This is a genomic window from Roseateles sp. P5_D6 (genome assembly GCF_054049415.1).
The window spans coordinates 341,411-454,808 of the sequence record NZ_JBFUMK010000001.1 but is presented as its reverse complement, the minus strand read 5'-3'; the positions used below and the strand labels follow the sequence as shown (position 1 = coordinate 454,808).

97 protein-coding genes and 1 tRNA gene (2 of these 98 cut by a window edge) are annotated in these 113,398 nt (G+C 68.4%); 34 read left to right on the top strand and 64 right to left on the bottom strand.

What is annotated here, in order from left to right; translation table 11 throughout:
- From ACXJKM_RS01980 to ACXJKM_RS01945, 8 genes are all read right to left on the bottom strand, one after another.
- Positions 1–1,850: the 5' portion of a TonB-dependent receptor gene (locus tag ACXJKM_RS01980; RefSeq protein WP_457349908.1), read on the bottom strand. The gene continues 829 nt to the left of window position 1, outside the view; the window shows 1,850 of its 2,679 coding nt (coding positions 1–1,850); its start codon is at positions 1,848–1,850; its stop codon lies beyond the left edge, outside the window.
- A gap of 224 nt (positions 1,851–2,074) precedes the next feature.
- Positions 2,075–3,922 (bottom strand): ABC transporter ATP-binding protein, encoded by a 1,848-nt coding sequence (locus tag ACXJKM_RS01975; RefSeq protein WP_457349906.1) that lies wholly within the window; start codon positions 3,920–3,922, stop codon positions 2,075–2,077.
- Positions 3,915–5,354: an ABC transporter permease gene (locus tag ACXJKM_RS01970; protein WP_457349904.1), complete on the bottom strand. Its 1,440-nt coding sequence runs from the start codon at positions 5,352–5,354 to the stop codon at positions 3,915–3,917. Before ACXJKM_RS01970 ends, ACXJKM_RS01975 begins: the two co-directional genes overlap by 8 nt.
- On the bottom strand, positions 5,351–6,334 hold the full coding sequence (locus ACXJKM_RS01965; RefSeq protein ID WP_457349902.1) for an ABC transporter permease: 984 nt from the start codon (positions 6,332–6,334) through the stop codon (positions 5,351–5,353). Before ACXJKM_RS01965 ends, ACXJKM_RS01970 begins: the two co-directional genes overlap by 4 nt.
- Positions 6,334–8,523 carry an ABC transporter substrate-binding protein gene (locus tag ACXJKM_RS01960; RefSeq protein ID WP_457349900.1) on the bottom strand — a complete coding sequence of 730 codons (2,190 nt, stop codon included), beginning with the start codon at positions 8,521–8,523 and terminating at the stop codon, positions 6,334–6,336. Before ACXJKM_RS01960 ends, ACXJKM_RS01965 begins: the two co-directional genes overlap by 1 nt.
- Before the next feature lie 150 nt (positions 8,524–8,673).
- Positions 8,674–9,663 carry an LD-carboxypeptidase gene (locus ACXJKM_RS01955; protein WP_457349898.1) on the bottom strand — a complete coding sequence of 330 codons (990 nt, stop codon included), beginning with the start codon at positions 9,661–9,663 and terminating at the stop codon, positions 8,674–8,676.
- Positions 9,663–10,208: a tRNA adenosine(34) deaminase TadA gene (gene tadA / locus ACXJKM_RS01950; RefSeq protein ID WP_457349896.1), complete on the bottom strand. Its 546-nt coding sequence runs from the start codon at positions 10,206–10,208 to the stop codon at positions 9,663–9,665. Before tadA ends, ACXJKM_RS01955 begins: the two co-directional genes overlap by 1 nt.
- A 20-nt stretch (positions 10,209–10,228) precedes the next feature.
- Entirely contained in the window at positions 10,229–10,741 is a 513-nt protein-coding gene (locus tag ACXJKM_RS01945; protein WP_056197829.1) for a winged helix DNA-binding protein, read from the bottom strand.
- Between the two features lie 48 nt (positions 10,742–10,789).
- Here ACXJKM_RS01945 and pxpB point away from each other — a divergent pair, with 48 nt between their 5' ends.
- Genes pxpB through ACXJKM_RS01915 form a run of 6 tightly spaced genes read left to right on the top strand, consistent with a single transcriptional unit; the run spans position 10,790 to position 15,767 of the window.
- Positions 10,790–11,449 carry a 5-oxoprolinase subunit PxpB gene (gene pxpB / locus ACXJKM_RS01940; protein ID WP_457349894.1) on the top strand — a complete coding sequence of 220 codons (660 nt, stop codon included), beginning with the start codon at positions 10,790–10,792 and terminating at the stop codon, positions 11,447–11,449.
- Positions 11,446–12,378, top strand: a complete 933-nt coding sequence (locus tag ACXJKM_RS01935; RefSeq protein ID WP_457349892.1) for a 5-oxoprolinase subunit C family protein — start codon at positions 11,446–11,448, stop codon at positions 12,376–12,378. Before pxpB ends, ACXJKM_RS01935 begins: the two co-directional genes overlap by 4 nt.
- Positions 12,363–13,097 carry a 5-oxoprolinase subunit PxpA gene (pxpA, locus tag ACXJKM_RS01930; protein WP_457349890.1) on the top strand — a complete coding sequence of 245 codons (735 nt, stop codon included), beginning with the start codon at positions 12,363–12,365 and terminating at the stop codon, positions 13,095–13,097. Before ACXJKM_RS01935 ends, pxpA begins: the two co-directional genes overlap by 16 nt.
- 14 nt (positions 13,098–13,111) lie before the next feature.
- On the top strand, positions 13,112–13,828 hold the full coding sequence (locus ACXJKM_RS01925; RefSeq protein ID WP_457325032.1) for a DUF969 domain-containing protein: 717 nt from the start codon (positions 13,112–13,114) through the stop codon (positions 13,826–13,828).
- Positions 13,825–14,784 carry a DUF979 domain-containing protein gene (locus tag ACXJKM_RS01920; protein ID WP_457349888.1) on the top strand — a complete coding sequence of 320 codons (960 nt, stop codon included), beginning with the start codon at positions 13,825–13,827 and terminating at the stop codon, positions 14,782–14,784. Before ACXJKM_RS01925 ends, ACXJKM_RS01920 begins: the two co-directional genes overlap by 4 nt.
- Complete coding sequence (locus ACXJKM_RS01915) at positions 14,784–15,767, top strand: DUF72 domain-containing protein (protein ID WP_457349886.1); 984 nt, start codon at positions 14,784–14,786, stop codon at positions 15,765–15,767. The genes ACXJKM_RS01920 and ACXJKM_RS01915 overlap by 1 nt, the downstream gene beginning before the upstream one ends.
- A 1-nt stretch (position 15,768) precedes the next feature.
- Here ACXJKM_RS01915 and ACXJKM_RS01910 read toward each other — a convergent pair whose 3' ends face one another.
- The 3 genes from ACXJKM_RS01910 to ACXJKM_RS01900 all read right to left on the bottom strand — a co-directional run bounded on the left by ACXJKM_RS01910 (position 15,769) and on the right by ACXJKM_RS01900 (position 16,812).
- A complete protein-coding gene (locus ACXJKM_RS01910) occupies positions 15,769–15,957 on the bottom strand; it encodes a hypothetical protein (RefSeq protein ID WP_056197841.1) in 189 nt (62 codons plus the stop codon).
- A 92-nt stretch (positions 15,958–16,049) separates the two neighbouring features.
- The gene (locus tag ACXJKM_RS01905) at positions 16,050–16,592 is read right to left on the bottom strand and encodes a 2'-5' RNA ligase family protein (protein ID WP_457349884.1); all 543 of its coding nucleotides are present in this window, start codon (positions 16,590–16,592) and stop codon (positions 16,050–16,052) included.
- Positions 16,593–16,596: 4 nt separating this feature from the next.
- A complete protein-coding gene (locus tag ACXJKM_RS01900) occupies positions 16,597–16,812 on the bottom strand; it encodes a hypothetical protein (RefSeq protein WP_457321476.1) in 216 nt (71 codons plus the stop codon).
- Between the two features lie 103 nt (positions 16,813–16,915).
- Here ACXJKM_RS01900 and ACXJKM_RS01895 point away from each other — a divergent pair, with 103 nt between their 5' ends.
- The 7 genes from ACXJKM_RS01895 to ACXJKM_RS01865 all read left to right on the top strand — a co-directional run bounded on the left by ACXJKM_RS01895 (position 16,916) and on the right by ACXJKM_RS01865 (position 26,763).
- A complete protein-coding gene (locus ACXJKM_RS01895) occupies positions 16,916–17,128 on the top strand; it encodes a hypothetical protein (protein ID WP_457349882.1) in 213 nt (70 codons plus the stop codon).
- Positions 17,129–17,145: 17 nt separating this feature from the next.
- Positions 17,146–20,568, top strand: a complete 3,423-nt coding sequence (locus ACXJKM_RS01890) for an ATP-binding protein (protein ID WP_457349880.1) — start codon at positions 17,146–17,148, stop codon at positions 20,566–20,568.
- A 69-nt stretch (positions 20,569–20,637) separates the two neighbouring features.
- The gene (locus ACXJKM_RS01885; RefSeq protein ID WP_457349878.1) at positions 20,638–21,678 is read left to right on the top strand and encodes a hypothetical protein; all 1,041 of its coding nucleotides are present in this window, start codon (positions 20,638–20,640) and stop codon (positions 21,676–21,678) included.
- Between the two features lie 210 nt (positions 21,679–21,888).
- A complete protein-coding gene (locus ACXJKM_RS01880) occupies positions 21,889–23,823 on the top strand; it encodes a S1 family peptidase (protein WP_457349876.1) in 1,935 nt (644 codons plus the stop codon).
- Positions 23,824–24,029: 206 nt separating this feature from the next.
- Positions 24,030–25,463 (top strand): copper-containing nitrite reductase, encoded by a 1,434-nt coding sequence (nirK, locus tag ACXJKM_RS01875; RefSeq protein WP_457349874.1) that lies wholly within the window; start codon positions 24,030–24,032, stop codon positions 25,461–25,463.
- Positions 25,463–26,203, top strand: a complete 741-nt coding sequence (locus ACXJKM_RS01870; RefSeq protein ID WP_457321488.1) for a formylglycine-generating enzyme family protein — start codon at positions 25,463–25,465, stop codon at positions 26,201–26,203. The genes nirK and ACXJKM_RS01870 overlap by 1 nt, the downstream gene beginning before the upstream one ends.
- Positions 26,200–26,763: an SCO family protein gene (locus ACXJKM_RS01865; RefSeq protein WP_457321489.1), complete on the top strand. Its 564-nt coding sequence runs from the start codon at positions 26,200–26,202 to the stop codon at positions 26,761–26,763. Before ACXJKM_RS01870 ends, ACXJKM_RS01865 begins: the two co-directional genes overlap by 4 nt.
- A gap of 3 nt (positions 26,764–26,766) precedes the next feature.
- Here the strand turns inward: ACXJKM_RS01865 and ACXJKM_RS01860 are convergent, their stop codons facing one another.
- The 4 genes from ACXJKM_RS01860 to moaA all read right to left on the bottom strand — a co-directional run bounded on the left by ACXJKM_RS01860 (position 26,767) and on the right by moaA (position 31,154).
- On the bottom strand, positions 26,767–27,210 hold the full coding sequence (locus ACXJKM_RS01860) for a hypothetical protein (RefSeq protein WP_457349872.1): 444 nt from the start codon (positions 27,208–27,210) through the stop codon (positions 26,767–26,769).
- Between the two features lie 36 nt (positions 27,211–27,246).
- Entirely contained in the window at positions 27,247–28,689 is a 1,443-nt protein-coding gene (locus ACXJKM_RS01855; RefSeq protein ID WP_457349870.1) for a hypothetical protein, read from the bottom strand.
- Positions 28,690–28,790: 101 nt separating this feature from the next.
- Complete coding sequence (locus ACXJKM_RS01850) at positions 28,791–29,996, bottom strand: NAD(P)H-dependent flavin oxidoreductase (RefSeq protein ID WP_457349868.1); 1,206 nt, start codon at positions 29,994–29,996, stop codon at positions 28,791–28,793.
- 87 nt (positions 29,997–30,083) lie between these two features.
- Positions 30,084–31,154 carry a GTP 3',8-cyclase MoaA gene (moaA, locus tag ACXJKM_RS01845; protein WP_457349929.1) on the bottom strand — a complete coding sequence of 357 codons (1,071 nt, stop codon included), beginning with the start codon at positions 31,152–31,154 and terminating at the stop codon, positions 30,084–30,086.
- A gap of 172 nt (positions 31,155–31,326) precedes the next feature.
- Between moaA and ACXJKM_RS01840 the strand changes: the two genes are divergently transcribed.
- Positions 31,327–31,719, top strand: coding sequence for a hypothetical protein (locus tag ACXJKM_RS01840; protein WP_056197871.1), 393 nt, complete (start codon positions 31,327–31,329; stop codon positions 31,717–31,719).
- Here the strand turns inward: ACXJKM_RS01840 and ACXJKM_RS01835 are convergent.
- The 20 genes from ACXJKM_RS01835 to ACXJKM_RS01740 all read right to left on the bottom strand — a co-directional run bounded on the left by ACXJKM_RS01835 (position 31,716) and on the right by ACXJKM_RS01740 (position 55,983).
- Positions 31,716–32,405: a carbonic anhydrase gene (locus ACXJKM_RS01835; protein WP_056197873.1), complete on the bottom strand. Its 690-nt coding sequence runs from the start codon at positions 32,403–32,405 to the stop codon at positions 31,716–31,718. The two genes, ACXJKM_RS01840 and ACXJKM_RS01835, sit on opposite strands and share 4 nt — an antisense overlap.
- A complete protein-coding gene (locus ACXJKM_RS01830; RefSeq protein WP_457349866.1) occupies positions 32,405–33,154 on the bottom strand; it encodes a peptidylprolyl isomerase in 750 nt (249 codons plus the stop codon). Before ACXJKM_RS01830 ends, ACXJKM_RS01835 begins: the two co-directional genes overlap by 1 nt.
- Positions 33,155–33,162: 8 nt before the next feature.
- Entirely contained in the window at positions 33,163–33,858 is a 696-nt protein-coding gene (gene narI / locus ACXJKM_RS01825) for a respiratory nitrate reductase subunit gamma (protein WP_056197877.1), read from the bottom strand.
- On the bottom strand, positions 33,855–34,547 hold the full coding sequence (gene narJ, locus ACXJKM_RS01820) for a nitrate reductase molybdenum cofactor assembly chaperone (RefSeq protein ID WP_056197879.1): 693 nt from the start codon (positions 34,545–34,547) through the stop codon (positions 33,855–33,857). Before narJ ends, narI begins: the two co-directional genes overlap by 4 nt.
- 8 nt (positions 34,548–34,555) lie before the next feature.
- Positions 34,556–36,079, bottom strand: coding sequence for a nitrate reductase subunit beta (gene narH, locus ACXJKM_RS01815; RefSeq protein WP_056197881.1), 1,524 nt, complete (start codon positions 36,077–36,079; stop codon positions 34,556–34,558).
- A gap of 18 nt (positions 36,080–36,097) precedes the next feature.
- Complete coding sequence (locus tag ACXJKM_RS01810; protein WP_457349864.1) at positions 36,098–39,889, bottom strand: nitrate reductase subunit alpha; 3,792 nt, start codon at positions 39,887–39,889, stop codon at positions 36,098–36,100.
- 11 nt (positions 39,890–39,900) lie between these two features.
- The gene (locus tag ACXJKM_RS01805) at positions 39,901–41,238 is read right to left on the bottom strand and encodes an MFS transporter (RefSeq protein WP_457349862.1); all 1,338 of its coding nucleotides are present in this window, start codon (positions 41,236–41,238) and stop codon (positions 39,901–39,903) included.
- Between the two features lie 178 nt (positions 41,239–41,416).
- A complete protein-coding gene (locus ACXJKM_RS01800) occupies positions 41,417–43,027 on the bottom strand; it encodes an MFS transporter (RefSeq protein WP_457349860.1) in 1,611 nt (536 codons plus the stop codon).
- A gap of 20 nt (positions 43,028–43,047) precedes the next feature.
- On the bottom strand, positions 43,048–44,313 hold the full coding sequence (locus ACXJKM_RS01795) for an MFS transporter (protein ID WP_457323009.1): 1,266 nt from the start codon (positions 44,311–44,313) through the stop codon (positions 43,048–43,050).
- Between the two features lie 127 nt (positions 44,314–44,440).
- Complete coding sequence (locus ACXJKM_RS01790) at positions 44,441–45,106, bottom strand: response regulator (protein WP_457349858.1); 666 nt, start codon at positions 45,104–45,106, stop codon at positions 44,441–44,443.
- On the bottom strand, positions 45,103–46,971 hold the full coding sequence (locus ACXJKM_RS01785) for a type IV pili methyl-accepting chemotaxis transducer N-terminal domain-containing protein (RefSeq protein ID WP_457349856.1): 1,869 nt from the start codon (positions 46,969–46,971) through the stop codon (positions 45,103–45,105). Before ACXJKM_RS01785 ends, ACXJKM_RS01790 begins: the two co-directional genes overlap by 4 nt.
- A gap of 62 nt (positions 46,972–47,033) precedes the next feature.
- Complete coding sequence (locus ACXJKM_RS01780; RefSeq protein ID WP_057296394.1) at positions 47,034–47,249, bottom strand: DUF3079 domain-containing protein; 216 nt, start codon at positions 47,247–47,249, stop codon at positions 47,034–47,036.
- Positions 47,246–47,914, bottom strand: coding sequence for a hypothetical protein (locus ACXJKM_RS01775; RefSeq protein ID WP_457349854.1), 669 nt, complete (start codon positions 47,912–47,914; stop codon positions 47,246–47,248). The genes ACXJKM_RS01780 and ACXJKM_RS01775 overlap by 4 nt, the downstream gene beginning before the upstream one ends.
- Before the next feature lie 17 nt (positions 47,915–47,931).
- Positions 47,932–49,122, bottom strand: coding sequence for an NnrS family protein (locus tag ACXJKM_RS01770; RefSeq protein ID WP_200955290.1), 1,191 nt, complete (start codon positions 49,120–49,122; stop codon positions 47,932–47,934).
- Positions 49,097–50,194: a hypothetical protein gene (locus ACXJKM_RS01765; protein WP_457349852.1), complete on the bottom strand. Its 1,098-nt coding sequence runs from the start codon at positions 50,192–50,194 to the stop codon at positions 49,097–49,099. Before ACXJKM_RS01765 ends, ACXJKM_RS01770 begins: the two co-directional genes overlap by 26 nt.
- A gap of 8 nt (positions 50,195–50,202) precedes the next feature.
- Complete coding sequence (locus ACXJKM_RS01760; RefSeq protein ID WP_056197899.1) at positions 50,203–50,535, bottom strand: metal-sulfur cluster assembly factor; 333 nt, start codon at positions 50,533–50,535, stop codon at positions 50,203–50,205.
- Positions 50,532–50,987: an Rrf2 family transcriptional regulator gene (locus ACXJKM_RS01755; RefSeq protein WP_056197900.1), complete on the bottom strand. Its 456-nt coding sequence runs from the start codon at positions 50,985–50,987 to the stop codon at positions 50,532–50,534. Before ACXJKM_RS01755 ends, ACXJKM_RS01760 begins: the two co-directional genes overlap by 4 nt.
- A gap of 12 nt (positions 50,988–50,999) precedes the next feature.
- On the bottom strand, positions 51,000–53,267 hold the full coding sequence (locus ACXJKM_RS01750; RefSeq protein WP_457349849.1) for a nitric-oxide reductase large subunit: 2,268 nt from the start codon (positions 53,265–53,267) through the stop codon (positions 51,000–51,002).
- Between the two features lie 35 nt (positions 53,268–53,302).
- Complete coding sequence (locus tag ACXJKM_RS01745; protein WP_457349847.1) at positions 53,303–53,578, bottom strand: DUF2249 domain-containing protein; 276 nt, start codon at positions 53,576–53,578, stop codon at positions 53,303–53,305.
- Positions 53,579–53,805: 227 nt separating this feature from the next.
- On the bottom strand, positions 53,806–55,983 hold the full coding sequence (locus ACXJKM_RS01740) for a LamG-like jellyroll fold domain-containing protein (protein ID WP_457349845.1): 2,178 nt from the start codon (positions 55,981–55,983) through the stop codon (positions 53,806–53,808).
- Positions 55,984–56,242: 259 nt separating this feature from the next.
- On the opposite strand from ACXJKM_RS01740, the gene ACXJKM_RS01735 reads away from it, so the two are divergent.
- The gene (locus ACXJKM_RS01735) at positions 56,243–57,247 is read left to right on the top strand and encodes a diguanylate cyclase (protein WP_457349928.1); all 1,005 of its coding nucleotides are present in this window, start codon (positions 56,243–56,245) and stop codon (positions 57,245–57,247) included.
- A gap of 106 nt (positions 57,248–57,353) precedes the next feature.
- On the opposite strand, the gene guaA is transcribed toward ACXJKM_RS01735, so the two are convergent.
- The 3 genes from guaA to guaB form a co-directional block, all read right to left on the bottom strand.
- Complete coding sequence (gene guaA / locus ACXJKM_RS01730; RefSeq protein WP_457349843.1) at positions 57,354–58,940, bottom strand: glutamine-hydrolyzing GMP synthase; 1,587 nt, start codon at positions 58,938–58,940, stop codon at positions 57,354–57,356.
- Between the two features lie 7 nt (positions 58,941–58,947).
- Positions 58,948–60,180: a TCR/Tet family MFS transporter gene (locus tag ACXJKM_RS01725; RefSeq protein WP_457349841.1), complete on the bottom strand. Its 1,233-nt coding sequence runs from the start codon at positions 60,178–60,180 to the stop codon at positions 58,948–58,950.
- A 148-nt stretch (positions 60,181–60,328) separates the two neighbouring features.
- Complete coding sequence (gene guaB / locus ACXJKM_RS01720) at positions 60,329–61,798, bottom strand: IMP dehydrogenase (protein ID WP_056197911.1); 1,470 nt, start codon at positions 61,796–61,798, stop codon at positions 60,329–60,331.
- Between the two features lie 87 nt (positions 61,799–61,885).
- Between guaB and ACXJKM_RS01715 the strand changes: the two genes are divergently transcribed.
- The gene (locus ACXJKM_RS01715) at positions 61,886–62,398 is read left to right on the top strand and encodes a DUF4124 domain-containing protein (RefSeq protein WP_056197912.1); all 513 of its coding nucleotides are present in this window, start codon (positions 61,886–61,888) and stop codon (positions 62,396–62,398) included.
- A gap of 30 nt (positions 62,399–62,428) precedes the next feature.
- Here ACXJKM_RS01715 and ACXJKM_RS01710 read toward each other — a convergent pair whose 3' ends face one another.
- Together ACXJKM_RS01710 and ACXJKM_RS01705 are read right to left on the bottom strand one after the other, a co-directional pair.
- Positions 62,429–62,746, bottom strand: a complete 318-nt coding sequence (locus tag ACXJKM_RS01710; RefSeq protein WP_056197915.1) for an RnfH family protein — start codon at positions 62,744–62,746, stop codon at positions 62,429–62,431.
- Positions 62,733–63,191, bottom strand: coding sequence for a type II toxin-antitoxin system RatA family toxin (locus ACXJKM_RS01705; RefSeq protein WP_056197916.1), 459 nt, complete (start codon positions 63,189–63,191; stop codon positions 62,733–62,735). The genes ACXJKM_RS01710 and ACXJKM_RS01705 overlap by 14 nt, the downstream gene beginning before the upstream one ends.
- A gap of 47 nt (positions 63,192–63,238) precedes the next feature.
- Here ACXJKM_RS01705 and smpB point away from each other — a divergent pair, with 47 nt between their 5' ends.
- Positions 63,239–63,700, top strand: a complete 462-nt coding sequence (gene smpB, locus ACXJKM_RS01700; protein WP_056197918.1) for an SsrA-binding protein SmpB — start codon at positions 63,239–63,241, stop codon at positions 63,698–63,700.
- Between the two features lie 140 nt (positions 63,701–63,840).
- Here the strand turns inward: smpB and ACXJKM_RS01695 are convergent, their stop codons facing one another.
- From ACXJKM_RS01695 to ACXJKM_RS01660, 8 genes are all read right to left on the bottom strand, one after another.
- Entirely contained in the window at positions 63,841–65,028 is a 1,188-nt protein-coding gene (locus ACXJKM_RS01695) for a PLP-dependent transferase (protein ID WP_457349839.1), read from the bottom strand.
- Positions 65,028–66,416: a 30S ribosomal protein S12 methylthiotransferase RimO gene (gene rimO, locus ACXJKM_RS01690; RefSeq protein ID WP_056199593.1), complete on the bottom strand. Its 1,389-nt coding sequence runs from the start codon at positions 66,414–66,416 to the stop codon at positions 65,028–65,030. The genes ACXJKM_RS01695 and rimO overlap by 1 nt, the downstream gene beginning before the upstream one ends.
- 91 nt (positions 66,417–66,507) lie before the next feature.
- The gene (locus tag ACXJKM_RS01685; protein ID WP_457324190.1) at positions 66,508–66,729 is read right to left on the bottom strand and encodes a hypothetical protein; all 222 of its coding nucleotides are present in this window, start codon (positions 66,727–66,729) and stop codon (positions 66,508–66,510) included.
- A gap of 117 nt (positions 66,730–66,846) precedes the next feature.
- Entirely contained in the window at positions 66,847–67,377 is a 531-nt protein-coding gene (gene phaR / locus ACXJKM_RS01680) for a polyhydroxyalkanoate synthesis repressor PhaR (RefSeq protein WP_082532689.1), read from the bottom strand.
- Between the two features lie 408 nt (positions 67,378–67,785).
- Positions 67,786–69,714, bottom strand: a complete 1,929-nt coding sequence (locus ACXJKM_RS01675) for a diguanylate cyclase (protein WP_457349836.1) — start codon at positions 69,712–69,714, stop codon at positions 67,786–67,788.
- 482 nt (positions 69,715–70,196) lie between these two features.
- Positions 70,197–70,273: transfer RNA gene (locus tag ACXJKM_RS01670), tRNA-Val, on the bottom strand.
- A gap of 45 nt (positions 70,274–70,318) precedes the next feature.
- Positions 70,319–72,577: a RelA/SpoT family protein gene (locus ACXJKM_RS01665; RefSeq protein ID WP_056197927.1), complete on the bottom strand. Its 2,259-nt coding sequence runs from the start codon at positions 72,575–72,577 to the stop codon at positions 70,319–70,321.
- On the bottom strand, positions 72,574–73,455 hold the full coding sequence (locus ACXJKM_RS01660; protein WP_056197928.1) for an alpha/beta fold hydrolase: 882 nt from the start codon (positions 73,453–73,455) through the stop codon (positions 72,574–72,576). The genes ACXJKM_RS01665 and ACXJKM_RS01660 overlap by 4 nt, the downstream gene beginning before the upstream one ends.
- Positions 73,456–73,499: 44 nt before the next feature.
- On the opposite strand from ACXJKM_RS01660, the gene ACXJKM_RS01655 reads away from it, so the two are divergent.
- On the top strand, positions 73,500–74,270 hold the full coding sequence (locus tag ACXJKM_RS01655; RefSeq protein WP_457349834.1) for a 3-hydroxybutyrate dehydrogenase: 771 nt from the start codon (positions 73,500–73,502) through the stop codon (positions 74,268–74,270).
- Here the strand turns inward: ACXJKM_RS01655 and ACXJKM_RS01650 are convergent, their stop codons facing one another.
- A complete protein-coding gene (locus tag ACXJKM_RS01650; RefSeq protein ID WP_457349832.1) occupies positions 74,271–74,963 on the bottom strand; it encodes an SIMPL domain-containing protein in 693 nt (230 codons plus the stop codon).
- 139 nt (positions 74,964–75,102) lie between these two features.
- On the opposite strand from ACXJKM_RS01650, the gene ompR reads away from it, so the two are divergent.
- Both ompR and ACXJKM_RS01640 read left to right on the top strand, forming a co-directional pair.
- Positions 75,103–75,837 carry an osmolarity response regulator transcription factor OmpR gene (ompR, locus tag ACXJKM_RS01645; protein WP_056197934.1) on the top strand — a complete coding sequence of 245 codons (735 nt, stop codon included), beginning with the start codon at positions 75,103–75,105 and terminating at the stop codon, positions 75,835–75,837.
- A 161-nt stretch (positions 75,838–75,998) separates the two neighbouring features.
- Complete coding sequence (locus tag ACXJKM_RS01640; RefSeq protein WP_056197936.1) at positions 75,999–77,318, top strand: ATP-binding protein; 1,320 nt, start codon at positions 75,999–76,001, stop codon at positions 77,316–77,318.
- A gap of 10 nt (positions 77,319–77,328) precedes the next feature.
- On the opposite strand, the gene ACXJKM_RS01635 is transcribed toward ACXJKM_RS01640, so the two are convergent.
- Together ACXJKM_RS01635 and ispF are read right to left on the bottom strand one after the other, a co-directional pair.
- The gene (locus ACXJKM_RS01635) at positions 77,329–78,021 is read right to left on the bottom strand and encodes a hypothetical protein (protein WP_457349829.1); all 693 of its coding nucleotides are present in this window, start codon (positions 78,019–78,021) and stop codon (positions 77,329–77,331) included.
- Positions 78,022–78,052: 31 nt separating this feature from the next.
- Positions 78,053–78,562, bottom strand: a complete 510-nt coding sequence (gene ispF, locus ACXJKM_RS01630; RefSeq protein WP_056197941.1) for a 2-C-methyl-D-erythritol 2,4-cyclodiphosphate synthase — start codon at positions 78,560–78,562, stop codon at positions 78,053–78,055.
- Between the two features lie 78 nt (positions 78,563–78,640).
- On the opposite strand from ispF, the gene ACXJKM_RS01625 reads away from it, so the two are divergent.
- From ACXJKM_RS01625 to ACXJKM_RS01595, 7 genes are all read left to right on the top strand, one after another.
- Positions 78,641–79,339: a substrate-binding periplasmic protein gene (locus tag ACXJKM_RS01625; protein ID WP_162247796.1), complete on the top strand. Its 699-nt coding sequence runs from the start codon at positions 78,641–78,643 to the stop codon at positions 79,337–79,339.
- 22 nt (positions 79,340–79,361) lie between these two features.
- Positions 79,362–81,557 carry a patatin-like phospholipase family protein gene (locus tag ACXJKM_RS01620; protein ID WP_082532769.1) on the top strand — a complete coding sequence of 732 codons (2,196 nt, stop codon included), beginning with the start codon at positions 79,362–79,364 and terminating at the stop codon, positions 81,555–81,557.
- Between the two features lie 99 nt (positions 81,558–81,656).
- A complete protein-coding gene (locus ACXJKM_RS01615) occupies positions 81,657–82,226 on the top strand; it encodes a DUF4402 domain-containing protein (protein WP_082532691.1) in 570 nt (189 codons plus the stop codon).
- Between the two features lie 20 nt (positions 82,227–82,246).
- Entirely contained in the window at positions 82,247–82,711 is a 465-nt protein-coding gene (locus ACXJKM_RS01610) for a hypothetical protein (RefSeq protein ID WP_457349826.1), read from the top strand.
- A 4-nt stretch (positions 82,712–82,715) separates the two neighbouring features.
- A complete protein-coding gene (locus ACXJKM_RS01605; RefSeq protein ID WP_457349824.1) occupies positions 82,716–83,180 on the top strand; it encodes a DUF4402 domain-containing protein in 465 nt (154 codons plus the stop codon).
- Between the two features lie 63 nt (positions 83,181–83,243).
- Positions 83,244–84,083 (top strand): molecular chaperone, encoded by an 840-nt coding sequence (locus tag ACXJKM_RS01600; protein ID WP_457349823.1) that lies wholly within the window; start codon positions 83,244–83,246, stop codon positions 84,081–84,083.
- Positions 84,084–84,109: 26 nt separating this feature from the next.
- Positions 84,110–87,172, top strand: a complete 3,063-nt coding sequence (locus ACXJKM_RS01595; RefSeq protein WP_457349821.1) for an MSCRAMM family protein — start codon at positions 84,110–84,112, stop codon at positions 87,170–87,172.
- On the opposite strand, the gene ispD is transcribed toward ACXJKM_RS01595, so the two are convergent.
- Both ispD and ACXJKM_RS01585 read right to left on the bottom strand, forming a co-directional pair.
- Positions 87,162–87,845, bottom strand: a complete 684-nt coding sequence (gene ispD / locus ACXJKM_RS01590) for a 2-C-methyl-D-erythritol 4-phosphate cytidylyltransferase (RefSeq protein WP_457349819.1) — start codon at positions 87,843–87,845, stop codon at positions 87,162–87,164. The two genes, ACXJKM_RS01595 and ispD, sit on opposite strands and share 11 nt — an antisense overlap.
- 35 nt (positions 87,846–87,880) lie before the next feature.
- The gene (locus tag ACXJKM_RS01585) at positions 87,881–88,630 is read right to left on the bottom strand and encodes a class II aldolase/adducin family protein (RefSeq protein ID WP_457349817.1); all 750 of its coding nucleotides are present in this window, start codon (positions 88,628–88,630) and stop codon (positions 87,881–87,883) included.
- A gap of 71 nt (positions 88,631–88,701) precedes the next feature.
- On the opposite strand from ACXJKM_RS01585, the gene ACXJKM_RS01580 reads away from it, so the two are divergent.
- Entirely contained in the window at positions 88,702–89,739 is a 1,038-nt protein-coding gene (locus ACXJKM_RS01580) for an RNA methyltransferase (RefSeq protein WP_457349815.1), read from the top strand.
- 113 nt (positions 89,740–89,852) lie between these two features.
- Positions 89,853–90,452, top strand: coding sequence for a chalcone isomerase family protein (locus ACXJKM_RS01575; RefSeq protein WP_056197960.1), 600 nt, complete (start codon positions 89,853–89,855; stop codon positions 90,450–90,452).
- A 117-nt stretch (positions 90,453–90,569) separates the two neighbouring features.
- On the opposite strand, the gene ACXJKM_RS01570 is transcribed toward ACXJKM_RS01575, so the two are convergent.
- The 4 genes from ACXJKM_RS01570 to ACXJKM_RS01555 all read right to left on the bottom strand — a co-directional run bounded on the left by ACXJKM_RS01570 (position 90,570) and on the right by ACXJKM_RS01555 (position 97,004).
- Positions 90,570–91,931 carry a sigma-54-dependent transcriptional regulator gene (locus ACXJKM_RS01570; RefSeq protein ID WP_457349813.1) on the bottom strand — a complete coding sequence of 454 codons (1,362 nt, stop codon included), beginning with the start codon at positions 91,929–91,931 and terminating at the stop codon, positions 90,570–90,572.
- The gene (locus ACXJKM_RS01565; protein ID WP_457349811.1) at positions 91,918–93,762 is read right to left on the bottom strand and encodes an ATP-binding protein; all 1,845 of its coding nucleotides are present in this window, start codon (positions 93,760–93,762) and stop codon (positions 91,918–91,920) included. The genes ACXJKM_RS01570 and ACXJKM_RS01565 overlap by 14 nt, the downstream gene beginning before the upstream one ends.
- Positions 93,740–95,077 (bottom strand): MFS transporter, encoded by a 1,338-nt coding sequence (locus tag ACXJKM_RS01560; protein ID WP_457349809.1) that lies wholly within the window; start codon positions 95,075–95,077, stop codon positions 93,740–93,742. The genes ACXJKM_RS01565 and ACXJKM_RS01560 overlap by 23 nt, the downstream gene beginning before the upstream one ends.
- Before the next feature lie 166 nt (positions 95,078–95,243).
- Complete coding sequence (locus ACXJKM_RS01555) at positions 95,244–97,004, bottom strand: DUF885 domain-containing protein (RefSeq protein WP_457349807.1); 1,761 nt, start codon at positions 97,002–97,004, stop codon at positions 95,244–95,246.
- Between the two features lie 380 nt (positions 97,005–97,384).
- Here ACXJKM_RS01555 and mfd point away from each other — a divergent pair, with 380 nt between their 5' ends.
- Positions 97,385–100,840, top strand: coding sequence for a transcription-repair coupling factor (gene mfd / locus ACXJKM_RS01550; RefSeq protein WP_457349805.1), 3,456 nt, complete (start codon positions 97,385–97,387; stop codon positions 100,838–100,840).
- Positions 100,841–100,843: 3 nt separating this feature from the next.
- On the opposite strand, the gene ACXJKM_RS01545 is transcribed toward mfd, so the two are convergent.
- Entirely contained in the window at positions 100,844–103,759 is a 2,916-nt protein-coding gene (locus ACXJKM_RS01545) for an AAA family ATPase (RefSeq protein WP_457349803.1), read from the bottom strand.
- 31 nt (positions 103,760–103,790) lie between these two features.
- Positions 103,791–104,537 (bottom strand): PEP-CTERM sorting domain-containing protein, encoded by a 747-nt coding sequence (locus ACXJKM_RS01540; protein ID WP_457349801.1) that lies wholly within the window; start codon positions 104,535–104,537, stop codon positions 103,791–103,793.
- Positions 104,538–104,667: 130 nt separating this feature from the next.
- On the opposite strand from ACXJKM_RS01540, the gene ACXJKM_RS01535 reads away from it, so the two are divergent.
- From ACXJKM_RS01535 to ACXJKM_RS01525, 3 genes are read left to right on the top strand one after another with little or no spacing between them, the layout of a single operon-like run.
- Positions 104,668–105,213, top strand: a complete 546-nt coding sequence (locus ACXJKM_RS01535; protein WP_457349799.1) for a PEP-CTERM sorting domain-containing protein — start codon at positions 104,668–104,670, stop codon at positions 105,211–105,213.
- A gap of 13 nt (positions 105,214–105,226) precedes the next feature.
- Positions 105,227–105,973 (top strand): phosphoserine phosphatase SerB, encoded by a 747-nt coding sequence (serB, locus tag ACXJKM_RS01530; RefSeq protein ID WP_457349797.1) that lies wholly within the window; start codon positions 105,227–105,229, stop codon positions 105,971–105,973.
- Positions 105,970–106,704, top strand: a complete 735-nt coding sequence (locus tag ACXJKM_RS01525) for a substrate-binding periplasmic protein (RefSeq protein WP_457349795.1) — start codon at positions 105,970–105,972, stop codon at positions 106,702–106,704. Before serB ends, ACXJKM_RS01525 begins: the two co-directional genes overlap by 4 nt.
- On the opposite strand, the gene ACXJKM_RS01520 is transcribed toward ACXJKM_RS01525, so the two are convergent.
- The 4 genes from ACXJKM_RS01520 to ACXJKM_RS01505 all read right to left on the bottom strand — a co-directional run bounded on the left by ACXJKM_RS01520 (position 106,705) and on the right by ACXJKM_RS01505 (position 111,657).
- Positions 106,705–107,535, bottom strand: coding sequence for a PEP-CTERM sorting domain-containing protein (locus ACXJKM_RS01520; protein WP_457349793.1), 831 nt, complete (start codon positions 107,533–107,535; stop codon positions 106,705–106,707).
- 32 nt (positions 107,536–107,567) lie between these two features.
- Positions 107,568–108,308: a hypothetical protein gene (locus tag ACXJKM_RS01515; RefSeq protein WP_457349791.1), complete on the bottom strand. Its 741-nt coding sequence runs from the start codon at positions 108,306–108,308 to the stop codon at positions 107,568–107,570.
- 17 nt (positions 108,309–108,325) lie between these two features.
- Positions 108,326–110,518, bottom strand: coding sequence for a pectate lyase family protein (locus ACXJKM_RS01510; protein ID WP_457349789.1), 2,193 nt, complete (start codon positions 110,516–110,518; stop codon positions 108,326–108,328).
- 908 nt (positions 110,519–111,426) lie between these two features.
- Positions 111,427–111,657, bottom strand: coding sequence for an RNA-binding S4 domain-containing protein (locus ACXJKM_RS01505; RefSeq protein WP_457349787.1), 231 nt, complete (start codon positions 111,655–111,657; stop codon positions 111,427–111,429).
- A 256-nt stretch (positions 111,658–111,913) separates the two neighbouring features.
- On the opposite strand from ACXJKM_RS01505, the gene ACXJKM_RS01500 reads away from it, so the two are divergent.
- Positions 111,914–112,651, top strand: coding sequence for a PEP-CTERM sorting domain-containing protein (locus tag ACXJKM_RS01500; RefSeq protein ID WP_457349785.1), 738 nt, complete (start codon positions 111,914–111,916; stop codon positions 112,649–112,651).
- A 90-nt stretch (positions 112,652–112,741) separates the two neighbouring features.
- Here ACXJKM_RS01500 and ACXJKM_RS01495 read toward each other — a convergent pair whose 3' ends face one another.
- A protein-coding gene (locus ACXJKM_RS01495) for a thiamine pyrophosphate-binding protein (protein ID WP_457349783.1) crosses the window boundary here: on the bottom strand, positions 112,742–113,398 show its final stretch. Its footprint extends 1,059 nt past the window's final position; the window shows 657 of its 1,716 coding nt (coding positions 1,060–1,716); its start codon lies beyond the right edge, outside the window; the stop codon is at positions 112,742–112,744.

Sequence of the window (113,398 nt, the reverse complement as noted above, 5' to 3'; positions counted from 1 at the left end):
TCGGTGAAATTGCCGCCCGTGTTGGTGCCGGCCGAAGGTGCATACAGGTTGTCCAGCGCGGGAGCGCGGAAGCCCTTGCCCACCGAGGCACGCACCAGCAGTTCCTTCATCGGCGTCCAGCGCAGGCTGAACTTGGGGCTGGTGGACGACAGATTGGGCGAGCTGAAGGAACCATCACGCGACTCACCCTTGGCGCCGCTGTAGCGGTCGCCACGAACGGCAGCATTCAGTTCCAAGTTCTTGATGACCGGCAGGTTCAGCTCGGCGTAGATGCCCGTGGTCTTGCGTTCGCCACGCACCTTACCGGCGTTGCCCGAACCACCCACGATGTCGCCGGAGCCGGCGATTTCGGAGTAGCCGTCCAGATACTCTTCCTTGCGGATGTCCAGACCCGCGGCGATGGCGGCGTTACCGCCGGCCATCGCGAACAGTTCGCGCGTTGCGGACAGGTCGAAGGCATTCAACGTCGTCTTGGAGGCGCGGTTGTTGCCGTGCAGTTCGGCTTCCTTCAGCAAGGCCAAACCGACCGCGTCGTTCGGGCCAAAGGGATTCACGTTGCCGGTTTTGAGCACGCGCACCAGTTGCGTGTCAGAGAAATTCCCAGTCAGGAAGTCTTCGCTGGCCTTGGAAGTGGCCTTCATCAGGCCGACCTTGTAATCCCAGCCTGCGAGCTGGCCCTCAGCACCCACGAGGGCGCGGGTCATGCTGTTGGTCACGCTGGTCAGGCGCTGGCCGCCGTCCACCATGCGCCAGGCGATGACGAGGTCACCGCGATAGCCCTTGCTGCTGGACGCGTCCACGGCAGCAGTGGGGTAGTACTTGCCGCCAGCCGGGTACAGGTAGTCGTCGCGGCCCGTGGTGCTCGAAGGCGTTTGCGACGAGCCCAGAATGATCTCGTTCTTGGAGTAGGACAGCTCGGCGAACAGCTGGTGATCGGAACTCAGCTCGGCCGTGCCGCGCACCAGACCGCCGATGCGTGTGGATGCGGGGACGATGTCGATCTTGCTGGTGTAGTCGTAGCGGCAGTTGGCGCCGCCCGGGAAGCTGTCCGGCAGCACACAGGTCGGGAACTTGGCGACACCGGGGATGTAGGCACCCGTCGTGGCGTTGTAGGCGTTGGCCGGGAAGGTGTTGCCCGAAGACTTGACAACGCCGATGTCCGGACGATTGCCGGTCGCGGCGAAATCGCGGTCCGCCGCGCGGATCACGTCGTATTCCTGGAAGCTGAAGGTGCCCAGGATGTTGAACTTGTCCTTGGCCAGGTCGCCAAAGCCGATGCCACCCTGTGCCGAGGCGATCTTGCCGCCGATGCCCTGGGGTTGCTCGTAGCCGGCCGTCACTTCACCGCCGCGGAAATCCTTGCGGGTGATGAAGTTGATGACGCCGCCGATGGCGTCGGAGCCATAGGTCGACGAGGCGCCGTCGCGCAGGATTTCGATGCGCTCGATGGCGGCCAGGGGGATGGCGTTCAGGTCAACGCCGGCGCCGGCGAAAGGGTAGATTGCCAGGCGGCGGCCATTCAGCAGCACCAGGGTGCGCTCGCGGCCCAGGCCGCGCAGCGAGGCGCCGGTCTGGCCGGTGGCGGCGGAGTCGCCGATGGACTCACCGAGGGAGCGGCCACCGCCGTTGTTCGAGCTGAGGCGGTCGACCAGTTCCTGGACATTCGAGGCGCCGGACTTGTCGATGGATTCGCGCGTGACGATGGTCAGCGGCACAGCCGTTTCAGCGTCGATGCGCTTGATGCTGGAGCCAGTGATCTCGATGCGTTCCAGCTTTTGTGCGTCCTGAGCCAGCGCGCTCGTTGCGGCCAAGGCCAGGACGGCGCTGGTGATGATGGATTTTTTGAACATTGACACTCCTGAATGGATGGATGCCCGCCTTTGTGGTGAGGCGGTGCTGGCCCTGGGTAGGGCCGATCCTTGGCCTGAGCGATCAGCTCAGATTTGGGGTGCCGGAAGTTTGTGCGGTCGCAGCATCGCCCCCCTCCCCGTACATGCACCTAGGACCGCGCCAATCGGCGGTAAGCCATTGATACGAAACGGTTTCTCGGAGTTACGAGGCCTAGTGTCAAACCCTAGCCGTTGTCTACGCGCGACGTGATCGAGACCAACCGGGGCACCGCCTTCAGTAAAACTTGCGTAAAGCTTGCAGTTGGCTGTCTGAGTACTTCATCACACCTTCCGCGCTCGACGATGCGGCCCGCTTGCATCACGGCGACCTCATCAGCGATGTACTCGACCACGCCAATGTTGTGCGTGATGAAGAGATAGGCTAGGCCCTGCTCGCGCTGCAGTTCGCGCAGCAGATTGAGGATCTGGGCCTGCACGGAGACGTCCAGCGCCGACGTCGGCTCGTCGCAGACGATAAGCCTGGGCTCGACCGCCAGCGCGCGGGCGATGGCGATGCGCTGGCGCTGGCCGCCGGAGAACTCATGGGGCCAGCGCTGCAGGGCGTCGCGGCGCAGGCCGACCTGGTCGACCAGGGTGTGCAGGCGCTCGCGGCGGGCGGTGGCGTCGAGGTCGGGGCGCAGCGCGATCAAGCCCTCCTCCAGCACGTCGGCGACGCGCATGCGCGGGTTCAGCGACGCGAACGGGTCCTGGAAGATGATCTGGATGTGGCGCCGCGCCTGCTGCAGCGCCGGACCGGCCAGCTTGAACAGGTCCTGGCCTTCGAAGAGAGCCTGGCCGCTGATGCTGGCCTGTCGGCGCAGCAGTTGCACGATGGCCTTGCCCGAGGTCGTCTTGCCGCAACCGGATTCGCCGACCAGGGCCAGCGTGCGGCCGGCATGCAGCTGGAAGCTGATGCCGTCCACCGCGTCGAAATGACGCGGGCCGCGGTGAAAGAGCGGCGCCTTCAGCGCGAAGCGCACGCGCAGGTCGCGCACGTCCAGCAGCGGCTCGCCCTGCCCCGGCGCCGCTGCCATCAACACCCTGGCGACCGCAGGCTCTCGCGGCAAGGCCTCGCCCGGCTGGCTGTAGAGCAGGCAGCGCACCTGGTGCTGCGGGCCTTCTTCGGCCAGCGCCGGTGCCGTGGTTGCGCAGTGGCTCATGGCCTTGTCGCAACGCGGCGCAAAGCGGCAACCGGCGAATCCCATCCACAGCGGCGGCACCATGCCGGCGATGGCCGCCAGCGGCTCGCCGCGCCGGGCAGCACCGGGCAAAGCCTGCAGCAGCAACCGGGCATAGGGGTGCTTGGGCGCCGCGAAGAACTCGGCGGCCGGCGCCACCTCGATGATCTGGCCCGCATACATCAGCGCCACTCGGTGGGCCATGCCGCTGACGACGGCCAGGTCATGGGTGATCAGCAGCACGCCGAGCTGGCGTTCGCGCTGCAGGTCGCGGATCAGGTCGAGGATCTGCGCCTGGATGGTCACGTCCAGCGCCGTCGTCGGCTCGTCGGCGATCAGGTATTCCGGCTCGGCCGCCAGCGCGATGGCGATCATCACGCGCTGCTTCTGGCCGCCCGACAGGCGGAAAGGATAGTCGTCGATGCGCCGCTGCGGCTCGGGGATGCCAACCCGGGCCAGCCAGTCGATGGCCTTGGCACGCGCCGCGGTGCCGCGCAGCGGCGTATGGGCTTCGATAGCCTCGACGATCTGGTCACCCACGCGCATGACCGGGTTCAGGCTGGTCGAGGGTTCCTGGAAGATCATCGACACCCGGCCGCCGCGCACCTCGCGCATGCGGCTCTCGGGCAGCGCCAGCAGGTCCTGCCCGCCCAGGCGCACGGCACCACCGGCGATGCGGCCGTTCTCGGGCAGCAAGCGCATCAACGCCAGCGCCGTCATGCTCTTGCCGCAGCCGCTCTCGCCGACCAGCGCAAAGGTCTCGCCGCGCGTCAGTGCGAGATGCAGGCCGTCGATGGCACGCACGAGGCCCGCGTCGGCATCCAACTGGACCCGCAGGTCGTCGATCTCAAGCATCGGCGCCCCCCTTGCGCTGGAAGACGCGCGGCCGGGTGGAGCGGGCCTTGGGATCGAAAGCGTCGCGCACGCCATCGGCAAACAGATTGGCTGCCAACACCAGGCCAACCATGAAACCGAAGGCCGCCGCGAAACTCCACCAGACCACCGGGTCGCGCGACATCTCGGCGCGGGCCAGGTTGATCATGCTGCCGAAGCTGTTCATGACCGGATCGACGCCGACGCCGACATAGGTCAGCACGGCTTCGTACAGGATGAGTTCGGAGAAGCTCAGCACGACCGTGATCAGGACCAGGTGCATGACGTTGGGCACGATGTGGCGGGCCATGATCGCCAAGTCGCCAACGCCGAAGGCCGTCGCCGCCTGCACGTAGTCAAGCTCGCGCAGCTTCAAGGTCTCGGCGCGCACAAGGCGGCACAGGCCGGCCCAGCCGGTCAGGCCGAGGATGAGGCAGAGCATCAGCATCTTCAGGTCCGAGCGCTCGGCGGCCGTCTCGAAGAGCTCGGGGTTCTTGTCCAGGAAGACCTGCACCATCAGCACGCAGGCGGCGATCAGCAGCACATTGGGCACCGAGCTCAGCATCGTGTAGAGGTACTGGATGGCCTCGTCGACCCAGCCCTTGTAGTAGCCGGCCAGCACACCGAGCAGCAGCGCGATGGGCAGCGTGGCCAGCGTGGACAGCGCGCCGATGACGAAGGCGGTGCGCACACTCTTGAGGGCCTGCACGAGCACGTCGTTGCCGGTGCGGTCGGTGCCGAAGACGTGGTAGTGCGGCATCAGCGCGATGACGGGCCCGGCCAGCAGCGCGATGACGGCCAGCGTGATCAGCATCGCGCGCAGCGGGTAGTAGGTGCGGTCGGCAGCGAGATCGGCCAGCCCGTGGCGCCAGCCACCGTGATGACGGGCCAGGGCCGCGGCGGTCAGCGCGACCAACACTCCGACGGCCAGCAGGCCGCCCGCCAGGCCCAGGCCAGCGCGCGCAACAACGTCGGCCGACCATTGCGTCGCCGGGTCGGTCAGGTGCGCGCCACCGAACTGCAGGCGCGGGTAGTCGCGGCTCACTTGGCCCTGGGCGTCGGTGACGCTTTCCTTGTTGAAGCCACGCGTGCCCAGCGGCAATGAGTAGCTGACCTCACGCATGCCGATCTGGCGCTGCAGGACCAGGTCGAGCAGCGACAGCGTGCGCGTGTCGTAGACGGCGGCCTCACCTTGGCCCGACAGCAGCGCGTGTCGAAGGTGAATGCTGTCAGCCAGCGTGAGGAGCAGGAAGAGCGCCATGACAACGCCGGCACACGCGGCGACCGGATCACGCAGCACGCGCCGCCACGTCGCACGCAGATTGGCTTGGCGCCTCACTCGCAACGCGTAAGCGACGACGGCCGCTGCCACCAGCCACAGCGCGATGTCGGTCCAGAGCAGCACAAATTTCATGACAGCCTCACCCGCGGATCGACCCAGGTGTAGGCGATGTCGATCAACGCATTGCTGGCGATGTAGAGCAGCGCGCCGAGGAAGACCATGGAACGCACGATGGCGAAATCCTGACCCGTGATGGCCTCGATGACGAAGGCACCCAGGCCCGGTATGCCGAAGAAGCTCTCGAACACCAGGCTGCCAAGGAAAACGTAGGGCAGATAGCTGCCGGCGCTGGTGATGATGGGAATGAGGGCATTGCGCAGCACATGGCGGCTCAGCACCCGGCCCTCGCTCAGGCCCTTGGCGCGTGCGGTGCGCACATAGTCCTTGCCCATCTCCTCCAGGAACATCGCGCGGTACAGCCGCGCCTCGCCACCCAGCCGCGACAGCAGCGACAGCAGGATGGGCAGGGCCAGGAACCTGACCGCATCCAGCCCCGGCGCGAAGCCGTTCATCGGTACCAGCCTGAGCACACGCGCAAACAGAAACTGGCCGACGATGATGTAGAACAGGCTGCTGATGGACAGCATCAGCACGCACAGCACCACGCCCCAGAAGTCGATCTTGCTGTGCCGGAAGAACACCAGCAGCAGCGCGAAGGCGATGCTGACGATGACCTGCAGGATGAACAGAGGCAGTGCCAGCTGCAGGCTGACGCCCATGCGCACCTTGATCTCGTGGCCGATGTTGATGGCCTGGCGCGCATCGCTCTTGCCGAAGTCCAGTGCGAACAGGCTGATGGAACGGTCCCACAGGATGGTGTGCGTGACGCGCTCCGCCCCAGACTTGCTGGCGTCGAAGTACAGCGGCTTGTCATAGCCGCGCTCGGTCTTCCATTTCTCGATCTGCTCCTGCGTGACGCGCTTGCCGCCGATGTTCAGCCGTGCCATGTCGTCGGGCGTGTTGACCGAGAAGAACAGGAAGAAGGTGAAGAGATTGACACCGACGAGGATGGCCAGGCCATAGCCCAGGCGGCGCAGCATGAAGCCCAGCATCAGGCTTTCCTCTCGGTGGCTTGTTCGCGGGCCTGCCAGGCGCGACGCGTCGCGATGAAGACAGCCAGCCCACCGCCTGCCAGCAGCAGCAGCGGCCACCAGACCGGCCGATTCCACTCGGCGATGCTGCGCGTGCGCTCCTGCGCATCCACGCGCAGGTAGCGGGCGCGGTCACGCACGACGACGCCCGGCTTGCCGTTGTGCACCCAGCGCTGGAAAGCCACGCCAGAGTAGCTCCAGAAACCCCAGGCCCATGGCGAGTCCTGGCGGGCGACGTCGTTCATCTGCGCCATGACCCGCGCTTTTTCAGGCCCGTCCTCCAGCGACTGCAGCTTGCGGAACAGGCGGTCGAACTCCGGGTTGGCGTAGTTGGCCGTGTTCTCGCCCTCGTGCAGGCTCTTGCTGTTGGGGCCGTAGAGCAGGAAGAGGAAGTTCTCGGCGTCGGGGTAGTCGGCGAACCAGCCCCACCAGAAGATCTGGTGCTTGCCCTTGAGGATCTTTTCCTGGAACTGGTTGAAGTCGGTCGCGCGGATGTCGAGCTGGATACCGAGCTTGGCGAACTGGCGCACCATCCAGTCGTTCTCGGCCTTGAGTTCGGGCGTGATGACGCGCTGGAAGTCGTAGTTCAGCACCAGCGGCTTGCCGGTCTTCACGTCACGGCCGTCGGGGTAGCCGGCTTCGGCCATCAGCTTGAGGGCGTCTTGCAGCGGCCGGCGCACGGGCTTGCCGTTGACGAGGGTGTGCGTCACCGGGTTGAACTCACCGGGCTCGCCCTCCTTCGATCCGAACACACCCGGCGGGATGGGGCCGTGGGCCGCGTCGCCACCCTTGTCGCGGAAGATGCGGCCATAGCCCTCCTCCCAGTCGATGGCAATCGAGATGGCTTGGCGCAGCGCGCGGTTGCGCTTCTGCTGTTCGGGTGTGTCGCCCTTGCCAACGACCGGGTCCAGCCAGTTGAAGCCGAGGTACCAACTGCTGATGTCGACATCCATCGGCAGCTGGAAGCCACGCTGCTCGAAGAAGGCCCGTACTTCGTCGGAGTCGTCGCGGTCGACCGCGAGGTTCACGCCCCAGTCGGCGCGGTCCATCTCCGGCAGGTCGAGATAGCCCTGCTTGAACAGCTCCTTGATTGGCACCTTCTCCTTCACGTTGATGGCCACGACCTTGTCGACGAAGGGCACGCGCTTGCCGCAATCCGCCAGCCGCCCGGCCTCAGCGTCGCCGGGGCTGCCGTCGCAGGGGTAGGTGTCGGGCCGGTAGTGGGGATTGCGGCTCATCACATGGCGGCGGTCCTGCACGTACTCCGTCATCATGAAGGGGCCGCTGCCCACCGGCCACTGATTCCAGGTCAGCGAATTGGCGGCCATGCCGGGCTGGGCGTAGAAGGCGTCCACCTCCCAGGGGATGGCGGCCGTGAAGTTGGTGGCCAGCCAGTAGCGCCACTGCGGGTAGCGGCCCTTGAGGCGGATGCGCAGCAGGTGGTCGCCCACGGCCTGCGCCCCGGCGAGCGGCCAGCGGCGCAAGTCGAGAAAGGGCTTGTCCGCCAGGCTCTCGGCTTGGCCGGCCAGCTGGCTGGCGCTTTCGCGCTTTATCTGCGCAACATAGTCCTTCAGGCCCAGGACGTGCTCGGAGAACACGGCCTGGACCGGGGTCTCGATGCGCGGGTTGGCGTGGCGCTTGAGCGCATAGACGAAATCCTCGGCGACCACCTCGCGCGTGCCCAGCTGCTTGAAATCGAAGGGGCTGCGCTTGTCACCCAGCTCGCCGGGCGTGAGGTGGTGGTAGAGGTAGCCGCCCTTGGCGTCTTTCGCAAAGGCCGGGTGGGGCGACCACTGCAGGCCCGGGCGGATGGGAATGTCGTAGACCGCCTCGGCGATCTGCTCGTCCGGCGCGTCGTCGGGCAGGCGCTGGCCCTTGGCATCGAGGTAGTAAGGCTGCGCCAGTCCGGCGGCCGCGCGTGGGATCAGCGTGTAGGGCCGCTTCAGCGGGTGGTAGCCGTAGGGCGGCTCGCTGATCTCGTAGGTGTAGGTGCTTTCGGGGGCCGTGTACGACGAGGTCGGATCCAGATAGCGCGGCGAGCGCTCGGCAAAGGCCATGTAGAGCGTGTTCTCGCGCTCGGCGCCGAGAGGATGCGGGCTGTTGTTGCAGCCGGACAGCAGGCCGAACGCCAACGCGCCCAAGGCTCTCACCGCCCAACCGAAAACTCCCGCCACGCCGACACCCTCAAACGACAAGCGCCCCGGCGGCAGGCCGAGGCGATAGCGGGAATCATAGTCGGGCACTCGTCTATACAACGCTGCCCGCCCCCGAGAAAGCGGCGAGGAAAACCCGGGGTGACTTCAGTGATGGTGATGGTCGTGACCGCAGTCATCGCCGCAGTCGTCATCGTGGTGATGCGCGCCGTGCGCCAGGCGCGGGTCCGACTGCCAGCCCAGGATGGCCTCGCGCCGCTGCACATAGAGCTCCACCGTGCCGCCGACCGGCAGGCAGACCTTGGTACGCACATGGCCGAAAGGCAGTCCCGTCAGCACCGGCGTCTTGGTACGGGCGCGCAGCGCGGCGACGGCGTCCTTGATGCCATAACCACGATCCAGCGGCGACTTGGCCGCGCCGCTGAAGTCGCCCAGCAGCACGGCCGCCTGCGCATCGATGACGCCGGCCTGCTGCAGCTGCAGCAGCATGCGCTCGACGCGGTAGGGATGTTCGTTGACGTCTTCCAGGAACAGGATGCCGCCCTTGACCTTGGGCCAGTGCGGCGTGCCCAGCAGCGAGCACAGCACGCTGAGGTTGCCCCCCCAGAGCCGCCCGCGCGCCTCCAGGCCGTCGAAGCCACCGGTCGGCTCGCGGAAGCCTACGGCCTCCAGCGCGCCGCTCATGGCTTCCAGGAAGCAGTCGCGCGTGACCTCGTCGACACCGCCATCGGCCTCACTGCGGCCGAAGTCGTCGCAGGCCAGCGGGCCGGCCCACATCGACAAACCCTTGTGGCGAGCGATCAGGCCGTTCTGCAGCGCCGTGAGGTCGCTGTAGCCGACCCAGCGCGTGCCCTGCTCGACGCTGCGCGCGATGCGGCCCCAGTCGAGCTGGTCGAGCAGGCGCGTCAGGCCGTAGCCACCACGCGTGGCCAGTGCCACCGAAGGCGCAGCATCGGCAATGCGATGCAGGGCCTCGAGGCGCGCCGCGTCGTCGCCAGCGAAGCGTTGATGCTTGGCCAGCGCATCGGCGTCGGTGCTGACCTCGAAGCCCAGCTGCGTCAGCCGCCTGGCGGCGCGCTTCAGCGGCTCGGCCTTGGCCAGGACACCCGACGGCGTGAACAACGTGAGTGAGGTCATCAGGATTCGTCCAGTTCGGTGGCTTCGCCGGTCGGGATCAGGCCCTGACGTTCGGCACGGCGCGCACGTGCGGCCTCGCGGCGTTCGGTGAAGAAGTCGCGCAGCAGCTGCGCCGACGCGTCCGCCAACAGCCCGCCTTCGACGGCGGTGTGGTGATTGAGCTGCGCCTGGCCGAACAAGTCGATGACCGAGCCGGCCACGCCCGTCTTCGGGTCGCGCGCCGCGAACACGACGCGCTTGAAGCGCGCATGCATCAGCGCCATCGCACACATCGCGCAGGGCTCCAGCGTCACGAAGAGTTCGCACTCGGGCAGGCGGTAGTTCTCCAGCAACGTGGCGGCGTGGCGCAACGCGACGATCTCGGCATGCGCCGTCGGGTCGTGCGTCGTGATCGGGCGGTTGTAGCCGGTGGCGATGACCTGATCGCCGCGCATGATGACGGCGCCCACCGGGACCTCACCCACCAACCAGGCGTTCTGCGCCTGGTCCAGCGCGAGCCGCATGGCGAATTCATCAGATGGCGTGAAGGTCGTCGGCTCGGTCATCGAGCCGGCAGTTTAGAGGCTCACAGTGAGGCCGCCGACCGCGACGCCTGGTCGTATAGCCCCGACAACAGCCGCATCAGCTGCGCGCTGTCGCCGATGTCCTGGTTCTGCTGGCCGCTGTCCGCCAGCGCCTCCATCAGGCAGCGCTCACGCACCTGGCGGTAGGCCTCGCACAGCGCCTGGCCCTGCTCGGTCGTTGAGAAGAAGGCCTCCTTGCCGATCTTCTCGCTGCTCACCAACCCCATGCCAACCAGCTTGCGCAGCGAGTAGGCGACGACATGGGTGTCCTCCACGTTCAGCACGAAGCAGATGTCGGCGAGCTTCTTCTTGCGGTCGCGGTGGTTGACGTGGTGCAGCAGCGAGATGTCCAGCGCAGCCAGGTCTTTCATGCCGGCGGCGGCCATGCAGCGCACCATCCAGCGGTTGAAGGCATTGCTGACGACGATCAGGCCGAACTCGAACTCCGACAGCTCGGCGCTTTTTTCAGACACCAGATGCGATGAAGACACGATGCTGCGAACCATGATTGACATGATAAACACGTCTCGAATACAAATCGTATACGTTTTATTGAAATTCAAATGAGTACCGCACCGCCCGACCTCCTCATTCGCCCCCTGGGCGAAGCGGCGCTGTGCTGTGCGGTCGATGCACCCATCGCGATCGAACACCAGCAGCGCATCTGGCAACTCGGCGCGGGCCTGGCGCAGACCGAAGGCGTGCTCGGCCTGATCCCGGGCATGAACAACCTGACGCTGACCTTCGACCCGCTGCATACCGACGGCCAGACGCTGGAGCAGGCTGCCCGCGCGCTGTGGGCCAGGCCGCTGCGGCGCCAGCAGGCGGGCCGCCTCGTCGAAATCCCGGTCAGCTATGGCGGCGCGCATGGCCCCGACCTGGGCGACGTCGCCACGCACTGCGGCCTCTCGGTCGACGAGGTCGTGCAACGCCACACCGAGGCCGAGTACGTCGTCTACTTCATCGGCTTCCAGCCCGGCTTTGCCTACCTCGGCGGGCTGGACGCCTCGCTGCACACGCCGCGCCGCAGCGAGCCCCGCGTGGCGGTGCCCGCCGGCAGCGTCGGCATCGGCGGTGCGCAGACCGGCATCTACCCGCTGGCCACGCCGGGAGGTTGGCAGCTCATCGGCCACACCGCCCTGCCCCTGTTTGACCCCAAGGCCGAGCCGCCCACGCTGCTCGCGCCGGGTGACCGCGTGCGCTTCGTGGCGGACCTCGCATGATCGAGTTGCTGCGCGCCGGCCCGCTGACCACCGTGCAGGACCTCGGCCGCGAGGCCTGGCGCGACCGCGGCATCAGCCGCTGCGGGGCGCTGGACGACATCGCGCTCGCCTGGGGCAATCTGCTCGTCGGCAACCCCGTCGACGACGCCGGCCTGGAGTTCACCCTCGGCCCCGCCACGCTGCGCTTTGCAGTCGACTGCTGCATTGCCGTCACCGGCACCGATGCTGATGCCAGCCTCGACGGCCGCCCGCTGCGGCCCTGGTGGCGGCAGCGCGTGCAGGCCGGCCAGACGCTCAAGCTCGCCGCGCCGCGCGAGCGCATGCGCAGCTATCTGCTGGTTTCCGGCGGCATCGCGCTGCCCGCCGCCCTGGGCTCGCGCAGCACCGACCTCAAGGCCGGCTTCGGCGGGCTCGGTGGTCGGGCGCTGCGCGATGGCGATGTGCTGCCGCTGGCCGCGCCCGAGCGCTTGCCCGCTCGCAGCATCGGCATCCGCGCGCCTGACTGGGGCGCGAGCGTGCGCGTGCTGCCCGGCCCCGAGCACGAGGACTTCTCTGCCACTGCGCGCGAAGCTTTCTGGGCCGCCGATTGGAAGTTGACGCCGCAGAGCAATCGCATGGGCTACCGCTTCGCCGGGCCCGAACTGCGGCGCGAGCACGGCGCCGAACTGGCCTCGCACGGCGTGCTGCCTGGCGTCATCCAGGTGCCGCCCTCGGGCCAGCCCATCGTCTTGCTGGCCGATGCGCAGACGACAGGCGGCTATCCCAAGATCGGCGTCGTCATCCGCGCCGACCTGTGGAAGCTGGGGCAGTTGCGCCTCGGCGCCACATTGCGCTTCACGCCCTGCACCACCGACGAGGCCCTCGCCGCACTGCGCGAGAGCCAGGCCACGCTGGCCCAACTGAGGACTGCCCTATGCATGTCGACCTGAACGCCGACCTCGGCGAAGGCGCACCCGACGACGCCGAGTTGCTGGCCCTCGTCAGCTCCGCCAACATCGCCTGCGGCTGGCATGCCGGCGATGCGCGGCTGATGCAGACGACCGTGGTCGCAGCACTGGAACGCGGCGTGGCCATCGGCGCCCACCCCAGCTACCCCGACCGCGAGAACTTCGGCCGCAGCGAGATGCAGCTCGCGCCGGCCGATGTGAAAGCCGACCTGATCTACCAGATCGGTGCCCTCGACGCCCTGGTGCGCGCGGCCGGCGGCCGACTGCATCACGTCAAGCCGCACGGCGCCCTCTACAACCAGGCCGCGCGTGATCCGGCATTGGCCGATGCTGTCGCCGCCGCCGTGCTCGACGTCAACCCAGCACTGGCTCTCTACGGCCTGGCCGGCGGTGAGCTGCTGAAGGCGGCCGAGCGCGCCGGCCTGCGCGCCGTGGCCGAGGTGTTCGCCGACCGCGGCTACCGCGCCGACGGCAGTCTGGTGCCACGCAGCCTGCCCGGCGCCTTCGTCGAAGACACCGACGAAGCCGTCGCCCGCACGCTGCGCATGGTGCGCGAAGGCGTCGTGCAGGCCGTAAGCGGCGAGACCGTCCCGCTGCAGGCCCAAACGATTTGCCTGCACGGCGACGGCCCGCGCGCCCTCGCCTTCGCCCGAGCTATCAACACCGCTCTCACCCAAGCCGGCGTGCAACTGCGCCCCTGACCGGAGTCTTTTTCATGACTGCAGATGTTTCCCTGTGGCCGCTGATCGGCGTCGCCGTCGTCATCGTCGGCTTCGTGCTGCGCTTCAACCCCGTCCTCGTCGTCGCGGTGGCCGGCATCGCGACCGGCCTCGCGGCCAAGCTGCCGCCGGACCTCATCCTCGCCAAGCTCGGCACCGGCTTCGTCAAGACGCGCAACCTGCCGCTGACCCTGCTGCTGCCCCTGCCCATCATCGGCCTGCTGGAGCGCCACGGCCTGCGCGAACGTGCCCAGGCTTGGATCGCAGGCATTCGCTCGGCGACGGCGGGCCGTCTGCTCGTCGTCTATCTCTTCATCCGCGAGACCGCCGCGGCGCTGGGCCTGACGTCGCTGGGCGGCCATGCCCCGATGGTTCGGCCCCTGGTCGCGCCCATGACCGAAGCTGCCGCCGAGAAGACCCACGGCCCCGTGCCGCAGGCCGTGCGCGACAAGTGGAAGGCCATGGCCGCAGCGACCGACAACGTCGGCCTCTTTTTCGGCGAGGACATCTTTGTCGCCTTCGGCTCCATCGTGCTGATGCAGACCTTCCTGGCCGAGAACGGCATCGTCACCGACCCGCTGCACATCGCCCTCTGGGGCATCCCGACCGCCATCGCCGCCTTCGTCATCCACGCCGCGCGGCTGATCCGGATGGACCATCGCCTGCCGCAGGACATCGCCCGCGCCCGTGCTGAAGAGGAAGCCAAGCCATGACCGCCCTCCTCAAGCTCGACCAGCTCTTCCTGCTGACCGGCGCCGCGCTGCTGATCGTCGCCTGGCTGACCTGCCGCGACCGCAGCAACCCGCGGCGCTGGAGCAGCGGCCTGTTCTGGGCCTTGTGGGCCGTCATCTACCTGGTCGGCGACAACCTGCCGCCCGTCGTCTGCGGGTTGATCGTCCTCATGCTTGCCGCACTCGGCGGCCTGGGCGGCGTGTCCTTCGGCAAGCATCCGGCACGCGAGCCCGCCGAGCGCCAGGCCAGCGCGGCGCGCCTGGGCAACAAGCTCTTCCTGCCCATCCTGGCCATCACGACACTGGCCCTGGTTGGCACGCTGACGCTAAAGGACGTCCACCTCGGCGGTCTGCTGCTCGTCGAGCCCAAGAACGTCACGCTGATCAGCGTCGGTCTTGGCGCACTGGTCGGCCTGGTTGGCGCCTTGTGGATGACGCGCGAACGTCCCATGCAGGCCCTGCGCGAGGCGCGCCGCCTGCTGGAGACCATGGGGCCGGCGGTCCTGCTGCCGCAGCTGCTGGCCACGCTGGGCCTGTTGTTCACCGACGCTGGCGTCGGCAAGGCCGTGGCCCATCTCACCACCAGCTATATCCCCGTCGACAACGCCTTGTTCGCGGTGGCGGCCTATGCCCTGGGCATGGCCCTGTTCACCATGGTCATGGGCAATGCCTTCGCGGCCTTCCCGGTCATGACGGCCGGCATCGGCATCCCCATCCTGCTTGGCATGCACCACGGCAACCCGGCCGTGATGGCCGCCATCGGCATGTTCTGCGGCTACTGCGGCACACTGATGACGCCCATGGCCGCCAACTTCAACATCATCCCCGCCGCCCTGCTCGAGCTGAAGGACAAAAACGCCGTCATCCGCGCGCAATGGCCCACGGCGCTGCTGCTGCTGGGCGTCAACATCGTCCTCCTCAAGGTGCTGATGTTCTGATGCAGGACGAGCTGTTCGGCGGCCCACCCGAGAAGCGGCCGCGCGGTGTGCAACCCGCGCCGCCGGTGCCCGAAGACCTGGCGCTGGCAGCAAGTCTGTCGCCGCACATCCATCTCGGCACGTCGACCTGGAGTTACCCCGGCTGGCAAGGCCTGGTCTGGGCCGGCAAGCACAGCGAGGCCACGCTGTCCAAGACCGGCCTGACCGCCTACGCCGCCCACCCGTTGCTGCGCGCCGTGGGCATCGACCGCGGCTTCTACCGGCCGATCGCCGCAAGCGACTTCGAGCGGCAAGCGCAACAGGTGCCCAAGGGCTTTCGATTCACGGTCAAGGCACCCAGCCTCGTCACGGATGCGCTGCTGCGCAGCGAGGACGGACGCGGCCAGGAACTCAACCCGCTGTTCCTGGATCCGACGGCGGCAATGCAGGATTTCATCGAGCCCGCTTTCGAAGGCCTGAGCGCCACGATAGGCGCCCTCGTCTTCCAGCTCAGCCCCTTGCCCGGGCCACTGCTTGCGCGCATGAGCGAGCAATTCGACCGGCTGCATGCGCTGCTGCTGGCGCTGCCAAAACCACCTGTGGGCGTCATCGCTGTCGAGGTACGCGACGCTGCCTGGCTGACTCCGGATCTCGCGGCCCTGCTGCGCGACACGGGCGCGCGCTACTGCGTCGGCCTGCATCCCAAGCTGCCGCCGCTGGCCGAGCAACTGCCGCTGCTGCGCGCGCTGTGGCCGGGGCCGCTGGTGGTGCGATGGAACCTGAACCGCCTGCACGGCCCCTATGGCTACGAAGAGGCCGAGAAGCGCTATGGCGAGTTCAATGAGATGCTGGACCCCGACCCCGAGACGCGCGCCGAGTTGGCCCGCATCATCCGCGGCACCGCGGGCGCCGGGCAGGATGCTTTCATCACCATTTCCAACAAGGCCGAAGGCTCGGCGCCGCTGAGCGTTCGGGCGCTCGCTCAAGCCATCGTCGACGGCTGACTCAGCGCTTGGCCGGCAGCTGGGGCTCCGGCAGATTGCCGCCCTCTGCTTCCCAGCGGCTGACATCTTCGCGATGCTGCTTACCGTCGTGGCGCACGCGGCGTTGGTGATGCTTCTGGCCCAGGTGCTGGACCAGCTTCATGGTCAGGGCCGAGGTGGCGAGGACGGCAAGAACGGGCTTGAGGATCATGGTGGCCTCCGCTGGCAGGGGTTGCTTGATCGTGGTCGATCCGCAACCACGCGCCCGTCGGCCGCCAGCTTCAAGGGCTGTAGGAGCAGACCTCAGCCCTGCAGCGGCCAACGTGCGATGACGTCATGCTGCGTCAGGCCCTGGGGGCTGGAAACGAGGACGAGCTCGCTCGCCGTCCAGCCCGCCAGGTCGACCTCCCAGGCAGGCGCCGGGCGCTTGTCGTAGCGCAGCGTCAGGTGGGGCTCATAGTCCTTCACTGCCGGCAGGCCATGGTCGACCAGTCGATCAGCCAGCGCGTCGCGCAGCTCGCGCACCGCCTCCAGGCTCTGGCCGCCGGTCAGGACGAAGGGGTGCTGGCGTGCGCCTTCGCGACCCCAGCTCGCAAAGCGCTCGAAGCCGACGTCGAAGGCCGGCCAGACAAGCTCGGCCGCCGCGCGCATCGCCTGCGCCACGAGCTGCGGGTCAGGCTCACCCTCGAAGCGGCCGAAGTAGTGCAGCGTGATGTGGAAGATGCGGCTCGGCCTGAACCGCGGCACGAGGCCGCGCGCCACATGCTCGGCGGCAGCGGTGCGCGCGATGCGCTCGGCCGCCTGTTCATCCGGCCGCAGCGCGAAGAAGAGCTTATGGCCGGCCACGGCCTCAATTGGTGGCAGCGGAGGCGGCCTCGGCCGCACGCTTGGCGGCTTCGTCGACGCTGCTCTGCACCTGCTCGCCAACGGCCTTTGGCATGGGCAGGGCGGCACTGGCCGCCGGTGAACCAGGCGGCGGCTTCAAGGCCGAGGCCTGCTTCTTGACCAGCGACAGCACGATGGCCGCGACGATGACGAGGGCGAGAAGGCTGAAGGCTGCGCGCATGAATTGCTCCGTGAAGGCGCGGCAGCTTAACGCTCCGGCCGCGAACCCTGAAGCCCACGCGCCACGCAACGCTGCCGCAACGCCTGGCCACCACAGTCGCTGCATGTCGATGGACGAGAACACCACCCGGCTGCGAGCACTCGCGGCGCCGCGCTGCGGTCTGCTCAGCTGGTGGGCACCGGGGCCGGGTGCGTTCAGCGCCCGCGTGGTGCTGGACGATGGCAGCCAGCGCGACTTCGACAGCCCCTTCGAGCTGGCGCGCTTCCTGAGCACCCCTATGTCGAATGCGCCGGCCACGTCGAGCGGCCTGCGCTGACCTCGCACAATCCGCGCATGCAAGAACCGTCGGGTGCCGAGCTGGAGTTGCGCGTGTTGGGGCCGGTGCGCCTTTGGCGCGGTGGCCATCCCGTGGCGTTGACGAATCGCAAGACGCAGGCGCTGCTGCTGGTGCTCGCGCTGGACGGCGGCGCCAGCCGCCCGCGTTTGTGCGCGCTGCTGTGGCCGGATCTGGACGAACCCAGCGCGCGCCGCAACCTGCGCCGCGAGCTGGCGCGGCTGCGCGAGGCGGGCGTGCCCGAATCCTTTCGGGCCGATGACGACCATCTGCACCCTGGCGACACGCTGCGTTGCGACCTGCTGCTGGCCGAAGCCATGCCCGAGCTGGCGCTTGCGGGCTGGCCGGGCGAGCTGGCGGACGGCCTGCAGCTGGACGATGCACCGCAGTTCGCGCCGTGGCTGAGCGCCGCCCGCGAGCGGGCATTGCGACTGCGGCTGCGCGCGCTGGAGGCCGCGGCCGCAGCCGCCGAGGTGCGCGCCGACCTGCCCGCCACGCTGGGCTATGTGCAGACCCTGCTGAGCGAGGACGGCCTGCAGGAGCGGCATCACCGCCAGGCCATGCGCCTGCTGGCTGCCACTGGCCAGCGCGAGGCGGCATTGCGCCAGTTTGAGCGCTGCCAGGCCATGCTGGCGGCCGAGCTGGGGCTGGCGCCCATGCCCGAGACCGTGGCGCTGGCGCAGTCGCTGCGCGGCAGCGCGCCGGCTGCCCCGCCCTTGCCCATCCGCCCCCCGCAGGCCTGGCCGGAGCGCCTGCCCTTCGTCGGCCGGGCCACCGAGGTGGCGCGGCTGCAAGGCGCCTGGGCGCGCCGCACCGCAGTCGTCATCGTCGGCGAGGCTGGCGTCGGCAAGACCCGCCTGGCCACCGATTTCGCGGCCTCGCAGGGCGCCTATGCGCTGGTGCGCTGCTGCAGCGGCGACCATGACATCGCCTTCGGTGCCTGTGCCCGCGTGCTGCGCGTGCTGGCTGGCGAGCCGCCCGACCTGCGCGGGCTGGACGACTGGATCGTGGCCGAAGTGACCCGGCTGCTGCCCGAACTGGGCCCGGCACCGGCGCCGCTGCGCACGCAGGCCGAGCGGCTGCGCTTCGACGAGGCCTGCATCCAGGCCTGGCTGGCGCTGTCGCGCGGCGCCTTCGACGCCCTCGTGCTGGATGACTGGCAGCTGGCCGACCCCGCCAGCCGCACGCTGCTGGCCCGCGCCGCCGCACGCCGCCGCGAGGCCGGCTCGGAAGGCGCCATCGAGCTGGTTTGCTGGCGCGGCGCCAGCGACGACCCCGAACTGCTGGGCTTCAGCGCGGCACTCGCGGCCGAGACGGTCGCGCTCGGTCCCTTGTCGGCGGAAGCGGTGTACGAGCTGGTGCGCCAATTGTCCGGCGCCGCCGACCCGGTGCGCTTTGCCGAGCGCCTGTGCAGCGCCACCGGCGGCCACCCCTACTTCATCTCGGAGACGCTGCGCGACCTGGCCGAGACTGCGGTGCTGGACGTCGACGAGCAAGGCCGCTGGCGCACCCCGTTCGACGCCGTGACGCAGGACTACCGCGAGCTGCCCATGCCCGCCAGCGTGCGCGAGGCCGTGCTCGCGCGGGTGCGCCGACTGGACGCGCAGACGGCACGCCTGCTCGAAGCGGCCGCGCTGGCCGGTGAGCCTTTCGGTGCCGCCTGGCTGGCCTCGGCCTGCGCGCTGTCGGAACTCGAGACGGTGCAGGCGCTGGAGCAGGCAGCACGCGCCCAGCTCGTGCGGGCCCATGCGGCCGGCGGCTATGCCTGGGCGCACGACCTGGCACGCCAGGCGCTGGACTCGGCCCTGGAGCCGGTGCGGCGGCGCCTGGTGCACCACCGCCTGGCGCTGGGGGCCGAAGCGCTGGGCGCAACCGCCGAGGCCGCGCGCCATTTCGAAGCCTGCGGCGAGCCCCGACGTGCCGTCGCCCACCGGCTGGCCGCTGGCGATGCCGCCCGCGCGCTGGCGGCACTGGGCGAAGCGGCGCGGCATTGGCAACACGGCTTGGCCGACGAGCCGACGCCGCCCCAGGCCGCCATGCTGCTGGCCCGTTTGCTGGAGGCTGAAAACGGCCTGGGCCGCCGCACCGAGGCCGAGGCCTGCCGGCAACGCCTGGAAGACCTGCGCGCAGGCACCGCACTGCCGCCCGATGTCGAGGTGGACGCGGGCCACGCTCTCGCCCGCTATCTCGTGCGCGGCGAGGGCGCCCAGGCCGCACTCGCCCTGCTCGACGCGCTGCCCCCGCCGACCGACGACAGCCAGCGGCTGCGCGGCTTGTCGCTGCGCATGGACGCGCTGCAACGGCACGGCCGCATCGACGAGGCTCGCATGCTGGGCGATGAGGCGCTGGCCCTCGTCCACCCCGCCCACCCCGAGCGCGCGGAGCTGCTGGCATCGCTGGCCATGCTGGAGTTCTCCGCCGCGCATTTCGATGCGGCTGTCACGCGTGCCGACCAGTTCGTCACCGCCAGCCGGCAGCGCGGCGACGGCATGCTGATCGCCCGCAGCCTGCAATTGCGCGGCGCCTTCCAGGCCGAGCGCGGCAACGTGGACGCCGCCGAGGCCGACCTGCGTGAGGCCGCCGCGCTGGCCGGGCGCTTCGGCAACCGGCCCACGCAGCTGTTCTCCCTGTACAACCTGGCGGTCACTTTCCTGCAGCAAACGCGCCCCGGCGACGCGCTGCCGGTGGCCCTGGAAGGCTGGGCCTTGTGCGCCGACCAGAAGGGCAGCGAGGCCAGGACGATGTTTCGCGCGCTGTTCATCGACGCCTATTTCATGCTCGGCGACTGGGGCCGCACCTGGGCCCACATCGAGCCGGCCATCGACGAGATCATCGCCATCGGTCAGCCGATGTCCATCGCCGGCATCGCCATGGCGGTGCTGGAGCCGATGGCGGTGCTGGGCCAGTGGCCACGCGCCGCGGCCCTGCTCGCGGCGCTGGACCACGATGCGCTGGCCCAGTCGCCGCAGGCTGGGCAGCCGGTCTGGCTGGCTTGCGCGGTGGGCGCGCTGCTGCGCGGTGAGGTGAGTGAAGCGCGAAGCTGGTTGCGGCGCCTGGGGCCGCCCGACGAACTCGAGAACCCACGTGTCCGGCAGCGGCTCGCGCTCGTGGACGCCCAACGCTGTTGCTGCGAAGGCGACCTCGCCGGCGCGCTGGCGCGGTTGCCCGACGACGACGCGCCGGGCATGAACGACGAACTGAGGCTGCGCATGCTGGCGGTGCGCTGCCGCGCCGGTGCCGACGCGTCACAGCTGGCTCTGGCCCGGGCGGTGCTTGATGACCCCCGCACCAACGCCACCGCCGCGCTGGAGCTGGCGCAGGCGCTGGGCGGCAAGGTGCTCGCAGCCCGGTTGGAACGCCTGGGCGCCAGCCTGGCCGACTGGCCCGAGATCCAGGCCAGCTTGCGCACCACCTGGCTCTGAACAGGCGCGCCGCAACGGCGCGGCAACGGCCGCGTTCTACCGTGGCGGCACCGCATCTCGGAGCACGCCATGAAACTGATCGCATTCCCGATGGCCGGCCTGCCGGCCGGCAGCGCCCAGACCGACAACGGCATCGACTGGACCGTGGCTGCGGTCGTGCCTGAACCGTGGCTGGTGGGCAGGCTGGCCCGGCGCCGGCTGACAACACGCAGGGCGCCGTTACTGATCAGATGCGCACGACTTGCCGCGGCGGCCTCATTGCTGACCCTGTCGCTTTCAGCGACGGCGGCCGGTGTCTTTGTGGAGGCGCTCCTGCTCACGCAAAGTGCCGACAACGTCATCACGACCGGCTCCTGCACACCCGGCAGCACCGCTTCTTTCGAGTGCGTGGGGTTCGGTCGGTTCATCGGGCTCGGCTCGCCAACGACAGACACCGGCACTGTGACCCATCTGCGTTCGGTATTCGACGCCGGCAACGTCTCGCAGGTGCCAAACTTCGTTATGAACGCCAGGGCACGCGCATTCGCATCCTTCGGCCAACTGCACGCGTCCACCTTCGTCCAGATTCAAGGTGCGGGCGGCAACGACGTCTCCATCGGTGGACGCGCCACGGCGCAGTTGACGGATCGCGTGACCATCAACTCGACCGTGCTGCCCGCCGGAACCCCCGTGTCGGTCAAGGTGTTGATGGACGTGAGCGGGCAAGGCGGCGGGCGGCTCTCCTTCGGCATCAACCAGTTCAATCAAAACGTGGACGTGTCGGACGATTTCGGCGGCGACGCGTTGAAGGACTACGAAACGACCTTCTCCGCCAAAGTGGGTGAAAAGGTCAGCGTCACCTATGGGCTCGTGGCCTTTACGCGAATGTTTTCCAACGGCTGGGGGCCAGGCGATGTGCTCAATGGGCGCAACAACAGTGCCGACTACGGCAACTCCGCCTACCTCTACATGGGCGGCCTGGACCCCGCGCTGGGCATCACGCTGCAAAGCGACAGCGGCTTCACCTACGCCGTGCCTTCAGCGGTGCCCGAACCGGTTGCGGCATGGCTGCTGCTGATCGGGCTGCCTGTGCTGGCGTGGCGGGCTCGCAAGCTGAACCGTCGCGTTTGAAGGGCGTGGCGCGGGGTGCCGGGCCGACAGGCACAAGTCAGGCACCCGTCAGGCACTTCATCCTTCTTCACCCGCTCGATACCAGCCGGCAGCCTGCCCGCCGCAGCATCCCTCGGCGGCCCAGCCTGCTTCGGGCCGTCACCAGAAGGGAGGCGTATGCAAAAGTCATTGATAGCGGCGGCTCGCATCGGCGGGGTTGTGGTTCTCGCTTTGCAGCTCTGCGTCGGCGCGTGCGCGGCGCCGCTGGAGGCCGGCATCCAGCGCAAGGTGCGCGAGGCGACCTTTGAAGTCGTCCTGCCCAAGCCGGCCCAGGAGTCCGTCACCTACGACAAGCCCTGGCAGGAGCTGATTCCCTACCAGCTGCGCTCCGACAAGTACGTGTCGATAGGGACTGCCTTCGCCATCGGCCCGAACCAGTACGCCACGGCGATGCACGTGCTGATCGCAGCGTTCGGCGACTCGCGCGGCGAGCCGATGTTGCGCGACGCGGACGGCAAGCTCTATCCGATCGCGCAGATCACCAAGGGCTCTATCGACCAGGACTTCGCGGTGTTCACGCTGGCCAAGCAGCCGGATCGTTCCGCCTTCCTGGAACTGAATGACAAGCCTGAGCTCAACGAGACGGTCTACGCCGTCGGCAACGCACTCGGCGAGGGCGTCGTCATGCGGGAAGGGAACTACACGTCGGACACGCCGGAAGACGAGAGCGGGCGCTGGAAGTGGATGCGGTTCTCCGCGCCGATATCGGGCGGCAACAGCGGCGGACCGCTGATCGACGCCAAGGGCAGCGTGATCGGTCTCGTGCGCGCCATGCGCACCTCCGAGAACACGCTGAACATTGCCGTTCCCGCCGCACTCGTAAAGAGCGCGCCAGACCACCTGGTGAGCGTGGATTCGCGCGCCGTCGCCGGCTTCGCCGTCTTCGACAAGACGCGGTCGGGACGATTCAAGACGGACATCACTGCGCCAAAGAGCTTCGCCGAGCTGTCGGTGGCCTATATGAAGGCGGCGGACGAGTTCAATACGGCGCAGCTGCGCGGGCTGCTCGCCGACAACGCGAACGAGACTTTCCCCCGCGGCAGCGGCAGCGAACGGCTGCTTCACGGCCTCTACGAGCGCAGCGCGCCCGCCATCGTCGTGCAGAACGGCAACGGCAACTGGATCTTCACTCAGCCGAGCTACACGCGGCTCGATCTTGGCCGCGAGGGCTGGCAGGACTCGGCCAACTTCAAGGGATACCTCGTGTTCCACCGGCACAAGCCGAACAACGTCAATCAGGCGAAGTGGTATTCGGACGCCCAGATGGCCAGGGAGGTGGTGCTCAAGGCGTCCCCGGCCACGATCCACATCAATGCCGAGAATGCCAAGATCGTTTCAATGGGCGCTCCGACCGAGGACACCCTCTTCACCGACTCCTGGGGCCGGGTCTGGCAAGTGCGCGCCTGGCACATCACCACCTGGTTCGGCAGCGACTGGCTGGTCGAATTCGACCTGCCCGTGCCCGACGGTACGGTCGGTTTCGAGAGCAGGGTCTCCACGCTGGGGCGCGATTTCCAGATCGAGCGGATGAAGCTGCTGACCGGCTTCTTCGCGGCGTCCTACGAAGGAAAGCTCTCGCAATGGGACCGCTTCCTGTCACAGCGGGCCCTGCTGCCCAAGCCGCTGGCGGCATCGGTGCTGCATATCGACTTTGGCCGCAGCTTCGCCTTCGACGATCGCCGCTTGGCTTTCAGCTACGGGCCCGAGTTGCAGAAGATCGATCAGGACGGCCGCCTGCGGCTGGACTTCGCATTCACCCGTGACGCCGCGGATGCCCAGTTGGGCATCGCAGGCATCGTGGCCTACAACGCCGACGAGAAGACCGAGATCGACGTCTTCCGCCATGGGACACCCGCAGAGGCCGGGAGCGAGGCCGCGAAGACGGAATGGCGCAAACGGCTTCATCACGCCCATCCCTACGACGGCGTTGCGCTGACCGCGAACGACCGGCAAATGATCAGCACGATCTATGGCGTTGCGGATGCCCAACCGGCCCCGGACGTCCTCTACACCTTCCAGTACCGGGCCGAGACCGGAACGCCGCAGGACCGGATGAAGGCCAAGCTCGACCTGCTGATGCAACAGGCGAAGGTCAACGAGCGCTGATCGGGCGGCGGTACGCTCGCCCGACCGAACCGCGACGGCACGATGGCCGCGAGGATGACGAGGGCGAGAAGGCGGAGGGCCGCTCGCACGGCGGGATGTGGTTGAGTTGATGAGATGCACAGCCCCCTGCTGCCTCGCTTGATCCAGCGCAAGGCCGCACCTACCTGTGCTGCCTAGCATGGCCCGAACCACAACGGAGACCCGCCATGCTGCTGCGCCTGCTTCTGCTCGCCGCGATCACCACGTCCACGCTGGCTCAGGGCGCACCCGCTCTGCCAGTTGTACAGGCTCAGCTGACCAGCCCGCCCTTCGTGCCGCCACCGACCGGGCGCAAGTCGCCGGCCAAGGTGATCGTCGAGCTGGAGGTCGTCGAGAAAGACATGCCCATCTCGGAGGGCGTCAGCTACACCTTCTGGACCTTTGGCGGCACCGTGCCGGGCAGCTTCATCCGCGTGCGCCAGGGCGACACGGTGGAGTTCCACCTGAAGAACCACCCGAGCAGCAAGATGCCCCACAACATCGACCTGCACGGCGTCACCGGCCCCGGCGGCGGTGCGGCATCCAGCTTCACGGCGCCGGGCCATGAATCGCAGTTCACCTTCAAGGCCCTCAACGAAGGCATCTACGTCTACCACTGCGCCACCGCGCCGGTGGGCATGCACGTGGCCAACGGCATGTACGGCCTCATCCTCGTCGAGCCGCCCCAAGGCCTGCCCAAGGTGGACCATGAGTTCTACGTCATGCAGGGCGACTTCTACACGACCGGCAAATACCGCGAGAAGGGCCAGCAGCCCTTCGACATGGAAAAGGCCATCGCCGAGCAGCCGACCTATGTGCTGTTCAACGGCGCCGAGGGCGCGCTGACCGGTGACAAGGCGATCAAGGCCAAGGTGGGCGAGAGCGTGCGCCTGTTCGTCGGCAACGGCGGCCCCAACCTGGTGTCGAGCTTTCACGTCATCGGCGCCATCTTCGACAACGTGCGCTTCGAGGGCGGCACGCTGGCGCAGAAAAACGTGCAGACGACGCTGATCCCCGCCGGCGGCGCGGCCATCGTCGACTTCAAGGCCAAGGTGCCAGGCAGCTATGTGATGGTCGACCACTCCATCTTCCGCGCCTTCAACAAGGGCGCGCTGGCCATCCTGAAGATCGACGGTCCCGAGGACAAGAGCATCTATTCCGGCAAGGAGGTCGACTCGGTCTACCTGGGTGACCGCGCCGCGCCCAACCTCGGCGCCGTGACCACCGCCACCGCGGCCGCCGCGGGCGGCACCTTGACGGCCAAGGACCAGATCGCCGCCGGCCAGGCGCTGTTCGCCGGCACCTGCTCGGTCTGCCACCAGGCCAACGGCGCCGGGCTGCCGGGCGTGTTCCCGCCGCTGGCCAAGTCCGACTGGCTGGGACAGGACGCCAAGCGGGCCGTCGGCGTCGTGCTGCACGGCCTGTCGGGCAAGGTCAAGGTCAACGGCAAGGACTACGACTCGGTCATGCCGCCGATGAACCAGCTCAACGACGACGAGGTCGCCAACATCCTGACCTATGTGCTGAACAGCTGGGGCAATGCAGGCGGCAGCGTCTCGGCCGACGAGGTCAGGAAGCAGCGCGCCGCCAAGCCCGCCACCACCAACCAGGCAGCGCACTGATGGCCCTGGCCAGCGCGTTGTTGGGCCTGGCCGGCGCGGCCTATGTGGCCCTGCCGGCCGGCACGCTCAACAGCGTGCTGGCGCGCGACACCGACCGCGAGCCGACGCGCGTCGCGGCCTTCCAGATGCGCGAGACGCCCGTCACGCGTAGCGAGTTCGGCCACTTTCTGTCCACCCACACCGAATGGCAGGCCAGCCGCGCGCCTGAGGCCTTCGCCGGTGCCGGCTATCTGCGCCATTGGGCCGAAGTCAGCGCCGAGGCCGGCGGTGATGACACCCCCGTCACCGAGGTCAGCTGGTTCGCCGCCCAGGCCTATTGCGAGTCCGAGGGCGGCCGACTGCCGACCTGGTACGAATGGGAATACGCCGCCGCGGCCGACGCCACGCGCACCGATGCTCGCGGCGACCCGGCCTGGCTGGCGCGCATCCTGGGCTGGTATGCCCGCCCGGCCAACCGCGCGCTGCCAGCGGTGGGAGGCGCGGCAAACGTCTACGGCGTGCGCGACCTGCACGGCGTGGCCTGGGAATGGGTGGATGACTTCAACGCCCTGCTCGTCAACGCCGACAGCCGCAGCGCCAGTGACCCGGACCGGCTGAAGTTCTGTGGCGCCGGTGCCATCGACCTGCAGGACCGCCAGAACTACGCCGTGCTGATGCGCGTGGCGCTGCTCTCTTCTCTCAGCGCGGCCGACAGCACCGGCAGCCTGGGCTTTCGATGTGCTCGCGAGGTAAAGCCATGAAACGATTTCTGATCTGGGCCTGGCTGTCGCTGGCCGGCGCGGCCATGGCCGCCCTGCCCGGCGATTCGGTCTACCAGCTGGATGCCAGGCTGACCAACCAACAGGGCCAGGTGATCCGCCTGGATGGCGGACGCGGCCAGCCGGTGCTGGTCAGCATGTTCTACACCTCCTGCCAGTTCGTCTGCCCGATGCTGATCGACGCGGCGCGCGACACCGAGGCGGCGCTGACCGAGGCCGAGCGCCGGCGCGTGAAGGTGCTGCTGATCAGCTTCGACCCGGCGCGCGACACGCCGGCCAAGCTGGAAGCCATGGCCAAGGAGCGTGGGCTGGACGCCTCGCAATGGACGTTGGCCCGCACCGACCCGGCCACGGTGCGCAAGATCGCCGCGCTGCTGAAGTTCCAGTACCGCGCCCTGCCCGACGGAGAGTTCAATCACAGCGCCGAGCTCATCCTGCTCGACGGCGAAGGCCGCATCACGGCGCGCACCTCCATGCTGGCCGGCGCGGATGCAAACATGGTCAACGCGATCCGCAAGCAGGTGGCGGCGCGCCAGCCCTGACCGTCAACGGCGGCGCGTCGACACCACGAAGCGAACCAGCCGGCGCTGCGCGTCCGCCGTAACGCCAAAGGACAGCGTGCCCCACTCCCGCTCGTACACCAGATAGACCGGCACGCTGCCAGGACGAAAGCGCGGCGACGGGATCTCGGTCTTGAAGTCGAGCCCGTAGTGCGTGCCGATGGCGGTCCCGTCGATGCCGCCATCCTCGCGCAGCGTTGCACTGAGGAAGACGGCGCCGTCGCCAATGTCGGCGTCGGGCATGCGCAGGTCGATCGCTTCATACGCCCCGCCCTTGCCTGCAGCCGGCGCCCAGGCCTCAATGGCGGCTGTGTCGGCATCCGGGTCCCGCACCAGGGTGACGCCGAGGAGGCTTGAGACCTTGGCGGGATCCAGCGCTGGCTCGGCCACCAACTGGTCAATCATTGCGAAGAGGGTCAGGTCGCTCATGGGCTGGCGCTCCGAAAGGGGTGCGGGCTTCAAAGATCAGGGGAAGAGGGTCACGCCGCTCAAGTCAGCGTAGTCGAGCTGCTTGGCCGGCTCGGACGCATGGGCACTGTTCCAGGTGTCGATATGGCCGCGGCCATAGTAGGTCTTGTAGTCTTCATGGGTCGTGCTGGTGATGAGGTCGCCAAACTCCTTGGCCATCTCCTGGCGCGCCGTGGCCTCGTCGATGTCGCCTTTTTCCAGCTTGTCGTAGATGGCCATGAACTTGCCGGAGGCGTCGGCCGGCACCTCGCTCACCACGCCCTCGGCCGCATGCTCCTTGGCGGCCCGGCAGGCCACGAGCTGGGCTTCGCCTTCGTCGATGAAGTCCACCTCGGTGGCCTTGCGCACATATTCCAGCCCGTCCGCCACGCTGTTCAGCGTGGGCTTGGGCGGCGGCGTGAACAGCGCGTGGCCGGTCTCGTGCGCCAGCCCACCCAGGGCCTCGTCGAGCGGGTCGCTGGGGTCGATGGCGATGGTCTTGTTGACCTTGTCGCAGTAGCTACCCCCGCCCGGCTCGTTGAGCTTGATGACCCATTTGTCCTGCTGCAGCTTGACGATATTGGTCTTGAGCGTGGGCGACTGGGCCAGCTTCTCGTTGATCCCCTTGAGCCCCTTCTTGATGGTCTTGCTGCCCTTGGGAACTTTCTCCAGCGGCGTTTCGGCGAGCTGGTTGGTCTTGTCGACCACGGTCTGGGCCAACTTCTTCAGCTCGCTGTCCGACATCGGCTTGTCGGTCTTGCCGAGCTGGTTCTTCAGCGCCTGGTCGAGGATGCGCTTTTGCTCGTCGTTGAGCTTGGCCGAGCCCTTGAGCTGCTTCAGCTCGGTGCCCGTCGAGCCGAACTTTGCGGTGCCGCTGTCGACATTGGCCTTGCGCGCTACCGCCCTGGCGCAGTCGGCCACGGCAGTCTTGAATTCCGGCAAGGCCTTGATGGCGTCGACATAGGCCGTGATGGTCTTGGGGTCGGCGGGCAGCTTGGCCTTGGCCTGGGTGACCGCATCGAATGCGGCCGTCAATCCGCTCGGTGCCGTGGCCGGCAGGGCCTTGAGCGCCTTGTCGATCTCCGCCTTGGTGTCGTCGTATTTCTTTTTCAGCTGCTGCATGGCCTTGGTCTCGGCCTTGAGGTAGTCAGCCACCTTACTGCCCAGCACGTCCAGGGCCTTGGCAGCCCGGACATAGTCCTGCAGGTTCTTGGGGTCAGCCACCAGTCCATTGCGGGCGCTCTGCACGGCGGCATGCGCTGATTCCACGCCGGGCGGTGCCGCACCGGGCACCTTGGCCAGATCGCCCTGCTCGAGCTTGAGCTTGGCGGCGTCGTACTTGCCCTTGGCCGTGACCACCGGGTCGCCCTTCGTGGGCTTCGCATCGACCGACTCCAGCACCTCGCGCACGGCGGTCCGGGCGCCTCCTCGCTTGGGCAACTGGTCGGGCGGCGTGGACATGGGGAGCGCTCCTTCGGGGCGTCAAGGCCGCAGGGCCTCCGGCGGGATGGGGCGCGAGGATAGGAGCTCCCCGTAACAACGGTCAAGCCAGGACGCCGGCATCACGCAGGAGTTCCAACGGCGATGCCGGGCGTCAGCAGGCGCTCCAGCAACTGCCGCACGCTGGTGATCTGGCTGCCGAAGGGCAGCCCGCCACGGCCGCGGAAGAACAGACCCTTGTTGACCTCGCCCCGCAATGCCGACCCCAGGCGCTGGTCAATGCAGAACTGGCCCCAGCCCTTGAGGCCGTCGCGCAGGCCGCACTGGCTCAAGCAGTCGAAGGCCATCGTGCAGCGCTGCTTGAGCTGGGCCACGGCCTGCAGCCTTTCCTCGGCCTTCAGGTATTTGCGAAGCCACGGCGTCATCACCGCGCGGGCGGGCAGGCCGGCCACGCTGGTGAACTCGACCAGGTCCTCGTCACGCGCTTCCACCAGCACCTGCTTGAAGCTGGGGTGGGCGTCGCACTCCTCGGTGGCGACGAAGGCCGTGCCGAGCTGGGCCGCGTCGGCGCCCAGGGACTGCAGGCGCTGGATGTCCTCGCAGCAGCGCACGCCGCCGGCGGCGATCAGCGGCACCTGGCCCTCCACGCCAGCGTCGCGGATCAGCTGGCGCACCGCAGGCAGCACGGTCTCGAAGTCGAAGCGCGCGTCGCCCAGGTCGGCCACGCGCGCCGCGCCCAGGTGGCCGGCGGCATGGCCCGGGTGCTCGATGATGATGGCGCTGGGGATGCGCTGGCGCCGCTCCCATTTGCGCCACAGCAGCGCCACGCCGCGCGCGTCGCTGAGGATGGGCACGAGGGCCGTGTTGGGGTGGTCCTGGGCCAGCTCGGGCAGGTCCAGCGGCAGGCCGGCACCCACCACCAGCGCGTCCACGCCCTCCTGCAGCGCGGTGCGCACCGAGGCCGCGTAGTCGCTCACCGCGCGCATCACGTTGACGGCCAGCACGCCGCGGCCGCCGGCAATCTCGCGGGCCTGGCGGATCTCGCGCGCCAGCGCCTCCTGGTTGGCCTGCTGGATGACGGTCTTCTTGTTCTCGTCGCTATCGCGCATGCCTTCGCTGCGGGCCATCAGGTCGGGGTGGTGGCGGCGCAGGTCCACCGAGGCGATGGTGCCCCAGGCGCCCTGGGCGGCGACGCTGCCGGCCAGCCGGTGGGCCGAGATGCCCACACCCATGCCGCCCTGCACGATGGGCAGCAACTGTCGGCCGCGGATCAGCAGGGGTTTCAGGCTGGCCATGGCCATGCGGTCGAGAAGCGAAGGAGTGGTCATGGCGTGGGCGGATGAAAGGCGGAAGGGGCGATGCTGGGCGCAAGCGCCCCGCACCACTTTGATCTGGTGCAAGGTCAGGTGGATTCGTCAACCGCCCAGCACATGCATGTCCGCACGCTCGGGCTGTAGCAGGCGCAGCTTGTCGCGCTGCTCGGAGTAGGCGTCGCCGCGCTGCGCCCAGATGCCGGCCAGGTGCTCCCGCAGCTCCGTCTCGCCGCCCTGGGAAGCGCGCAGCAGCGGGCGCAGATCGTGGCCCTGGGGTGCGAACAGGCAGGTGAAGAGGCGGCCGTCCGCCGTCAGCCGGGCGCGCGTGCAGTCGCCGCAGAAGGCATGGCTGACGCTGCTGATGAAGCCGATCTCGCCCGCGCCGTCGGCGTAGCGCCAGCGCTGCGCCGTCTCGCCGCCACGGGTGGCGGGCAGCGGCAGCAGCGGCCAGCGCGCGGCGATGCGCGCACGCAGTTCGTCGCTGGGCAGCACCTCGTCCATCTTCCAGCCGTTGTGGCAACCGGCGTCCATGAACTCGATGAAGCGCAGCACCATCCCTGCGCCAAAGTTCTCGCGGAAGTGCTCGGCCAGCGGCAGCGCTTCGCCGTCGTTGACGCCACGGCGCATCACCATGTTGACCTTGATGCGCTCGAAGCCCGCGCGCTGCGCCGCCTCCAGCCCGCGCAGCACCTCGGCCACGGGGAAGCCGACGTCGTTCATGCGCTGGAAGACGGCGTCATCCAGCGCATCGAGGCTCACTGTGAGGCGGTTCAGGCCGGCGTCGCGCAGCGCAGCGGCCTGGCCGGCCAGCAGGCTGCCGTTGGTCGTCAGCGCCAGGTCGGGCGGCGTGCCGTCCAGCGTGCGCAGCGCGGCCAGCTGGCGCACGAGCGTGGCCAGGTCGCGGCGCAGCAGCGGCTCGCCGCCGGTCAGGCGCAGCGTGCGCACGCCCAGGGCCAGGGCCTGGCGGGCGACTTGGGCGATCTCCTCGAAGTTCAGCAGCTGCGACTGCGGCAGGAAGCGGTGGCCGGGGCCGAAGCGGCTGCGCGGCATGCAGTAGCTGCAGCGGAAATTGCAGCGGTCGGTCAGCGAGATGCGCAGGTCGCGCCAGGGACGCTGGCGGCGGTCGCGCAGCGTGCCGTCCAGCGGTGCCAGCGAGGCGATCACACGGGGCATCCAAAGCAAAGGGGCTGTCCTTGCGTCCATGCCGGCATTCTGGGCAGCGGCCCCGGCCCGGCCCATCCGGCCGTGGCAGGACGAGGGCACCGGCGACCTACTCCTTTTGGGCGATGGCCGCCTCGTCCGCACGCCGCGCACACCGCGGCGGCAGCGCGTTACGGTGTCGACCATGAACATCGAGCATTTCAACGACCTGCTGGCCATGGCCCGTGCCCAGCCCGAGCCGCAACGGCTGCTGATGGTTTTCACCACGGCCGAGTGCGAACCCGACGCGACGCCCGAGCAGCGGGCCGCCCATGCCGCCGGCGAGGGCGGCGTGCTGCGCCCGCTGATGTGCGTGGACAAGGACCCGGCCGAGCTGCAGGACTTTGCGACCCTGGCCGCCGAGGCGCGCCACGCCGGGCCGGCCTGGCAACTGATGTTCACCGCTGCCCTGGCCGGCCGCACGACCACCAGCGAGATCCAGCGCATGCTGGAGCTGTTGACCAAGCGCGTGGAGACCGGTGAGTTCGGCGGGCTGCTGTCGTTCAACCCGACTGGCGAGACCGTGTTTATCGGCTAAACGATGGGGACGCCGCTGGCGTCCATCCCGTCTTCCTCGCTGCTCAGCAGGTAGGGCCCGGTGCCGGCGTTGTCGGCGCGCGAGGCGGGCACGAAGGCGCCAACGGCCACGTCGAACACGTGCACCTCGCCGTCCTCGATGACGTAGTGCCAGCCGTGCAGCGTCAGCGACCGCGCCTCGACGCGCTCGCGCACCATCGGGTAGTCCATCAGCCGCTCCAGCTGCAGCACGATGGCGCGCTGCTCGGTGCGGCGCATCACCTCGGGGCCGGGCTCGGCCACCGGCAACGCGGCCTCGCGGCCCAGGTCCAGCCAGCGGGCGAGGTTCTGCGCGGCCGGCGCCACCTCGCCGTACAGCGCCCGGATGGCGCCGCAGTGGCTGTGGCCGCAGACGATGATGCGGTGCACCTGCAGGTTCAGCACCGCGTACTCGATGGCCGCCGCCGTGCCGTGGAAGCCCTGGCTCTGGTCGTACGGCGGCACAAAGGCGCCGACGTTGCGAACGAGAAAAAGCTCGCCCGGGCCGGCGCCGGTCAGCAGATAGGGCACGAGGCGCGAATCCGAGCAGCCGATGAAGAGTGTCAGCGGATGCTGGCCGTCGTCGACGAGATGCCGGAACAGCGAGCGCTGCTGCGGGAAGGCATCGGTCTGGAAGCGGCGCAGGCGTTCGAGCAGCTCGTCGGGCATCACTGCACCAATGGTGAACTCGCTTGCTGAAGCTCGACACCTTCCAGTCGCGCGTCCGCGGCCAGTGTCTGCAGGTACTGGCGCAGCGCGCTGATCTGATGCAGCTGGCGCATGCGCTGGGCCACGGCCTCGCGCACCTGCTCGAAGGCCGGCAGCCGCCCCGGCTCGCGTGCGTCGATGGCGGCGATGTGCAGTCCGAAGCGGCTGTGCAGCAGCTGCGGCAACACGCCGATCTCGCTGCGGCCGAACAGCTCCTTGGCGAACTCGGGCGCGCAGTCGTTCGCCGTCAGCCAGCCCAGCCGCCCGCCCTCGGCGCCACTCGGGCAGTTGGACAGCATCTTCGCCGCTTCGTCAAAAGCGGCCACGTCGCTGGCGCGCAGCTGGATCAGACGCCCTTCCGCGCGCTGGCGCAGCAGGCCCACGTCCACGCCGGGCGTGACGGCGAACAGGATGTGGCGCACCTGCACGCGCTCGCCCTGCGCGTAGTGCCTGGCGTTGGCCTCGTAGTGGCGCAGGCAGGCCGTCTCGTCCGGCTCGGGGCCGGCCAGCTCCCGGGCAATCAGCGCCTCGATGGCCTGGCTGGCCGCCTCGCTCAGCGCTCCCTCGCGCGGCGCGGGGTCGTCGGCTGCGAGCAGGCCCAGCTCGATGGCGCGCTGGCGCAGCAGCTCGGTGCAGGCGCGCTGGCGCAGCGCGGCCTCGTCCAGCGCCTCTTCGACGGCGGCGATTTCGATGTGGTTGACGTAAGCCATGGCCTGCCTCACTTCGGGAGATTCAGGCGACGCGAGCGCACAACCTGATACGGACGGAAGACGTAGAAAACCGAGGCCAGCCCGCTCCACACATGCACGAGGCGGCTGAACGGGAACAGCAGGAAGATCGTCATGCCCAGCACCATGTGGACCTTGTAGGGCCAGGCCAGGGCCACGAGGCCACTCGCGTCGGGGTTGAAGGTGACGATGCGCTGCGCCCAGTCGCTCAGCACCAGCATGACCGTGCCGTCGGCGTGCGCCAGCGAGAACGGCAGCGTGATGAGGCCCAAGCTGAGCTGCACCCACAGGATCCACAGGATGGCGAGGTCCGTGCGATGGCTGGTGAGGCGGATGCGCGGGTCGGTCATGCGGCGCCAGATCAGCATCGATAGGCCGATGAAGCAGAACGTGCCCGCCACGCCGCCGGCCACGATGGCCAGCATCTGCTTAGTTGCAGGGCTGATGAAGTGCTCGTAGACGGCATGAGGCGTCAGCATGCCTACCGTGTGGCCAACGAACAGAAACAGGATGCCGGCGTGGAAGAGGTTGCTGCCCCATTTCATGCCCCGGCTGCGCAGCAGCTGCGAGCTGTCGCTCTTCCAGGTGTACTGATCACGGTCGAAGCGGGCCAGGCTGCCCATCAGGAAGACGGCCAGGCAGATGTAGGGGTAGACGACGAACAGGAAGTTGTGGACGGCGTTCATGCCTGGGCTCCCGGTTGATGCGCACTGGGCTTGCGCACGATGTGGATGGGCTGCGGCTGCTCGGGCCGCGACTGGCCGGCCGACGAGCAGCCGCCGAAGGCCTCGGGCTCGGCCCAGTCTTCGTCGAGCTCGGGCTCGGGCGGAATCTCGACGCGCTCGGCGCGCTCGCCCGCCAACTCCAGCGCGGCGGCCAGCACGCTGGCATAGGGGCTCTGGCGACGCTTCAACGCGCTGAAGATGGACCGCGTGATGTGAGCGATCTCGGCGAGGAAGTCGTGTGCCTCGCGGGCCGGCTGCGTGCTGGCGTACTCCAGCACCACGGCCAGGTGGTCGGGCAGCTCGCCGGGCGCGAGGTACAGGCCCGCACGCTCGTAGGTCTGCTGCAGGTCGACCATGGCCGGGCCACGCTCGCGCGAGTCGCCGTGGATGTGCTCGAACAGGTGCAGGGCCGTGCCGCGGCCGCGGTCGAAGAGGTCGACGAAGTCGGCTTCCACGGCGAAGGGGTCGTCGCGATGAAGATGCTGCAGCAGCGCGCACAGCTCGTCGATGCGAGCCGCCGGCAGCGCGGCCTCGGCGCGCAGGGCCTGCTGCAGCTCGGGCACGGCGGCACGCAAGGCCGCATCCGGGTAGCGCAGCAGCGCGGCGAGCACGCGCAGGCTGTAGGGGGCGTGGGTGGGTTTGGTGAACATGGCGGCCCTCAGATCGTTGCCTTGATGGGGATGGTTCGCTTCTTCTCCGAGCCGAAGAGGCTCGTTTCCGTCACGCCCTCGGAGCAGCCGTTGCCGAAGCTGAAGCCGCAGCCGCCGCGCACGTTGAAGGCGTTCTCGGCGTACTCGCGGTGCGTCGTCGGGATGACGAAGCGGTCCTCGTAGTTGGCGATGGCCATCACGCGGTACATGTCCTGCACCTGGGCTTCGGAGAGGCCGGCCTGATCGAGCACGGCCAGGTTCTTCACGCCGTCCACGTGCACGCCGCGCTGGTAGGCGCGCATGGCCAGCATGCGCTCCAGCGCGCCGACGACGGGCACGGTGTCGCCCGCGGTCAGCAGGTTGGCGAGGTACTGCACGGGGATGCGCAACTGCTTCACGTCGGGCAGCTCGCCCACCTCGCCCAGCTGGCCGGCGTTGGCCGCCGCGCTGATGGGCGACAGCGGCGGCACGTACCAGACCATGGGCAGCGTGCGGTACTCGGGGTGCAGCGGCAGCGCCACCTTCCAGTCCACGGCCATCTTGTAGACCGGGCTGTTGCGCGCCGCTTCCAGCCAGTTCTCCGGGATGCCGTCAGCCCGCGCCTGCTTGATGACGGCGGGGTCGAAGGGGTCCAGGAAGAGGTCGAGCTGGGCCTGGTAGAGGTCCTTGTCGTTGGGCGTGGCGGCGGCCTCGAGAATGCGGTCGGCGTCGTACAGCAGCACGCCGAGATACCGGATGCGGCCAACGCAGGTTTCGGAGCAGACGGTGGGCTGGCCCGCTTCGATGCGCGGGTAGCAGAAGATGCACTTCTCGGCCTTGCCGCTCTTCCAGTTGTAGTAGATCTTCTTGTAGGGGCAGCCCGACACGCACATGCGCCAGCCGCGGCACTTGTCCTGGTCGATCAGCACGATGCCGTCTTCCTCGCGCTTGTAGATCGAGCCCGACGGGCAGCTCGCCACGCACGCCGGGTTCAGGCAGTGCTCGCACAGCCGCGGCAGGTACATCATGAAGGTGTTCTCGAACTGGCCGTAGATGTCCTTCTGGATGTCGTCGAAGTTCTTGTCCTTGCTGCGCTTGCTGAACTCGCCGCCGAGGATCTCCTCCCAGTTCGGGCCCCACTCGATCTTCTCCATGCGCTGGCCGGTGATGAGGCTGCGCGGGCGGGCCGTGGGCGCATGCTTCATCTCGGGGGCCGACTGCAGGTGGTCGTAGTCGAAGGTGAAGGGTTCGTAGTAGTCGTCGATCTCCGGCAGGTTGGGGTTGGCGAAGATCTTCATCAGCAGCTTCCACTTGCCGCCCTGGCGCGGCTCCAGCTTGCCGTCGGGCTTGCGGATCCAGCCACCGTTCCACTTGTCCTGGTTCTCCCACTCCTTGGGATAGCCGATGCCGGGCTTGGTCTCCACGTTGTTGAACCAGGCGTACTCGACGCCGGGGCGGCTGGTCCAGACGTTCTTGCAGGTCACCGAGCAGGTGTGGCAGCCGATGCACTTGTCCAGGTTCAGGACCATGCCGATCTGTGCGCGAATCTTCATTGCGTGCTCCTCGGGTTCTCAGGGGTTTTCGCCTTGGGCCTGGTAGGCCGCGGCGAGGTGGTCGTCACGCGGGGTGTCGAGCCAGTCCACCTTTTTCATCTTGCGCACCACGACGAACTCGTCGCGGTTGGTGCCAATGGTTCCGTAGTAGTTGAAGCCGTAGCTGTACTGGGCGTAGCCGCCGATCATGTGGGTGGGCTTGGTGACGATGCGCGTCACCGAGTTGTGGATGCCCCCACGCACGCCGGTGATCTCGCTGCCGGGCGTGTTGATGATCTTTTCCTGCGCGTGGTACATCAGCGTCATGCCGGGGTTCACGCGCTGGCTCACCACCGCACGGGCCGCGATGGCGCCGTTGATGTTGAACAGCTCCACCCAGTCGTTGTCTTCGATGCCGGCGCTTTTCGCGTCGTCCTCGCTAAGCCAGATGACGGGACCGCCGCGGTTGAGCGTCAGCATCAGCAGGTTGTCGCTGTAGGTGCTGTGGATGCCCCACTTCTGGTGCGGCGTGATGAAGTTCAGCACGATCTCGCGGTTGCCGTTGGGCTTGATGTTCTGGATGCCGGCCGTCGTCTTCAGGTCCACCGGCGGGCGGTAGCTGCTGAAGCCCTCGCCGAAGGCGCGCATCCAGGCGTGGTCCTGGTAGAACTGCTGGCGGCCGGTCAGCGTGCGCCATGGAATCAGTTCATGCACGTTGGTGTAGCCGGCGTTGTAGGAGACCTTCTCGCTCTCCAGCCCGCTCCAGGTCGGTGAGCTGATGATCTTGCGCGGCTGCGCCTGAATGTCGCGGTAGCGGATCTTCTCATCCTCGCGGTGCAGGGCCAGGTGCACGTGCTCGCGGCCGGTGGCCCGGCCCTGGGCTTCCCAGGCCTTCACCGCGACGTGGCCGTTGGTCTCGGGCGCGAGTTGCAGGATGACCTCGCAGGCGTCGATGTCGCTGACGATGCGGGCGCGGCCTTCGGCGTTCACGCCGTTGAGCTCGGCGAGCTGGGCCACCTCCGTCTTGGTGTCCCAGCCAATGCCCTTGCCGCCGTTGCCCAGCTTCTCCATCAGCGGGCCGAGCGCCGTGAAGCGCTCAAACGTGGCCGGGTAGTCGCGCTCGACGACGGCGATGGTGGGCGCCGTCTTGCCGGGGATGAGGTCGCACTCGCCCTTCTTCCAGTCCTTCACGCCGAAGGGCTGGGCGAGCTCGGCCGGCGTGTCGTGCATCAGCGGCGACAGGACGACTTCCTTCTCCACGCCCAGGTGGCCGATGCAGACCTTGCTGAAGGCTTTGGCGAAACCCTTGTAGATCTCCCAGTCACTGCGCGACTGCCAGACCGGGTCCACGGCCGCGGACAGCGGGTGGATGAAGGGGTGCATGTCGCTGGTGTTGAGGTCGTTCTTCTCGTACCAGCTGGCGGTGGGCAGCACGATGTCGCTGTACAGGCAGGTCGTGCTCATGCGGAAGTCCAGCGTCACGAGCAGGTCCAGCTTGCCCTGCGGCGCTTGGGCATGCCAGCGCACTTCGTTGGGCTTGGCGTCGTCCACGCCGAGGTCCTTGCCCTGCACGCCGTTCTCGGTGCCGAGCAGGTGCTTGCAGAAATACTCGTGGCCCTTGCCGCTGGAGCCCAGCAGGTTGGAGCGCCAGACGAACATGTTGCGCGGCCAGTTCTGCGGCGCGTCGGGGTCTTCGCAGCTCATCTGCAGCGAGCCGTCGCGCAGGCCGCGCACGACGTAGTCCTTGGGCTCCATGCCGGCGGCAGCGGCATCCTTCACCACCTGCATCGGGTTGGTCTTGAGCTGCGGCGCGCTGGGCAGCCAGCCCATGCGCTCGGCGCGCACATTGCAGTCGATCAGGCTGCCGGCGAACTCGGCACGCTCGGCCTCGGTCGCCAGTGGTGACAGCACCTCGTCCACGTTCAGCTTCTCGTAGCGCCACTGGTCGGTGTGGGCGTAGAAGAAGCTGGTGCTGTTCATCTGGCGCGGCGGCCGGATCCAGTCCAGCGCGAAGGCCAGCGCCGTCCAGCCGGTCTGCGGGCGCAGCTTCTCCTGGCCGACGTAATGCGCCCAGCCGCCACCGCTCTGGCCGATGCAGCCGCACATCATCAGGAGGTTGATGACACCGCGGTAGTTCATGTCGCAGTGGTACCAGTGGTTCATCGCGGCGCCGATGATGATCATCGACTTGCCCTTGGTCTTGTGCGCGTTCTCGGCGAACTCGCGCCCCACGCGGATGACCTGCGCGCGCGGCACCCCGGTGATGGCTTCCTGCCAGGCGGGCGTGTAGGGGGCGTTGTCGTCGTAGCTCGCGGCACCCGAGCCGAAGCCGCGGTCGATGCCGTACTGGGCGGCCTGCAGGTCGAAGACGGTGGCGACAAGCACCTCGCCGTCCTGCGTCTTCAGCGTGGTGGCCGGCACGCGGGCGCAGTGGCTGACGCCGTCCTGCTGCGGGTTGGGCGTGAAGTGCTCGCTGGCGCTGCCGGCGAAATAGGGGAAGGCAACGTCGACGATGTCGTGCGCCTGCTCGCCGTCCTCGACGAGGGAGAGCTTGAGCTTGACGTCACCGCCACCCTCGGCTTCCCTGGCTTCGAGGTTCCACTTGCCGGTGTCGTCGCGCCCTTCCGCACCCCAGCGGAAGCCGATGGAGCCGTGGGGCAGCACCAGGCGGCCGGCGGCGTCGTAGGCCAGCGTCTTCCACTCCGGGTTGTTGCTCTGGCCCATCTGGCCGGCCAGGTCGCTGGCGCGCAGGTAGCGGCCGGGCACGCGGGTCTTGCGGCCGTCGGGCAGGGTCTGCTCTTCCAGCATGACGAGCAGCGGCAGGTCGGTGTAGCGACGCGCGTAGTCGTCGAAATAGGGGCTGCGCTCCTTGAAATAGAACTCGTTGAGAGCGACGTGGCCCATGGCCATGGCCAGTGCCGCGTCGGTTCCCTGCTTGGGGTGCAGCCACAGGTCGGCCAGCTTGGCGACCTCGGAGTAGTCGGGCGTCACCGCCACCGTCTTGGCGCCCTTGTAGCGCACCTCGGTGAAGAAGTGGGCGTCCGGCGTGCGCGTCTGCGGCACGTTGCTGCCCCAGGCAATGATGTAGTTGCTGTTGTACCAATCGGCCGATTCGGGCACGTCGGTCTGCTCGCCCCAGACCTGCGGGCTGGCCGGCGGCAGGTCGCAGTACCAGTCGTAGAAGCTCATGCAGACGCCGCCGATCAGGCTCAGGTAGCGGCTGCCGGCCGCATAGCTCACCATGCTCATCGCCGGAATGGGCGAGAAGCCGATGACGCGGTCCGGGCCGTGCTGCTTGATCGTGTAGACATTGGCCGCGGCGATCAGCTCGTTGACCTCGTCCCAGGTGGAGCGCACGAAGCCGCCCATGCCGCGCAGCTGCTGGTAGTCGCGCCGCGCGCTCTCGTCGCTCTGGATCAGCGCCCAGGCATCGACCGGGCTCTTCGAGACCGCCAGCGCCTCGCGCCAGCGCTTGAGCAGGCGGCCGCGCACCATCGGGTACTTCACGCGGTTGGCGCTGTAGAGATACCAGCTGTAGCTCGCGCCCCGCGCGCAGCCGCGCGGCTCGTGGTTGGGCAGCTCGGGGCGGGTGCGCGGGTAGTCGGTCTGCTGGGTCTCCCAGGTGACGATGCCGCCCTTGACGTAGATCTTCCATGAGCAGGAGCCGGTGCAGTTCACGCCGTGCGTGCTGCGCACGATCTTGTCGTGCGCCCAGCGGTTGCGGTAGGCGTCCTCCCAGGTGCGGTCCTCGCCGGTGCTCACGCCGTGGCCACCGGCGAAGACCTCCTTGGGCAGCTGGAAGGCGGTCAGTCGATCCAGGAAATGGGACATTGATTTCTCCGTTAGCAGGACAGGGGAGCGTGGCGCCGGCCGTAGAACCACCAGCAGATGGCCATGCAGCTCAGGTAGAACGCCAGGAAGCAATAGAGCGCGGCCTCGGGGCCGCCGGCCAGCGTGATCGCGCTGCCAAAACTCTTGGGAATGAAGAAGCCGCCGTAGGCACCGACGGCTGAGCACAGGCCGAGTGCCGCGGCGCCCTGGGCCTGCGCTTCGGGCAATGGGCGCTGGCTCTGCTGTGCCTCGCGCACGAAGCCCAGCGGCACCATGCGGAAGGTGCTGCCGTTGGCGATGCCGGCGGCGACAAAGAGCAGCAGGAAGCTGGCGCCGAACAGCCAAGCGCCGCCTTCCATGCCGAGGCTGGCCAGCACACCGACGACGCCCAGCGCCAGCCCGCCGAAGCAGGCCAGGCTGACGCGCGCGCCGCCGAAGTCGTCGGCCACCCAGCCGCCCAGCGGCCGCGCCAGCGCGCCCAGCAACGGACCCAGCCACACCAGGTGCTGCGCGCCCTCGAAGCCGGGGAACTGGCTGCGCAACAGCAGCGGGCCGGCCGCCGCGAAGCCGATGAAGCTGCCGAAGCTGCCCAGGTAGAGCCAGCTCATCAGCCAGCTGTGGCGGTGCGTGAAGAGCTGGGCCTGCTCGGCCATGCCGACGCCGGCCGAGGGCAGGTCGTCCATGCCGAACCAGGCCGCCATGCTGGCGAGCGCGATCAGCGGCAACCACACCAGGCCGGCATTGGCCAGCCACAGGCCGCCCGATTGAGCTGGCAGGCCGAAGAGATCCAGCGTAATGACCACCGGCACGGCCCATTGCACCAGGCCGACGCCCAGGTGGGCGAAGCCGGCGCCCAGGCCCAGCGCCCTGCCCTGCTCGCGCACCGGAAAGCAGGCGCTGATGTGGGCCATGCCGCTGGCGAAATTGGCGCCGCCCAGGCCGCACAGCAGGGACAGCACCACCATCCATTCGTAGGGCGTGGCAGGGTCCTGCACCGCCAGCGCGATACCGCCGGCGGGCAGCAACAGGCTGGCCGTGGACAAGGCCGTCCAGCGGCGCCCGCCGACCCAGCGCACCGCGAAGCCGTAGAAGATGCGCAAAGTGGCGCCGCACAGAGCCGGCAGCGCGCTCAGCCAGAACAGCTGGTTGGTGCTGTAGCGAAAACCCGCCGCCGGCAGGTGCACGACGAGCACCGACCACAGCATCCACACCGCGAACGACAGCGCCAGCGCGGGAACGGCGATCCACAGGTTGCGCAGCGCCACCGCCCGGCCATGGCCGGTCCAGAAATCCGGGTCTTCCGGATTCCAGCGCAGTGGAAGTGAGAGGGTCTTTGGCACGATGGTCATGCTCCGCGGCGGGGGCTTCTCTGCCCATCCACCGCCGGTCGGGTAGGACCGGCGCGGAAGGAGGAGGTGGGAGGCGGCAGGCATCGTTCTTTCGGAGGAGGCGCGCGCGCCGGGCCTGAAAAGCAAGAAGGCCCGAAGGCGATGCCTTCGGGCCTTCGTGAGCAGTCTTGGGCTCGCCTCAGGGGTTCTTGACCTCCGCGCCACGGCGCAGATAGAACCACCAGTTCAGCACCAGGCAGACGGCATAGAAGGCCGCGAAGCCGTAGAAGGCGAACTGCGGCGTGCCGGCCTTGATCTGCTCGCCGATCAGCACCGGCGCGACGAAGGCGCCATAGGCCGCGACGGCCGACGTCCAGCCGAGCACGGGGCCGGCCTGGGTTCGGTCGAAGATGACGCCCACCGAGCGGAAGGTGGAGCCATTGCCCACGCCGCTGGCCGCGAACAGCAGCACCATCAGGCCCATGAAGGCCGGGAAGAACTGCTCCGGCGTGGCCGAGCCATAGGCCTGCTGCATGACATAGCCGACCGCGGCGGACGCGAACACCATGACCGCAGAGATGACCTGCGTGACGATGGAGCCGCCGACCTTGTCCGAGATCCAGCCGCCGACGGGCCGCACCGCGGCGCCGATGAAGGGGCCGATCCAGGCATAGGTCAGTGCAGATGGGGCGTTCGGGTTCTTCAGCGTGTGCGCGAGCACACCGGCAGCGTCAGGCACATGCTGGAAGCCGAAGATCACCGTGATCGCCAGTGGCAGAGCCATGGAGAAGCCGATGAAGCTGCCGAAGGTGACGACGTACAGCGCCGTCAGGCTCCAGGTGTGCTTGTTGCGGAAGATGGCGAACTGCTTGGCCACGTTCTCCTTCATCGCGCCGAAGGCAGCCAGGCGCATGACGAGCAGCGCCGCAATGATGTCCAGCGGGATGGCCACCCACATGCTGAGCAGGCCCAGGCCCGTCGGCGCCGGCAGGTATAGATAGAGCATGCCGATGGTCGGCAGGAATGCGAGCGAGTACAGGTAGGTGATCTTCAGGAAGGCAACCACCGGATGACCCGCGTTGGGCGTCACCGTCTTCAGGTTGTTCATGCCGAACCAGCACAGGATGGACAGCGGCACCAGCGACAGCAGCCAGGCGAAGCCGGCGTTCTGGATCCAGGTCTGCGTGCCGGCCGGGATCTTGCCGAAGATCCAGCCGCTGGCCTTCACCAGCGTCATCGGGTCGCCGCTCAGACCGAAAAAGCTGACCGTCATGACCAGCGGAATGACGACCTGCATCGTCGTCACGCCGAAGTTCCCGAGGCCCGCGTTCAGGCCCAGCGCCGTGCCCTGCAGGCGCTTGGGGAAGAAGGTGTTGATGTTGGACATCGATGACGCAAAGTTGCCGCCGCCCACGCCCGACCACAGCGCCATCAGCTGGAAGGCCCACAGCGGCCAGTCCTTGTGCTGCAAGGCCATGCCGGTGCCGATGGCCGGCGCCAGCAGCATGGCCGTGGTGAGGAAGATGGTGTTGCGCCCGCCGGCCATGCGGATCAGGAAAGAGGCCGGGATGCGCATCGTCGCGCCCGAAATGCCGGCGATGGCCGTCAGCGTGAAGAGCTCGGCCTGGGTGAAGGGGAAGCCCAGGTTGAGCATCTGCACGGCGATGATGCCCCACATGCCCCAGACGGCGAAGCCGCACAGCAGGGCCGGGATGGAGATCCACAGGTTGCGGTAGGCGATGCGCTTGCCGGTGCTTTCCCAGAAGGCGTCGTCCTCGGGGCGCCAGTCCGCGATGTCGTTCTTGCTCATGATGCGGGTCCTTTCGGCGCTCAGCCGGCGAGGTGGAATTCGGGCGCGTTGCGGCCCATGACTTCGGTGCGGCGCACCTCGGTCCAGTACATCCAGATCAGCGAGACCCAGACGACGCCGTACATCAACATGAAGGCGCTGGAGCGGATGCCGGTCAGGTCCAGCAGCGCGCCGAACAGGATGGGCAGCACGAAGCCGCCCAAGCCGCCGGCCAGGCCGACGATGCCGCTGATGGCGCCGATGTTGCCGGGGTAGTCGTCGCTGATGTACTTGAAGACCGAGGCCTTGCCAAAGGCCCAGGCCACGCCCAGCACGGCCATCAGCGCGGTGAAGGTGTAGACGTTAAGGCCGATGTGGAAGGTCTTGGCGCCGGCCAGCGTCACGATGGTGAAGTCGGTCTGCGGGTAGCTCAGCAGGAACAGGCAGATCCAGCTCACCCACAGCACCCACCAGGTGACCTTGTGGGCGCCGTACTTGTCCGACAGCAGGCCGCCGATGGCGCGCAGCACGCCGCCGGGCAGGCTGAAGCAGGCCGCCAGCAGCGCGGCCACGCGGATATCCAGGCTGAACTCGCCGACGTAGTACTGCACCATCCACAGCGCCAGCGCCACATAGCCGCCAAACACGATGCTGTAGTACTGGCAGTACTTCAGCACACGCGGGTCCTTCAGCGCCTTCAGCTGCTCGCGAAAGCTGACGTTGCTGGTGACGAGGTGGGCCGGGTTGCTGCTGCTGAACAGCCAGAACAGCACGACGGTGCCGGCCATGATGGCCGCATAGACCTGGGGCACCATGGCCCAGCCGAAGCCGACCAGCAGCACCGGGGCGATGAACTTGTTGACCGCCGAGCCGGAGTTGCCGGCACCGTAGACGCCCATGGCCATGCCCTGGCGGCTCTTGGGGAACCAGCGCGCGACGTAGGGCGTGCCCACCGAGAAGGAGCCGCCCGCCAGGCCGACGAAGAGCCCGATGACGAGGAAATGCCAGTACTGCGTCGCGTAGGCCATCAGCCAGATGGCCGGCACGGTGGCGAGCATCAGCAGCGTGAGCACGATGCGGCCGCCATAACGGTCCGTCCAGATGCCCAGCGGCACGCGCACGAGAGAGCCGGTCAGCACCGGCATGGCCGTCAGCAGGCCGAATTCGGTGGCGTTGAGGCCGAGCTGCTTCTTGATGGGGATGCCGATGACGCCGAACATCATCCAGACCATGAAGCAGACGGTGAAGGCCAAGGTGCTGACGATCAGCACCGACCAGGCCTTGCGGTCGACAGGGGGCGCAGTCATGCGGTTTCCTCCTCAGTGAACATGAGGAGACTGTCCCGCGCAGCCTGCGCGCCGCACATTCACCAGAGGGGCAGCGGGGCACCGCCCGCAGGGAGGACGACGACCCGGGCGGCCTCGTCCTAAAGAACTACGCGCGTTGCTGCGTCACCAGCACGGCGGCCTGCACGCGCGAGTCCAGGTCCAGCTTGCGCAGCAAGTGCTGCACGTGGATCTTCACCGTCGTCTCGGCGATGCCGAGCTCGCGCGCGATGTGCTTGTTGGAATCGCCGCGGGCGATCAGGTCGACGATCTCGCGCTCGCGCGGCGACAGCGTGCCCAGGGGGTCGGGCGGTGCGGTGACGGCGGTGGACGCTGCCTCAGCTTCGTGGCGGAAGGCCGTGGCCAGCTTGCCGGCCATCTCGGCGCTGAAGCTGGACACGCCTCGCACCGCGCGCTCGATGGCCTGGGTCAGCTCGTGGTTGTCCGCCGTCTTCAGCAGATAGCCGCAGGCGCCGGCGCGCAGGGCCGCGCCCAGGTCGGCCTCCGACTCGCTCATCGTCAGCATCAGCACCTGGGCACCCGGCGCGGCCGCCTTCAGCGCCGGCAGGGCCTGCACGCCGGTGACGCCGGGCAGGTGGTTGTCCAGCAGGATGACCTGGGGTTGCAATTCGGCCGCCAGGCGCTCGGCCGCACCGGCGTCTCCGGCCTCGCCAACGACCTGCAGCTGCGACTGCGTGGCCAGCAGCGCGATCAGGCCGCGGCGGAACAGCGTGTGGTCGTCAACGACAAGGACGCGGATGGGTTCGGTATTCATGATGTATTGGCCGTCTCGTATTCGGGCAGGGAGACACGCACCAGCGTGCCTCGCCCGGGTTGGGATTCCAGCGCCACGGCGGCACCCACCTTGGCGGCGCGCTCGCGCATGATGCGCAGCCCGACGTGGCTGTCGTCGGGCGAGTCCAGGGCCATGTCGAATCCACGGCCGTCGTCGCGCACGTCGATCTGCCAGTGCGGCTGGTGCGCCAGCCGCACGTGGACCTGGCTGGCCTGGGCGTGCTTGCGCACATTGGCCAACGCCTCCTGTACCACGTGCAGCAGCTGCACCTGCACGTCGGCCGGCAGCGGTGCGCCGTGGCCGTCCACCTCCAGCTCGGCCTGCAGGCCGCTTTGCAGGCGGAACTTCTGCAGCGTCTGCTGCAGCGCGGGCAGCAGGTCGTCGCCATCGGTGCGGGTGCGGAAATGCATCAGCAGCGCCCGCACGTCGGCCGTGCATTCCTTCAGGCCCAGCTCCAGCTCGTCGATGAGGCGCACGGCTGCATCGGCCTTGCCGCCCCGCTGCGCGTCCTTCAGCAGTTGCAGCTGGATCTTCATGAAGGCCAGGCTTTGCGCGATGGAATCGTGCATCTCGCGGGCCAGCATGCCGCGCTCCTCGGCCACAGCGGCTTCGCGCTGCAACGCCTCGCTGCGCAGGCTGTCCATGGCGCTGGCCAGGTGACTCGCCAGGCTGTCCAGCAACTCGCGGTCGGCCTGGCTGGGCTGGGGCGGGTCGCGAAACAGCAGGTCGACCTCGCCCATCACGCGGCCCTGCACCGTCAACGCCACCGCCGTCACGGCGACGAAGCCGGCCTTGGCGCAGTGCGACCTGTGATCGCTCTCGCGGGTGATGGGGATGACGTTGGCATGAGGCTCGGGGCTGCCGCAATGGCAGGCGCCAGGCGTCACGCAGCGTTCGGCCTCGGCCATCGCGGGCGGCATGCCCTGCGAAGCCAGCAGCACCATGCGCTGCTGGCTCGGGTCCAGCCAGCGCATCGCGACGGCATCGGCGCCGGCCGCGCGGCGCATGCGCTCGGCAAAACCCGCGCCCAGGTCGCGCACCGACGACGCCCCCGCGGCGAAGGACGTGGCCTCGTACAGCGTGGCCAGCCGCTGCTGCTCCAGGCGCAGGTCGGCCGTCTTGGCACGCACTTCATCGGCCATGCCCTGGTAGACGGCCTCAAGGCGCTGCGCCATGCGGTTGAAGCCGCGCGCCAGGTCGCCGAATTCGTCCTGCGAGTCCTCGGCCACGCGGGCGCCAAGCGCGCCCTGCTCCAGCGCCTGCAGGCCGCGGCGCAGCCGGTCCACCGGCGCGAACACGACGAGGTGCGAGGCGTACAGGAAGATCAGGGCCGCGGCGATGGCCATGCCGACGAGCGCCAGCTGCACGCTGGACAGCAGCGAGCTCCAGCCTGCCATGCGCGCCTCGACGGCGTCGACGAGGACGTCGATGCGCTGCACCTGGGCCTCGGCCTGCGCGCCGGTGGGCGCCGGCAGGCCATCGACCGCGGTCGACTTCAGCTGCTGCCAGCCCTCGCGCACGCCGCGCCAGGCCTGCAGGGTGTGCTCATCGCGAGGCAGGAAGAGGGGCCGCGCGGGGTCGCCGTCCACCAGCAGCTGCAGGGAGGCGTCATAGGCCTGGGTGAGCGGGCGCAGGGCATCGCTGCCGGCACCGACGCTTTGGTGGGCGAGGCGCCAGGTCTGCATGCGCAGCCGCCCCGCTTCGTTGACCGCCGCCGCGCCGCCTTCGAGCTGCCAGCCTATCCACAGCGTCAGGCCGATCGAGCCCAGCGCGATGCACAGCAAGGCGGCTCCGAGGATGCCGACCTTGGTGGCGAGACGGGCGCGATTCCAGCCTTTGGACATGCGGCGGATTCTGGGCAGGCCGTTCCCGCGTGAGCTTGATCTCGCGCAAGCGCGGCGACGAATCACTCCGCCACCGTTCCCGCTGGCCCGGCGGGTTCGGCCGCGGCCGCAGGGGCGTCCAGGCCCCAGTTCATCCAGTCGTCGCCGAACAGCTCGCTCGGATGCGGCGTGGCCACCGAGCCGTTGCCGCATTGCAGCGCATCGGCCGAGCAATAGCGGTCGCAGCCCCAGCAGATGCGCCCGGGGTTCGCCGGCCGGATCGGGAACCTCCGGCTCACGCGAACGCCTCCGCGGCCTCCGGGCTGTGGGGAAGGCCGGCCGCGCCGCCCAGACGATGCACCGGCCGGACCATGAAGACAGTGCGATCACGCCCGCGTTCCAGCAGCAGCGAGCGCACGCGCGCCTGCCACAGCTCGCCGAGGTCTTTCTCGTCCTGAGGCGCCGCCTTGCCGGAGGCGAGAAGCGCCACCAGCACATCCAGTTCCGCCTGTCCCGGCAGGGAGGTCGTGTCCACGCCCACGTCCACGGCGGCCTGCGTGTCGAGCCGGGTGAAGCGCAGCGCCAGCACCAGGTCGGGCTTGCTGCGGATCAGGCCGGCCCGGCTGAAGCGCCCACCCAGGCCCTTGAAGCCGGACCCACCCGCCGCACCCGTGAGCATCTGCACGACCGTCGCGACGACACCGGTCCCCCCGGAGCGCGCATCGTCGCGGAACTCCACCTTGATGCCGCCGCGCTGCGGCAGGCCGTCCGGGTAGAGCTGCTCCAGCGCCAGCCAGGTCAGCCAGTAGGCCGACGCGACGGCCACGCAGGAATGGCCCGTCAGCCGCACGGCGTCGGCGAAGCCGTAGTCGAGGATGCCGTCCTCGGCGCAGCCCAGCACGCGGGCCAGCGGGTCCTGCATCGTGAGGCGGGGGACTTCGTCAAAGTAGCTGGGTAGTTTCATGTTGGGTCTCGTTGATTTCAGCCGGGTCGGCCGTCGAGGCGCGGGCGGGACAGCACCGGCCAGTAGCGCACCGCGTACAGGCCAAAGCCCGCCGACCACAGCAGCGCCGAGGCCAGGGCCGCGTGGACGATCTGGGCAGGCGCGATCAAAGGCAGAAGCACGCGCACGGCGGCCGCGGCGGCAACCAGCAGATAGCAGGCGACCTCGAAGCGGTCAGCCTTCAAGGGCCGACCGGTGTGGCCACGCGCGGTGCGGGTCATCATGCCGATGACGAGGCCGCCGACGGCGCCCACGGTGAGCGCATGCGTGGCCAGCGACGGCATCAGCCAGCCGGCTTCGGCCAGCGCGCGCAGCAGCAGATGCACCGGCACCCACAGGTAGGCCAGGTGCAGCACCCACACCAGCGGCGCACGCAGCGTGCGCCAGGGCCGCCACAACGCCCAGCGCCACGCATGAGCCGCGCTGACGGTGGTCGTGAGAGCAGCCAGCGGCCAGCCGTGCAAGCCCCCGACATCGGCAGCCAGCAGGGCCAGCACGCCGCCGAGCGCCGCCCTTTCGGCCCATGCGTTGCGGCTCGCGCCAGCACCTGGCACGCCGTTGTTCGTGAACATCGGGATGACGCGCCCGCCCATGACGGCCAGGATGAAGAGCACCACGTCCAGCGCCACCTGGATGCCTAGCCAGCCGGGCACCAAGTCGACGCCGAACTGCGCCAGGTGCACGCAGCCGGCGGCGAGCGCCAGCAGCGCGAGCAGGCCGATGAAGAAGTAGTTGCGCCGGCTGCCAGCCTTCACGAAAGGCAAGGCCAGGCTGATGGCCGCGGCCAGCGGGAAGGCGACGTTGGCAACGGCAGCGGCCAGCGCAAAAGGCGTCAGCACCAGCACGCGGGCGGCGACCCACAGCGCGGCAAGCGCGGCAAGCTTCCAGCCGGTGGGTGTGGGCAGGTTGGTCCAGTTGCGGCCGGCCGTGAACAGGAAGCCGACGATGACGGCCAGCGTGAAGCCGAACAGCATCTCGTGGGCATGCCAGATCGGGCCGGCCAGATAGGCGTGGCCCAGCAGACCCGAGAACTGCAGCGCCCACAGCGGCACGGACAGCGCGGCAAACACGCTGGCCAGCAGGTAGAAGGGCCGAAAGCCCAGCGCGAACAGTGCAAAGCCCGCGGGCGCGGCCGGCGGGGGCTCATCGATTCTCAGCAAGGGCATCATGTGTTGGTTTCCGTTGAGCTCGCCAGGCGATGGCTGCTCCAGCCAGCGTCAGCACGAATGCAGCGATGGCCAGCGCGTTGCCGGTGGCACCTGCGGCCGTCAGTCGGGCGTCGAACCGGCCGCCGAGACGCACGGCCAGCGACGCATGCAGCAGCGCCAGTGGCAGGTAGAAAGGCCAGCCGAACGCCAGCTTCACGCGGGCGACGGCGGGGAGGATGACCGGGGCATGGCCGAACACCATGCTGAAGACGAAGCCCAGCGCGAGGCCATGCAGAGCGGCGTCGCGCCACGGCAGGCCCAGCGCCGTGCCCGCCCAGGCCAGGCCGGCAACGGCCAGCCAGAAGTAGCCGGTGAGCAGGCACAGGGCCATGTAGCGGCTCAGCCCCGCGGCGCGGACCGTGCGGCGTGCGATGTCGAACACCGCGAGCCAACTGGCGAGCGCTGCCAGAGACAAGCCATACAGCAGGCCGCCCACGTCAGCGACAAGGCCGGACAACACCGCGCCACAGGCAGCCACGGCCAGGATGGCAAGCAAGGCCGGGCCGGCGCCGGCATGGCGGCGCATCAGCCGCGTCATCTCCAGCCGCTCGGCGGCGATGGTGAACACGAGGAAGCAGAACCACAGCGGCACCACGGCGCCGGCCATCAGGCCGAGCGCGTGCAGCAGGCTGCCGGCCGCCCAGGCTACTGCGCCGGCGAGCAACAGCAGCGTGTGCGCGGCCCGCTGCCGCCTGACCACGGCCAGGTTCACGCCGACAAAGGCCAGCGACGCGCCCGCGGCCAGCCATGCGGCCAGGCCTGGCGCGCCGGAGAGCATCACCAGGCCCGCAGCGCCCGAGGCGAGCGGGCCAGCAAAACCCGCCGGATGCTTCAAGGCCACGGCGCGCTCGATGCCGATGACGGTGCCCATGAAGGCGCAGACCATCAGGAAGGCATGGGTAGCGACGGCCGCGCTCGCCACGGGCACGGCGACCCCGGCTCGCACCAGGCCGCCGGCAATGCCGGCCACCAGAGCCACCACCGCGAGGCCCGCGAAGGCCAGTCGCGGCAGCAGACCCGGAGCGCGTCGCATCCCCTGCCCTACCAGCCCATGAAGGCTTTGGCCCGGTCGCTCATGCGATCGGTCGTCCAGGGCGGCTCCCACACCACCTCGACATGGATGCGCTGGTCGACCGGCACGACCTTGTCGAGCTCGGTGCAGGCGTCGTCGACGATGACGTCCACCACCGGGCAGGCGGCCGAGGTCATGGTCAGCAGCACCTTGACGCGCTCGGCCTCGACGGTCACGCCGTAGACCAGGCCGACATCGACGATGGACATCGCCACTTCGGGGTCCACCACGCGGCGCAGCGCCGCCAGGATGGGTTGCCGAAGTTCCTCCGGCCCTTCGTAGGGATAGGCCATGCCCGTCATGGCGCCGACCTCGCCGGCGCCATGAAGTGCAGCAGCTGTACCAACTGCTGACGGTTGGCCGTGATGTCGGCCAGCGTGTAGCGGTCCAGCACGGCGTGAAAGGCCTGCACCGCCTCGCCCAGCACGCCCTTGAGCCGGCAGTGGCTGACGATGGCGCAATGGCTGGCCTCGGCCGAGAAGCACTCGGCCGGCAGGGCCTGGCCCTCGGTGTCGCGCACAACCTCGCCGATGCGGATCTGCGCCGCCGGCCGGGCCAGCGTGAGGCCGCCGCCCTTGCCGCGCACGGTGCTCACCCAGCCGCGCTTGGCCAGGTGGTGCACGACCTTGGTGAGGTGGTTGGCCTTCACGTCGAAGGCCGCGCAGATCTCGCCCACCGTGGCCCGCCGGTCGGGCTCGGCGGCCAGGAACATCAGCACGCGCAGGCTGTAGTCGGTGAAGGCGGTGAGTCTCATCTTTCAATCCTTTCAGCGCCCACGGGCCGGAGCGGCGCCTGCAGGCAGGCGGTCCGCCGCGGGGCGGCGCAGCAGGTACAGCGCATACACGGCCAGGAAGACGCTGCCGGCGGCGAACACGATGTCACCCGGCACGCGCAGCCACACCAGCGTCTCCATCACCTTGGAGTGGATGACCTCTGGCGAGCGGGCGTACCACAGGCCCTTCGTGATGCTCTGGTAGGCCTGGTAGATGCCAGCCGGCAGCAGCGACAGGAAGACCATCATCGCCAAGCCGATGTTCAGGCTCCAGAAGGCGGGCTTGAGGAATCGGTCGGCATGCAGCGCCCGGTCGTACAGCCCGCGCAGGCAGAACAGCATCAGGCCGATGCCCAGCATGCCGTAGACGCCGAACAGCGCCGCGTGGCCGTGGGCCGCCGTCATGTTCAGGCCCTGCACGTAGTACAGCGAGGCCGGCGGGTTGATGGCGAAGCCCAACAGGCCGGCGCCCACCGTGTTCCAGAAGCCCACGGCGACGAAGGACAGGATGACCCACTTGTAGGCGCCCAGCCAGGCCACGCCCTTGGCGCGGCGGTAGGTCTGCAGCGCTTCCAGGCCGATCAGCGTCAGCGGCACCACCTCCAGTGCGGAGAACACCGAGCCGACCGCAATGACCGATGTGGGCGTGCCCGTCCAGTACAGGTGGTGCAACGTGCCCAGGATGCCTCCGAACAGGAAGACGATGGTCTCCGCGACGATGGCGCGGTTGGCAGAAGCGGGGCGCACCAGGCCCAGGTTGGTGAAGATCAGCGCGACGACGGCCGTGGCGAAGACCTCGAAGAAGCCCTCCACCCACAGGTGCACCAGCCACCAGCGCCAGTACTCGACCATCGAGTAGTGGGTGTGCTGGCCCCAGGTCAGCGAGCTCGCGTAGAAGCCGCCGATGCAGGTCGCCGACAGGAAGACCATGGCGATGAGGCCACGGGTTTCCGAAGGCCGCTTGAGCGCCGGCCACAGCGCACGGCCGAGCAGGAAGACCCAGAACAGCAGGCCAACGAAGAGCAGGATCTGCCAGAAGCGGCCCATGCTCGTGAATTCCAGGCCCTGGTTGCCGAACCAGAAGCTGAAGTCCAGCCCGCGGTGCTGCAGCGTGCCGAGCCAGCCGGTGATCGTCGAGCCGAGCACGACGACGATGAGGGCCCAGAACAGCGCGTCGACACCGAGCTTCTGCAGCCTGGGTTCGGCGCCCGATAGCAGCGGCGCGACGTACAGGCCCGTGGCCAGCCAGGCAGTTGCGATCCAGAAAATGCCGATCTGCGTGTGGATGGTGCGGGTGACGGTGTACGGCAGGATCTGCGCCAGCGGGATGCCGAAGAAGGCCTGGCCTTCCACCGCATAGTGGGCGGTGATGGCGCCCATGCCGATCTGCAGCAGCATCAGGCCGATGACGACGAAGAAGTATTTGCGCGTGGCCTTCATCGACGGTGTGGCCTTGGCGCCGAGCAGCGGGTCGGCCTTGGGCACGACGGCGAGCTCTTCGTCGCCCTGGTGCAGCCACAGCATCGCGGCGATGCCGGCCAGCAGCAGCACGATGCTGACCATCGACCACATCGCGGCCGACGTGCTCATCGTGTTGCCGACCAGCGGTTCGTGCGGCCAGTTGCTGGTGTAGGACAGACCGGCCTCGCCAGGGCGATCCGTCACGGCCGCCCAGGCCGACCAGAAGAAGAAGGCCGCCAGCGCCTTGCGGTGCTCGGCTTCGGGCAAGGCGCCGGCCGTCATCGCGTATTGGTCGCGCAGCTTGTCCAGCGCCGGTTCGGTGCCGAACAGGCCGTCGTAGTGCGAAGCGACTTCACGGATGGCCTGGGCGCGGGCGGCGGTGACGCGCACATCGCCGCTGCTCTCTTCGTAGGTGTTGCGGCGCATTTCCTCGCGCACCAGCTGGTCGACGGCGGCGCGCTGCGCGTCGCTGACCGTCAGGCCGCTTTGCTGCTGTTCGGCCAGGCGCCGGGCCTTCAGGGCCACCGCCTCGCGATGCAGCCAGTCGGCCGACCAGTCCGGCGCGACATAGGCGCCATGCCCCCAGACCGTGCCGAGCTGCTGGCCGCCGGCCGACAGCCAAGCCTGCTGGCCGAGCTGGATCTGCTCGCCGGTGAACAACAGCTCGCCGTCGGCGCTGACCACCCGGTTCGGGATGGGTGGAGCGGAAAGATAGATCTGCCAGCCCAGGTAGCCCAGGGCGCCGAACGACAGCACGAAGATGAGCCCCAGCCAGCGCCAGAGATTGCTACGGGATTTCATGGTGATTTCCTTGGAACGCCAGGAACAGTTGAACGTCAGGCGCCGCCGCAAGCGCCGCAGCACGTGCCGCGCGCAGAGCCAAGCCTTGTGACTCGCGCCCGCCAGAAGTCCGGGCCGCGGTCGACGCTCTGCCAGCTGAACATGCCGGGTCTGTGAACGTTGAGCAGGGCCTCCAGCGAGCCGGGCTCCCCGTCCATCAACAGCTCCAGCGTTTCGTTGGCGGCCAGGACGTCAAGCTTGGCGACGATCGCTGGGGCGCGGTCACACATTGCGAATCCGCGAGAGTCGAACTGAAGGGAAGGGACTGACATGGGCGCCTCTAAAGATGCATTTTTGATGCATCAAATTCTAGAAACGCCGCCGTAACGCGGTTTGACATAGATCAAATGCCAGCGTCCGGAGCCGGCTGTCGGCAGTGACCTGTCGCGAGCCAGCCGCCCAGCAGTTGCCCTGCCGGGCCGGGTACCGGCGCCGGTGAGCACTGCGGGAATGAGGCGCACGGCACGCGCACGGCGCGCCGGTGCGCCCCCGCCGACCGCTACTTCGCCAGAGCCGCGACTTCGGCGGCGCTCAAGGCCCCCGCTTCGATGCGGAAGCCCTGGATGCGGCCGTTGAATGACGCATGGCCCCAGTCGCGCCCGAGGAAGGCCACCTGGTCGCCGACCTGGCGCGGCGACAGCATCATGGCGTCGGACCTCGCCACCTCTGTGCCGTCGACATAGAGCCGGCCAGTAGTGCCCTTGAGCGTGACGGCCAGATGGACCCAGCGGCGAATGGGCATGAACCACGGCGCGACCAGGTTCTGCTCGTCGTTGAACCCCGCGCCGGTGATGGCGAACTGCAGCCCCACGCGGCCCTTGGGCACGAGGCGCATGTAGGAAAACCCGTCGTGCCCGGCGAAGAACAGGCAGCTGTCCGTGCGCAGTGAATTGGCATTGGCCCACAGGGACAAGGTGAAGTCGCCCAGGCCGCTGAACAGCCCCTCGGGCAGCTGCAGGCCGGCCGACTTGCCGTCGAAGACGATGGCCTTGTCGTTCAGCCGCCCGTCGCCCCAGGTCGCGCCGTCCAGCAGCTCGCCCGCGACGGCCTTCCACTGGCCGGCGGGAGTCTGCAACGCGCCGATGGTGCCCGTGCCGTTGCTGCCATTCAGCGGCATCGAGAAGCGCCGCTCGCCGGGCACGGCGGCCCGCACCGCGGTGGAGGCGGCGCTGGCGCTGGCGCTGCCCAGGGCGGTGACCTGGTAGAACCAGACGCCCTTGGGCGGCGTGTCCGTGTGGGTGAGGAGTTGGTCGGCGGCGACGGTCGTCAAGTGGGTGAAGGGCCCGTTGGCACGGGCGGCCCGCTTGACCACATAGGACGTCGCACCGACGCTGCCCCACCACGACAGCACGACGCGACCGTCGTGCACCGGGGACGTGAGGCCGGAGGGCGCCTTCATCGGCCCGGCATAGGCGGGCCGGCGCTGCGTCAGCGTCGGGTACACCATGTCGTCGCCATTGCCCGACCCGTAATTCGGCTCGCACAGGGGCAGCATGCGCGCAACGTTGGGCGCCGCCAGCCCCATGCGGTTCACGTAGTGGTTGTAGATGGGTTCCCAGGCGTTGCGGTAGTTCTGGAAGGACTGGTTGACCTCCGTCCACCGCGCCGTATGGGGCTGCGAGGGGTTGTGTTCCGGCGCGTACGGCACGGCGTAGACGTTGCCGTTCTCGTCCTTGAGGTTGGAGCGCGCCACGTACTCGGCCGCCGCGAGGAAGCGGTTGTTGTACATGCCGTAGAGGTCGTCACCCTGGTTCCAGGCCATCTCCAGCAGGTCGCCGCCGAGCGACATCCCCAGCGTCGAATGCCCCTGGTCGCGCCCGCTCTCCTCCCACTGCCCGAAATGACCCGGGTGCATGAAGTACACGCTGTGCACGATGGAGCCATTGCCGAACATGGCCAGCTCGCCCTGGTTGTTGCCCGCGTAGTAGTCGCAGGCCTGCCTGTACAACTCGGGCCGGTCGCAGAACACGCCGATGGCCATGGCGCCACACAGCGAGGCCATGTCCCAGTTGGCATGCGAGCCGAGGGAGACCTTCTTGAGAAATCCCGAGCAGATGCTGCCGAACACATCCAGCAGCATCTGCTGGAAGCGTGCCAGGCTCGCCGGCGCCCAACCGGGGTAGCTGCGCATCACCTCGCCGATCTGGGCAAACTGGTGGCCTTGCATGCCGGCCATCAGGATGTAGGTGTGATCGTCAGGGGCGGTCGATCCTTCGGCCTTGGTCGCGACCAATTTCAGCGTTTGCGCCCAGGCATCCAGGGTCTCCACCGCCTTGTCGGCATAGCGGGGGTCGTCCGACAGCTTCCAGCGCAGTGCCAGGCACCAGGCACGCTGGATGTCGCGGTACAGCGAGGCCTTGCTTCTGTCCTGGCGGTAGACCGCCGGCAGCGCGCTCGGCCAGGCGTCCAGTGAAGTGAGGCGGTCGGCACACAGCTTGTTCCACCAGCCCGTCCAGGGCTGCTCGCCGGCCGCGATATGACCACGGATGCGCTTGAAGTCGTCCTCCGTGACCAACAGGCCGGCGTGGCGGAAGACGCCGCTGGCCGAGGCGGGCACCGGGCGGGTCTCGGCGAGCGCCGGCGCGCTGCACAGCAGCGGCAGAGCGGGCAGCAGGCCCAGGCCTGCAAGCAGGGAGCGCCGGGCGAGGGCGGGATGCGGGTCGTGCGTAGCGGTCATCAGGTCCTTCAAACTGCGTTGAATGCCGCGGGCCCATGCACCACGGTCAGCGCGCGTTTGTAGGGGCTGCGCCCCGAGAAATCGTGGCAGGAACCCCGCTACGGGGTTCTTTTACGGAACGTTTCAGCTCGGGTGTCTTGAACGTCATTGCCCACCAAGCATCGCATCTGCTGGCCAGCAGATAGCAATTCGCGCCCATCAGTAACGCATTGAAAAATTCTTATCCTGAGCAACATCGTTGGCTCTGGCTCTTGCTAACGTGCAAAGGCACAGTTTTCGGGAGTTAGCGCTGCCTACCCGCGACATCGCCTTCGTTCTTCATGTCGATGACCATCCTGACAGCTTGGTAACAACCAAGCTAATCTTGGATCGGCCAGGCGTTGAGGTTGTATCTGCGCTGTCGGCAGCGGTGGCGTTGGAGTTACTGCGTCAATATGAGTTCGCCTTGGCGTTGATCGACGTCAACATGCCTGGCGTAGATGGTTTCGAGCTCGCCGCGGCAATGCGCGGCGATGAACGCACAAATGAGGTGCCCATCATTTTTTTGACCGGGGCCAGCATCGACACTGAGCGAACGTTTCAGGGCTATGAAACTGGTGCGGTTGACTTTCTGATGAAGCCCGTTCCGCCGCTTGTGATGCAGAGCAAGGTGGCAGCCTTCGTAGCGCTGTACCTGCAGCGCAAGTCGCTGCGCGACGAGAAGGATGACCTCGAGCGGTTGCTACGGGCCAACCAGCGCATGGCAGCCGAACTGGCGCATGCACACGAACTTGCGATCCAGGCAGCATTTACTGATGAACTGACAGGTGTCCCGAACCGGCGCCATATTTTGAAGCTTGCCGCTAGCGCTCTCGCGGACCCACGCCGGCATTCGCATCCCGTCTGCGTGGCGTTGCTGGATTTGGATCACTTCAAGAAAGTCAACGACACACACGGCCACGCCGGCGGAGATGCAGTGCTGCGTCATTTCTGCGAGCACATTCGCACCCACTTGCGATCCGGCCAATCTCTCGGGCGAGTCGGCGGTGAAGAGTTCTTGCTTCTGCTGCCAGGCACGGAGTTGGCTGACGCCTGCACGGCACTTGAACGCGTGCGCAGCACCATGGGGCCGACCGCGGGCATCTCCTTCACCTTCTCCGCGGGTGTCGCGCAAGCTCGCCCGGATGAGACGTTGGACTGCGTGCTCGAGCGCGCTGATGATGCGCTCTATCTTTCGAAGGAACGCGGTCGGGACTGCACTTCCAGCGAGCTGATGAGCCTTTGAAATAGGTTAGCCTGAGCAGCTCACCTTGCCGGATGACTACCAAGTCGCGCGCCACGCCACCGCCGCGCCGCCCGTGCAGTGGCGCCAGGTGACGTTGGCCTTTGAATCATTCCCACTCGATCGTCGCGGGCGGCTTGCTCGACACGTCGTAGGTCACGCGGTTGATGCCGCGCACCTCGTTGATGATGCGGCCGCTGGTGCGCTTGAGCAGCGCATAAGGCAGCTCGGCCCAGTCCGCCGTCATGAAGTCGCTGGTCTGCACAGCGCGTAGCGCGACGACGTAGTCATAGGTGCGGCCATCGCCCATCACGCCCACGCTCTTGACCGGCAGGAACACGGCAAAGGCCTGGCTGGTCAGCGCGTACCAGCTCTTGCCCGTGGCGGGGTCGATGGTGTTGCGCAGCTCCTCGATGAAGATCGCGTCCGCGCGGCGCAGCAGGTCGGCGAAGTCCTTCTTCACCTCGCCCAGGATGCGCACGCCCAGGCCCGGGCCCGGGAAGGGGTGGCGATAGACCAAGTCGGCCGGCAGGCCCAGGGCCACGCCCAACGCCCGCACCTCATCCTTGAACAGCTCGCGCAGCGGCTCCAGCAGCTTCAGCCCCAGCGTCTCGGGCAGGCCGCCGACGTTGTGGTGGCTCTTGATCGTCGTGGCCTTCTTGGTCTTGGTGCCACCGCTCTCGACGACGTCGGGGTAGATGGTGCCCTGGGCCAGCCACTTGGCGTTCTTCAGCTTCTTGGCCTCGGCCTGGAAGACCTCGACGAACTCGGCGCCGATGATCTTGCGCTTCTTCTCGGGGTCGGCCACGCCGGCCAGCTTGCCGAGGAAGACTTCGCTCGCGTCGACGCGGATCACCTTGGCGTGCAGACGGCCGGCGAACATGTCCATCACCATCTGGCCTTCGTTCAGGCGCAGCAGGCCGTGGTCGACGAAGACGCAGGTGAGCTGGTCGCCGATGGCGCGGTGGATCAGCGCGGCGGCCACCGACGAGTCGACACCACCGGACAGGCCGAGGATGACTTCTTCATCACCGACCTGCTCGCGGATCTTGGCCACGGCCTCATCGATGTAGCTGCCCATCTGCCAGTCGCCCTTGCAGCCGGCGATGTCGCGCACGAAGCGGCGCAGCAGCGCGTCGCCCTGCACGGTGTGCGTGACCTCGGGGTGGAACTGCACGGCGTAGTAGCGCTTCTCCTCGTTGGCCATGCCGGCGATGGGGCAGCTGGGCGTGGAGGCCATCAGCTTGAAGCCCGGCGGCATCACGGTGACCTTGTCGCCATGGCTCATCCAGACCTTGAGCATGCCGTGCTTCTCGGGCGTCTCGAAGTCCTGGATGCCATCGAGCAGCTTGGTGTGGCCGTGCGCCCGCACCTCGGCATAGCCGAACTCGCGGTGGTCGGCGGCCTCGACCTCACCGCCGAGCTGCACCGTCATCGTGAACATGCCGTAGCAGATGCCGAGCACCGGCACGCCGGCGTCCCACACGGCCTGCGGCGCGCGCAGCTCGTGGTCTTCGTAGGTGGAGGCGTGGCTGCCGCTGAGGATGATGGCCTTGGGTGCGAACGACTTGATGAAGTCGTCGGACACATCGTTCGGGTGAATCTCGCAATACACGGCCGCTTCGCGCACGCGGCGAGCGATGAGCTGGGTGACCTGGGAGCCGAAGTCGAGGATGAGGACTTTGTCGTGTTGCATGGTGAACTCAGGCGGTTTGCAAAGCGGTGCGCTGGCCGTGGAAGAAGCGGTAGGCGACGATCAGGCCGATCAGTTGCAGGGCAGCGCAGGTGTAGAAGGGCAGGCCCATCAGCGGGTCGGTGGCCGGGCGGTGTGACACCCAGCCCAGCAAAGTCAGGCCGACGACGGGCGCGATGACGGCCATCAGGCTGTTCAGCGACGACACGGCACCCATGGCCTGGCCTTGCCGGGTCGGCCCCGCCGCATTGGAAATGATGCTCTGCACCGCCGCGGTCGCGACGCCGCCGAGCAGGTTGAAGGCGATGACGGCATACATCATCCAGCCCTCGGTCGCGAGGCCGAAGCCGAGATAGGCCACCGATGCAGAGCCCATGCCGATGAGTGCCAACCGCCGGGGGCTGAAGCGCGCCAGCAGCGGCTTGAGCAGCACGCCCTGGCTCAGCACCGACACGATGCCTACCGCGAACAGGGACCAGCTCACCTCGAGCGGCCCCCAGCCGAACTTGAACTTGGTGTAGAGCACCCAAGTCATGTGCAACATGAACTGCGCCAGCGACGCCAGCGCGATGACGACGACCAGCGACCCGACGCCCTTCAGCGCCGCCAGGCCGCGCAGGGACGACACCGGGTTGGCCTTCTTCCAGTTGAAGCCCGTGCGCCTGTCAACGGGTAGGGACTCGGGCAGCACGAAGAAGCCGTAGCACCAGTTCACCACGGCCATGCAGCCGGCGGCGAGGAAGGGCCAGTGCACGTCGTAATGGCCCAGCCAGCCACCGATGACGGGGCCGAGGATGAAGCCGACGCCGAACATCGCGCCCAGCTGGCCGAAGCGGCGCGCTCGGTCTTCGGCCGGCGTGATGTCGGCCACATAGGCGTTGGCGATGGCGATATTGGCCTGCATGGCGCCTGAGAACAGGCGCACGGCAACGAGCATCCACAGCGCGGTGGCCACGGCGGTCACGAAAAAGCTCAGCGCCAGGCCCGCGAAGCCGATCAGCAGCACCGGCCGGCGGCCGAAGCGGTCCGACAGCGAGCCAAGCACGGGTGAGCCGATGAAGTTGGCCACGCCGAAGGCCATGGTCACCATCAGGAAGGCCGAGGTCTGCTCGTCGTTGCTGTGGGTGAAGGTGCCGACGATATGCGGCAGCACCGGCACCATCAGCCCGATGGAGATCATGTCGATCAGCACCGCGGCCATGATGAAACCCATGGCCGGGGTGCGTTGCGTGGAGGAACTCATCGTCTTCCTGAAAAGCGCAACGGGGCGACTCTCGTTCGCCCCGTTGTCTCGGTCGGCAGCAGCAAAGCGTTCGACGGGCTGCCCCTAGAACGATTTGCGCCCCCGCGGGGGGCGGTTTGACCGTCAACGGTCAAACCGGGGGCCACAGTCACTCGCTGCGGTAGTTCGGTGCTTCCTTCGTGATCTGCACGTCGTGGACATGGCTCTCGCGCATGCCCGCCGTCGTGATCTCGACGAACTCGGCCTTGTCCTGCATGTCAGCGATGGAGCCGCAGCCGCAGTAGTGCATCGACGCCTTCAGGCCACCGGCCATCTGGAAGATGACCTGCACGACCGAGCCCTTGTAGGGTACCTGGCCTTCGATGCCTTCCGGCACGAGCTTGGACGTGTTCGGGTTGTTGGCCGAGGTGTCCTGGAAGTAGCGATCCGCACTGCCCTTGGCCATCGCGCCCATCGAGCCCATGCCGCGGTAGCTCTTGAAGGTGCGGCCCTGGTAGAGGATGACCTCGCCGGGCGCCTCCTCGGTGCCGGCGAAGGCACCGCCCATCATCACGCAGTCGGCGCCCGCAGCGATGGCCTTGGCCAGGTCGCCGGAGTAGCGCACGCCGCCGTCGGCGATGACGGGCACGCCGGTGCCCTTGAGCGCCGTGACGACGTTGTCGATGGCGGTGATCTGCGGCACGCCGACACCCGCAACGATGCGGGTCGTGCAGATGGAGCCGGGGCCGATACCGACCTTGACGCCGTCGGCGCCGGCTTCCACCAGCGCCAGCGCTGCGGCGCCGGTTGCGATGTTGCCGCCGATGACGTCGACGTTCGGATAGTTGCTCTTGACCCAGCGCACCCGCTCCAGCACGCCGGCACTGTGGCCGTGGGCCGTGTCGACGATGAGGGCATCGACGCCGGCACGCACCAGCAGTTCGACGCGTTGCTCGGTGTCGTCGCCGAAGCCGACTGCCGCGCCGACGCGCAGCTTGCCCTGGGCATCGCGCGCGGCGTTGGGAAAGCTGGTCTGCTTGGTGATGTCCTTGGTGGTCATCAGGCCGCGCAGCTCGAAGGCGTCGTTGACGACAACGACGCGCTCCAGCTTGTGCTTGTGCATCAGCGCCTTGGCCTCGTCGGTGGACGCGCCGTCCTTGACGGTGATGAGCTTCTCGGCCGGCGTCATGATCTCGCTGACGCGGGCGTCCATGCGGGTCTCGAAGCGCAGGTCGCGGCCGGTGACGATGCCGATGACGCGCTTGCCCTCAACGACCGGGAAACCCGAGAAGCCGTGCTGGCGAGTCAGCTCCATCGCCTCGCGGACCGTGGCGTTCGGGCCGATGGTGAGAGGCTCGCGAACGACGCCGCTCTCATAGCGCTTGACCCGGGCGACTTCGCGCGCCTGGGATTCGGCGCTGAGATTCTTGTGCACGATGCCGATGCCCCCCTCCTGCGCGATCGCGATCGCCAGGCGAGCTTCGGTCACGGTGTCCATGGCGGCGGACACCAGCGGCAGGTTCAGGGGAATGTTGCGCGACAGGCGGGTCGCAAGGCTGGTGTCACGGGGCAACACCTGGGAGAACGCTGGCACCAACAGAACATCGTCGAAGGTGAGCGCTTTGCCGAGAAGGCGCATGAGGAAAGCTCCAGACGCAAAGCGGCATTATACGGAGGGTCACGCAGGGGCCGTTGCCTCTGCGCCAACAGGCCCTAAACTGGCCGCATGCCTCGCAAAGCCTTTCGCCAAGCTCTTCTCGTCCTGCTCTGCCTCGCTGCAGCCGGCGCCGCTCAGGCCCAGTGGAAGTGGCGCGATGCCAAGGGCAATGTGCAGTACAGCGACATGCCGCCGCCGCCCGGCACACCGGACAAGGACATCCTGCTTCGCCCCTATGTGGCGAAGCCGACCATCGTCGTCGCGCCGCCCAGCACTCAGGCCAGCGCTGCTTCCGCGCCCAGGCCGCCCGCCAGCGCGCCGACCAAGGCCGAGCAGGAGGCCGCTGCACGCCAGAAGAAGGACCAGGATGGCGAGACCGCCAAGCAGAAGGAAGAGGAACGCCGCGTCGCCGCGCAGCGCCGCGAGAACTGCGCCCGCGCCCAGGCCAATCTGCGCGATTTGCAGAGCGGCACGCGCCTGACCCGCACCAACGAGAAGGGCGAGCGCGTCTTCATGGACGAGGCCCAGATCTCCGCCGAGGTCAGCCGCGCGCGCGACACCATCACCAGCGAGTGCAAGTGACCCGCTGAGCCAACGCGTCCAGCCGTCGGCTCAGCCCGCGTGTTTGGGCCGATGTCGCGACACGATGCGCTCGCCACGCTTGGCGTAGCGCAGACGCCGCGCTTCCTTGGGGTCGACGGTCAGCGCGCGGTAGACCTCGATGCGATCACGCTCGCGCAGCGGCGTCGTCAGCGGCCGCGCACGGCCCCAGATGCCGATGTGCAATTGATCCAGAGGCTGGCTCTGGGCGGCCATGAAATCGACGCAAGCGCGCAAGGCGGTGTCGACGGTGGCGCCCTCCTCCACCTCCAGCCAGCGGTGCTGAACATCACCCGCCCGCGGGCTCCACACCAGCTCAACGCGGACCATATTGACTCTCGGCACGCTGCACGAAGCTGTCGACGAAGGTGTTGGCGATGCGGTCGAACACCGGGCTGACGACAGCCTCCAGCGCGCCGCTGCTGAAGGCATAGCTGAGCTCGAAGGCGATCTTGCAGGCCGTGGCTTCGGCATCCGTGCCGGGCTTGTTCAAGGGCTGGAACTGCCACAGCCCGTCCAGATGCGAGAAGGGGCCGTCGACCAGCTCCATGCGCACCCTGCGGCCGTCCTCGTTGTGGTTGCGCGTGGTGAAGGCGTGGCGCACGCCAGCGTACGCCAGGTGCAGGCGGGCCGTGACGGTGTCTGCCTCACGGCCCAGCACCTCGACCTTGTTGCACCAGGGCAGGAACTCGGGATAGCGCTCCACCGCGGTGACCAGCTCGTACATCTCGCGGGGTGTGTACCAGAGCAGAACGGACTTTTTGACCTGCTTCATAGAATCCACAAATTGTATTGAGGGGCTTCGCCCCCATTTGCGACCCCATGTCCATCGCCGAGAACCGCCGCGCCCGCTACGACTACCACATCGAAGAACAGTTCGAGGCAGGCGTCGTGCTGTCCGGCTGGGAGATCAAGGCCATCCGCGCGGGCCAGGTCCAGCTGACCGATGGCTACGTGATGATCAAGAACGGCGAGCTGTTCCTGATCGGCTGCCGCATCAATGCGCTGCGCAGCGCGTCAACCCATGTGACGCCCGAAGCCGACCGCACCAAGAAGCTGTTGATGCACAAGGCCGAGATCAAGCGGCTGGTCGGCAAGATCGAGCAGCGCGGCTTCACCCTGGTGCCGCTGAACCTGCACTACAAAGGCGGCCGCGTGAAGGCCGACATCGCGCTGGCCAAGGGCAAGGCCCAGCATGACAAGCGCGAGACCGAGAAGAAGCGGGACTGGGAACGAGAAAAGGGACAGTTGATGCGGCACGCATCAACAGGCCGCAAGGCCTGAGACGCGCAGCGGCTCATTGGACCTTTCGCCAAAAGGGACAGTTGATGCGGCACGCATCAACAGGCCGCAAGGACTGACGAGGCGCCCCAGCGGCTCGTTGGCTCTTTCGCCAAAAGGGGCAATTGATGAGGCACAAGGTCTCAAACAAGAGCTGACAGCGCCTGTTCGATGTCGGCCTTCAGGTCGGCCCCATCTTCCAAGCCAATCGCAAAGCGAACCAACGTACCGCCGCTAAAGGGCAGCGGCAAGTCGCGGCTGCGGCTCATGTCGTAGGGCACGGCCAGGCTCATCGGACCGGCCCAGGAATAGCCAATGCCGAACAGCTGCAGCGCGTCGACGAAGGCATCCACCTGCGCCGCTGAGTAGTCCGGCTTGAAGACGACCGAGAACAGGCAGGCCGCGCCCGCCCCACCAACCGCAAGCCAGTTCTCATGGCCCGGCGAGCCAAGCAGTGCGGGGTGGAAAACCTGCGCCACTTCGGGCCGACCGGCCATCCAGCTCGCGAGCTCGCGTGCCATACGGTCCTGGGCCGCATAGCGCAGCGGCATCGTCGGCAGGCCACGCAGCACCAGCTCCACGTCGTTCTGCCCCAGGCCATAACCCAGATGCTCGTGGGCGTGGTTGAGCCGGTCGTGCAGCTTGCGGTCGCGCGTGCAGACCGACCCCATCAGCACGTCGGCACCGCCACTGGCATATTTGGTCAGCGCCTGCATGACGATGTCGGCACCAAGGCCCGGGTGGGTCTGGGGTGCCGGCTCGAAACCGTTGAAGGCCAGGCCGGCGCCCCAGGTGTTGTCCAGCGCCGTGGTGATGCCACGCGCACGGCAGGCGGCAAGCGTCCCGAGCAGATCAGGGAACTCCAACGTGATCGACCCCGCCGCCTCCAGCCAGACCAGCTTGGTGTTGTCACGCAGCTTGGGCACCGTCAGCGGGTCGTAGAAGCGGTGTGTGACGCCCCATTGAGGCAGCCACGACTCGGTCAGGTAGCGGTTCTGGCCATAGACGTTGTCCGGCACGAGCACCTCGTCACCGGGCCGCAGCACGGCCAGCGACGGCAGCGTCACCGCCGCCAAGCCACTCGGCACGAGCAGGCAATGCTCGGCATGCTCCAGCGTCGCGATGCGCGCGGCCAGCGTGTAGCTGGTGGGCGTGCCATGCAGGCCGTAGCGGTAGGTCAGCCCGTCACGCGGCTTAGGCTTGTGCAGATCGGCCGTATTCTTGAAGAGCACGGTCGAGGCCTTGGCCACCGGCACGGGCACCGCATCCCAGCCTTCGGGGGCGCGGTAAGGGTGGTGAATAAGCTGAGTGCTGGGAGCCTTCTTGCTCATCAGACCAGGCTCGCCACCAGGTCGTGCCCATCAGCTGCGACGACGCGGGCGCGCACGAAGTCGCCCACCTTCATCGTCTTGCTGGCCTTCTCGGGCGGCAGGATCTTCACGGTGCCGTCGATCTCGGGCGCGTCGGCGTAGGAGCGCCCCACCCCGCCCTTGCGGCCCAGGGCCGGCGCGGAGTCGACGAGCACCTGCAGCGTCTGGCCGACACGGCTTTGCAGCTTGGCGGCCGAGACCTGTTCGGCCACGGCCATGAAGCGCGCACGGCGCTCCTCACGCACCTCTTTGGGCAGCGCACCGGGGATCTCGTTGGCGCTGGCGCCCTCGACCGGCGAATAGGCAAAGCAGCCCGCGCGGTCGATCCTGGCTTCCTGCATGAAGTCCAGCAGATGCTGGAACTCGGCCTCGGTCTCGCCGGGGAAGCCAGCAATGAAGGTCGAGCGGATCACCAGTTCCGGGCAGCTCTCGCGCCAGCGCAGGATGCGCTCCATGTTCTTCTCGCCGTTCGCCGGGCGCTTCATGCGCTTGAGCACATCGGGGTGGGAATGCTGGAAGGGCACGTCCAGATAAGGCAGCACCAGGCCTTCGGCCATCATCGGCAGCACCTCATCCACGTGCGGATACGGGTAGACGTAATGCAGGCGCACCCAGGCGCCATAGGGCTTGGCGATCTCGCCGAGCTGGGCGACCAGGTCCAGCATGCGGGTCTTGACCGGCTTGCCGTCCCAGAAGCCCATGCGGTACTTCACGTCCACGCCATAGGCCGACGTGTCCTGGCTGATGACGAGCAGCTCCTTGACGCCGCTCTCGAACAGCGCGCGGGCCTCGTTCAGCACGTCGCCGATGGGGCGCGACACCAGGTCGCCGCGCATGCTGGGGATGATGCAGAAGGAACAGCGGTGGTTGCAGCCTTCGCTGATCTTCAAGTAGGCGTAGTGCTTGGGCGTCAGCTTGACGCCGTAGCTGGGCACCAGGTCGACAAAGGGGTCGTGGGGCTTGGGCACATGGGTGTGCACCGCGTCCATGACCTCCTGGGTCGCATGCGGGCCGGTGACGGCCAGCACGCTGGGGTGGATCTCGCGCACCAGGCTGCCGGCATCGCTGCTGCCGGCGCCGGCCTTGGCGCCCAGGCAGCCGGTGACGATGACCTTGCCGTTCTTGGCCAGGGCCTCGCCGATGGTGTCCAGGCTTTCCTTGACGGCGTCGTCGATGAAGCCGCAGGTGTTGACGATCACAAGGTCGGCGCCGGCAAAGGTCTTGGAGGTTTCGTAGCCCTCGGCGCGCAGCTGGGTGAGGATGAGCTCGGAATCGGTCAAAGCCTTCGGGCAGCCGAGGCTGACGAAGCCAATCTTCGGAATGGCGGCGGGGGTGATCTGTTCATTCATCGCCGTATTTTCGGCGATGTGACGAACCGACGGCTTTCCAGCGGCCATGCAGCTGTCCGAAACGACCGAACTTCACTGGAAAGGCAGGCCGCTATTCGACCGTTTCCACCGTGACGGAGGCTGCAAATGGGGGATTGATGGACTGCGCCTCGCGAACGACATAGCTGCCGACCCGTACCCCCTCAGGATCGACCACCTCGAAATAGGAGATGCGGGTCTCCACGCCATCACGCTGGACCGATTCGGCACCCGTCGCCCTCAGCTGGTGACCCTGCGGAACGTAGATGCGCCGCTGGTGCTCTTTCTCAATCATGCTCGCTCCTCGACATAGGAACAGCACAGTTGCGGGCGGCACCCGCCTGGTCAAGGCACGCTTACCTGCCCTCACGCGCGTTACGTGGCCGAGCGAGCCGCCACTGCGGCCGACAGCCTATTTCTTGGGCGTGAACGGAAACATCACTCCCGCCTGCTTGAGCTGCTCCTGCCACTGGTTCATCAGCGTCTTGGACTGCTCGGCATAGCCGCCCATCAGGCCGGTCCACGCCTCGGGGGTGAAGGGCATACCGCCGGGCGTCTGCTCCGTGAAGCGCGACTGCAGGTCGGTGAAGGCCTGCATCTGCCGCTCCAGCAGGCCGCCCATGACGCCCTGCATGGCATGGCCGTAGAAGCGAATGATCTGGGCCAGCGAGCTGGTCGAGAACATCGGCACGCCGCCGGTCTCCTCCTCCAGAATGATCTGCAGCAGGATGGAGCGCGTCAGGTCTTCCTGGGTCTTGGCGTCATGCACCTCGAACTCGACACCTTCCAGCACCATGCGCTTGACGTCCGCCAGCGTGATGTAGCTGCTGGTCTGCGTGTCGTAGAGGCGCCGGTTGGGGTATTTCTTGAGGATGCGCAGCCCGGGCTTGGTGTCGCCGGACTGGGCTTGCTCGGATGCCGCTTTCTTGCGGGCAGTCGCCATGCGTGGGTCTCCTGTGCAGTGCAGCAAATTCTAGGCAGAGCCTGACCGCCGTTCCGAACGGGTTTACCTGGGGCTGGTGAACCGAGCTGTCCGCCACGGAAACTCACCAAACGCCGCAATTGGGCGCAGGCGTACCAGCGCGTGGGCAAAGAAAAGCCCCCGACCCTTTCGATTCGGGGGCTTCCAATCTTCAAAAATTTGATAGGCGCGATTGGATTCGAACCCACCATGGCAAGGTGAGGAAACGGGGCTTTACGGGACATGCTAAGACATTGATTTCACGGGAGAAATTTCCCTTTTACGTCCCGACCCGCTTCCTAAGCCACACTCCATTTTTCGCACGTTTCTGGGCTGGGGAAGCAGGGTGGCAATGCGGATCACCTATCGAGCGCTGGCGCCCATCGAGCGTCAACTGTGCAGCGGCACCAGTGAGCCGCAGGCAATCGCTTCCTGCAGGCTGCCTTCAGTGGGCTGGGCGCCTGCGCCAGCCGCGGTCGGCGCCCCGACGCCGAACCAGCCGTTGCGTCCACGAGCCTTGGCTTGGTAGAGCGCCTCGTCGGCGAGTTCCACCGATCGCTCCCAGGAGCCGCCGTGCTGCGCGCCGGGGACGAGAGGATATGGGGCGAAGCCGATACTGCATGAGATCTTCAGAGGTTGCCCGTCCGGCAGCTCGACCGGGCTCCCGTCAATGGCTTTGCGCAGCCTTTCGGCCAGCTGCGCCGCATGCCCGCGGGGCGTTCCCCGCGTCATGAGCAGGAACTCTTCGCCGCCCCAGCGGATGAGCTCGTCCTCCCCCCGCAACACACCCTTTAGGCGCTCCGCCGCCTGCCGCAGCACGGCGTCCCCGGCAGGGTGGCCGAAGTTGTCGTTGACACGCTTGAAGTGGTCGAGGTCAATCAGGTAGAAGAGCAGGTCCACCGGCTCGGCCGCGACCGTCCCGCGGCCCGCATGGGAGCGGTCCGCGGCAGCCACGTGCGAATCCACCTGGGCCATGAAGTGCCGGCGGTTGCGCAGGCCCGTCAGCGGATCGGTGACCGCCATGTCGTGGAGCTGGCGGTTCACGGCTGCCAGGGTTCTCGCATGCCGGCGTGTCGCCCTCACCACCAGCAGTGCCGCAGCGCTGCAGGCGAGCGCGGCCAGGATCACGGCCGCAACGACGGTCCGCTGCGTCCGGCGCTCGCTGGCCTGGCGCTGGGTGCGCTCACGCTCGGCTTCCACCAGGGCCTGGTCCAGCGTCAGCCCGGCCCTGTGCGATTCGTCCAGCCTCTTGCGCAGGCCCTGCAGGTGCTCCACAAGCGCGCCATAGGCCTCGTCGTGGCGGCGCGCGAAGGCGTACTCCTCGGCCACCTCGTCCAGCATTTCCCAACGGTCGCTGCCCTGGGCTTCGGCCTCCAAGATGGCCAGGCCCTCAGCGTGCCTGCTCAGACGGTTGAGTGCCTTGCCCCGGTTGAACCTGGCGACGCGCGTCGTGTCAGCGTCGCCCCGAGCCGCGACGATCGCGGCGTCGGCCATCTCCAGCGCCGCCGCCGGCAGCCCGGCCCTCAGCAAGGCGTCCGACTGGTTGCACAGGAAGTTCACCAGCATGTAGGGCGTGCGCCCCAACTTGCGGGCGATCTCCTGCGCCCGTGGTCCCAGCGGGCGTAGCTTGTCCCACTCGCCGGTTGCCCGGTACATATCGTTCAGCAGCACCAGCGTCCTGAGCTGCTCCACGCCGTCGTCCACCGCCTCCTGCTCCTGCAGCACGGCCAGCAGCTCCCGCTCCGCTTCGTCCAGCTTGCCGGCCGAGCGGAGCCGGTCCGCCCATTCGTCACGGGCCCACCAAGTGACCTTGTCGGCGGGATGCCGGATGGCCAGCTGCCTGGCCTCCTGCGTGTAGCGGCCGAGAGCGTGGAACTGCTTCCAGTCCTCCTGCAGCACCAGCAGCACCCGGAGCTCGTCATGCCAGTCGCCGCGGGCCCGCGCCTCGGCGAGCAGGCGCATGCCTTCCAGCACGGCCTTGTCCAGCTCCTGCCGGGCCTTGAGCTGGCCGATGCGCAGCAGGCGATGGCGGAACTCGAGCACCGGGTCGCGGTGTTGCCGCAGAAGGCCGGCCGCCCGATCGAGCAGTTCGCTGGCGCGCCCCCCATCCGAATGCCGCAACTGCCTACCCTGCTCCAGCAGGGCCGCCACCTCCAGCAGAGGGTCGCCGCTGGCGTTGGCCTGCGAACGGCTGCGCTCCAGGAAGGCAAGGAACTCGGTGCGGGGCGCGAATGTCTGGACGTCCTGTACTTGCTGGTCAAAGGCACTCACGCTCGGGGTGAGCGCGAAAGCCAGTCCTTGCCAAGCAAACACCGCCATCCACAGCGCTCGCACTCGCAGCCGCGCCGGACCCGTGCGCCGCCGAGGCCCGCCTGTTCCGGAGTACCCATTCCAAAGAACTGCCACACCGACCCCACTACAGCGGCAACCACTGCATGACCAATTTTCGGACCGGCATGCCAACGCGTGTCAGCCATCCTCCCGCCACGGGCTGGCGCGCACAAGAATCCATCACGAACTGCCGGAAAACTGCAGACGTCGACCGCGGCGTGCCTGTATCGACAGGTACAGCGGCGCCAAGGGTCGCAAGGATCGGCCTCAGCTCGACGCCATGCTGAAGGGCGTGGCTCGGAAGGAATTTGACGTGGTCGCGGCTCAGCACTGCTGCGTCACAGCTTGGCTCAAGCACCACGACACTGGTAAATCGTTGACTTCAAAAGCAAAAATGCCTCAGATCCGTGAAGATCTGAGGCATTCTTAACCTACCGTCGGACTGACCCCACTGGGTCAGTCTTCATATTTGGTAGGCGCGATTGGATTCGAACCAACGACCCCCACCATGTCAAGGTGGTGCTCTAACCAACTGAGCTACGCGCCTGAAGAGCTGCGCACTATAGCAGGTTTTTCAGGTCCTCGTCCAGGCTCACTTGCGGCGTGCCGAGCGCACGCCAGAGATGGCGCAGAGGTCGCGCAGCACCTTGGCCAACCTGGATGCATCAGACAGTTCCAGCGTGAAGCTCATCCAGGCCGTGTCGCCGCCGCCCGCGCGGGGTTTGACGGCGCCGGGCTTCATCGACTGCGTGTTCACCGCGACGACATTCATCTTCTCCTTGGCGAAGATCTCCAGCACGTCGCGCAGCAGGCCCTGGCGGTCACCGGCCTCGACGAGCACGTCCACGGGATAGACGGGCGCACCCTTGCCCACCGTTTCACCGCCGCCCCACTCCACCGCGATGACGCGCTCGGGCGAGCGACGCTTCATCTCGGCGAGGTTGCTGCAATCGCTGCGGTGGATGGCCACGCCCTTGCCGCGCGTGACGAAGCCGGAAATGGCGTCGGGCGGCGCGGGCCGGCAGCAGCGCGACAGCGTCGTCAGCAGCGAGTCGATGCCCACCACGAGCACGCCGCCACGGTTGCTGCTGGCGCTGCGCGTGTGCCGCTGCGCGAGCAGTTCGTTCTCATCCACCGCCGGCTCGGGCGGTCGCAGCAGCAGCTCGATGTTGCGCAGCGAGTATTCGTCCTTGCCGACGACCTCGAACAGCGCATCCGCACCCTTGAAGCCCAGGCGCGCAGCCAGCTCGTCGAGCTTGAGCGCCGTCTTGCCTTCGCGCTGCAGCAGCTTCTCGACCAGGTCGCGGCCCTTGGCAATCGTCTGCGCCTGCTGCAGCGCGTTGAACCAGGCACGCACCTTGGCGCGCGAGCGTGGGCTCTGCAGATAGCCGAGCTCGGGGTTGAGCCAGTCCAGCGACGGGCCGCCTTCCTTGGTCGCGATGATCTCGACAGTCTGGCCGCTTTGCAGCGGCGTGTTCAACGGCAGCATCTGGCCGTCGATGCGCGCGCCGCGGCAGCGGTGGCCGAGGTCGGTGTGCACCGCATAGGCGAAGTCCACCGGCGTCGCGCCGGCCGCCAGCTCGACGATGGTGGCCTGCGGCGTGAAGACATAGATGCGGTCGTCGAACACCGGGCCGCCCTCGGCGCCCTGCACGGTGTCGCGCTCCCAGGCCAGCAGCTGGTTGAGCACGGCCTTGCGGGCTCGAGCGACCTGCTCCTCGAACTCGCCAGCCGCGCTGACACCGGCATAGCCGCGCGCACCGGCCTCCTTGTAGGCCCAGTGGGCGGCAACGCCGTGTTCGGCGTGCTCATGCATCTCGCGCGTGCGGATCTGCACCTCCATCGCCCGGCCGTCGGGCCCGAGCACGACGGTGTGCAGGGACTGGTAGCCGTTGGGCTTGGGCTTGGCGATGTAGTCATCGAACTCGCCGGGCACCGGCGTATAGACCTCGTGCAGCCGGGCCAGCGCGGCATAGCAATCGGCCACGCTGGCGACGACGACGCGCAGCGCACGCAGGTCGAAGACGCGGTCCAGCGACAGGTCCTTGCCCTGCATCTTCTTGTGGATGCTGTAGAGGTGCTTGGGGCGGCCCTGCACCTCGGCGGCAATGCCCTGACCATAGAGGTCGGCCTGCAGAGCCGCGCGCGCGGCCTCAACACGCTGCTCGCGTTCGACGCGGGTCTCATGCAGGGCGCCGGCCAGGGCTTTGTAGGCCTGCGGCTGCAGGAAGCGGAATGCCAGGTCCTCCAGCTCCCACTTGATCTGCCAGATGCCCAGGCGATTGGCCAGCGGCGCGAACACCGCCTGGGACTCGGCCGCCAGGTCCTGCGGGCAAGGCTGCTTGCTGGCGGCGTACCAACGCAGCGTCTGCAGCCGTGAGGCCAGGCGCAACAGCACGACGCGCAGGTCGCGCGAGAAGGCCAGCAGCATCTTGCGCACGCGCTCGGTCTGTTCGGCGCGCAGGTCGTGCTTCCTGTCGGCCGGCAACCTGGCGTCGCGCGTGGTGCGCTGCAGCTGCACGAGGCGGCGCGTGTGCGTGACGAGGCTGGCATAGCTGTCGCCGAAGGCCTTGGCGACGACCTCCTCCGGCTTGCTGAGGAAGTCAGCCGCATAGACCAGATAGGCCGCGGCCTGCAGCTCCTGTGCGCTGCCCACGGCGCGCAGGATGGCCGCCACGCCGTCGGCGTGAGACAGCGCGTTCTCGCCGGTGTCCAGCAACTCGCCGGCCAGCAGCGGCTCGGCAACAGCGCGGGCACGAACGACCTCGGCATTGGAATGTTCGGCGCCCGCATCCAGCAGCGCGACGATGGGCGCCGTCGCGGCGCCCTCGGGCATCAAGCCGGTCTTCATGAACTGAGGAAATCCCTCACGACGGCAATCTGGTTGGCATGAATCAACGTGGGCGCATGGCCGATGCCGGGCAACTCGACCAGGCGAGCGCTCGGGCCGCGTTGCGTCATGGCGCGGGCCGTCTCGGCACTGAGCAGGTCGGACTCCGCGCCGCGGATCAAGAGCGTCGGGCAGCTCAGCTGGTCATAGGCCGCCCAGAGCGCAGCCTCGCCCGCGGCCACCAGCTCGGGCGTCACGGCCGTGAAGGACAGCGCGATGGCCGGGTCGTAGTGCGATTTCCACTCGCCGCCTTCCTGGCGGAACAGCGGCTCGGACAAGGCCAGCCATTCCTCGTCGGTGTGCGGGCCGAAGCCCTCGGAGATGCTGCGCAGATAGGCCGCGCCCTCCTCCAGCGATTTGAAACGCATCGCCTTGCCGAGATAGCTGCCGATGCGCTGCAGGGCCTCGATGCGGATGGCCGGGCCGACGTCATTGAGCACCAGGCGGCGGATCGGGCTCGCCAACCCGTCGGGCCGCGGCAGCGAAGCCAGGCCCAGGCCGATCAAGCCACCCATGGAGGTACCGACCCAGTCGACCTGCTCGACATCCAGCCGCGCCAGCAGCGCCACCATGTCGGAGACATAACCCGGAATCTGATAGCCAGCGGGCTGGCGCAACCAGTCGGAGCGGCCGCGGCCGACGACATCGGGGCAGATGACGCGATAGCGGTCGCTCACGGCGCGAGCCAGGGCGTCGAAGTCCCGCCCCTGCCGTGACAGGCCATGCACGCAGACCAGTACCGGTGCGTCGGCGCTCGGGCCGGCCCACTCCCAATAAGCCATCCGGTGCAGGCCGGTGCTGTCCAGGCAATTGACGAAGCGCAGTTGGGGCTGGGTCATGATGCAATCCTTTGAGTCATCCTAGCAACCAAGAAGGAACCTCCATGTTGAAAGGCAAGACCGCCCTCGTCACGGGCTCCACCAGCGGCATCGGCCTGGGCGTGGCCCTCGCGCTCGCGCGCCAGGGCGCCCACCTGATCCTGAACGGCTTCGGCGACGTGGAAGGCCCCAGGGCCGAGGTGGCTGCGCTGGGCGTCAAGGTGGGCTATCACAGCGCCGACATGAGCAAGCCGGCGGACATCGCCGCCATGGTGGCCTACGCCGATGCCGAGTTCGGCGGCATCGACATCCTCGTCAACAACGCGGGCATCCAGCATGTCGCGCCGGTGCAAGACTTCCCCGTAGAGAAGTGGGACGCCATCATCGCGATCAACCTCACCTCCGCCTTCCACACCACCCGCCTGGCCCTGCCCGGCATGCTGAAGAAGAACTGGGGCCGCATCATCAATGTGGCGTCGGCCCACGGCCTGGTGGCATCGGCACAGAAGTCGGCCTATGTGGCCGCCAAGCACGGCCTGGTCGGCTTCACCAAGAGCATCGCGCTGGAGACGGCGACGTCGCCGGTCACCGTCAACGCCATCTGCCCCGGCTGGGTGCTGACGCCGCTGGTGCAGAAGCAGGTCGACGCGCTGGCCGCAAAGGACGGCGTGAGCAACGACGAGGCCAAGCGCCGCCTGCTGGCCGAGAAGCAGCCGTCGCTGCAGTTCACGACGCCAGACGAGCTCGGCGCCCTGACCGTCTTCCTGTGCTCGGACGCCGCCATCAATGTGCGCGGCCAGGCCTGGGCGATGGACGGCGGCTGGACCGCAGTTTGATCATTTCGTCAGTTGCACTGAACCGCTGACATTCACCGTCACGGTCGCCTTGCCGGCTTCGGTCGGCAGCGCCATGTCGGCGGCTTCGGCCTTCATGCGCATCACGCCCATCATCGGACGCGGTCCGGCTTCGTCACTGTTGATGCTGACCTCACCGACGACGTAGCTGCCGTAGCCGAACTGCCTGGCGTAGTCCGCCGCCCTGGCCCGGTAGCGCGCAATCGCCTGGGCCGTGATGTCGGCCTCCGCCTTCTCGCGAGCCTCGCGCGACAGGCTGTAGCCGACGCGGGCGATGCTCAGCGTGTTGATGCGCCCCGTCAGCTGAGCGATGGCCGCCGCATCCCGCCCCTCGACCAGCAGCTCGGCGCTGCCCTGCCAGCCGCTGAGCTTGCCGGTCTTGGGGTCGTGGCGCGGGTAGAGCGAAAAACTGCCCGTCTGCACATCGACCTGACCTGGCTTGGCCACCTTGCGCGCTTCGGCCAGGGCGGCGTCCAGGGCCTGCTTCAACGCCGCTTGCACGCCCGCGGCGTCGGCACCTTCGCGCGTCGTCGAGAAGGCAATGCCCAGCACATCACGCGTCACCTCGGCGCTGGCGCTGGCCGACAGGCTCAGCCGCTCGCGCGGCGGCCCTTCCGTGGCTGCATGGGCAGACAGGGTCAGTGCAAGGCTTGAGAGGACGAGGACTGCGCGCATGGAGAACTCTCTTTGCAAGGAGGGAAAGCCCAGCTTAGCCGGGGTAGTTGGCAACGAGCTGTAACCTGTGCGTGATGTCCTACAAAGCAGGGTTTCAAAACCTGCTCACAATGCCGCTGTTACAAATTCAGGAAACGCGATGAACAGCAGCGCGACACCCCGTCCCAACCGTATCCTTGTCGTCGATGACGACGCCCGCATCCGCGATCTGCTCCGGCGCTATCTGACACAAGAAGGCTTCGAAGTACTGCTCGCCGAAGACAGCCGGGCGCTGAACAAACAGCTCACCCGAGAGACGGTGGACCTCATCGTGCTGGACCTGATGCTGCCCGGCGAAGACGGCCTGACCATCTGCCGCCGCCTGCGTGCCGCCAACGACCAGACGCCCATCATCATGCTGACGGCCAAGGTCGAGGACGTGGACCGCATCGTCGGCCTGGAAGTGGGCGCCGACGACTACCTGGCCAAGCCCTTCAACCCGCGCGAACTGCTGGCCCGCATCAACGCGGTGCTGCGTCGTCGTCCCCCGCCGGAGGCCCCGGGTGCGCCGAGCAAGGAGCCGATGACGGTGACCTTCGGGCCTTTCGAGTTCGACCTGGCCCTGCGCCGCCTGACCAAGAACGGCGAGCAGCTGCCGCTGACGACCGGCGAGTTCTCCATGCTCAAGACCCTGGTGCGCCACCCGCGCCAGCCGCTGTCGCGCGACAAGCTCGCCCAACTGGCCCGTGGTCGCGAGTTCGAGCCCTTCGACCGCAGCCTGGACGTGCAGATCTCGCGCCTGCGCAAGATGCTGGAGGCCGACCCGGCCCAGCCGCGCTATATCCAGACCGTCTGGGGCGTGGGCTATGTGTTCGTGCCCGACGAAAACGCGTAGAACGTGAGCCCCTCGCCCATCCTTGACTCGCTGAACGCAGTCAAGCTTGGTCGGTCCCCCGAGGGGACGGCGATGCTTGCGGCATTGAGCCGCTCGCACATCGCCAGACGGGCCGGCTTGGGGCGGCCCGGCGCTCGGCCCAAACACAACTCGACTACGTGATGGCCCGTCCGCATCTCGCACTGAACCTCTTCTGGCGCACCTTCGCCTGGCTGGCTCTGCTGCTGGCCGGTGCGGTGCTGGCCTGGCAATACACCTTCAAGCTGCTCGAGGCCCAGCCGCGCGCGCTGGAGTCGGCCGAGCAGTTGGCAGGCCTCGTCAAGCTCAGCCGCATCGCGCTGGAGCACACCGACCCCATCAACCGCGTCGCCGTCATCAGCTCGATGTCGCGCGGGGACACGGTGCAGGTGCGCGTGGCCGAGACCAGCGACCGCTGGTTGCCCTACGACACCAGTCCTTTCGCCAAGCAGCTCGCTTCGGAGCTGCGCAACACGCTCGGGCCCGATACCGTCGTCGCGCGCAACGTCAACGACGTATCGGGCCTGTGGGTGCGCTACGTCGTCGGCGAGGACGCCTTCTGGCTGCGTACCAGCGCAACGCCTCTGTCCATCTCGTTGGCCAGCAACTGGTGGTGGGTGGTCATTGCGCTGCTGGCCACCGTCGTCGGCTCGGCGCTGATCGCCCGCCTCATCAACCAGCCATTGCGCGAGCTGGCGGAAGCCGCCGGCCGCATCCGTGATGGTGAGTACGACTCGCGCCTGGACGAGAACACCATGACCAGCGAGATCCGCGAGGTCAACATGGGCTTCAACCGCATGGCGCGCGAACTGGCCAAGCTGGAGGAAGACCGTGCCGTCATGCTGGCCGGCATCTCGCACGACCTGCGCACGCCGCTGGCGCGGCTGCGGCTGGAAACCGAGATGAGCGTCAGCGACGAACAGGCGCGTCACTTCATGGCCCAGGACATCGACCAGCTCGACGCCATCATCAGCAAGTTCATGGACTATGCGCGGCCCAACGAGACGCAGCTGCGCGAGACGCGGCTGACCGACGTCGTCGAGCGCGAGGTGCAGGGCTTCCGCGACCCCGACCAGATCCGCTTTCGAGTGCAGGTCAGCGAGGCCCTCAAGGTCTTCGTCGACGACACCGAGCTGGGCCGCGTGCTGCTCAACCTGTTCGAGAACGCGCGCCGCTACGGCCATGCGGAAGGCGAGCCGGCGCGCGTGGACGTGAGCGCCACGCGCCAGGGCTCCTGGGTGGAGCTGCGCGTGCGCGACCATGGCCCCGGCGTGCCGCCAGACCGCCTGCAGCGCCTCACCGTGCCCTTCTACCGCGGCGACGCCGCTCGCACCGCCGCCAGCGGTGCCGGTCTCGGTTTGGCCATCGTCGAGAAGTCAGTGCAGCGCCTGGGCGGCACGCTGTCCATCAGCAATGCGCAGGGCGGCGGCCTCATCACGGTGCTCAAGCTGCAAGGGGCCTGAGCCGAGCCGCTCAGTGGGCCGAGGCAGCGCTCGCGGCGGGCGCCGGCACTGCCGCCTCGCCAAGCGACTGCGCCAGCTGCTTCTCCAGCCCTTTCTCGACCCCGATGACCACGTTCAGCGTCAGCCGGTAGGCATGCAGCGCCTTGATGAGATCCACCGGGTCGCCACGGCCGAATTCGGCATCGACCAGCGCATCCGTCAGCCGCGTGAACGAACCGATCGCGCTGAAGCTGGACTGGATGACCTGCTGCGAATCGCGCTGCGCGGTGTAGGCCTCGGACAAACGCCGCAGGTCGGCGTGCGGCAGGTGCACCAGGGCCTGGTCGGCCAACGCCGTGTCCCAGGCGTCGCGGCGCAGGCCCGGTGTGAACACGCTGATGTGCAGGCGCTCGCTAAGCAGGGTCTTGAGCGTCGCGGGCTTGGCCTGCTCCTGCTCGGCCAGCTTCTTCACCTCGCCGTAGAGGGCGTTCACGCCTTCCATCACGGTGCGGTTCTGCATGATCGTGGAGCGCACCTCGGTCAGATTGGCCTGCAGCTCTGAATCAACCTGTTCGATGGTCTGGCGCGCCAGCTTGCGGTGGTGCAGCGCCTCGAAGCCCGCCTCCAGCCCCAGGGCGGTCAGGATGCCCAGCACGATCATCACGTAGTGGACGCCGAGTTCCTTGAAATTGGTCGGGGCGTGGCCGGGAGGTTCGACGTGCATGTGCGCGGGCTTGGGAAGTTGGGGCGCGATGTTAGCGAACCCCCGAAGCGGCAAGAAGGCAGACCGCCCGCGCCTCGATCGCCCGCCCCTCGCCCACCGGCCCCATCTTCTCAGCCGTCTTGGCCTTCACATTGATCTGGCCGATGTCCACACCCAGCACCTCGGACAGCCGAGCGCGCATGGCCGGGATGTGGGGCGCCATCTTGGGCGCCTGGGCAATGAGGGTCGTGTCCAAATTGACGAGCTGCCAGCCCGCCTCGCGAACACGTCGGTAAGCCTCGGCCAGCAGCACCATCGAGTCGGCGCCCTTGAACTCGACGGCCGTGTCGGGGAAGAGCCCGCCGATGTCTCCCAGCGCCGCGGCGCCGAGCAGCGCATCGGTGACGGCATGCGCCAGCGCGTCGGCATCCGAATGCCCGAGCAGGCCGTGCGTGTGCGGGATGGTGATGCCGCCCAGGATCAGCGGGCGGCCGGTGACGAGCTGGTGCGTGTCCCAGCCTTCGCCAATGCGCAGGGAGCTCAAAGCGTTCGGGATGGTCATGAGGGCATTGTCGGGGAGACAGGGGCGCAGCCACGCGCTACCCTGCGCGCCACTTCAAGGAGGGCAATGAGATTCGGCATGCGGCATCTGCTTGTGTTGCTTGCGCTGCTCTGTGGCACGGCCCAGGCACAGCAGCTCCAGCTGCTGGTCTTTCCCAATCCCGGCCTGTTCGACGTAGCTGCTGACGGCACGGTCAGCGGACCTGGCGCGGAGTTGCTCGCCAAGATAGGCCGGGCCAGCGGCCTGCAGCTGGGCATCCTGGCCATGCCCATCCCGCGCGCACTGGCGACCGCCAGCAGCACGCCCGGCAGTTGCGCGGTGGGCCTGTCCCGCACACCCGAGCGCGAGGCCGCCTTCCATTGGGCCGGCCCCCTGGCCAGCGGTGCGCTGGTCATCTACGCACGCGCCGACGAAGCACCGACGTTGCACGGTCTGCAGGACCTGCGCGGCCACGGCGTTGTTGTGCAGCGCGAGTCTGCGCCCGCCGCATCGCTGCGCGAGCAGGGCATCGCCGCCCAGGAGGCCAACAACTCGGTGTCGGCCTTGCGCATGCTGCAGGCGCGGCGCGTGGACTTCTGGTTCGCCAACGAACTCGCTGCCGAACCCGTGATCCGCGCCGAGGGCGGCGCGCCGGTCAAGAACGTCCTGACGCTGCGCCGCGTGGACGCCTATGTGGCCTGCCACCTTGGCACGCCGCAGGAGCCGGTCGACAAGCTGCACCAGGCCATCCAGAAACTGCGCCGCCAGGGCGAGCTGGCGGAGTTCGGCCTGCGCTGACGCTGCTATGGTGCGGGCCGCCATGAAACGCCTGCTCCTTCTTTGCTGCCTGATCGCCGGTTCCGTACTGGCCGCCGAACCCTCTCCCGCTCAGCGCCCCAGGATCGGCCTCGTGCTGTCCGGCGGCGGCGCCCGCGGCCTGGCCCATATCGGCGTGCTGCGCGTGCTGGAGGAGATGCAGGTGCCGGTAGACCTCATCGTCGGCACCAGCATGGGCGCGGTGGTCGGCGGCGCCTATGCCTCGGGCCGCAGCCTGGATGAGCTCGAGGTCCTGGTGAAGGGCGCGAACTGGAACGCCATCCTGGCCGACCGGCCGGCACGCGAGCGCCTGTCCATCCGCCGCCGCGAGGACGACGAACGTCTGCCCTCGCGCATCGAGTTCGGTTTCACCCCGCAGCGCGGCGCCATGCTGCCCGGCGGTGCCGCCGCCAACGGCCAGTTGGAGGCCACGCTGTCCTCCCTCATCCCCGCTACGCGCGCCGACGACCCGCTGCGCAAGCTGCCCATCCCGTTTCGTGCCGTCGCGACCGACCTGCTCTCCGGCGCCATGCTCGACCAAGCCGACACGCCGCTGTTTGAAGCTCTGCGCGCCTCCATGGCCGTGCCGGGCGTGTTCGCGCCGCTGCGCGTCAACGGCCGCCCCCTGGTGGACGGTGGCCTGGTGCGCAATCTCCCGGTCGACCTGGCCCGCCAGCTTGGCGCCGACATCGTCATCGCCGTCAACGTCGGCACGCCGCTGCTCGAAGACCGCGAGATCAGCAGCGCCGTCATGGTGGCCAACCAGATGCTGCAGATCCTGACCGAGCAGAACGTGCAGCGCTCGCTGCGCGAGCTGAACGCCCGGGACATCGTCATCGACCCCGACCTGCCCGGCATGGGCTTCATGGACTTCTACCGCGCCGACGAGGCCATGGCCACCGGCCGGCGCGCGGCCCTGGCCGCCGGCGAGCGCCTGGCGGAATTGGCCGCGCCTGCTGCCCACGCGGCCCTGCAGGCCCGCCGCCTCGGCCCGCCCGAGTCAGCGTTGAGTGCCCTGCCGCTGGCCGAGCTGAAGATTACCGGCGCTCAGCGGGTCAACGCCGAGGCGCTGCGGGCCGAACTGGCCCTGCAGCCGGGCGACACAGTAGGCCGCGCCGACCTGACCCGGGCCGTCGAGCGGCTGGACGGCACCGGCGATTTCGAGCGCATCGAGACCGAGATCGACGACCGCGACGGACGGCGCAGCGTCGAGTTCAAGCTCACCGAGGCTGACTGGGCCGCCAGCCGTGTGCGCTTCGGCCTGGAGCTGTACAGCAACTTCGCCGATGCCAACAGCTACTCGCTGGTGGCCATGCACGTCGCCAACTGGCTCAACCCCTGGGGCGCGGAGCTGCGCTCGGTCGCCCGCATCGGCTCCTCGCGCGGTCTCAACACCGAGTTCTACCAGCCGCTCGGCCCGGGCTCGCGCTGGTTCGCCAGCGCCAAGCTTGCCTACACGGCCGGCAGCAACGACGTCTTCGACCAGGGCCAGCGCGCGCTGCGCCTGTCCAGCAGCCTGACCAGCGCGCAGCTGGAACTCGGCCACCGCATCGCCGGCCTGGGCGACCTGCGGCTCGGCATCGGCCGCCTGCGTGCCAGCGACGAGGTGGTGCTGCCCGTCGTCCCAGAGGGCAGCCGCCGCTCGCAGAGCTATGGCCAGCAATACCTGGAACTGCACACCGACACGCTGGACTCCCTCGCCTTCCCCAGCCGCGGTCAGTGGACGACGGCGCGCATCGAATGGCTGCATCCGCGGGGCGAGGCCAGCGTCATCAACGCCTCGCTGATCGGCTTGTCGGCCTTGCGGCTGGGCGAGTGGGCCGGCCAGCTCTACGGCGAGTTCGCCCACGCCGAACGCGGGCAGGCGCGCTCTCTCGGGGGCTATCTGCGCCTGTCTGGCACGCCCGATGCGTCGCTGGTGGGTGAAAACATGGCCCTGCTGCGCGTCGTCATGGCGCGGCGCATCGGCGAGATGCCTGTCGGCCTGGGCGGCGCGGTGCGCGTCGGTTTCTCGCTGGAGACGGGTGCCATCGGCGCCGGCGCCGGCCTGAAGCTGTCCAACATCCCCAGCAGCGGCTGGAAGCAGGCCGCCAGCGGCTTTCTCAGCGTGGACACGCGATTCGGGCCGTTCTACCTGGCGCTCGGCACGACGCGCGGCGGCGAGACAGCGGCCTATTTGCTGCTGGGGCCGAGCTGGTAAAGAAATGACCGTCAAGCTCGGCGCTGATCGGCCGATAAGCCTGTTGAGCGGGCCCGCAGCATTCGCGGGCCGGCACATCCAGGAGCCGAGGAGCGCCCCATGAACACATCGTTGAAAAGATCCGTTCGTCCGCAAAGCCTGCTGGCCTTGAGCGCCCTGGTGCTGCTGGGAGCCGCTGGCATGCGCGGCGTACAGGCCGCCGACAACGCGACCGCCAGCGCCACCGCCGTCGTGCTGCAGCCCATCGCGGTGACCAAGTCGGCCGACCTCGTGTTCGGCAATCTGGTCGCCGGCAACGGCGTCGTGACCCTGGCCACCGACGGCACCCGCACCAAGTCCGGCACGGCCGTCCTGCCCACTGGCGTCGCGCCCGTGGCCGCGCGCTTTGACGTGACCGGCGCCGGCACCAACACCTTCTCCATCGACTACACCGGCAGCGACACGGTGCTGACCGACGCGAGCGCGAACACGATGGCCATCGACTGGATCACCGAGGCGGTCGCGACCGCGACGGCGACCGGCAAGACCGACGAAACCACCGACGCCACCACAGGCACGCTGGCTGCCGGCGCCGCCTATATCTTTGTCGGCGGCAAGCTGACGGTTGGCGCCGCCCAGGCCGCGGGTACCTACACGGGCATCGTCAAGGTGACCGTCGCCTACAACTGAGGCCTATCCTCCTTGCGGCCATGACGACCGCCCGCCGTTTTCCCGTTCGCTGCCTTCGCGCCACCAGTGCACTGTTGTGCACGCTGTGCACGCTGTGGCCGCTGCCATCTGCCCTGGCCGCCAGTGCCGCTGCCCAGGCCAGCGCAGCCGTCATCGTGCCTGTCGCTGTCAGGGCCTGGCTGGGCGTGCCCGTGAGCGTGCAGGATCTCCTGCTTGCGCGGGACGCCCCGGCCGGCCCCGCCACGGGTGACCTGGTCGTGCGCGTGGCCAGTGGGACGACGCCGGCCATCCTGCGCGCCCTGCCCCTGTGGATCGGCAGCGCGGTGGAGTCCAGGCAGGCCTTTGGCGTTGACATCGTCCCCGCGGCCAGCGCGGCGCTGCTGGCGCGTGGCCCGGCTGCAGCCGTGTCCGTGGCCGCCGCTTTGCCTGCAGGGGAAGGCGGCGATGGCGAGGGCCCTCTTGTCATCACCGTCGCCTTCAACTGAGGCCATGCGCGGGCTGACCCGTCATCGCGCCCTGGCCGCGCTGCTGCTGGTCGCCAGCGCGGCCGCGCCCGGTCAGACCCTGGTCAACAACGGCGCCCTGTCTTTCGGCGCCTTCACGGCCGGCAGCGGTGGCACGGTCGCCGTCAACCCAGGTGGCGCGCGCACGAAGACCGGCAACGTCATCCTCGTCAACCAGGCCGGCACGGCCAGTGCCGCCCAGTTCACGATCACCGGCACGCCGAGCGCGGTGTTCGTCATCACCTTGCCGGTGGACGGCACCGTCTTCCTCACCGATGGCGCCAGCGGCAGCATGGCGCTGAACAGCTTCGTCAGCAGCCCCTCCGGCACAGGCGTGCTGGGCGGCGGTGGCACCCAGCAAATCAACGTCGGCGCCACGCTGACCGTGAGCAACCTGCAGGCCACGGGCAGCTATTCCGGCTCCTTCAACGTCACCGTGAACTACCAGTAAAGACCGGCAACTCCGGTGCTTTTGCGAGCTTTGCACCGCTCAAGTCCTGGCGACGATGCCGGTATGCGTGCAAAGACCAAGTTCATCCGGCTGGCGGCCCTCGGGCTGCTGCTGCTGGCGCGCGCGGCGCAGGCCGACCTGATGCTGTTCCCGACGCGCATCGTCTTCGACAAGCAGCAGCGCGCCGCCCAGGTCGAGCTGATGAACCAGGGCAAGACGCCCGAGACCTATCGCATCAACCTCGTCAACCGCCGCATGGGCCCGAATGGCGAGTTCATCGCCATCGACGCGCCCGGCCCCGGCGAGCAATTCGCCGATGCCATGCTGCGCTACTCGCCACGCCAGGTCACCATCCCGCCCGGCGGCTCACAGATCGTGCGCATCCTGCTGCGCAAGCCCGATGAGCTGGCCATTGGCGAATACCGCTCGCATCTGCAGTTCGACCGCGTGGCCGAGGCCAGCGGCAACAGCAGCGTCGAGGACGTGGCCAAGCGCGAGGGCAAGGACGTCGGCATCGTCATCCAGGCCCTGGTCGGCGCATCCATCCCCGTGATCGTTCGCCAGGGCGAGACCCACGCCAAGGCCGAGCTGTCAGAGCTGGCCCTGCAGCCGGCCTCGACAACGAGCCCCGGCACCCTGTCCTTCCAGATGAAGCGCGAAGGCAACCGCTCCCTCTATGGCGACCTGCTCGCCACGTTCACGACCACGGCCGGCGTCACCTTCGAGGTGGCGCGCGCCGGCGGCGTGGCCGTCTACGTGCCCAACGCGGCCCGGCGTGTGCAGTTGCCGCTGCAGCTGCCCTCCGGCAACGCCCTGCCCGCCGGCACGCTGAAGCTCGCCCTGCGCGAGCGGCCCGAGGCCGGCGGCAAGCTGCTGGCCGAGACCAGCCTCGCCCTTCCCTGACGGACCGGCGCCCGCCGCTCGGCGCCATGGCTCCGCTCCGCATCCTCCAGCGCGTCGCCGCCGCAGCCCTGCTGGTTGCGCCGTTGCTGCTGGCCCATGCCGCGCCCGACGACGCGCCGAAGCCGCTGCGCCAACTCGAGGTGCAGCTCGATGGCCGCACGCTGGCCGAGCCGCTCGACGCCTACCAGACCGACTACCAGGTGCTGCTGCCGCTTGGGGCCGTCTCCAAGCTGCTCGGGCTGGACCTGCGCGTGCAGACCGCATCGGGCCGCGCCGCCGGCACACTGCCGGGCTCGGGCGAGCCCTTCTGCCTGGACCTGATCGACTCGACCATTCGCATCGGCGAACGGCGTCAGTCCTTCGAGCCGCGGCTGGCCCAGGCGATCGGTGGCGACATCTATGTGTCGACGCAGCTGCTGGCCCGCTGGATGAGCCTGGAACTGGCCGTGGACCTGCCGCACTGGCAGCTGCGCCTGCGCGCGCGCGACGGCGTCGCCGCCATGCCGTCAACACCACCCTCCCGGCCATCCCTGCCAACAGGCCCGCGCCGCATTGACGAGACCAACCTGCTGGTGCTGGAGGTGGTGCTGGATGGCCAGGTGGTGTCCGACAGCCTGGCCGCCTACCAGGACGGCACGCAGACCCTGCTGCCGCTGGGTGAGCTGTCGCGCCTGCTGATGCTGGCCGTCCAGGTGAAGCCCGACCGCGGCAGCGCCGACGGCCGGCTGCCCGGCGAGCGCGGCTTTGCGCTGAACCTGGCCGAGTCCCTGGTCAGCCTCGGCGGCCGTGAACAGAACTTCGAGCCCCGCCTGGCCGGCGTCGTCGGCGACGACATCTACGTGTCGCGCCAGTTGCTGACGCGCTGGCTGCCGATGGACCTGCAGGTCGACCTCGCCACCCTCAAGCTCAAGGTCGTGCCGCGCGAGAAGCTGCCGCTGCAGGAAAGGCTGGAGCGCGAGCGCCTGGCCGCGGCCCTGGCTGGCCTGCAACCCGCCGAACGGCCGAACTACCCCTATGCACGCTCCACACCCGGCTTGGTCGACGTGCCCTCCATCGACCAATCCTTCGGCGCCGACGCGCGCCGCGGCAAGAACTCGCGCCAGTACAAGGCGGCCTACACGGCCTACATCACCAGCGACCTGCTCGGCATGGAAGGCTCCGCCTATGTACTCAAGACCCACGACAAGGCCACGCCCGACCTGCGCCTGACGCTGGCCCGCAACGACCCCGATGCCGGCCTGCTCGGGCCGCTGCGGGCGCGCTCCGTCGCCCTGGGCAACCTGGCTTTGCCCAGCGTGCGCAACGTCATGCAGGGCAGCGCCAAGGGCAATGGTGTGTCGGTCAGCAACCGGCCGCTGGACCAGCCGAACAGCTTCGACCGCCACAGCCTGCGCGGCGACCTGCCGCCGGGCTGGGACGTGACGCTGTACTACAACGACCAGTTGCTGGGCTACCAGTCCTCGCGTGCCGACGGCCTTTACGCCTTCGATGACCTGCCGCTGTCCTTCGGCGCCAACGAGTTCCGCCTCGTCTTCCACGGTCCGCTGGGGCAGTTGCGCGTGGAGAAGCAGAGCTTCCTGCTCGACCAGGCCAGCGTGAAGCCCGGCGAGGTGTTCTACACGCTGGCCTCGCAGGTCGCCGACGACGGCTCGGTGCGCAGCGTCGCCCAGGCCGACATCGGCATCGGCAAAAAGCTGACCGGCAAGGTCGGCCTGGTGCGCCGCCCGCGCCTGGTGGCCGGCGTCGTCGCCGAGGCGCTGGACTATGGCCAGCTCGGCCTGCTGGCCTATCTCGACTCGATGATCCTCAGCTCGCAGCTCACCGGCATGCGCGGCGGCGGCGCCCTGGGTGAGCTGGGCATGAAGACGCGCCTGGGCGGCTTCGCGCTGGACCTGCTGCACACCCAGCGTCAGGGCGGCTTCATCAACGACCAGTTCGCCGACGTGGCCGGCGGCGTGCGCCAGCGCCAGGAGCTGCGGCTGCAGGGTGGCGTGCGCCTGGGCGGCCTGCCGCGCCTGGTCATCGACTTCAACGCCATGCGCAATGCGCTGGACCAGGGACCGTCCAATGTCCAGCTCGGCCTGCGCACCTCGCTCATGCTGTGGGGCACGGCCCTGTCCAACAGCCTGCGCTGGCAGCGCAGCGGTGATTTCACGACCACCGACGGCGCGCTGCAGCTGAGCCGACGCGTGGCCGACGTCGGCCTGAACGCCCAGCTCATGTACCGGCTGCAGCCCGGTGCCAGCCTGCAGGCCGTGGCCATCAGCGCCGACCGCAACCTCGCCGACGGCTACCAGATCAATGCGGGCCTGCTGCGCAGCATGGACTCGGGGCTGACGCTGGTGTCGGGCGGCCTGGCCAAGAACCTCGGCAGCTTCGGCTTGGCCGTCAGCGCGAGTTATTCCAGCCAGCATGAACTGGCCATGGGCCTGCAGCTCTTTGTGGCGCTGGACCGCGACCCGCGCAGCGGTCGCTGGCAGCTCGATGGCCAGCCGCTTGCCGGCAGCGGCGCCGTGTCGGCACGCGCTTTTGTCGACCGCAACATGAACGGCATCCGCGACCCCGGCGAGGACTTCGTGGCCAATGCCGGCTTCCTGCTCAACGGCGGCGGCCGCCACCCGCGACTGACCGACACCGGCGGCGTCGCGCTGCTGAACCGCCTGGCGCCAGGCCGTTATGCCGACATCGCGCTCGACCCCGCCACGCTCGAGGACCCGCAGTGGAAGCCGCTGACACCCGGCGTGCGCGTGCTGCCGCGGCCCGGGCGTGTGGAGCAACTGGAGTTCCCGGTCGTGCTGAGCTCCGAGGTCGAAGGCACCATCTATCTGGTCGAAACCGGCGGCAAGAAACGCGGCATCGGCGACGCCCAAGTGGAACTGGTCAACGGCAAGGACGAGGTCATCGCCACGACCACCAGTTCGGCCGACGGCTACTACCTCTTCCACCAGGTCACGCCCGGCGCACTGCGGCTGCGCATTGCGCCCGAACAGGCGACCAAGCTCAAGCTCAAGGGCAAGCTGGAACGCGGGCTGGACGTGCCGGCCAATGGGGACTTCCTCAGCGGCGAGGATCTGGAACTCAGACTCTGAGGCAGCGCTCGGCGAACTCGAAGTCCTCGGGCCAGGTCACCTTGAAGTTGGCCATCGACGCGCGCACCAGGCGCGGCGCCAAGCCCATGGCTTCGACGGCGCTGGCCTCGTCCGTCGCAGCCGCACCCATCGCCGTCAGCGCGCGCTCGACAAGTCCAAGGCGGAACATCTGCGGCGTCTGCGCAGCCCATTTGTCGCGGCGGTCGACGGTGGCCGTGACGCGTCCGTCGGCGTCGCCGGCCTTCAGCGTATCGGCGATGGGCTGGGCGAGCAGGCCGCCGACGGCATCGTGCTCACAGGCATCGATCAGCGCATCGACCCAGTCCGGGCGCAGCAGGCAGCGGGCGGCGTCATGCACCAGCACCCAGTCGTTGTCGGTCGCACCACGTCGTCTCAGTTCGGCCAGGCCACCGAGCACGCTCTCGGCGCGGCTTGCGCCACCCACGCGAGCAACCCAGCCAGCGTAGCCAGGTACAGCGGTTTCGAAGCGATCGTCGCCAGGTGACAAGACAACCAGCGTCTGCGCCAGCCTGGGCACGGACGCGAGCGCAGCCAGCGTGTGCGCCAGCATCGGGCGACCGGCGATGGGCACGTATTGCTTGGGGCCGGCGGCGCCTGAGCGCTCGCCAATACCAGCGGCTGGAACGAGGGCGAACAAGCGGGGATCAGTCATCCCCGCCATTCTCAGCCCGGCTGCGGGACCAAGGCTCAGTCGTCGTGTCCGGGGTTCTGGCGCGCCAGGCGGCGCAGCAGCCCCGGCCAGGCCAGCTCGGCCCCGGAGCCGCGCATGACCTTGTCGCTCTGGGCGCGGATGCCGGCCAGGATCTGCTGCGGGATGCGGATCAGTTCGCCACCGCCGGCCTGCGCGGCGATCTGGATCTCGCAGGCGCGCTGCAGCATGAACATCTTCAAAAAGGTGTCGGCCGCGCTGTGGCCCAGGGTCAGCAGGCCGTGGTTGCGCAGCATCATCAGTGAGGCCTTGCCGAGGTCGCGCACGAGGCGGGCCTTCTCATCGGGGTTGAGCGCCACGCCCTCGTAGTCGTGATAGCTGAGCGACGCCAGCGGAAACAGGCTGTGCTGCGAGATCGGCAGCAGGCCTTCGCGCTGCGTGCTGACCGCCACGCCGGCCACCGTGTGCAGATGCATGACGAACTTCGCGTCCTCGCGGGCCTCATGCACGGCGCTGTGGATGATGAAGCCGGCCGGGTTGACGTTGTAGTCGCTGGGTGCGACCTTTTCGCCGAGTTGATCCACCTTGACGAGGCTGCTGGCGGTGATCTCATCGAACATCATCCCGTAGGGGTTGATGAGGAAGTGATGCTCGGGGCCGGGCACGCGGGCCGAGATGTGGGTGAAGATCAGGTCGTCCCAGCCATGCAGGGCCGCGAGCCGGTAGAGGGCGGCGAGGTCGCAGCGGACGGCCCATTCTTCGGGGGCGCAGTTGTCGGGCTTGGCCATGGTGTCTCCTCGTGAAAAGGGTCGATCCAGCATAGCGCCGACAATCGCGGGCTGTTGTCACCTCCGTTCCCATGCTGATTGCCGACCTCCGCCAGCGCCTGCGTGCGCTCGGCGCCAACCCCGACCACGAAAACCGCGTGCTGCGCCATTGGGTGCACAGCCTGCCGCTGGACGGCGGTAAGCGGCCGCTGCAGGGCTTCCTGCCCAAGGCAGTCATGGCGGTGCTGCCGGACCTGATGCAAGAGCTGGACGGGCTGGTCACGCTGCGCAGCGAGCATGCCGGCGGCGACGGCCAATCGGCCCGGCTGCTGCTGGGCCTGAGCGACGGCCAGACGGTGGAGACCGTGCTGCTGCCACGCGACGGCGTCTGCGTGTCCAGCCAGGTGGGCTGCGCCGTGGGTTGCCGCTTCTGCATGACGGGCGTGGACGGGCTGATCCGCCAGGTCGGCAGTGCCGAGATCGTGGCCCAGGTGGTGCTGGCCCGGCGCAAGAACCTCAAACTGCGCAAGGTCGTCTTCATGGGCATGGGCGAACCCTCGCACAACCTGGCCAACGTGTTGGATGCGATCACGCTGCTGGGCCGCGAGGGTGGCTTCGCGCACAAGCAGCTGGTGTTCTCGACGGTGGGCGATGAGCGCGCCTTCGCCGCGCTGAACGAGGCCGAGGTGAAGCCGGCCCTGGCGCTGTCCCTGCACACGACCGACGCCGCCAAGCGCGCCGAGCTGCTGCCGCGCGCACCACGGCTCACGCCCGAGGAACTCGTCGAGGCGGCCGACGCCTATGCGCGATCCAGCGGCTATCCCATCCAGTACCAGTGGACGCTGCTGGATGGCGTCAACGACGGCCCCGAGGAGCTGGACGGCATCGTGCGCCTGCTCAAGGGCCGCTATGGCCTGTTGAACATGATCCCCTTCAACAGCGCCGAAGGCCTGCCCTTCACGCGGCCGAGTTGGGAACGCGCCCGGGCCATCGCCGCTGAATTGAGCGCACGCGGCGTGCTGACCAAGTTGCGCGACTCGGCCGGCCAGGACGTGGAAGGCGGGTGCGGCCAATTGCGCGCCCGCGAGGCCGTCGGCCGGCCGGCGCGGGTCGTGAGGATTCACGCTTGAAATCCGAAGGCTGAGGCCTCCAGCGGTGACAACGGTGTCACCTCCTGCCCGCAGAATGCCGACGCCACACCGGACAGCCCGGTGCGAGAAGACATTCCACTTGGAGGAGAGACATGACTCAGCTTCAGATGCTGGTGGCGCGCGCCCGCGGCGCCGCTTTGATCGCCGGCACGGCCCTGTGCCTGCAAGCCACGGCCGCGCCCACGGTCAGCAAGTTCGCGCCCACGGCCCAGTTGGGCGGCAGCACGCTGCAGCTCAATGGCAAGGGCACGCGCGTGCGCCTCGTGTTCAAGGCCTACGACATGGGCCTGTACACGAGCAAGCATGTCAGCACGGCGGCAGAGCTGTTTGCGCTGCCGGGCGCCAAGCGGCTGCAGTTCACTGCACTGCGTGAACTGCCCGGCACCGACCTGGGCCGGCTCTTCCTGCGTGGCATCAGCGACAACACGCCCAGCCAGCAGTTGACGCGGCACACCCTGGCCACGAACCGGCTCATCGAGATCTTCTCGGGCAAGCCCAAGCTGTTGCCCGGCGACACCTTCGCGATGGACTTCGTGCCGGGCAAGGGGACGCAGTTCTACATCTCCGGCCAGGCCCAGGGCGAGCCGGTCGGCGACGACGAGTTCTTCACGCTGGTGCTGCGCATCTGGTTCGGCGATTCGCCGGCCGACACGCAGCTGCGCGATGCCCTGCTGGATGGCGGCAAGGACTGACCAGGGCCAGCCGCTTCTAGTTGCCCAAAGCGATGCGCGCCATCTCGAAGCGGGCACCGCCATCGCCATGCGGGCTGATGTGCACGACGCGGAACTGCTTGGCGGTGCCGGCGCGCCTCAGCTCGAGCGATAGGCGTCGGCGTCCAGCCCGAGGCGGCGGATGCGGTCGTGCAGGGTCTTGCGCGCCAGGCCCAGGCGTTCGCCGGCCTTGGCGATATTGCCGCCGCTCTCCTGCAAGGCCTGCACGATCCACTGCCGCTCGACGGCAGCCAGCGCCTCGTCCAGCGGCGCTTGCGGCAGGGCGGCGGGCTCGCTGGGCGTCGGCAACCTGGGCGGTGTGGCTTCGCTGACCAGGCCCAGCACCCAGCGCTCGGCAAAGTTGCGCAGCTCGCGCACATTGCCGGGCCAGTCGCGCGCTGCCCAAGCCGCCAGCTGGGCGGCGCTCCAGGCCGGCACCGGCCGCTGCAGGCGTTCGCCAGCCTGGGCGCAGAAGTGGCTCAGCAGCAGCGGGATGTCCTCGCGGCGCTGGCGCAGCGGCGGCAGCGCGATGCTGGCCACGTCCAGGCGGTAGAACAGGTCCTCGCGAAAGCGCCCTTCCCTCGCCAGCTCCAGCAGATCCACCTTGGTCGCGGCGACGACGCGGCAGGCCAGCGGCACGGCCGTGTTGGCGCCCAGGCGCTCGACGCTGCGCTCCTGCAGCACACGCAGCATCTTGACCTGTAGCGCCAGCGGCATGGACTCGATCTCGTCGAGGAAGACGGTGCCGTCGCCAGCAAACTCCAGCTTGCCGATGCGGCGCCTGGCCGCTCCCGTGTAGGCCCCGGCCTCGGCGCCGAAGATCTCGGACTCGAACACACTCTCGGGCAGGGCGCCGCAGTTGATGGCGACAAAAGGACCGGTCGCGCCACTGGCCGCGTGCAGGGCGCGGGCGACGACCTCCTTGCCGGCACCGGTCTCGCCATGGATGAGCACGTCTACACGTGCCGGACCGAGGGTGGCGATCAGCGTGCGCAGTTGCTCCATCGCGGCACTCGCTCCCAGCAAGCCGTCGGCGGGTCCGCCGGCAAGCTGGGCCTTCAGCCGCCGGTTTTCCAGCACCAGGCGGCGCTGGGCCAGCGCGCGGCGCACGACCTCGACGAGATGCTCCGCCGAGAAGGGTTTCTCGATGAAATCCCAAGCGCCATCGCGCATCGCTTCCACCGCCATGCCGATGTCGCCGTGGCCGGTGACGAGGATGACGGGCAGCTCGGGGTCCTGCTCGCGCAGGCGCTGCAGCAATGAGAGGCCGCTGTCGCCGGGCAGTTGCACATCGCAGACGACGATGCCAGCAAAGCCCGGCTGCAGCCAGGCGCGCGCCGCCTCGGCGGACTCCACGCCGTGACACCGCAGGTCGGCCAGGCGCAGGCTCTGGGCCGTGGCCAGGCGCACCTGCTCGTCGTCTTCGACGAGCAGCACATCGGTAGGTTCAGGCGCGGCCATGCGGCGATTGTGTGATGGGCAGCCTGAGGATGAACTGCGCCCCACCCTCGGGTCGATTGCCGCCCTGCAGCGAGCCACCCAGCGCGTTGGCGATGGAAGCCGAGATGGACAGCCCCAGCCCCAGGCCGTCACCGCGGCGCTTGGTCGTGAAGAAAGGCTCGAAGAGGCGCGCCTGCACATCGTCGCTCAGCCCGGAGCCGTCGTCGCTCACGCGCAGCAGCGCCTGGCCGGCATCGACCTCGGCCTGCAGCGTTACCGTGCCGCCGCCCTTCTCGGCGCTGGCGTCGATGCCGTTGCGCAGCAGGTTGACGAGCACCTGCTCGATGCGCACCTGCTGGCCCAGCACGGCCAGGCCTTCGGGCACGGGCAGGCAATCGAGCCTGACGCGCTGGCGGCGCGCTTCAGCGCTGACCAGGGCCACCGCGGCCTGAAAGGCTTCCGCCACCACCACCGGGTGTACGCGCAACTCGTCGCGGCGGGCAAAGCCCTTGAGCTGGCCGACGATGGCGGCGATGCGCTGGGTCAGGCTGTCAATGGACTGCAGATTGGTCTCAGCATCGGCCTGCATGCCGCGTTCGAGGAAGACGCGGGCGTTGTCGTTCAGCGCCCGCAGCGCCGCCAGCGGCTGGTTGATCTCGTGCGTGATGCTGGCGGCCATCTGGCCCAGCACGGCGAGCTTGCCGGCCTGCACGAGGTCGTCCTGCGTGGCGCGCAGCGTCAGCTCGGTGCGATGAAGTTCGTCCACGCGCGCCTGCAGCTCGCGTGTGCGCTCGGCGATGCGCGTCTCCAGGCTGTCGTAGGCGGCACGCAGTGCGCCCTGGGCGGCCAGGCGCTCACGGGCGCGGCGGCGGCGCAGCTGCAGGTAGGCCAAGGTCAGCAACAGCGATACCCAGCCCAAGGCGGCAGCCCAGGCACGGCCGGCGGCGATCTGCTCCGCACCGCGGATCTCGGTGAAAGACAGCAGCGTCCAGCCGCGCCCCTGCACCGGCTGCTCGGTGACGAGGGCGCGCAGCTTGGCAGCCGCCGTGGCGATGCGCTCGATGCGCAGTTCGGTCGCCGCGCGTGAGGGCTCGCGCCCCAGCGCAGGCAGCGGCAGGTCGCCGTATTGCTGCGTGTCGTGCAGCTCTTTGCGCGTGGCATCGGACAGCGGCTGCAGCGTGCGGTACTTCCATTCCGGCCGGCTGGCCAGGAAAACCACGCCGCGCGCATCGGCCAGCATCAGCTCGCCAGCGCTGCGCGCCCAGTTGGCCTCCATCTCGTCGAGCGACACCTTCAGCACGACGACGCCCGCCGTGGGGCCGGACAGCCGGTGGGCGATGAAGTAGCCCGGCGTGCCGGTCGTCGAGCCGCGCGCATAGAAGTGGCCGCCGCCCTGCGCCATCGCGTCGCGGAAGTAAGGCCGGTAGGCGTAGTTCTGGCCGACAAAGGTCTGCGGCTCACGCCAGTTGCTGGCGGCCAGCGTCAGGCCCTGCGCGTCGATCAGGAAGATGGCCGCTGCGGAGGCGTCTTGCGCAACGCCTTCGAGCAACACGTTGACTTCCGCCGCGCGTGCCTGGGATGACGGCACGGCCAGCAACCCGGCCAGCGCCGGATGGCGCGCCAGCACCTGCGGCACGACCTCGTACTTGTCCAGCGCGCCGGTCAGCTCGTGCGCGACAAAGCGCAGATGGCGCTGCGCGTCGTCACGGGTCTGGGCCAGCGCCAGGTCCAGCGACAGCCGCCAGGCCGCGTACGCGACCGCTGCGCCGCCCAGCACCACCAGCAACAACAGCCCGAGACTGCGTCGCCAGCGGGCCGGCTTGTTTGCGTCAGTGGTGGGCAGCTTCGGCATCGATCCTTGAGTGTTGGCGCGTGTCACGCATCAACAGATAGACGAGCAGCGAGCAGGCGATCACCGCGGTAGCGTACCAATAGAAGCCGCTCTCCATGCCCTGCTGCTTGAACCACAGTGCGATGTACTCGGCGGTGCCGCCGAAGACCGACACGGCGATGGCATAGGGCACGCCGACACCGGTGGCGCGGATGGAAGCGGGGAAGAGCTCGGCCTTCACGACCGCGTTGATGGAGGTGTAGCCGCTGACGATGAGCCAGGCACACGCGATCAGGCCAAAGGCTTCCCACGGCCCCTGGGCGTGGCGCAGCGCCGTCAGCAGCGGCACCGTGAAGATCGTGCCCAGCACCGCAAAGCCCAGCAGCAGCGGCTTGCGGCCGATGCGGTCCGACAGCGCGCCGTAGATTGGCTGCAGCAGGGCCGCGAACACCAGGCTGGCGGCGGACACGGCCGTGGTCTGCGCGTCGGTGAGGCCCACCGACAGCTTCAGGAACTTCTGCATATAGGTCGTGTAGACGTAGAAGGCCAGCGTGCCGCCCATGGTCAGGCCGATGACGATGAGGCATTCGCGCGGGTGCTGCAGCAGCAGCTTGAAGCCACCCATGCGGTCCTTGTTGCGCTTCTTCTCAGCCTGGAAGGCCTGGGTCTCGGGCAGGTCGGACCGCATGACCAGCGCCACGATGGCCAGCAGCGCGCCGATGAAGAAGGGGATGCGCCAGCCCCAGGCCTTGAGCTGGGCGGCGTCGAGCACGAAGTTCTGCAGCACCAGCAGCACGACGAGCGCCGTCAGCTGGCCACCGATCAGCGTCACGTACTGGAAGCTGGCATAGAAGCCGCGGTGCTTGGACGTCGCCATCTCCGACAGATAGGTGGCGCTGGAGCCGTACTCGCCACCCAGGCTCAGGCCCTGCAGCAAGCGCGCGAACAGCAGGATGGCCGGTGCCCAGACGCCGACGGCCGCGTAGGTGGGCGAGCAGGCGATCAGCAGCGAGCCGCCGCACATCAGCAGCACCGAGGCCATCAGCGCCAGGCGCCGGCCGTGGCGGTCGCCGATGTAGCCGAACAGCAGGCCGCCGACGGGCCGGATGAAGAAGCCCAACGCGAAGATGGCCGCCGTCGACATCGACTGGGCCACCGGATCGGATGATGGGAAGAAGGACGACGAGAAGTAGAGCGAGAAGGCCGCGTAGCAGTAGAAGTCGTACCACTCGACGAGGTTGCCGAGGGAGCCGACGAGGATGGCCTTCAGGCGGCTGAACTCGATGCGGTCGGGCGCTGCCGCAGCGGCCGAAGCCGGGGGAAAGATCGCTGACATGGGGCTTGTCTCCTGGGTTGTGTGCCCCAGGATGAGCAGCTTGCGTGCCAAGACCGTGCGTGGCCGTGCGCCAGGGTGGCGCGCGATGCACGCCCCCGTCACTTCGGCGGATTTCCGCCGAGCATGACGCCGCGCAGCCGCCGCTGGCGGAGATCCGCCGCCGCGCTCAGCGCTGCTTGGCGACCCACTCCATGACCAACTCGCGCAGCACCGGCAGCGGCACCTGGCCGGCGGTCAGCACGACGCGGTGGAAGCCCTTGACGTCGAACTTCGGCCCGAGCGCCTGTGTCGCCTCGGCACGCAGCTTGGTGATCTCCAGCTGGCCGATCTTGTAGCCCAGCGCCTGGCCGGGCCAGACGATGTAGCGCTCGACTTCGGAGACGACGTCGCTCTCGGCCATGGAGGAGTTGTCGAGCATGAACCGAATGGCCCGCTCCCTCGTCCAGCCCTTGGCATGCAGGCCCGTGTCCACCACCAGGCGCATGGCGCGCAGCTGCTCGTCCGACAGACGGCCGTACCACTGATAGGGGTCGGTGAAGAGGCCCAGCTCCTTGCCCAAGCTCTCCGAATACAGCGCCCAGCCTTCCACATAAGCCGTGTAGTTGCTGCCGAAGCGGCGGAAGGCCGGCAACGTCGTGTCTTCCTGCGCGATGGAGATCTGGAAATGGTGGCCCGGCGAGGCTTCGTGCAGGGACAGCGTCTCCATGCCGAAGATGGGCTGGGCCTTCAGGTTGAAGGTGTTGACGTAGAACACGCCCGGCCGTGAACCGTCGGTCGTGCCGTTCTGGTAGGACGCGCCGGCCGCGCTCTCGGCGCGGAAGGCCTCGACCTCCTTGACCTCGTAGTCGGCCTTGGGTTGGATGTCGAAGAGCTTGGGCGTCAGGCCGTTGATCTTCTTCTGCAGCTCGCGGTAGCCATTGAGCAGGTCCTCCGGCTTGCTGAAGTAGAACCTGGGGTCGTCCTGCAGGTACTTGAAAAAACCTTTCAGGTCGCCCTGAAAGCCGACCTCCTTCCGCACGCCCTCCATCTCGCCGAGGATGCGCGCGACCTCCTTCAAGCCAATGGCATGGATCTGGTCGGGTGTCAGCTTCAGCGTGGTGGACTGCTGCACACGGTGGGCATACCAGGCCTTGCCGTCGGGCAGGGCCGACCAGCCCGTGCTCTTGCGCGCCTTGGGCATGTACTCGTCGCGCACAAAGGCCAGCAGGCGGGCATAGGCGGGCAACACGCCCGTCGACAGCAACTTGCGCATCTCGGCCGCAATGCGCTCGCGGTCGGCGGCGGGCACAGCCTCGGGGAAGTTCTTGATCGGCCCCCAGAACAAGCTCTTCTCGGGGTCGGTCACGGCCAGGGCCGTCAGCTGCGGCAGCACCTTTTCCATGACCGCGCGCGGCTGGGTCACGCCGGCCTTGAGGCCGTCGCGCATATTGGCAATGCTGCCGTCGAACAGGGGCACCGCCAGAGCCAGGCGCTTGAGCCAGTCGTCGTAGTCCTTGGTCGTCCTGAAGGGCTGGATGGATTGGCCCGTGCCCATCTGCGCCAGGAAGCTGGGCAGGCCACCGATCTGGCTGATGGGCTGCATCCAGTCCGGGAAGCGCTCGCCAGCCAGGTTCTGCTCCAGGTCGAGCCTGAGGATGCTGTAGGAGACGCGGTCCCTGGGTTCCAGTTTGGCCTTGCTGAAACCGGTCAGGGCCTTCAATTGCTCCTGCAACTCGCGCTTGGCCTGGACGCGGTAGGCCGCGGTCGTGGTGTCGATGAGGCGGTCGTTGTAGCGCGGGTCGCCGAGGGACGTGGCGAGGATGGGCTGGCGCTGCAGCGTCAGTTCCCACTGGGCATCCAGCCATTGGTGGAAGCGTTCGCTCTCGGTGGGAGCGGCCCAGGTGGGCAGGCTTGCGACAAGCAGGCTCAGGGCAAGGCGACGACGCATGAGGTCTCCAGTTTCGAGGTGGCGCGATGCTAGCCATAGACCTGCTGACAGCCAAAGGGCATGGCTTCCCTAGAATCGCGGGCCTGTTAACACCACGGCAATGGGCCGCGAAGGCCAGCCGCCAGGGCCAATCAAGGCGCAGCGCGCCGGCCGCACTCATGTGCGGGCAAGCGCTGCAACGCAGAGTGGTCCTGGCAGCTGGCCTTCCCGGAGGGTTGTGGCCAGAAAGGCCGCGCGCGGCGTTGCAAATCCTCGCCGGATGACCGACCCGGCTGCGGTTTGCGCCTTGCTCGCGGCCTTTCTGGTCACAACGCGGCCCATCGCCGTGGTGTCAACAGGCCCCTGCCCCGCTTCGGGGCTGTTGTCGTTTGTAGAGCTCCATGACGCTGCCATCGCTGCCGGCCATTGCGCCGGGCAAGAAGTTCACCCACCCTCGCCCCGTCGGCTCAGCCGACGCCCTGCTGCTCGCGCGCTTCGTGCAGCAGCAGCGCGACGCCGGGCGCATGGCCGCCATTTTCACGGCCGAGCCGGGCGACACGCAGCGGCTGGAAGACGAGCTGAAGTTCTTCGCGCCCGAGCTCAAGGTGGCCGTCTTCCCGGACTGGGAGACGCTGCCCTACGACAGCTTCAGCCCCCACCAGGACCTGATCTCCGAGCGCCTGGCCACGCTGTGGGAGCTGCTGCAAAGCAAAAAAACGAAAAGCATCGACGTGGTGCTGATGCCCGCGTCGACCGCGCTGACGCGCCTCGCGCCGCCCAGCTTCCTGGCCGGCACCACCTTCAACTTCAAGCAGAAGCAGCGCCTGGACGAGGCCTCGCTGCGCTCCCAGCTCACGCTGGCTGGCTACACCCACGTCAGCCAGGTCGTGCAGCCTGGCGAGTACGCCGTGCGCGGCGGCCTCATCGACCTCTTCCCGATGGGCTCGGCCGTGCCCTATCGCGTCGACCTGTTCGGTGACGAGGTCGACTCCATCCGCACCTTCGACCCCGACAGCCAGCGCAGCCTCTACCCCGTGCCCGAGGTGCGCCTGCTGCCCGGCCGCGAGTTCCCGATGGACGAGGTGGCGCGCAAGAAGTTCCGCGAACGCTGGCGCGAGAAGATGGACGGCGACCCGAGCAAAGCGCGCATCTACCGCGACATCGGCGAGGGGATCGCCTCAGGTGGCATCGAGTACTACCTGCCACTGTTCTTCGACCAGACGGCCACGGTCTTCGACTACCTGGGCGGCGAGGCCGGCCTGGCCCTGCACGGCGAGGTGGATGAAGCCATCCAGCGCTTCTGGACCGACACCAAGGAGCGCCACCGTTTCCTGCAGCACGACCCCGAGCGGCCGCTGCTGCCGCCGCAAGAGATCTTCCTGACGGCCGAGGACTTCTTCGGCCTGACCAAGCCGCACGCGGTGCTGTCGGTGCGCGGCGGCGAGCCGGTGGACTTCGCCCGGCCTCTGCCCGACATCAGCGTCGAGCGCGGCGTGCAGGAACCGCTGGCCCGCCTGGCCGCCCACCTGAAGGCGACGCCGCACCGCGTGCTGCTGCTGGCCGAGAGCGAAGGCCGCCGCGAGAGCCTGCTGGAGCAGCTGCGCGACAGCAAGATCGAACCGCCGTCGGTCAAGGACCTGGCCGAGTTCCTGGCCGGCGACGAGAAATACGCAATAACCGCCGCGCCGCTGGCGACGGGATTCTTTTGGAACGACGCGCAGCAACCCGTTCAGCTTTTCACTGAGACGGAACTGTTCGCGACGATGCCGACGACCCGGCGGCGGCGCAAGCAGGAGCAGGTCAGCGACGTCAATGCGCTGATCAAGGACCTGTCCGAGCTGAAGGTGGGCGACCCGGTCGTGCACATCAACCACGGCATCGGCCGCTACCAGGGCCTGGTCAACATCGACGTGGGCGACGGCAGTTCGGAGTTCCTGCACCTGGAGTACGCCGACAAGGCGACGCTGTATGTGCCGGTGGCCCAGCTGCACCTGATCGGCCGCTACACCGGCGTGAGCGCCGAGGAAGCGCCGCTGCACAAGCTGGGCTCGGGCCAATGGGAGAAGGCCAAGCGCAAGGCCGCCGAGCAGGTGCGCGACACCGCCGCCGAGCTGCTCAACCTCTACGCCCGCCGCGCTGCTCGCGAGGGCCATGCCTTCCGCTACTCGGGCCACGACTACGAGGCCTTTGCGGCGTCCTTCGGCTTCGAGGAAACGCCCGACCAGCGTGCCGCCATCCACGCCGTCATCCAGGACATGATCAGCCCCAAGCCCATGGACCGCCTGGTCTGCGGCGACGTGGGCTTTGGCAAGACCGAGGTGGCGCTGCGCGCGGCCTTTGTCGCGGTGATGGGCGGCAAGCAGGTTGCCATCCTGGCGCCCACCACGCTGCTGGCCGAGCAGCATTACCAGAACATCGTCGACCGCTTTGGCGCCTGGCCGGTCAAGGTGGCGGAGATGAGCCGCTTCCGCTCGGCCAAGGAGATCAAGGCCGCGATGGAGGGCATTGCCGACGGGACGCTGGACATCGTCGTGGGCACGCACAAGCTGCTGTCCGCCGAGGTCAAGTTCAACCGCCTCGGCCTGCTCGTCATCGACGAGGAACACCGCTTCGGCGTGCGCCACAAGGAGGCGATGAAGGCCATGCGCGCCGAGGTCGACGTGCTGACGCTGACGGCCACGCCGATTCCTCGCACGCTCGGCATGGCCTTGGAAGGCCTGCGCGACCTCAGCGTCATTGCCACCGCGCCGCAGCGCCGCCTGGCCATCAAGACCTTTGTGCGCGCCGAAAGCAGCGGCACCATCCGCGAGGCGGTGCTGCGCGAGTTGAAGCGCGGCGGCCAGGTCTATTTCCTGCACAACGAGGTCGAGACCATCGAGAACCGGCGCCAGAAGCTCGAAGAGCTGGTGCCCGAGGCGCGCATCGTCATCGCCCACGGCCAGATGCCCGAGCGCGAGCTGGAGCGCGTCATGCGCGAGTTCGTGGCAGGCAAGCACAACCTGTTGCTCTGCTCGACCATCATCGAGACCGGCATCGACGTGCCGAGCGCCAACACCATCATCATTGCCCGTGCCGACAAGTTCGGCCTGGCCCAGCTGCACCAGCTGCGCGGCCGCGTCGGGCGGTCCCACCACCAGGCCTATGCCTACCTGATGGTGCCGGACATGCAGGGCCTGACCAAGCAAGCCCTGCAGCGCCTGGACGCCATCCAGGCCATGGAGGAACTGGGCTCGGGCTTCTATTTGGCGATGCACGACCTGGAGATCCGCGGCGCCGGCGAGATGCTGGGCGAGCACCAGAGCGGCAACATGATGGAGGTGGGCTTCCAGCTCTACAACGACATGCTCAGCGAAGCCGTGCGGTCCCTCAAGGCCGGCCGCGAGCCCGACCTGCTGTCGCCCTTTGCGGCCACAACCGAGATCAACCTGCACGCCCCGGCACTGCTGCCCGATGCCTACTGCGGCGACGTGCAGGTGCGGCTGTCCCTCTACAAGCGCCTGGCCACGGCCGAGAAGAACGAGCAGATCGACGCCATGCTGGAGGAAATCACCGACCGCTTCGGCAAGCTGCCCACGCAGGGCCAGACCCTCTTCGACACCCACCGCCTGCGTGTGCTGGCCAAGCCCTATGGCGTCAGCAAGATCGACGCGGCGCCGGCACTGATCAACATCAACTTCCGCCCCAACCCGCCCATCGACCCGATGCGCGTCATCGAGCTGGTGCAGAAGAACCGCAACATCAAGCTGGTGGGCAACGAGAAGCTGCGTGTCGAGAAGCAGCTCTCCAGCCCGCAGGACCGCGCCCAGGCCGTGCGCGAGGTGCTGCGACTGCTGGGCCAGCCGATCAAGACCGATTGAGCCCTAGCGTCCTTGAACCGGCGCCAGCCCGCGCAGCGCCGCATCGGCGCGGCTCAGCAGCTCGGCAAAGCCCTGGCGCTGCGCCAGCTCCACCGCCTCCAGCAGCAAGGGCCGTGCATCGCGAGCTGGCAACCCCTCGGCCTGCAGCAGCAGTCCCTCGGCCAGCGGCTCCAGCAGGCCGGCGTCGCGTGCGACGGCGACCTGGCGGGCGGCAGCAGCCGCATCGCCGGCCAGCAGTTCCAGCCGTGCCAGGCGGATATGCACAAGCGGATGCTGGCTGCGTGGCAGCAGCGCACGCAAGCGTTCGGCCAGAGAGGGATCGGGCGGCAGGCCGCGGGCCTCGCGCAGCAGGCCGCGCAGCCAGGCGAGGTGTGACACGCGCAGCGGGTCGCGGCTGCTCGCCAGCAAGGGCTCGGCCAAGCCCAAGTCGGCTTCAGCAAGATCGAGGCAGCCGCTCTGCCAGTACAACCGCGCGCGCCGCGTCAGCGCCTCGGCCTCGAACAGGGCCGAACCTTGCGAGCGGCCCAGCTCCAGCGCGCGGTCCAGCACGCCGCGCGCCTCGCCGTAGCGGCCGGCGCTGGTCAGCGTGAGGCCCAGCATCAGCAGCGACAAGGTCTCGGTATGCGCCACGCCCTGCCAGCTCAGCAGGCTGCGCCGCGCCATCTGTTCGGCGCGATCCAGCTCGCCCAGCGCCTGCAGCATCACGCCCAGGTCGCTCTCGATGGTCAGGCCCCGACAGTAGTCGGGATGGCGCTCCAGCAGCAGCTCGAAGGCATCGCGCGCGGCCCGCACCTGGCCACCGAACCAGTGGATCTGGCCTTCGTAGCTCAGCAGCGAGGGCCGCGCCGGTGCGAGTTGGCGCAGCTGGCCCAGCAGCGCCCAGGCGGCCGGGATGTCGGGCTCGCGCATGGCCAGCTCGATGAGCACCTCACAGGCATTGCAGCGCTCGGCCAGCGGCAGGCGCGGCAGCAGCGGGCGCAGGCGCTCGGCCAGCGTGGCGGCATGCGCCAGGTCGCCCGAGAACACGGCGTTGTCGATCAAGCCGGCCAGGGCCTGCCCCTCGATCTGCTCGCGCTGCGCCGGGTCGGCCACGGCGCCGGCCAGCTCCAGCACCTGCTGCAGCGCTTGGCGACCGGCAGGCAGGTCATGCAGTAGCGCACATTCGGCCAGACTGAGCCGGGCTTGCAGCGCCAGCGCCGGCTCGCGCGACTCGGCAGCAACGCGCTGCCACAACGCCTGGGCCTCGTCGTAGCGGCCGCGCAGCTTCTGCTGAGCCGCGCCGCGGTGCAACCAGGCCAGCGCCGTCTGCGCCTCGCCGGCGCCCTGCCACAGCGCGGCCACGGCCAGGGGCTCGGCGGCGCCTTCCGCGCGCGCGCCCAGCGCCAATGCGGCCCGTTGCCGCAGCGCCTGCGCCTCGAAGGCCGGCAGCACCGCGAGAACCGCTTCGCGCACCAGGTCATGCCGGCATTGCAGGGCGCCGTCGGGCTCTTCGCGCAGCAGCGCGGCCTGCAGCGCCAACCGGGCCGCGGGCAGCAATTCGGCATCGGGCACCGCGGCCACGCTGCCCAGCACCGCCAGCGGCAGCGGCCGGGCCAGCACGGCTGCCGCGCCGACAAGGCCATGCGCTGCCGGGCTCAGGGCCTGCCAGCGCCGCAGCAGCAACTCGTGCACGCGCGGGGACACGGGCGCGCCGTCGGCTCGGGCCCGCAGCAGCTCACCCAGCACAAAGGCATTGCCGTGGCTGGCCGCGAGCAGCGCGGGAGCGTCGGCGGCGCTCTGGCCAGCGCGATTCAGCAGCAGCTGCACAGCCTCCAGCGCCAGCCCCGGCAGCGCCAGGCAGCGCAGGTCCTGCTGCCGGGCCAGCCAGTCGCGGTGTTCGGCCGGCAGTTCTTCGCCCCGCGCGGCGCCGCGCCAGCGCAGCCGGCCGCGGTGGCTCAGCAGGGCCAGCAGCTCCAGGCTGGCCGCGTCCACCCATTGCAGGTCATCGACCAGCAACAGCGGCCCCAGCGCCTCCAGCACGCGCGCCAGGCCCTCCAGCAGCCGGGCGCGGGCGCTCAAGGCGTCCAGCGGCGGCAGGGGCTCGTCGATGGCCAGCTCGGGCAGCAGCCGCGCCAGGTCCAACCGGTAGGCGGCCAGGCCGCGCTCGGGCTGGCGCAGCAGCGCGCGCAACGTGTCCAGGCGCGGCAGCAGCAGTTCGACGACGGGCCGGTAAGGCATCTCCGCCAGCCCCTCGCGGCCTTGCAGCACGGGGGCGCCGGGGAAGGCCGCCTTCAGCACGCTGGTCTTGCCCACGCCGGCCTCGCCCAGCAGCACCAGCGCCGGCGCGGCCTCGCGGCGGATCTGGCCCAGCCATTCAGCGCGGCCGCACAGCGCCTGATCGGTTTCGGTCGGCGGCGCCCCGCCCCGCTCCAGCAGCACACGCAGCGGCGCCTGCCAGGCTGCGGTGCCGGCGCGTTGCAAAGCGCGCCGAGCGGCTTCGTCCCAGCGGCGTTGCAGCAGCGCGCCATGGTCGTCGGCCCAGCGCCAGAACTCGTCGAAGCCGGCAAACCTGAAACCCTGCAGCCAGGCCATGGCCGGACGGGCCAGCAGCTCGGCGCCGTCGGCCTCGGCGCAGGCCATCTCCAGCAAGGCCAGGTCGTGCGGCAGCTGAAGACAGACGCGCTGCCGCTCGGCCACCAAGGCATCGGCCTGGCCGAACCCGGCCAGCAGCTGGCGCAGCCGGTGCAAGTTGATGCGCAGATGGTGCCGGGCCTGTTCGCGCTCGGCATCCGGCCAGAACAGCGCCGCAAGCTGGCCACGCTCCACCCAGTGGCCCAGGCAGGCCAGATGGATCAGCAGGCAGCCCGGCAGTGTGGCGGGCAGAGGCAGACTTTCAGCGGCATCGGCCTGCCAGGCCGGCGCTCCCAGCAGCTTGAGCATGGCGCGCAGTGTGCCGTGGCGCTTCCCGCGGTCAAGCGCGGCGGCGGCGCAATACCAGCAAGCCGATGCCGGCCGCCAACATCAGCCATGCCGAGGGTTCGGGCACCGGCGTCAGCGTGGCGGAGAAGTTGTCCAGGCTGAGGAAGGCGCTGCCGCCGGTGCAGCCGTTGACGCTGTTGCAACTGGTGCCAAGCGTGTAGCGGAAGCCCACGTAGATCGGCAGGGCGCCCGCGCTGAAGTCGGGGCGCTGCGCGGACCCGGCCACCGGTGGCACCCAGTCGGCCGCCGCGGCCACGAAGGACCACTGCTGCGACAGGTAGTCGGGCTTGATCATTGCCTTGCCAGTCACGAGGTCGCTGCCGATGACGGTGTAGGTCACGCCGTTTTGCATCAGGGCCGGCCGGATGCTGCCAAGCGTGTCGAAGGCAAAGCTGCTGGACAGCCCGCGGATGTCGGCGCTGAATTCCAGCTTCTGCAGCGCGCCCAACTGCGCCGGGTCGTAGGCCAGCGCCGTATAGAAGGCGCCCAGCCGGTTCATCGAGCTGGACAGGCCGGGGCTGCTCGGCGTGACATAGCTGATCACCCAATGCGAGCCCGGGTTGCCCAGGTTGGCGTCGATGACCATGTTGGCGTCCGCCGGCCCATCGTCGGTGATCTGGACCAGGCTCCAGTCGGCGGCATGGAAGTCACCGACCTGCAGGCTCAGGCCTGAGGCGGCGGCATGCGTGGCGAGCGCCAGCGCGAGGCCGGCGACAGAAACAGAGGCGAGGCGAGACATGAGCGAACTCCACGGCTTGAGGACGTGGCGGACTCTGCGCGGCCAGCGTCTCTGCACCGTCTCAAGCTAGGGGCTGCCTGCGCCCGCGTCCCTGCCTAGACTGCGCCACCCTGCCGACCGGAGCATCACGATGAAGAAGCTGGCTTTTGTTGCTGCAGTCCTGCTGCCCACCCTGGCCAGCGCCGCCGGCCTGCAGGGCACGACGGTGGACCTGCGCTATGACTTCGACAACGGCACAACCGTCTTTCACACCCAGGACAGCGTCCTTGTCGGCGCCGGCACCGAGCTGAGCTGCCCGGGCGCCGCCCAGGTCTGCCAGGTGCTGACGTCGCCGACCCAGACCCTGGATTTCGGCGACAGCAGCGTCCGCTATGACTACACCGGCCCGGGCAGCGGCTTCGACAACATTGCCGTCAACCACTTCCGCTTCGAAACCCTGTTCGGCAGTGGCACCGCCATCACCGGCGTACAGCTGACGAGCAATGGCATCGCCGGCCTGGACGCGTCACGGCTGAGCTTCACCGCTCACAGCGTGCAGATCGACATGCGCGGCCTGCCACTGGCGAGCCAGGCCTTCTTCCAGCTCGACCTGCAGACGGCGCCCGTGCCCGAGCCGGCCAGCGCCGCGCTGCTGTTGGGCGGTCTCGCGCTTTTGCTTGCCCGGCGCCGCGCATGAGCGCATCGGGATAATGCGGCCCATTGATGGCCTGCCCTATCCTGACTCCGTGACCTCCCCCGCTTCTGACGGCCTCGTCCTGCGCGACGGCCCCGCGCTGCCGCCGCTGTCCCATTTCAAGCTTGCCGCCTTCGACATGGATTCGACGCTGATCAGCATCGAGTGCATCGACGAGATCGCCGCACTGGCCGGCAAGGGCTCCGAAGTCGCCGCCATCACCGAAGCGGCGATGCGGGGCGAGATCACCGACTTCAAGGACAGCCTGCGCCGCCGCCTGGCCCTGCTCGTGGGCGTGCCGGCGACCGTGCTGGACCGCGTGCTGGCCGAGCGGCTGACGTTCAACCCCGGTGCGCGCGAGCTGTGCGCGGCGTTGAAGGCGGCCGGGCTCAAGCTCGTGCTCGTCTCCGGCGGCTTCACCTTCTTCACCCGCTTCGTCGCAGCCGAGCTGGGCATGGACTTCGTGCGCAGCAACGAGCTGGAAATCGTCGATGGTGCCCTCACCGGCCGCGTCGTCATGCAGGACTGGGGCGACATCTGCGACGGCGAGCAAAAGCGCCTGATGCTGCTGCAGAGCTGCGAGTCAGTTGGCTGCCGGCCCGACCAATCAATAGCCGTCGGCGACGGCGCCAACGACCTGCCCATGATGGGCGCGGCGGGCCTGTCGGTGGCCTATCACGCCAAGCCCAAGGTGCGCGAGCAGGCACGCATTGCCATCAACACAGGCGGCCTGGAGCGGCTGCTGGAGTTGCTCAGACCGTGAGGCGGCTGGCGGCGCTGCTGCTGGCCACCGTGCTCGCGGGCACGGCGACGGGGCAGCCGCTGCCTTCACCACCCCCGCTGCGATTCGTTGCGGCCACCAACAACGCCCTGCCCATCGCCGAGTTCGACGCGAACGGGCGCCTGGTCGGCGGCATGGTCAAGGATCTGGGCGAGCTGATTGCAGCCGGCCTGGACCGCCCGGTCAGTTTTGTGCCGCTGCCGGGCAAGCGCGTCAGCGCCGCGCTGCTGGCCGGCGAGGCCGACGCCGTCTGCTTCGTGCTGCCGGAATGGCTGCAGGGCGACTTCCGCTGGACGCGCGGCCTCATTCCCGATGCCAGCCTCGTCGCAGCCCATGCCGACGCCCCGGCGCTCAAGACGCTGGAGCAGGTCGCCGGCCAGCCCCTGGGCACGGTGCAGGGCTACAGCTATCCGCGGGCAGAGCAGGCGCTGGGCAAATGGTTCAGGCGCAGCGACGTGCCCAGCATGGCGGCCAACCTGCGGCGGCTGGCCGCGGGCAAGGTGCGGTATGCACTCGTGGAGAAAACCTCGCTGCAGTTCTTCCTGCGCGAGCAGCCGAACGCGCCGGTGCGCATCGCCTGGGTCATCAACCAGTTCGACGCGCGCTGCGCCTTCTCGCCGCGCTCGGGTGTGCCCTTCGCCGAGCTGGCCTCGGTGCTGGACCGCCTCGTCAGCGACGGCAGCGTGGAGCGGGTGCTCGCACGCTACCGCTGATCAGCCCCGCAGGCGCCGGCGCGCCACGGCACCCATGACGGCCAGGCCAGCCAGCATCAACGCGTAGCTCTCGGGCTCGGGCACAGCCGTGACGGCCAGCACGTCGGCGACGATGGGCGTCGAGTTGGACCCGGCGACGGTCGTCCAGTTGGCGTTCACGGCCAGGGCTGACTTCAGTTGCGCCATCGAGCTGAAAGGCGCGTCGTTGGTCGTGACCTGCGCCGTGAACTGCGTGTAGCGCGTCGCCGTCGCGGCGTCGACCTTGTACTCGCGCAGTTGGATGCCGGAAAGGCCGGTCGCGGCAGTGGGATTGTCGGACGAGGTGTAGGTGCCGCGGTTGGAAAGTGCGCCCAGGAAGGTGATGGCCGAGGCCTGGTAGTTCGTCGCATAGGACGCGGCCAGGAAGGCGTAGAGGATGTCGCCGCCGCTGGAGATGTTTGACGCGCCGCCGTTCAGGTTGACGACCAAGCCGTTGGCAGTGCCGCCGGCCGCGCCGGACTTGGCCGCGTACTGGCCGTTGACGCCCGTGCCCAGCAGCGCCACCGACGTACCTGCATTCACCTTGGCGCTGGCCGTCCAGGACCAGAAGGTCTCTGCCGTCGTCGAGAACACGCCGGCGGCCGGCGTCGTCTGCAGCACGTTGGTGTCGGTGAAGTAGATCGTCGTGCCCGCGGCGATGTCGACGAAGCTGACGAAGGACCAGCCGCCGACCGTCGTGTTGCCGTTCACGCCGGTGAAGGCGAATTGGGTGTTGGTCAGCGAAGTGCCCGCAGCCTGGACGGTGCCGATGGAAGCGGCGGCCAGGGCGATCAGGGTCAGGGACTTGTTCATGGATGGTCTCCGTTGTGTTGTCGTTGTTGGAATCAGCGGGCGCGCCGGCGTCCGACGGCCAGGGTCAGCAAGCCGCCCAGGGCCAGCAGGGCCGAGCCCGGCTCGGGAACGGGGGCGGCGGCGAGCACGAGGTTGTCGAGCGACACGCCGTAGTAGCTGTCGCGGTTGGTCAGCGAGAAGCCGGCGATGTCGGCCGCCCCGCCCGTGCGTGCGAAGGCATAGCGGCCATCGCTGCGGCCGCTCAGATCAACGGCCTGGATGAGGCTGCCGTCGGTGCGATACAGGCTCAGCGTGATCGCGCCGCCGTCGGCATCGCGCAGCTGCAAGCCCAGGGCCGACACGGGCGAGGCGAAGCGGGCCGAGATCGCGCCGAAGCCGTCGGCCGCGCCGGCCTGCGGGCCGACGCCGAACAGGGCCAGGCCGTCGGCGTCACCATAGTTGTAGGCGCCGAGGTTGGCGCCGGCTGCGCCGGCCAGCAGCGGCAGGCCCACGCTGGGCGCGCCGATGCTGAGGTCGTCGAACCAGTCCTGCGCCACTGCGCCCGGCCGCGGCGCCTTGGTCACGGCCAGCTCCTGGCCGGCGAAACGCTCGCCGAACTGCATGCCGCCACTGCTCAGCAGGCCATCGATGGCAGCGCCATCGGTCAGCTCGGAGAAGGTGACGGCGGCACCGCCGAGCGAGGCATAGGCCACCTCGTTCGTCGCACCGGCCTGGGCCGCGCCCACGGCGAGGCCGAGCAGCAGCGCGGCCAGGGGTTGAAGTCGGAATCGCATGTTGTGGTCTCCTTTTTTCAGCGGCCGCCGCCGACGATGCTGACGTTGTCGAAATCGGCCGTGACGACCGCGCTGTTGCTGCCCGATGAGAGGGCCAGGCCGACGTAGAGGCTGGCGGCCGTCACGTTGACGTTGGTCTTCTCGGCCCAGGTCACGCCGTCGGTGGACGCGGCGGAATACAGCGCATTGCCGCGCCGCTGCACGCGCACCCAGACGGGCGGCGTGGACGCTGCAAAGCCGGCCAGGTTGGACTTGTTGTTGCCGTTGATGGCGGCACGGATCTCGCCGGTCGTCGAGTAGCGCGCCGTCCAGGCATAGACGGGGCTGCCCGTGATGCCGTCCGCCGCGACGACGCCGGCACGCGCCGAGTCGGCGTTGCCGCCCTGCGTCACGACGCGGGCCGTGAAGGTGAAGTCCCCCGTCAGCGCCGTGTACTTGAAGTTGAAGGTGTAGGGGCTGCCGGTGTTGATGGCGCCGGCGCCGGACAGCGTGTAGGTGCCGGTGGCCTGCACATAGGCGGCAGCGGGCACGATGGCGGTGACCAGCGGGCTCATGGCCTGCTCGCCGCTGCCCGTGCTGCAAGGCAGGGTCACGGTGCAGGCCGTGCCTGGAATCAAGGGCGGCGGATTGGGCAACGGACTGGGCGCGGGTGTCGGGGCTGGCGCCGGCGTGGGCGATGGGCTGGGTGCGGGGCTTGGCGTCGGGCTGGGCGTCGGGGATGGGCTGGGCGCCGGCGAACCGGGCAGCGGCGCGGGCACGGGGCCCTGGGCGGCGAACAGGCCCACGCGGCCGGCACCGGCCGCCGCCTGCACGGCACCGCGCGCGGCGTCGGCCGTGCGCAGCGTGTAGGCATACGGCGGCACCCAGTTTTGCGCCACCGGCACGCCCTCGCAGCCCTGCAGCTCGATGTCGACAACGGCGGTCATCGGCTTGCCCAGGTCGTCCTTGTCGCTGATGAAGCGATGACCGCTGCTGCGCATCGAGATCGCGTCCTTGCCGCCGGCCAGCTTGCCGCAGACCTCCTTGGGCTTGAGGCCGGTGAACTCGTAGAAGTTGTTCTCGTTGATGACGTCGGACTGGTAGCGCGCGTCCAGGCCCGAGCCGAACTTCATGTCGTTGTCGCTCGTCGTCGTGCTGCCGGTGACGAGGTTGTTGTACATGTGCAGCTGGCCGAAGCGCACCAGCGGCAGGCGGCTGTAGGCGTAGTTCCACCAGTTGCCGGTCAGCGTCACGTGCAGGCGGCCGGCGTCGCTCCAGGCGCGGCCGGAGTCGCCGTTGCCGATCAGGCTGTTCTTGTGGTGCTTGCTGAAGACGCTGTTGGAGACGGTCACGTAGTCGCTGCCACGCACCACGTCCAGCGCGCCGTCGTGGCGCGTGTCGCTGGCCAGCGAATCGGGCGTGTCGCCATCGCTGATGGTCACGTGGTCGAGCCAGATCTGCTGGCCGCGCGTGACAGTCAGGCCGTCCATGTAGGCGTTGTCGCTGTCCTCGGGGTTGACGTCCCAGGGCGTGTCGATGGCCAGGTTGCGCAGGATGATGTTGCGCGTCCAGGTCGGGTAGGCCTCCGGGTCCTTGCCCGCCGCGACCCAGGTCTTGAAATCGGCCTCGGGGTCGCCGCCGGGCGCCAGTGCGGCCTCGATGCCGATCAGCAGTTGCGTGCCGGTGATGCGCGCCGGGCGGCCGTTGCTGTCGTTGATACCGACCAACGTCGTGTTGGACGGGATGGAGAAGGAGCCGCCGTTCTTCTGGTCCAGGAAGCCCGTGTATTCCTCGAACACCGTGTTGCCATCGCGCCAGCGGAAATCGATGTGGCCGACGATGCGGATGATCTTGGGCTCGTTCTTCGCCTCGCGCAGAGCCGCCAGCAGCTGCTCCTTGTTGAACACCGTATAGACGCGGTTCGCCGCGGCCGAAGAGCCGCCGGTGACCAGCACCCTGCCCTTGCGCGACCGGTTGTGCCAGCCGGTGTCGGGTGCCGTCTCGCGCTCGAAGGTCAGCTGGCCGCCGGTCGGGTCGACGGTGGCGAACTGCCAGGCCGGCAGCTTGGGCGCCGCGCGATAGTTGCTCGGGTTGTGCAGGCCGCTGATGGTGACCGGCGCCGCGTAGCTGCGCGTGCCGACGTCGAAGAGCAGCGGCGCGGTCGTGTCGGTCAGGTTGACGGCGTCGATGACCGGCGCGGGCGGCGGCGGTACCGGGCGCGGGTCACGCACCGCCAGGGCCTTGGCGGTTGCCGTCTCAGTGCTGGCTGCCGGTGCATCAAGGCGGCTAGCCGAGGCCTGCTCGCTCGACTGCGGCGAGGCGATGCTCGCGGGGTTCTCCTGGCCTCCCCCGCAGGCCAACAGGCCAAGCGAGATGGACGAGGCCAGCAGGCCCAGCTTGGGCCGAGTCCACCGAATCAGGGGACTAGCGCCCCCCGCCGAGTCGAGAAAGGGGGCTGGGGTAGGCGCGGCTTGCAGCCCAGGCTGGGAGCCTGGGCTAGAGCCGCAACACCGCCCTGCCCCCTTTCCCGGCTCGGCCCGAAGGGTGAGCGGCAAAACGGCCGCACTCGTCGTTGAAACTGCTCGCCAGGTGTCCAACCTGGCTCCGCGTTTCGCCTCGATTGCGGCCGTTTTGCCGCTCACGGGGGGCACTAGCCCCCTGATTCGGTGGACTGGGGTCATGGCATGTCTCCTGGCGCGCTCGTACAGCGCGCGCTTTGTCTTTGTTGGGCATGCCGCCCCCTGGGCTCGAGCGTTCGCAAGGAAGCAGGCGCAGGCCCGCCTGGCACCGACCCGTCAGGGGTCAGGCGCGCAGCGCTTCAGCAATGGCAGGGGACGGGGGATCGGCGGCAGGCCGAGATGGCGCTTCGGCCCTCGCGGCACCGGCTCGCTTGGGCGTCAAACAGGGGAGCGGGCACAGCAGGCGCCTCGCACTGCGTCGGCTGACGAAACCCCGGCCACCCGGCGGTGACCGGTCTGCGGTTTCGGCTCAGCGAACAGTTGGAACAGTGTTTCGTTTTTGGGATTGACGGTCAACGCCGGGCAATCCCTGAGGGCATTTGTTCAGGGGGCGAGGCGAACCCGCAGGCAGCGTTGTCGGCCGCTCGCACGATGAACGCCTCACCGTCATGACGGCCGAGTCAATCGCCGCTCGGCCCGTGGATCACCCTGACCTGCTGGCCGCCAAACTCAACCAGCTGGCCGGCGCGCATCTTGGCCGTCTTGCGCAACTCGACTTGGCCGTCCACCCTGACCTCACCGGCCGTGATCAGCGCGCGCGCCTGGCCGCCGCTGTCGGCCAGGCCGGTGGCTTTGAGCAATTTGTCGAGTTCGATGAACTCGCCGCGCAATGGGAGGTCGATGGCAGGCATGCCGGGATTGTCGTCGCCGCGCTCCCGCGCGCGCCGCTCGACGTGGCCGCATGCTGGCCCGCGCAAGGTCATCATTTATTCCCACCCCCCTAGAATATCTATGTCGAAAACATTGACAGTCATTTCATTCGGACACACCCGTGAATAGGAATTAGTGTGTATCAACAATGACTTAGGTAACTTGGCACGGGTGGTGCTAACGGAGGTTGTCTGGCGGTTTTTTCCGCATCTTCAGCAACCCTCAAGGGAGTTCTCGATGACCAAGTTCCTTACCTCCGTGGCACTTGCCGCAGGCCTGATGGCCGCTGGCAGCGCCAACGCCTACCTCGTCTTCACCGGCGTCGACAACAACGGCAATGCCAGCGCACAAGTCGCTCCCACGAACTCGATGGCTGCTGAAACCAGCTTCAAGAGCAACCTCGTCGGCGTTGGCACGGAAAACTTCGAAACCCGTGCTGGCGGCGCGCCGCTGGCCCTGGACTTCGGCGCTGCCGGCACCGCCACGCTGAACGGCGCTGGCTCTGTCGCCACCAACACCGCCGGCAACACCAACGGCGCTGGCCGCTACTCTGTCCCCGGTGGCACCCGCTACTGGGAAGTGTCTGCCGGTGGCGGCAGCCCCTTCCAAGTCGACTTCACCAATTCCCTGGCAGCCTTCGGCTTCTACGGCATTGACCTGGGCGACTTCGGCGGCACCCTGACGCTGGAACTCTCCAAGGGCGGCGTCGTGGTCGGCTCGCAAGTCGTCACCACCGCAGCGCAGAACGTCGCTGACGGCAGCGTCCTGTACTTCGGCCTGATCGCCTCCAACGCCTCTGAAGAATTCGACCGGATTCGCTTCCTGTCGACCGTCGGCTCCGGCGACATCTTCGCCTTCGACAGCTTCACGATCGGCACCAAGGAACAAGTGCGTCAGCTGCCCGAACCGGCCAGCCTGGCACTCGTCGCCGGTTCGCTGCTGGGCCTGGGCCTGGTGCGCCGTCGCCGCGCCTGATAGAGCTTCAGCTCACGCCAAAACGGCGGCCTTCGGGCCGCCGTTTTTTCTTGGGTCGCGCCGTTTTGCACCGCCGCGTGCAATGTCAGCTCAAGCGTGACCGACCTTCAGCGCCGCTTCGCGGATGGCGGTCAGCGTCGTGCGCGAGGTGCTGACGTCGGACGACAGCCGCAGGTGGATCAGCGCCGGCCGGCCCGCCGCTATTGCCGCATCCAATGCCGGGCCGACCTGCTCCGTGCTCTCGGCCTTGAAGGCCACGAAGCCGAAGGCCTCGGCGAGTTGGGCAAAGTCGGGGTTGAAGAGGTCACTGCCCGACACGCGGCCCGGGTACTCGCGCTCCTGGTGCATGCGGATGGTGCCGTAGGTGCCGTTGTCCACGACCACGACGAGCAGCTTCTTGGCGCCGTAGCCGGTGGCCGTGGCCAGTTCCTGGCCCGTCATCAGGAAGTCGCCGTCGCCGGCGATGTTGACGACCCAGCGGTCCTGCTGCAGCAATGAGGCAGCGACCGCGGCGGGCACGCCATAGCCCATGGCGCCCGAGGTCGGTGCCAGCTGGCTTCGGCCCTCGCGGTGCAGCGCCGTGTAGCGATGGAAGCGGTGCAGCCAGCCGCTGTAGTTGCCGGCGCCGTTGGTGAAGATGGTGCCCTCGGGCAGCTTGGCGTCGATGAGGCGGATGACCTCGGCCATGTCCAGCGGCGCCACCGGCACGGGCACGAGGTTGTCCTCGTAGTCGGCATGGGCCGCCTC

Bases quoted from the DNA above. Each gene is read 5' to 3' on its own strand.
- ACXJKM_RS01975 (WP_457349906.1), bottom strand. From the start codon at position 3,922: ATGCTTGAGATCGACGACCTGCGGGTCCAGTTGGATGCCGACGCGGGC.
- ACXJKM_RS01970 (WP_457349904.1), bottom strand. From the start codon at position 5,354: ATGAAATTTGTGCTGCTCTGGACCGACATCGCGCTGTGGCTGGTGGCA.
- ACXJKM_RS01965 (WP_457349902.1), bottom strand. From the start codon at position 6,334: ATGCTGGGCTTCATGCTGCGCCGCCTGGGCTATGGCCTGGCCATCCTC.
- ACXJKM_RS01955 (WP_457349898.1), bottom strand. From the start codon at position 9,663: ATGACCTCACTCACGTTGTTCACGCCGTCGGGTGTCCTGGCCAAGGCC.
- tadA (WP_457349896.1), bottom strand. From the start codon at position 10,208: ATGACCGAGCCGACGACCTTCACGCCATCTGATGAATTCGCCATGCGG.
- ACXJKM_RS01945 (WP_056197829.1), bottom strand. From the start codon at position 10,741: ATGTCAATCATGGTTCGCAGCATCGTGTCTTCATCGCATCTGGTGTCT.
- pxpB (WP_457349894.1), top strand. From the start codon at position 10,790: ATGAGTACCGCACCGCCCGACCTCCTCATTCGCCCCCTGGGCGAAGCG.
- ACXJKM_RS01935 (WP_457349892.1), top strand. From the start codon at position 11,446: ATGATCGAGTTGCTGCGCGCCGGCCCGCTGACCACCGTGCAGGACCTC.
- pxpA (WP_457349890.1), top strand. From the start codon at position 12,363: ATGCATGTCGACCTGAACGCCGACCTCGGCGAAGGCGCACCCGACGAC.
- ACXJKM_RS01925 (WP_457325032.1), top strand. From the start codon at position 13,112: ATGACTGCAGATGTTTCCCTGTGGCCGCTGATCGGCGTCGCCGTCGTC.
- ACXJKM_RS01920 (WP_457349888.1), top strand. From the start codon at position 13,825: ATGACCGCCCTCCTCAAGCTCGACCAGCTCTTCCTGCTGACCGGCGCC.
- ACXJKM_RS01915 (WP_457349886.1), top strand. From the start codon at position 14,784: ATGCAGGACGAGCTGTTCGGCGGCCCACCCGAGAAGCGGCCGCGCGGT.
- ACXJKM_RS01910 (WP_056197841.1), bottom strand. From the start codon at position 15,957: ATGATCCTCAAGCCCGTTCTTGCCGTCCTCGCCACCTCGGCCCTGACC.
- ACXJKM_RS01900 (WP_457321476.1), bottom strand. From the start codon at position 16,812: ATGCGCGCAGCCTTCAGCCTTCTCGCCCTCGTCATCGTCGCGGCCATC.
- ACXJKM_RS01895 (WP_457349882.1), top strand. From the start codon at position 16,916: ATGTCGATGGACGAGAACACCACCCGGCTGCGAGCACTCGCGGCGCCG.
- ACXJKM_RS01890 (WP_457349880.1), top strand. From the start codon at position 17,146: ATGCAAGAACCGTCGGGTGCCGAGCTGGAGTTGCGCGTGTTGGGGCCG.
- ACXJKM_RS01885 (WP_457349878.1), top strand. From the start codon at position 20,638: ATGAAACTGATCGCATTCCCGATGGCCGGCCTGCCGGCCGGCAGCGCC.
- nirK (WP_457349874.1), top strand. From the start codon at position 24,030: ATGCTGCTGCGCCTGCTTCTGCTCGCCGCGATCACCACGTCCACGCTG.
- ACXJKM_RS01870 (WP_457321488.1), top strand. From the start codon at position 25,463: ATGGCCCTGGCCAGCGCGTTGTTGGGCCTGGCCGGCGCGGCCTATGTG.
- ACXJKM_RS01865 (WP_457321489.1), top strand. From the start codon at position 26,200: ATGAAACGATTTCTGATCTGGGCCTGGCTGTCGCTGGCCGGCGCGGCC.
- ACXJKM_RS01860 (WP_457349872.1), bottom strand. From the start codon at position 27,210: ATGAGCGACCTGACCCTCTTCGCAATGATTGACCAGTTGGTGGCCGAG.
- ACXJKM_RS01855 (WP_457349870.1), bottom strand. From the start codon at position 28,689: ATGTCCACGCCGCCCGACCAGTTGCCCAAGCGAGGAGGCGCCCGGACC.
- ACXJKM_RS01850 (WP_457349868.1), bottom strand. From the start codon at position 29,996: ATGACCACTCCTTCGCTTCTCGACCGCATGGCCATGGCCAGCCTGAAA.
- moaA (WP_457349929.1), bottom strand. From the start codon at position 31,154: ATGCCCCGTGTGATCGCCTCGCTGGCACCGCTGGACGGCACGCTGCGC.
- ACXJKM_RS01840 (WP_056197871.1), top strand. From the start codon at position 31,327: ATGAACATCGAGCATTTCAACGACCTGCTGGCCATGGCCCGTGCCCAG.
- ACXJKM_RS01835 (WP_056197873.1), bottom strand. From the start codon at position 32,405: ATGCCCGACGAGCTGCTCGAACGCCTGCGCCGCTTCCAGACCGATGCC.
- ACXJKM_RS01830 (WP_457349866.1), bottom strand. From the start codon at position 33,154: ATGGCTTACGTCAACCACATCGAAATCGCCGCCGTCGAAGAGGCGCTG.
- narI (WP_056197877.1), bottom strand. From the start codon at position 33,858: ATGAACGCCGTCCACAACTTCCTGTTCGTCGTCTACCCCTACATCTGC.
- narJ (WP_056197879.1), bottom strand. From the start codon at position 34,547: ATGTTCACCAAACCCACCCACGCCCCCTACAGCCTGCGCGTGCTCGCC.
- narH (WP_056197881.1), bottom strand. From the start codon at position 36,079: ATGAAGATTCGCGCACAGATCGGCATGGTCCTGAACCTGGACAAGTGC.
- ACXJKM_RS01810 (WP_457349864.1), bottom strand. From the start codon at position 39,889: ATGTCCCATTTCCTGGATCGACTGACCGCCTTCCAGCTGCCCAAGGAG.
- ACXJKM_RS01805 (WP_457349862.1), bottom strand. From the start codon at position 41,238: ATGACCATCGTGCCAAAGACCCTCTCACTTCCACTGCGCTGGAATCCG.
- ACXJKM_RS01800 (WP_457349860.1), bottom strand. From the start codon at position 43,027: ATGAGCAAGAACGACATCGCGGACTGGCGCCCCGAGGACGACGCCTTC.
- ACXJKM_RS01795 (WP_457323009.1), bottom strand. From the start codon at position 44,313: ATGACTGCGCCCCCTGTCGACCGCAAGGCCTGGTCGGTGCTGATCGTC.
- ACXJKM_RS01790 (WP_457349858.1), bottom strand. From the start codon at position 45,106: ATGAATACCGAACCCATCCGCGTCCTTGTCGTTGACGACCACACGCTG.
- ACXJKM_RS01785 (WP_457349856.1), bottom strand. From the start codon at position 46,971: ATGTCCAAAGGCTGGAATCGCGCCCGTCTCGCCACCAAGGTCGGCATC.
- ACXJKM_RS01775 (WP_457349854.1), bottom strand. From the start codon at position 47,914: ATGAAACTACCCAGCTACTTTGACGAAGTCCCCCGCCTCACGATGCAG.
- ACXJKM_RS01770 (WP_200955290.1), bottom strand. From the start codon at position 49,122: ATGATGCCCTTGCTGAGAATCGATGAGCCCCCGCCGGCCGCGCCCGCG.
- ACXJKM_RS01765 (WP_457349852.1), bottom strand. From the start codon at position 50,194: ATGCGACGCGCTCCGGGTCTGCTGCCGCGACTGGCCTTCGCGGGCCTC.
- ACXJKM_RS01760 (WP_056197899.1), bottom strand. From the start codon at position 50,535: ATGACGGGCATGGCCTATCCCTACGAAGGGCCGGAGGAACTTCGGCAA.
- ACXJKM_RS01755 (WP_056197900.1), bottom strand. From the start codon at position 50,987: ATGAGACTCACCGCCTTCACCGACTACAGCCTGCGCGTGCTGATGTTC.
- ACXJKM_RS01750 (WP_457349849.1), bottom strand. From the start codon at position 53,267: ATGAAATCCCGTAGCAATCTCTGGCGCTGGCTGGGGCTCATCTTCGTG.
- ACXJKM_RS01745 (WP_457349847.1), bottom strand. From the start codon at position 53,578: ATGTCAGTCCCTTCCCTTCAGTTCGACTCTCGCGGATTCGCAATGTGT.
- ACXJKM_RS01740 (WP_457349845.1), bottom strand. From the start codon at position 55,983: ATGACCGCTACGCACGACCCGCATCCCGCCCTCGCCCGGCGCTCCCTG.
- guaA (WP_457349843.1), bottom strand. From the start codon at position 58,940: ATGCAACACGACAAAGTCCTCATCCTCGACTTCGGCTCCCAGGTCACC.
- ACXJKM_RS01725 (WP_457349841.1), bottom strand. From the start codon at position 60,180: ATGAGTTCCTCCACGCAACGCACCCCGGCCATGGGTTTCATCATGGCC.
- guaB (WP_056197911.1), bottom strand. From the start codon at position 61,798: ATGCGCCTTCTCGGCAAAGCGCTCACCTTCGACGATGTTCTGTTGGTG.
- ACXJKM_RS01715 (WP_056197912.1), top strand. From the start codon at position 61,886: ATGCCTCGCAAAGCCTTTCGCCAAGCTCTTCTCGTCCTGCTCTGCCTC.
- ACXJKM_RS01710 (WP_056197915.1), bottom strand. From the start codon at position 62,746: ATGGTCCGCGTTGAGCTGGTGTGGAGCCCGCGGGCGGGTGATGTTCAG.
- ACXJKM_RS01705 (WP_056197916.1), bottom strand. From the start codon at position 63,191: ATGAAGCAGGTCAAAAAGTCCGTTCTGCTCTGGTACACACCCCGCGAG.
- smpB (WP_056197918.1), top strand. From the start codon at position 63,239: ATGTCCATCGCCGAGAACCGCCGCGCCCGCTACGACTACCACATCGAA.
- ACXJKM_RS01695 (WP_457349839.1), bottom strand. From the start codon at position 65,028: ATGAGCAAGAAGGCTCCCAGCACTCAGCTTATTCACCACCCTTACCGC.
- rimO (WP_056199593.1), bottom strand. From the start codon at position 66,416: ATGAATGAACAGATCACCCCCGCCGCCATTCCGAAGATTGGCTTCGTC.
- ACXJKM_RS01685 (WP_457324190.1), bottom strand. From the start codon at position 66,729: ATGATTGAGAAAGAGCACCAGCGGCGCATCTACGTTCCGCAGGGTCAC.
- phaR (WP_082532689.1), bottom strand. From the start codon at position 67,377: ATGGCGACTGCCCGCAAGAAAGCGGCATCCGAGCAAGCCCAGTCCGGC.
- ACXJKM_RS01675 (WP_457349836.1), bottom strand. From the start codon at position 69,714: ATGGCGGTGTTTGCTTGGCAAGGACTGGCTTTCGCGCTCACCCCGAGC.
- ACXJKM_RS01665 (WP_056197927.1), bottom strand. From the start codon at position 72,577: ATGAAGACCGGCTTGATGCCCGAGGGCGCCGCGACGGCGCCCATCGTC.
- ACXJKM_RS01660 (WP_056197928.1), bottom strand. From the start codon at position 73,455: ATGACCCAGCCCCAACTGCGCTTCGTCAATTGCCTGGACAGCACCGGC.
- ACXJKM_RS01655 (WP_457349834.1), top strand. From the start codon at position 73,500: ATGTTGAAAGGCAAGACCGCCCTCGTCACGGGCTCCACCAGCGGCATC.
- ACXJKM_RS01650 (WP_457349832.1), bottom strand. From the start codon at position 74,963: ATGCGCGCAGTCCTCGTCCTCTCAAGCCTTGCACTGACCCTGTCTGCC.
- ompR (WP_056197934.1), top strand. From the start codon at position 75,103: ATGAACAGCAGCGCGACACCCCGTCCCAACCGTATCCTTGTCGTCGAT.
- ACXJKM_RS01640 (WP_056197936.1), top strand. From the start codon at position 75,999: ATGGCCCGTCCGCATCTCGCACTGAACCTCTTCTGGCGCACCTTCGCC.
- ACXJKM_RS01635 (WP_457349829.1), bottom strand. From the start codon at position 78,021: ATGCACGTCGAACCTCCCGGCCACGCCCCGACCAATTTCAAGGAACTC.
- ispF (WP_056197941.1), bottom strand. From the start codon at position 78,562: ATGACCATCCCGAACGCTTTGAGCTCCCTGCGCATTGGCGAAGGCTGG.
- ACXJKM_RS01625 (WP_162247796.1), top strand. From the start codon at position 78,641: ATGCGGCATCTGCTTGTGTTGCTTGCGCTGCTCTGTGGCACGGCCCAG.
- ACXJKM_RS01620 (WP_082532769.1), top strand. From the start codon at position 79,362: ATGAAACGCCTGCTCCTTCTTTGCTGCCTGATCGCCGGTTCCGTACTG.
- ACXJKM_RS01615 (WP_082532691.1), top strand. From the start codon at position 81,657: ATGAACACATCGTTGAAAAGATCCGTTCGTCCGCAAAGCCTGCTGGCC.
- ACXJKM_RS01610 (WP_457349826.1), top strand. From the start codon at position 82,247: ATGACGACCGCCCGCCGTTTTCCCGTTCGCTGCCTTCGCGCCACCAGT.
- ACXJKM_RS01605 (WP_457349824.1), top strand. From the start codon at position 82,716: ATGCGCGGGCTGACCCGTCATCGCGCCCTGGCCGCGCTGCTGCTGGTC.
- ACXJKM_RS01600 (WP_457349823.1), top strand. From the start codon at position 83,244: ATGCGTGCAAAGACCAAGTTCATCCGGCTGGCGGCCCTCGGGCTGCTG.
- ACXJKM_RS01595 (WP_457349821.1), top strand. From the start codon at position 84,110: ATGGCTCCGCTCCGCATCCTCCAGCGCGTCGCCGCCGCAGCCCTGCTG.
- ispD (WP_457349819.1), bottom strand. From the start codon at position 87,845: ATGACTGATCCCCGCTTGTTCGCCCTCGTTCCAGCCGCTGGTATTGGC.
- ACXJKM_RS01585 (WP_457349817.1), bottom strand. From the start codon at position 88,630: ATGGCCAAGCCCGACAACTGCGCCCCCGAAGAATGGGCCGTCCGCTGC.
- ACXJKM_RS01580 (WP_457349815.1), top strand. From the start codon at position 88,702: ATGCTGATTGCCGACCTCCGCCAGCGCCTGCGTGCGCTCGGCGCCAAC.
- ACXJKM_RS01575 (WP_056197960.1), top strand. From the start codon at position 89,853: ATGACTCAGCTTCAGATGCTGGTGGCGCGCGCCCGCGGCGCCGCTTTG.
- ACXJKM_RS01570 (WP_457349813.1), bottom strand. From the start codon at position 91,931: ATGGCCGCGCCTGAACCTACCGATGTGCTGCTCGTCGAAGACGACGAG.
- ACXJKM_RS01565 (WP_457349811.1), bottom strand. From the start codon at position 93,762: ATGCCGAAGCTGCCCACCACTGACGCAAACAAGCCGGCCCGCTGGCGA.
- ACXJKM_RS01560 (WP_457349809.1), bottom strand. From the start codon at position 95,077: ATGTCAGCGATCTTTCCCCCGGCTTCGGCCGCTGCGGCAGCGCCCGAC.
- ACXJKM_RS01555 (WP_457349807.1), bottom strand. From the start codon at position 97,004: ATGCGTCGTCGCCTTGCCCTGAGCCTGCTTGTCGCAAGCCTGCCCACC.
- mfd (WP_457349805.1), top strand. From the start codon at position 97,385: ATGACGCTGCCATCGCTGCCGGCCATTGCGCCGGGCAAGAAGTTCACC.
- ACXJKM_RS01545 (WP_457349803.1), bottom strand. From the start codon at position 103,759: ATGCTCAAGCTGCTGGGAGCGCCGGCCTGGCAGGCCGATGCCGCTGAA.
- ACXJKM_RS01540 (WP_457349801.1), bottom strand. From the start codon at position 104,537: ATGTCTCGCCTCGCCTCTGTTTCTGTCGCCGGCCTCGCGCTGGCGCTC.
- ACXJKM_RS01535 (WP_457349799.1), top strand. From the start codon at position 104,668: ATGAAGAAGCTGGCTTTTGTTGCTGCAGTCCTGCTGCCCACCCTGGCC.
- serB (WP_457349797.1), top strand. From the start codon at position 105,227: ATGCGGCCCATTGATGGCCTGCCCTATCCTGACTCCGTGACCTCCCCC.
- ACXJKM_RS01520 (WP_457349793.1), bottom strand. From the start codon at position 107,535: ATGAACAAGTCCCTGACCCTGATCGCCCTGGCCGCCGCTTCCATCGGC.
- ACXJKM_RS01515 (WP_457349791.1), bottom strand. From the start codon at position 108,308: ATGCGATTCCGACTTCAACCCCTGGCCGCGCTGCTGCTCGGCCTCGCC.
- ACXJKM_RS01505 (WP_457349787.1), bottom strand. From the start codon at position 111,657: ATGCCTGCCATCGACCTCCCATTGCGCGGCGAGTTCATCGAACTCGAC.
- ACXJKM_RS01500 (WP_457349785.1), top strand. From the start codon at position 111,914: ATGACCAAGTTCCTTACCTCCGTGGCACTTGCCGCAGGCCTGATGGCC.